General features: G+C 61.3%; 122 protein-coding genes, 1 tRNA gene and 1 pseudogene (2 of these 124 cut by a window edge). 80 read left to right on the plus strand and 44 right to left on the minus strand.

Features of this window, described 5'->3' with window-relative positions; all coding sequences use genetic code 11:
* The 15 genes from ASB58_RS06900 to ASB58_RS06970 all read right to left on the minus strand — a co-directional run.
* Window positions 1-365, minus strand: the start of a protein-coding gene (locus ASB58_RS06900) for a DNA cytosine methyltransferase (protein ID WP_118129778.1). 1,462 nt of this gene lie to the left of the window's left edge; 365 of the gene's 1,827 nt are visible here — the first part of the coding sequence; the start codon lies at window positions 363-365; its stop codon lies beyond the left edge, outside the window.
* Entirely contained in the window at window positions 362-1,108 is a 747-nt protein-coding gene (locus tag ASB58_RS20135; protein ID WP_202974596.1) for a hypothetical protein, read from the minus strand. Before ASB58_RS20135 ends, ASB58_RS06900 begins: the two co-directional genes overlap by 4 nt.
* The gene (locus tag ASB58_RS06910) at window positions 1,105-1,878 is read right to left on the minus strand and encodes a hypothetical protein (protein ID WP_118129779.1); all 774 of its coding nucleotides are present in this window, start codon (window positions 1,876-1,878) and stop codon (window positions 1,105-1,107) included. Before ASB58_RS06910 ends, ASB58_RS20135 begins: the two co-directional genes overlap by 4 nt.
* The gene (locus tag ASB58_RS20015) at window positions 1,875-2,495 is read right to left on the minus strand and encodes a hypothetical protein (RefSeq protein ID WP_181977874.1); all 621 of its coding nucleotides are present in this window, start codon (window positions 2,493-2,495) and stop codon (window positions 1,875-1,877) included. The genes ASB58_RS06910 and ASB58_RS20015 overlap by 4 nt, the downstream gene beginning before the upstream one ends.
* A gap of 1 nt (window position 2,496) precedes the next feature.
* Entirely contained in the window at window positions 2,497-2,700 is a 204-nt protein-coding gene (locus ASB58_RS06920) for a hypothetical protein (RefSeq protein ID WP_118129780.1), read from the minus strand.
* Complete coding sequence (locus tag ASB58_RS06925) at window positions 2,697-3,191, minus strand: sensor histidine kinase (protein ID WP_118129781.1); 495 nt, start codon at window positions 3,189-3,191, stop codon at window positions 2,697-2,699. The genes ASB58_RS06920 and ASB58_RS06925 overlap by 4 nt, the downstream gene beginning before the upstream one ends.
* Window positions 3,192-3,264: 73 nt before the next feature.
* Entirely contained in the window at window positions 3,265-4,083 is an 819-nt protein-coding gene (locus ASB58_RS06930) for a DUF2303 family protein (protein WP_118129782.1), read from the minus strand.
* 41 nt (window positions 4,084-4,124) lie between these two features.
* Window positions 4,125-4,469: a YfdP family phage-associated protein gene (locus ASB58_RS06935; protein ID WP_118129783.1), complete on the minus strand. Its 345-nt coding sequence runs from the start codon at window positions 4,467-4,469 to the stop codon at window positions 4,125-4,127.
* A gap of 26 nt (window positions 4,470-4,495) precedes the next feature.
* A complete protein-coding gene (locus tag ASB58_RS06940) occupies window positions 4,496-4,744 on the minus strand; it encodes a pyocin activator PrtN family protein (protein WP_118129784.1) in 249 nt (82 codons plus the stop codon).
* Window positions 4,741-5,121 carry a hypothetical protein gene (locus ASB58_RS06945; RefSeq protein WP_118129785.1) on the minus strand — a complete coding sequence of 127 codons (381 nt, stop codon included), beginning with the start codon at window positions 5,119-5,121 and terminating at the stop codon, window positions 4,741-4,743. Before ASB58_RS06945 ends, ASB58_RS06940 begins: the two co-directional genes overlap by 4 nt.
* Window positions 5,118-5,402, minus strand: coding sequence for a phage antirepressor KilAC domain-containing protein (locus ASB58_RS06950; RefSeq protein ID WP_118129786.1), 285 nt, complete (start codon window positions 5,400-5,402; stop codon window positions 5,118-5,120). The genes ASB58_RS06945 and ASB58_RS06950 overlap by 4 nt, the downstream gene beginning before the upstream one ends.
* Window positions 5,392-5,637, minus strand: a complete 246-nt coding sequence (locus tag ASB58_RS06955; RefSeq protein WP_118129787.1) for a hypothetical protein — start codon at window positions 5,635-5,637, stop codon at window positions 5,392-5,394. Before ASB58_RS06955 ends, ASB58_RS06950 begins: the two co-directional genes overlap by 11 nt.
* On the minus strand, window positions 5,634-5,909 hold the full coding sequence (locus ASB58_RS06960) for a hypothetical protein (RefSeq protein ID WP_118129788.1): 276 nt from the start codon (window positions 5,907-5,909) through the stop codon (window positions 5,634-5,636). Before ASB58_RS06960 ends, ASB58_RS06955 begins: the two co-directional genes overlap by 4 nt.
* Window positions 5,906-6,100, minus strand: coding sequence for a hypothetical protein (locus ASB58_RS06965; RefSeq protein WP_118129789.1), 195 nt, complete (start codon window positions 6,098-6,100; stop codon window positions 5,906-5,908). Before ASB58_RS06965 ends, ASB58_RS06960 begins: the two co-directional genes overlap by 4 nt.
* 97 nt (window positions 6,101-6,197) lie before the next feature.
* On the minus strand, window positions 6,198-6,806 hold the full coding sequence (locus ASB58_RS06970; RefSeq protein ID WP_181977875.1) for a type II toxin-antitoxin system RelB family anti-toxin: 609 nt from the start codon (window positions 6,804-6,806) through the stop codon (window positions 6,198-6,200).
* A 150-nt stretch (window positions 6,807-6,956) separates the two neighbouring features.
* Between ASB58_RS06970 and ASB58_RS06975 the strand changes: the two genes are divergently transcribed.
* The 40 genes and pseudogenes from ASB58_RS06975 to ASB58_RS07175 all read left to right on the plus strand — a co-directional run bounded on the left by ASB58_RS06975 (window position 6,957) and on the right by ASB58_RS07175 (window position 41,473).
* Window positions 6,957-7,157 (plus strand): winged helix-turn-helix domain-containing protein, encoded by a 201-nt coding sequence (locus tag ASB58_RS06975; protein ID WP_118130023.1) that lies wholly within the window; start codon window positions 6,957-6,959, stop codon window positions 7,155-7,157.
* 319 nt (window positions 7,158-7,476) lie between these two features.
* Entirely contained in the window at window positions 7,477-7,971 is a 495-nt protein-coding gene (locus ASB58_RS06980; protein WP_118129791.1) for a phage regulatory CII family protein, read from the plus strand.
* Complete coding sequence (locus tag ASB58_RS06985) at window positions 7,964-8,185, plus strand: TraR/DksA C4-type zinc finger protein (protein WP_118129792.1); 222 nt, start codon at window positions 7,964-7,966, stop codon at window positions 8,183-8,185. The genes ASB58_RS06980 and ASB58_RS06985 overlap by 8 nt, the downstream gene beginning before the upstream one ends.
* Entirely contained in the window at window positions 8,178-9,206 is a 1,029-nt protein-coding gene (locus ASB58_RS06990) for a phage Gp37/Gp68 family protein (protein ID WP_118129793.1), read from the plus strand. Before ASB58_RS06985 ends, ASB58_RS06990 begins: the two co-directional genes overlap by 8 nt.
* Window positions 9,199-11,676: a bifunctional DNA primase/polymerase gene (locus tag ASB58_RS06995; protein WP_181977876.1), complete on the plus strand. Its 2,478-nt coding sequence runs from the start codon at window positions 9,199-9,201 to the stop codon at window positions 11,674-11,676. Before ASB58_RS06990 ends, ASB58_RS06995 begins: the two co-directional genes overlap by 8 nt.
* Window positions 11,677-11,947: 271 nt before the next feature.
* Complete coding sequence (locus ASB58_RS07000) at window positions 11,948-12,316, plus strand: hypothetical protein (protein WP_118129795.1); 369 nt, start codon at window positions 11,948-11,950, stop codon at window positions 12,314-12,316.
* Window positions 12,313-12,747, plus strand: coding sequence for a hypothetical protein (locus ASB58_RS07005; RefSeq protein WP_118129796.1), 435 nt, complete (start codon window positions 12,313-12,315; stop codon window positions 12,745-12,747). Before ASB58_RS07000 ends, ASB58_RS07005 begins: the two co-directional genes overlap by 4 nt.
* 291 nt (window positions 12,748-13,038) lie before the next feature.
* Entirely contained in the window at window positions 13,039-13,410 is a 372-nt protein-coding gene (locus tag ASB58_RS07010; RefSeq protein ID WP_118129797.1) for a hypothetical protein, read from the plus strand.
* Window positions 13,407-13,748, plus strand: a complete 342-nt coding sequence (locus ASB58_RS07015) for an HNH endonuclease signature motif containing protein (RefSeq protein WP_118129798.1) — start codon at window positions 13,407-13,409, stop codon at window positions 13,746-13,748. Before ASB58_RS07010 ends, ASB58_RS07015 begins: the two co-directional genes overlap by 4 nt.
* 212 nt (window positions 13,749-13,960) lie before the next feature.
* Window positions 13,961-14,284 (plus strand): hypothetical protein, encoded by a 324-nt coding sequence (locus tag ASB58_RS20195; protein ID WP_235827236.1) that lies wholly within the window; start codon window positions 13,961-13,963, stop codon window positions 14,282-14,284.
* An 18-nt stretch (window positions 14,285-14,302) separates the two neighbouring features.
* A complete protein-coding gene (locus tag ASB58_RS07030) occupies window positions 14,303-14,833 on the plus strand; it encodes a P27 family phage terminase small subunit (protein WP_118129800.1) in 531 nt (176 codons plus the stop codon).
* Window positions 14,796-16,547, plus strand: coding sequence for a terminase large subunit (locus ASB58_RS07035; protein ID WP_118129801.1), 1,752 nt, complete (start codon window positions 14,796-14,798; stop codon window positions 16,545-16,547). The genes ASB58_RS07030 and ASB58_RS07035 overlap by 38 nt, the downstream gene beginning before the upstream one ends.
* Window positions 16,544-17,785: a phage portal protein gene (locus ASB58_RS07040; RefSeq protein WP_118129802.1), complete on the plus strand. Its 1,242-nt coding sequence runs from the start codon at window positions 16,544-16,546 to the stop codon at window positions 17,783-17,785. The genes ASB58_RS07035 and ASB58_RS07040 overlap by 4 nt, the downstream gene beginning before the upstream one ends.
* Window positions 17,775-18,626, plus strand: coding sequence for a head maturation protease, ClpP-related (locus ASB58_RS07045; protein ID WP_118129803.1), 852 nt, complete (start codon window positions 17,775-17,777; stop codon window positions 18,624-18,626). The genes ASB58_RS07040 and ASB58_RS07045 overlap by 11 nt, the downstream gene beginning before the upstream one ends.
* Window positions 18,627-18,636: 10 nt before the next feature.
* Window positions 18,637-20,040, plus strand: coding sequence for a phage major capsid protein (locus tag ASB58_RS07050; protein ID WP_118129804.1), 1,404 nt, complete (start codon window positions 18,637-18,639; stop codon window positions 20,038-20,040).
* A gap of 55 nt (window positions 20,041-20,095) precedes the next feature.
* Window positions 20,096-20,377 carry a hypothetical protein gene (locus ASB58_RS07055; RefSeq protein ID WP_118129805.1) on the plus strand — a complete coding sequence of 94 codons (282 nt, stop codon included), beginning with the start codon at window positions 20,096-20,098 and terminating at the stop codon, window positions 20,375-20,377.
* A gap of 26 nt (window positions 20,378-20,403) precedes the next feature.
* Complete coding sequence (locus ASB58_RS07060; protein ID WP_181977877.1) at window positions 20,404-20,895, plus strand: hypothetical protein; 492 nt, start codon at window positions 20,404-20,406, stop codon at window positions 20,893-20,895.
* Window positions 20,789-21,385, plus strand: coding sequence for a hypothetical protein (locus tag ASB58_RS07065; protein WP_118129806.1), 597 nt, complete (start codon window positions 20,789-20,791; stop codon window positions 21,383-21,385). Before ASB58_RS07060 ends, ASB58_RS07065 begins: the two co-directional genes overlap by 107 nt.
* Window positions 21,382-21,693, plus strand: coding sequence for a head-tail connector protein (locus ASB58_RS07070; protein WP_118129807.1), 312 nt, complete (start codon window positions 21,382-21,384; stop codon window positions 21,691-21,693). The genes ASB58_RS07065 and ASB58_RS07070 overlap by 4 nt, the downstream gene beginning before the upstream one ends.
* Before the next feature lies 1 nt (window position 21,694).
* Window positions 21,695-22,030 carry a phage head closure protein gene (locus ASB58_RS07075; protein ID WP_118129808.1) on the plus strand — a complete coding sequence of 112 codons (336 nt, stop codon included), beginning with the start codon at window positions 21,695-21,697 and terminating at the stop codon, window positions 22,028-22,030.
* Entirely contained in the window at window positions 22,023-22,514 is a 492-nt protein-coding gene (locus ASB58_RS07080; protein WP_118129809.1) for an HK97-gp10 family putative phage morphogenesis protein, read from the plus strand. Before ASB58_RS07075 ends, ASB58_RS07080 begins: the two co-directional genes overlap by 8 nt.
* Window positions 22,511-22,873, plus strand: coding sequence for a DUF3168 domain-containing protein (locus ASB58_RS07085; protein ID WP_118129810.1), 363 nt, complete (start codon window positions 22,511-22,513; stop codon window positions 22,871-22,873). Before ASB58_RS07080 ends, ASB58_RS07085 begins: the two co-directional genes overlap by 4 nt.
* Before the next feature lie 69 nt (window positions 22,874-22,942).
* Window positions 22,943-23,446, plus strand: a complete 504-nt coding sequence (locus ASB58_RS07090; RefSeq protein WP_118129811.1) for a phage tail tube protein — start codon at window positions 22,943-22,945, stop codon at window positions 23,444-23,446.
* Between the two features lie 9 nt (window positions 23,447-23,455).
* The gene (locus ASB58_RS07095; RefSeq protein ID WP_118129812.1) at window positions 23,456-23,857 is read left to right on the plus strand and encodes a phage tail assembly chaperone family protein, TAC; all 402 of its coding nucleotides are present in this window, start codon (window positions 23,456-23,458) and stop codon (window positions 23,855-23,857) included.
* A gap of 32 nt (window positions 23,858-23,889) precedes the next feature.
* Window positions 23,890-24,147 carry a phage tail assembly protein T gene (locus tag ASB58_RS07100; protein WP_235827237.1) on the plus strand — a complete coding sequence of 86 codons (258 nt, stop codon included), beginning with the start codon at window positions 23,890-23,892 and terminating at the stop codon, window positions 24,145-24,147.
* A 194-nt stretch (window positions 24,148-24,341) separates the two neighbouring features.
* Entirely contained in the window at window positions 24,342-24,635 is a 294-nt protein-coding gene (locus tag ASB58_RS07105; protein ID WP_118129813.1) for a hypothetical protein, read from the plus strand.
* 311 nt (window positions 24,636-24,946) lie between these two features.
* Complete coding sequence (locus ASB58_RS07110; RefSeq protein ID WP_147336795.1) at window positions 24,947-27,049, plus strand: phage tail tape measure protein; 2,103 nt, start codon at window positions 24,947-24,949, stop codon at window positions 27,047-27,049.
* Entirely contained in the window at window positions 27,049-27,924 is an 876-nt protein-coding gene (locus ASB58_RS07115; RefSeq protein ID WP_118129815.1) for a DUF2460 domain-containing protein, read from the plus strand. Before ASB58_RS07110 ends, ASB58_RS07115 begins: the two co-directional genes overlap by 1 nt.
* Window positions 27,925-27,937: 13 nt before the next feature.
* On the plus strand, window positions 27,938-28,825 hold the full coding sequence (locus ASB58_RS07120; RefSeq protein ID WP_118129816.1) for a DUF2163 domain-containing protein: 888 nt from the start codon (window positions 27,938-27,940) through the stop codon (window positions 28,823-28,825).
* A complete protein-coding gene (locus ASB58_RS07125) occupies window positions 28,822-29,247 on the plus strand; it encodes an NlpC/P60 family protein (RefSeq protein WP_118129817.1) in 426 nt (141 codons plus the stop codon). The genes ASB58_RS07120 and ASB58_RS07125 overlap by 4 nt, the downstream gene beginning before the upstream one ends.
* The gene (locus ASB58_RS07130; RefSeq protein WP_118129818.1) at window positions 29,244-32,369 is read left to right on the plus strand and encodes a phage tail protein; all 3,126 of its coding nucleotides are present in this window, start codon (window positions 29,244-29,246) and stop codon (window positions 32,367-32,369) included. Before ASB58_RS07125 ends, ASB58_RS07130 begins: the two co-directional genes overlap by 4 nt.
* Entirely contained in the window at window positions 32,366-33,097 is a 732-nt protein-coding gene (locus ASB58_RS07135) for a DUF2793 domain-containing protein (protein WP_118129819.1), read from the plus strand. The genes ASB58_RS07130 and ASB58_RS07135 overlap by 4 nt, the downstream gene beginning before the upstream one ends.
* Window positions 33,097-34,260 carry a hypothetical protein gene (locus ASB58_RS07140; protein ID WP_118129820.1) on the plus strand — a complete coding sequence of 388 codons (1,164 nt, stop codon included), beginning with the start codon at window positions 33,097-33,099 and terminating at the stop codon, window positions 34,258-34,260. The genes ASB58_RS07135 and ASB58_RS07140 overlap by 1 nt, the downstream gene beginning before the upstream one ends.
* Window positions 34,257-34,556 carry a hypothetical protein gene (locus ASB58_RS07145; RefSeq protein WP_118129821.1) on the plus strand — a complete coding sequence of 100 codons (300 nt, stop codon included), beginning with the start codon at window positions 34,257-34,259 and terminating at the stop codon, window positions 34,554-34,556. Before ASB58_RS07140 ends, ASB58_RS07145 begins: the two co-directional genes overlap by 4 nt.
* Before the next feature lie 162 nt (window positions 34,557-34,718).
* The gene (locus tag ASB58_RS07150) at window positions 34,719-35,159 is read left to right on the plus strand and encodes a lysozyme (protein WP_118129822.1); all 441 of its coding nucleotides are present in this window, start codon (window positions 34,719-34,721) and stop codon (window positions 35,157-35,159) included.
* The gene (locus ASB58_RS07155) at window positions 35,149-35,646 is read left to right on the plus strand and encodes a DUF2514 family protein (RefSeq protein ID WP_181977879.1); all 498 of its coding nucleotides are present in this window, start codon (window positions 35,149-35,151) and stop codon (window positions 35,644-35,646) included. Before ASB58_RS07150 ends, ASB58_RS07155 begins: the two co-directional genes overlap by 11 nt.
* Before the next feature lie 484 nt (window positions 35,647-36,130).
* A complete protein-coding gene (locus tag ASB58_RS07160) occupies window positions 36,131-36,643 on the plus strand; it encodes a sigma-70 family RNA polymerase sigma factor (RefSeq protein ID WP_118130026.1) in 513 nt (170 codons plus the stop codon).
* Window positions 36,622-37,617, plus strand: coding sequence for a FecR domain-containing protein (locus ASB58_RS07165; RefSeq protein WP_118129824.1), 996 nt, complete (start codon window positions 36,622-36,624; stop codon window positions 37,615-37,617). The genes ASB58_RS07160 and ASB58_RS07165 overlap by 22 nt, the downstream gene beginning before the upstream one ends.
* An 86-nt stretch (window positions 37,618-37,703) precedes the next feature.
* Window positions 37,704-40,154, plus strand: a complete 2,451-nt coding sequence (locus ASB58_RS07170; RefSeq protein WP_118129825.1) for a TonB-dependent siderophore receptor — start codon at window positions 37,704-37,706, stop codon at window positions 40,152-40,154.
* A gap of 105 nt (window positions 40,155-40,259) precedes the next feature.
* Window positions 40,260-41,473: pseudogene (locus ASB58_RS07175) on the plus strand (IS3 family transposase).
* A gap of 37 nt (window positions 41,474-41,510) precedes the next feature.
* On the opposite strand, the gene ASB58_RS07180 reads toward ASB58_RS07175, so the two are convergent.
* The 4 genes from ASB58_RS07180 to ASB58_RS07195 form a co-directional block, all read right to left on the minus strand.
* Entirely contained in the window at window positions 41,511-41,729 is a 219-nt protein-coding gene (locus ASB58_RS07180; protein ID WP_096005697.1) for a YgdI/YgdR family lipoprotein, read from the minus strand.
* A 118-nt stretch (window positions 41,730-41,847) separates the two neighbouring features.
* Complete coding sequence (locus tag ASB58_RS07185) at window positions 41,848-42,804, minus strand: alpha/beta fold hydrolase (RefSeq protein WP_202974597.1); 957 nt, start codon at window positions 42,802-42,804, stop codon at window positions 41,848-41,850.
* Window positions 42,805-42,830: 26 nt separating this feature from the next.
* Window positions 42,831-43,646, minus strand: a complete 816-nt coding sequence (locus ASB58_RS07190; protein WP_118129826.1) for an SDR family NAD(P)-dependent oxidoreductase — start codon at window positions 43,644-43,646, stop codon at window positions 42,831-42,833.
* A gap of 15 nt (window positions 43,647-43,661) precedes the next feature.
* On the minus strand, window positions 43,662-45,134 hold the full coding sequence (locus ASB58_RS07195; protein WP_118129827.1) for a flavin-containing monooxygenase: 1,473 nt from the start codon (window positions 45,132-45,134) through the stop codon (window positions 43,662-43,664).
* 84 nt (window positions 45,135-45,218) lie between these two features.
* Between ASB58_RS07195 and ASB58_RS07200 the strand changes: the two genes are divergently transcribed.
* Window positions 45,219-45,836 (plus strand): TetR/AcrR family transcriptional regulator, encoded by a 618-nt coding sequence (locus ASB58_RS07200; RefSeq protein ID WP_118129828.1) that lies wholly within the window; start codon window positions 45,219-45,221, stop codon window positions 45,834-45,836.
* A 57-nt stretch (window positions 45,837-45,893) separates the two neighbouring features.
* Here the strand turns inward: ASB58_RS07200 and acnB are convergent, their stop codons facing one another.
* Window positions 45,894-48,488 carry a bifunctional aconitate hydratase 2/2-methylisocitrate dehydratase gene (acnB, locus tag ASB58_RS07205; protein ID WP_118129829.1) on the minus strand — a complete coding sequence of 865 codons (2,595 nt, stop codon included), beginning with the start codon at window positions 48,486-48,488 and terminating at the stop codon, window positions 45,894-45,896.
* 362 nt (window positions 48,489-48,850) lie between these two features.
* On the opposite strand from acnB, the gene ASB58_RS07210 reads away from it, so the two are divergent.
* The gene (locus ASB58_RS07210; protein WP_181977880.1) at window positions 48,851-49,297 is read left to right on the plus strand and encodes a DUF1289 domain-containing protein; all 447 of its coding nucleotides are present in this window, start codon (window positions 48,851-48,853) and stop codon (window positions 49,295-49,297) included.
* Window positions 49,298-49,324: 27 nt separating this feature from the next.
* On the opposite strand, the gene ASB58_RS07215 is transcribed toward ASB58_RS07210, so the two are convergent.
* Window positions 49,325-50,185 (minus strand): universal stress protein, encoded by an 861-nt coding sequence (locus ASB58_RS07215; protein ID WP_118129831.1) that lies wholly within the window; start codon window positions 50,183-50,185, stop codon window positions 49,325-49,327.
* A gap of 157 nt (window positions 50,186-50,342) precedes the next feature.
* Between ASB58_RS07215 and miaE the strand changes: the two genes are divergently transcribed.
* The 3 genes from miaE (at window position 50,343) to ASB58_RS07230 (ending at window position 53,475) form a co-directional block, all read left to right on the plus strand.
* Complete coding sequence (gene miaE / locus ASB58_RS07220) at window positions 50,343-50,942, plus strand: MiaE family protein (protein ID WP_096005690.1); 600 nt, start codon at window positions 50,343-50,345, stop codon at window positions 50,940-50,942.
* A 64-nt stretch (window positions 50,943-51,006) separates the two neighbouring features.
* The gene (locus ASB58_RS07225) at window positions 51,007-51,864 is read left to right on the plus strand and encodes a substrate-binding periplasmic protein (protein WP_118129832.1); all 858 of its coding nucleotides are present in this window, start codon (window positions 51,007-51,009) and stop codon (window positions 51,862-51,864) included.
* 135 nt (window positions 51,865-51,999) lie between these two features.
* Window positions 52,000-53,475, plus strand: a complete 1,476-nt coding sequence (locus ASB58_RS07230; RefSeq protein WP_118129833.1) for an aminotransferase-like domain-containing protein — start codon at window positions 52,000-52,002, stop codon at window positions 53,473-53,475.
* A 70-nt stretch (window positions 53,476-53,545) separates the two neighbouring features.
* On the opposite strand, the gene ASB58_RS07235 is transcribed toward ASB58_RS07230, so the two are convergent.
* On the minus strand, window positions 53,546-54,484 hold the full coding sequence (locus ASB58_RS07235) for a LysR family transcriptional regulator (protein ID WP_096005687.1): 939 nt from the start codon (window positions 54,482-54,484) through the stop codon (window positions 53,546-53,548).
* Between the two features lie 166 nt (window positions 54,485-54,650).
* Here ASB58_RS07235 and ASB58_RS07240 point away from each other — a divergent pair, with 166 nt between their 5' ends.
* Window positions 54,651-55,859 carry an acyl-CoA dehydrogenase gene (locus ASB58_RS07240; protein WP_118129834.1) on the plus strand — a complete coding sequence of 403 codons (1,209 nt, stop codon included), beginning with the start codon at window positions 54,651-54,653 and terminating at the stop codon, window positions 55,857-55,859.
* 229 nt (window positions 55,860-56,088) lie between these two features.
* Here ASB58_RS07240 and infA read toward each other — a convergent pair whose 3' ends face one another.
* The 3 genes from infA to aat all read right to left on the minus strand — a co-directional run bounded on the left by infA (window position 56,089) and on the right by aat (window position 57,985).
* Window positions 56,089-56,307 carry a translation initiation factor IF-1 gene (gene infA / locus ASB58_RS07245; protein ID WP_080050557.1) on the minus strand — a complete coding sequence of 73 codons (219 nt, stop codon included), beginning with the start codon at window positions 56,305-56,307 and terminating at the stop codon, window positions 56,089-56,091.
* Window positions 56,308-56,467: 160 nt separating this feature from the next.
* Entirely contained in the window at window positions 56,468-57,175 is a 708-nt protein-coding gene (locus tag ASB58_RS07250) for an arginyltransferase (protein WP_118129835.1), read from the minus strand.
* 114 nt (window positions 57,176-57,289) lie between these two features.
* Entirely contained in the window at window positions 57,290-57,985 is a 696-nt protein-coding gene (aat, locus tag ASB58_RS07255; RefSeq protein ID WP_118129836.1) for a leucyl/phenylalanyl-tRNA--protein transferase, read from the minus strand.
* Window positions 57,986-58,186: 201 nt separating this feature from the next.
* On the opposite strand from aat, the gene ASB58_RS07260 reads away from it, so the two are divergent.
* The 7 genes from ASB58_RS07260 to ASB58_RS07290 all read left to right on the plus strand — a co-directional run bounded on the left by ASB58_RS07260 (window position 58,187) and on the right by ASB58_RS07290 (window position 66,356).
* Window positions 58,187-60,589, plus strand: a complete 2,403-nt coding sequence (locus ASB58_RS07260; RefSeq protein WP_118129837.1) for a DNA translocase FtsK — start codon at window positions 58,187-58,189, stop codon at window positions 60,587-60,589.
* Between the two features lie 16 nt (window positions 60,590-60,605).
* The gene (gene lolA, locus ASB58_RS07265; RefSeq protein ID WP_118129838.1) at window positions 60,606-61,244 is read left to right on the plus strand and encodes an outer membrane lipoprotein periplasmic chaperone LolA; all 639 of its coding nucleotides are present in this window, start codon (window positions 60,606-60,608) and stop codon (window positions 61,242-61,244) included.
* A gap of 49 nt (window positions 61,245-61,293) precedes the next feature.
* Window positions 61,294-62,577 (plus strand): replication-associated recombination protein A, encoded by a 1,284-nt coding sequence (locus ASB58_RS07270; protein WP_118130028.1) that lies wholly within the window; start codon window positions 61,294-61,296, stop codon window positions 62,575-62,577.
* Entirely contained in the window at window positions 62,570-62,941 is a 372-nt protein-coding gene (crcB, locus tag ASB58_RS07275) for a fluoride efflux transporter CrcB (protein WP_096005682.1), read from the plus strand. Before ASB58_RS07270 ends, crcB begins: the two co-directional genes overlap by 8 nt.
* A gap of 39 nt (window positions 62,942-62,980) precedes the next feature.
* Window positions 62,981-64,264: a serine--tRNA ligase gene (gene serS / locus ASB58_RS07280; protein WP_118129839.1), complete on the plus strand. Its 1,284-nt coding sequence runs from the start codon at window positions 62,981-62,983 to the stop codon at window positions 64,262-64,264.
* Window positions 64,265-64,344: 80 nt separating this feature from the next.
* A complete protein-coding gene (cysG, locus tag ASB58_RS07285; RefSeq protein WP_118129840.1) occupies window positions 64,345-65,766 on the plus strand; it encodes a siroheme synthase CysG in 1,422 nt (473 codons plus the stop codon).
* Between the two features lie 89 nt (window positions 65,767-65,855).
* Complete coding sequence (locus ASB58_RS07290) at window positions 65,856-66,356, plus strand: thioesterase family protein (protein ID WP_118129841.1); 501 nt, start codon at window positions 65,856-65,858, stop codon at window positions 66,354-66,356.
* On the opposite strand, the gene ASB58_RS07295 is transcribed toward ASB58_RS07290, so the two are convergent.
* Window positions 66,353-67,039: a VOC family protein gene (locus ASB58_RS07295; RefSeq protein WP_118129842.1), complete on the minus strand. Its 687-nt coding sequence runs from the start codon at window positions 67,037-67,039 to the stop codon at window positions 66,353-66,355. The genes ASB58_RS07290 and ASB58_RS07295 overlap by 4 nt on opposite strands.
* 161 nt (window positions 67,040-67,200) lie before the next feature.
* A complete protein-coding gene (locus tag ASB58_RS07300; protein ID WP_118129843.1) occupies window positions 67,201-68,988 on the minus strand; it encodes an arylsulfatase in 1,788 nt (595 codons plus the stop codon).
* Window positions 68,989-69,236: 248 nt separating this feature from the next.
* On the opposite strand from ASB58_RS07300, the gene ASB58_RS07305 reads away from it, so the two are divergent.
* The 12 genes from ASB58_RS07305 to ASB58_RS07360 all read left to right on the plus strand — a co-directional run bounded on the left by ASB58_RS07305 (window position 69,237) and on the right by ASB58_RS07360 (window position 80,898).
* Window positions 69,237-69,452: a dodecin gene (locus ASB58_RS07305; protein WP_083727778.1), complete on the plus strand. Its 216-nt coding sequence runs from the start codon at window positions 69,237-69,239 to the stop codon at window positions 69,450-69,452.
* A gap of 170 nt (window positions 69,453-69,622) precedes the next feature.
* On the plus strand, window positions 69,623-70,966 hold the full coding sequence (locus ASB58_RS07310) for an esterase/lipase family protein (protein ID WP_118129844.1): 1,344 nt from the start codon (window positions 69,623-69,625) through the stop codon (window positions 70,964-70,966).
* A 151-nt stretch (window positions 70,967-71,117) separates the two neighbouring features.
* Entirely contained in the window at window positions 71,118-71,813 is a 696-nt protein-coding gene (locus ASB58_RS07315) for a type 1 glutamine amidotransferase (RefSeq protein WP_118129845.1), read from the plus strand.
* Complete coding sequence (locus tag ASB58_RS07320; RefSeq protein WP_118129846.1) at window positions 71,810-72,346, plus strand: lipocalin family protein; 537 nt, start codon at window positions 71,810-71,812, stop codon at window positions 72,344-72,346. Before ASB58_RS07315 ends, ASB58_RS07320 begins: the two co-directional genes overlap by 4 nt.
* A 106-nt stretch (window positions 72,347-72,452) precedes the next feature.
* Window positions 72,453-73,613 carry a GGDEF domain-containing protein gene (locus tag ASB58_RS07325; RefSeq protein ID WP_118129847.1) on the plus strand — a complete coding sequence of 387 codons (1,161 nt, stop codon included), beginning with the start codon at window positions 72,453-72,455 and terminating at the stop codon, window positions 73,611-73,613.
* Window positions 73,614-73,719: 106 nt separating this feature from the next.
* Window positions 73,720-74,265 (plus strand): hypothetical protein, encoded by a 546-nt coding sequence (locus ASB58_RS07330; RefSeq protein ID WP_118129848.1) that lies wholly within the window; start codon window positions 73,720-73,722, stop codon window positions 74,263-74,265.
* The gene (locus ASB58_RS07335) at window positions 74,265-74,570 is read left to right on the plus strand and encodes a winged helix-turn-helix domain-containing protein (protein WP_096005672.1); all 306 of its coding nucleotides are present in this window, start codon (window positions 74,265-74,267) and stop codon (window positions 74,568-74,570) included. Before ASB58_RS07330 ends, ASB58_RS07335 begins: the two co-directional genes overlap by 1 nt.
* A gap of 52 nt (window positions 74,571-74,622) precedes the next feature.
* Window positions 74,623-75,543, plus strand: a complete 921-nt coding sequence (locus ASB58_RS07340) for a MotA/TolQ/ExbB proton channel family protein (protein ID WP_118129849.1) — start codon at window positions 74,623-74,625, stop codon at window positions 75,541-75,543.
* Window position 75,544: 1 nt separating this feature from the next.
* Window positions 75,545-75,979 carry a TonB system transport protein ExbD gene (gene exbD / locus ASB58_RS07345; RefSeq protein ID WP_118129850.1) on the plus strand — a complete coding sequence of 145 codons (435 nt, stop codon included), beginning with the start codon at window positions 75,545-75,547 and terminating at the stop codon, window positions 75,977-75,979.
* The gene (locus ASB58_RS20020; RefSeq protein ID WP_181977881.1) at window positions 75,979-76,689 is read left to right on the plus strand and encodes a TonB family protein; all 711 of its coding nucleotides are present in this window, start codon (window positions 75,979-75,981) and stop codon (window positions 76,687-76,689) included. Before exbD ends, ASB58_RS20020 begins: the two co-directional genes overlap by 1 nt.
* Window positions 76,690-76,704: 15 nt before the next feature.
* Entirely contained in the window at window positions 76,705-79,314 is a 2,610-nt protein-coding gene (locus ASB58_RS07355; RefSeq protein WP_118129852.1) for an ankyrin repeat domain-containing protein, read from the plus strand.
* 57 nt (window positions 79,315-79,371) lie between these two features.
* Window positions 79,372-80,898: a phospholipase D family protein gene (locus ASB58_RS07360; protein ID WP_118129853.1), complete on the plus strand. Its 1,527-nt coding sequence runs from the start codon at window positions 79,372-79,374 to the stop codon at window positions 80,896-80,898.
* 98 nt (window positions 80,899-80,996) lie between these two features.
* Here the strand turns inward: ASB58_RS07360 and ASB58_RS07365 are convergent, their stop codons facing one another.
* The gene (locus ASB58_RS07365) at window positions 80,997-81,368 is read right to left on the minus strand and encodes a DUF6746 family protein (protein ID WP_147336796.1); all 372 of its coding nucleotides are present in this window, start codon (window positions 81,366-81,368) and stop codon (window positions 80,997-80,999) included.
* 115 nt (window positions 81,369-81,483) lie between these two features.
* A complete protein-coding gene (cls, locus tag ASB58_RS07370; protein WP_118129855.1) occupies window positions 81,484-82,926 on the minus strand; it encodes a cardiolipin synthase in 1,443 nt (480 codons plus the stop codon).
* 90 nt (window positions 82,927-83,016) lie between these two features.
* Here cls and ASB58_RS07375 point away from each other — a divergent pair, with 90 nt between their 5' ends.
* Window positions 83,017-84,966 (plus strand): CASTOR/POLLUX-related putative ion channel, encoded by a 1,950-nt coding sequence (locus ASB58_RS07375; protein ID WP_118129856.1) that lies wholly within the window; start codon window positions 83,017-83,019, stop codon window positions 84,964-84,966.
* Window positions 84,967-84,973: 7 nt separating this feature from the next.
* Here ASB58_RS07375 and ASB58_RS07380 read toward each other — a convergent pair whose 3' ends face one another.
* The 5 genes from ASB58_RS07380 to ASB58_RS07400 all read right to left on the minus strand — a co-directional run bounded on the left by ASB58_RS07380 (window position 84,974) and on the right by ASB58_RS07400 (window position 87,096).
* Window positions 84,974-85,300, minus strand: coding sequence for a TusE/DsrC/DsvC family sulfur relay protein (locus ASB58_RS07380; RefSeq protein WP_118129857.1), 327 nt, complete (start codon window positions 85,298-85,300; stop codon window positions 84,974-84,976).
* Between the two features lie 8 nt (window positions 85,301-85,308).
* Window positions 85,309-85,620 carry a sulfurtransferase complex subunit TusB gene (gene tusB, locus ASB58_RS07385; RefSeq protein ID WP_235827238.1) on the minus strand — a complete coding sequence of 104 codons (312 nt, stop codon included), beginning with the start codon at window positions 85,618-85,620 and terminating at the stop codon, window positions 85,309-85,311.
* Window positions 85,617-85,982: a sulfurtransferase complex subunit TusC gene (gene tusC / locus ASB58_RS07390; RefSeq protein ID WP_235827239.1), complete on the minus strand. Its 366-nt coding sequence runs from the start codon at window positions 85,980-85,982 to the stop codon at window positions 85,617-85,619. The genes tusB and tusC overlap by 4 nt, the downstream gene beginning before the upstream one ends.
* Complete coding sequence (gene tusD / locus ASB58_RS07395) at window positions 85,972-86,361, minus strand: sulfurtransferase complex subunit TusD (RefSeq protein ID WP_096005662.1); 390 nt, start codon at window positions 86,359-86,361, stop codon at window positions 85,972-85,974. Before tusD ends, tusC begins: the two co-directional genes overlap by 11 nt.
* 69 nt (window positions 86,362-86,430) lie before the next feature.
* Window positions 86,431-87,096 (minus strand): Bax inhibitor-1/YccA family protein, encoded by a 666-nt coding sequence (locus ASB58_RS07400; RefSeq protein ID WP_096005727.1) that lies wholly within the window; start codon window positions 87,094-87,096, stop codon window positions 86,431-86,433.
* Window positions 87,097-87,295: 199 nt separating this feature from the next.
* On the opposite strand from ASB58_RS07400, the gene ASB58_RS07405 reads away from it, so the two are divergent.
* Both ASB58_RS07405 and ASB58_RS07410 read left to right on the plus strand, forming a co-directional pair.
* A tRNA-Ser gene (locus ASB58_RS07405) sits at window positions 87,296-87,385 on the plus strand.
* 299 nt (window positions 87,386-87,684) lie between these two features.
* Entirely contained in the window at window positions 87,685-87,915 is a 231-nt protein-coding gene (locus ASB58_RS07410; RefSeq protein WP_065335933.1) for a hypothetical protein, read from the plus strand.
* A gap of 308 nt (window positions 87,916-88,223) precedes the next feature.
* On the opposite strand, the gene ASB58_RS07415 is transcribed toward ASB58_RS07410, so the two are convergent.
* Window positions 88,224-89,153, minus strand: a complete 930-nt coding sequence (locus ASB58_RS07415; protein WP_118129858.1) for an NAD-dependent epimerase/dehydratase family protein — start codon at window positions 89,151-89,153, stop codon at window positions 88,224-88,226.
* A 211-nt stretch (window positions 89,154-89,364) separates the two neighbouring features.
* On the opposite strand from ASB58_RS07415, the gene ASB58_RS07420 reads away from it, so the two are divergent.
* Window positions 89,365-90,054, plus strand: a complete 690-nt coding sequence (locus tag ASB58_RS07420) for a type 1 glutamine amidotransferase domain-containing protein (RefSeq protein WP_118129859.1) — start codon at window positions 89,365-89,367, stop codon at window positions 90,052-90,054.
* Window positions 90,055-90,094: 40 nt separating this feature from the next.
* Here the strand turns inward: ASB58_RS07420 and ASB58_RS07425 are convergent, their stop codons facing one another.
* Together ASB58_RS07425 and ASB58_RS07430 are read right to left on the minus strand one after the other, a co-directional pair.
* Window positions 90,095-90,547, minus strand: a complete 453-nt coding sequence (locus ASB58_RS07425) for a MerR family transcriptional regulator (RefSeq protein ID WP_118129860.1) — start codon at window positions 90,545-90,547, stop codon at window positions 90,095-90,097.
* 115 nt (window positions 90,548-90,662) lie between these two features.
* Complete coding sequence (locus ASB58_RS07430; protein ID WP_235827240.1) at window positions 90,663-91,649, minus strand: acetoacetate decarboxylase (ADC); 987 nt, start codon at window positions 91,647-91,649, stop codon at window positions 90,663-90,665.
* 235 nt (window positions 91,650-91,884) lie between these two features.
* On the opposite strand from ASB58_RS07430, the gene ASB58_RS07435 reads away from it, so the two are divergent.
* The 4 genes from ASB58_RS07435 to ASB58_RS07450 all read left to right on the plus strand — a co-directional run bounded on the left by ASB58_RS07435 (window position 91,885) and on the right by ASB58_RS07450 (window position 96,183).
* Entirely contained in the window at window positions 91,885-92,976 is a 1,092-nt protein-coding gene (locus ASB58_RS07435) for a saccharopine dehydrogenase family protein (RefSeq protein WP_118129861.1), read from the plus strand.
* A gap of 99 nt (window positions 92,977-93,075) precedes the next feature.
* Window positions 93,076-94,140 carry a phosphotransferase family protein gene (locus tag ASB58_RS07440; protein WP_118129862.1) on the plus strand — a complete coding sequence of 355 codons (1,065 nt, stop codon included), beginning with the start codon at window positions 93,076-93,078 and terminating at the stop codon, window positions 94,138-94,140.
* A 10-nt stretch (window positions 94,141-94,150) separates the two neighbouring features.
* Window positions 94,151-94,918 carry an SDR family oxidoreductase gene (locus ASB58_RS07445; protein ID WP_118129863.1) on the plus strand — a complete coding sequence of 256 codons (768 nt, stop codon included), beginning with the start codon at window positions 94,151-94,153 and terminating at the stop codon, window positions 94,916-94,918.
* Window positions 94,919-95,106: 188 nt separating this feature from the next.
* On the plus strand, window positions 95,107-96,183 hold the full coding sequence (locus ASB58_RS07450; protein WP_118130030.1) for an MBL fold metallo-hydrolase: 1,077 nt from the start codon (window positions 95,107-95,109) through the stop codon (window positions 96,181-96,183).
* A gap of 220 nt (window positions 96,184-96,403) precedes the next feature.
* Here the strand turns inward: ASB58_RS07450 and ASB58_RS07455 are convergent, their stop codons facing one another.
* Both ASB58_RS07455 and ASB58_RS07460 read right to left on the minus strand, forming a co-directional pair.
* Window positions 96,404-97,786: a heavy metal sensor histidine kinase gene (locus ASB58_RS07455; RefSeq protein ID WP_118129864.1), complete on the minus strand. Its 1,383-nt coding sequence runs from the start codon at window positions 97,784-97,786 to the stop codon at window positions 96,404-96,406.
* Window positions 97,783-98,454 carry a heavy metal response regulator transcription factor gene (locus ASB58_RS07460; protein WP_118129865.1) on the minus strand — a complete coding sequence of 224 codons (672 nt, stop codon included), beginning with the start codon at window positions 98,452-98,454 and terminating at the stop codon, window positions 97,783-97,785. Before ASB58_RS07460 ends, ASB58_RS07455 begins: the two co-directional genes overlap by 4 nt.
* A gap of 141 nt (window positions 98,455-98,595) precedes the next feature.
* Here ASB58_RS07460 and ASB58_RS07465 point away from each other — a divergent pair, with 141 nt between their 5' ends.
* Both ASB58_RS07465 and uraH read left to right on the plus strand, forming a co-directional pair.
* Complete coding sequence (locus ASB58_RS07465; RefSeq protein ID WP_118129866.1) at window positions 98,596-99,090, plus strand: GlcG/HbpS family heme-binding protein; 495 nt, start codon at window positions 98,596-98,598, stop codon at window positions 99,088-99,090.
* 29 nt (window positions 99,091-99,119) lie between these two features.
* Window positions 99,120-99,530 carry a hydroxyisourate hydrolase gene (uraH, locus tag ASB58_RS07470; RefSeq protein WP_118129867.1) on the plus strand — a complete coding sequence of 137 codons (411 nt, stop codon included), beginning with the start codon at window positions 99,120-99,122 and terminating at the stop codon, window positions 99,528-99,530.
* A gap of 38 nt (window positions 99,531-99,568) precedes the next feature.
* On the opposite strand, the gene ASB58_RS07475 is transcribed toward uraH, so the two are convergent.
* The gene (locus ASB58_RS07475) at window positions 99,569-100,471 is read right to left on the minus strand and encodes a DMT family transporter (protein WP_118129868.1); all 903 of its coding nucleotides are present in this window, start codon (window positions 100,469-100,471) and stop codon (window positions 99,569-99,571) included.
* A 104-nt stretch (window positions 100,472-100,575) separates the two neighbouring features.
* Between ASB58_RS07475 and ASB58_RS07480 the strand changes: the two genes are divergently transcribed.
* The 3 genes from ASB58_RS07480 (at window position 100,576) to ASB58_RS07490 (ending at window position 103,607) form a co-directional block, all read left to right on the plus strand.
* A complete protein-coding gene (locus ASB58_RS07480) occupies window positions 100,576-101,457 on the plus strand; it encodes a LysR family transcriptional regulator (RefSeq protein ID WP_118129869.1) in 882 nt (293 codons plus the stop codon).
* A 186-nt stretch (window positions 101,458-101,643) separates the two neighbouring features.
* Window positions 101,644-102,507 (plus strand): phytanoyl-CoA dioxygenase family protein, encoded by an 864-nt coding sequence (locus ASB58_RS07485; protein ID WP_118129870.1) that lies wholly within the window; start codon window positions 101,644-101,646, stop codon window positions 102,505-102,507.
* Between the two features lie 44 nt (window positions 102,508-102,551).
* Entirely contained in the window at window positions 102,552-103,607 is a 1,056-nt protein-coding gene (locus ASB58_RS07490) for an MBL fold metallo-hydrolase (RefSeq protein ID WP_118129871.1), read from the plus strand.
* 73 nt (window positions 103,608-103,680) lie between these two features.
* On the opposite strand, the gene ASB58_RS07495 is transcribed toward ASB58_RS07490, so the two are convergent.
* Window positions 103,681-104,205, minus strand: coding sequence for a DUF3833 domain-containing protein (locus tag ASB58_RS07495; RefSeq protein ID WP_096005652.1), 525 nt, complete (start codon window positions 104,203-104,205; stop codon window positions 103,681-103,683).
* A 222-nt stretch (window positions 104,206-104,427) separates the two neighbouring features.
* Window positions 104,428-104,916 (minus strand): winged helix-turn-helix transcriptional regulator, encoded by a 489-nt coding sequence (locus ASB58_RS07500; RefSeq protein ID WP_118129872.1) that lies wholly within the window; start codon window positions 104,914-104,916, stop codon window positions 104,428-104,430.
* Window positions 104,917-105,025: 109 nt separating this feature from the next.
* Here ASB58_RS07500 and fabF point away from each other — a divergent pair, with 109 nt between their 5' ends.
* Window positions 105,026-106,297, plus strand: a complete 1,272-nt coding sequence (gene fabF / locus ASB58_RS07505) for a beta-ketoacyl-ACP synthase II (protein ID WP_118129873.1) — start codon at window positions 105,026-105,028, stop codon at window positions 106,295-106,297.
* 80 nt (window positions 106,298-106,377) lie between these two features.
* Here fabF and ASB58_RS07510 read toward each other — a convergent pair whose 3' ends face one another.
* Window positions 106,378-106,611 (minus strand): helix-turn-helix transcriptional regulator, encoded by a 234-nt coding sequence (locus ASB58_RS07510; RefSeq protein WP_118129874.1) that lies wholly within the window; start codon window positions 106,609-106,611, stop codon window positions 106,378-106,380.
* Complete coding sequence (locus ASB58_RS07515) at window positions 106,608-107,021, minus strand: hypothetical protein (protein ID WP_118129875.1); 414 nt, start codon at window positions 107,019-107,021, stop codon at window positions 106,608-106,610. Before ASB58_RS07515 ends, ASB58_RS07510 begins: the two co-directional genes overlap by 4 nt.
* A gap of 493 nt (window positions 107,022-107,514) precedes the next feature.
* Here ASB58_RS07515 and ASB58_RS07520 point away from each other — a divergent pair, with 493 nt between their 5' ends.
* A protein-coding gene (locus tag ASB58_RS07520; protein WP_118129876.1) for a GGDEF domain-containing protein crosses the window boundary here: on the plus strand, window positions 107,515-109,137 show its 5' portion. It continues 225 nt past the right edge of the window; 1,623 of the gene's 1,848 nt are visible here — the first part of the coding sequence; its start codon is at window positions 107,515-107,517; its stop codon lies beyond the right edge, outside the window.

The following is a 109,137-nucleotide window of genomic DNA, read 5'->3' on the forward strand; positions in this document are numbered from 1 at the left end:
GCCGGTGCTGCCTGGCCTGCCCACATGGCGATGACCCACGACAGCGAACGGCTTGCGGTGCTGCGCGGTTGCCCGCCTGCTGCCTGGCTGTGGTGGGTGCAGTCGGGCGAAGCGTGCAGGTGTGCCACGCGGCGACCGCCGGTGACCTGGTGCGGCTTCACCTCGTACACGTCGCACGTAAAGTGCTGGGTGTAGGGGTGATTCACGCGGTGCATGCTGATCGCGTTCTCGTTGTGGTTGACCGCGATATCCACCGGTTTGCCGGTCGCCATTTCGGTACCGGTGCTGGCCCCGCCGCCGCCGGCGAACAGGTCTATGCGCAGATCGTTGGCGTAGTTGAGCTGGTATTGGGTGTGGAGGTTCATGGGGTGGCCTCCGCTGCGTAGATCCTGCGCAAGTCATCCATGCTGACAAAGGCCTCGATTGAGTACCCCGACGAAAGCATCTGTTCGGCTTCGCACTGCACCACATTGGCCGTGTAGTAGCGCTTCCCCTCCCTGCCTTTTACTGGATCGTGAATCCACCAATCCCAGTCCTCGGTAATCTCCAGCACTACGCTGTGGTTTTGCGCGACCAGGTTCAGAGACGGGACCGTCAGCAGGTAAGCGCCTGCTGGTTCGATTGCGTCCATGCCGTCAGTCATGAACGCTTTGTAGGGAACCCCAAGCTCTCGCAGCATGTGACCGAAACCGATCTTTGAGGCTCGGTAGTCGTCGTGAAACCGGGTAACCACGTCCGCCACCGGGGTGTTTGACAGCATGGCGATGCATGCGGAAGTGCAGCTGACTGGGCAGGGCTGTTGCTGATGCTTGATTACCATCACCTCGCCCGCCGAATCTGGCTCCGCAGCTGCAGGGCTGCTTTCACGAGGGCAGCCTGCATTGATCCATTCTTGGTCCGAGATGTCACCAGATAGAGGCAGGTACTCCATCTTCCACGTCGGGTGGTAGTTGCCGGCGAAGTCGTCACCGTCGAGTTGCACCTTGAGGTGTGCGTTGCCGGCGCCAACGATTGTGCCTTCGCGCTGGATTGCGTCACCTGAGTAGCGAACGCGGCCATTCAGCACGGCGGGTACCTTGTAGGTTTCGCGGATGTAATCAAGGCTCATGCTGCACCTCCGCTCTGGTGGGCGTCGAGCAGTTCGCGAGCCTGCTTGCGCGCGTCTTCAAGCTCTAACAGGGCGCCATCCATACCGGGGATCAGCGAGCACATGCGGTACGCCTCGCTAGTCAACAGCGCAGCTCGTCGGTCACTCGCACGCTCAAGCCGATGCAGAGCCTCGATCAGCCCCGCCACATCCTGCGCGGGAGGGCTGCCGTGTTCGCGCCTTGCGCGGGTGTTCCAAGCGTCTACGGCGTTCTGCAGCGGTCTCGGCTTTTTGATAGTCAAGCCGCACCCATAGCAATTGACCGTGTCCGACGCGCCGCCAACGTCTAGCGACCCGCAGCAGGGACATTCAGCCAGCGAACCGTCACGGGTATAGCGAAGAGGCGCGCCGGGCGCTGATTCGGTTGTAAGCTGCTGCTCCCCAGTTGCAGCAGCCAGCACGGCCAGCGCCTGGGTTTGCGTTGGCCAGGTCAGGCGCACTTCGGTACCGGGGGCAGCAAACAGCAGGGCTGCTACTTCGTCGTCATCCGGCCCCAGCATCAGGCAGGGCTCAACGGTGACGCCGGGTTGGCCGAGGTGGATGGTCTGGCATAGCGTTGGTGATATGGTGCCCGCCTCGATAGCTGCCTGCTTGGCCAGCGCTTTGCCGCGCTCAACGCCGGTGGTGTAGGCGTCACCCTGCAGGTGGGCGAGCGCAATACCAATACGGCAGTGGGCCGTGAAATGCGCATTGCCGATGGTCTGACGGTCTTCCTGGTGGATGGGGTTCACTGGTCACCTCCGCTTTGCTTGGCGGTACCGTTGAACTCGGCGATCAGGATGTTGATCGGGTTGTCGGGGAACATTTCGACGGGTAGCCGAGTGGCCTGCATTTCACGGATGTGATGGGCCGGGCCGTTCGCCAATGCGTTGAGCACTTGCTTCAGGGCGACCCGTGAGACGGTCACTTGGGTTTCCTGGTTGGCAGCAGCTGAGCACACTGCGGCCAGGTCATCTGGCGCGCCGGCCATGCGGGCGACAGTGACGGCGTAGCGCACTTGCTCGGTGGTGAGTGCCGCGTGCTGCTCGATACCTAGCACGCGGCGGATAGGCTGCCCAATGGGGCATTTGCCGCCTTGGTGGTGGTACAAAATCCAAAGCAGCATGCCCTTATGCATGTGCTCAGCCGGGCAGGCGGGCGCCGCATTGTTCATCGCCGCCTGCACATAGTTGGCCGCGTCCAGCAGCTCCTCCAGCAGGTGTTGCAGCCAGTCATTGAGGGTCAGGTCGTTGCGCTCGGTGGTCAGGTCGTTGCGCTCGGTGGTCACGCCGTACTTCTTGAGGCCGACAAGGGAGCGATCCAGCAGCAGCTGCCGGTTGCGTTCTACGTTCTGGTCAGGTGACTGCATATCAAACCCCCTCTGCGCATTCTTCGCGCATCAGCTGGGTGTCGATCGCCAGCATCTGGTCGCGCAGGTTGTCGATTGTGCGCTGGCGGCGTTCGCGGGCGTCGGGGCCTTCGGGCGGGGTGCGCTGCAGCAGGGCGATGTTGGCCTTGTGCGCCGCATAGGCGGCGTTCAGCTCGTTGTGGGTGCGGATGGCTTGGCCTGTCATGCTGCCTCCTGCGTTGCACGTGCGCGGTTGAGGTCGTCAACGATGCGGAAACCGCTGGAGGCGAGGTTTTTTGCCTCGCGTGATTGCTTGAAGCTGCCTGTTGCGTGCAGGGCGTTTGCTGCCAGGTTCAGCTTCTCGGCCATCCCTCCGATGGTGCTGATGTCGCGCTCGCTGAGCGGGTTGAGCCGGTCGCGCAGGGCCTGCAGTTCTTGCTCATGGTTCAGCTGTTGCTGTTCCAGTGCCTGGGCGGCGTTCTCTCGGCTGCGGAGCAACTGGTGCTTCAGGCTGGCATTCGCGCACTTGAGCTCTGCGTTTTTTTGTCTTGCCAAGGCCTGTCCGGTGCGGAGCGTGCTGACCTCGGCTTGCGGGATGCTGCTGCCGCGCTCGAATGCTCGGTAGGCCCACCAGCACGCGATGGCCAGCAGGACGATCAGGACGACGATGGCGGCGCCCAGGTAGTGAACGGCGGTGAGGGTGGTTGTTGTGGTCATTGGCTGTGTCTCCCTGCGCCCGGCGGCGTTGGCGTGGTAGGCGCGCCGCCGGGCTGGCTGCTGTGGTAGGTGGTTATTGGCCGAGGGCGAAGGTGCCGACGGTGAGTGTGCAAAGCCCGCCAATCTCGGATGTCAGGCGGTCTTTAAACTCCTGCGCCATTTCTTCCTCTTGCTGCTCCTGCATTACCCAGCGCACTTTCAGCAGCGGGGTGTCGCCGGTGATGACGCTTAGGCGCAGGGTGAAGGTGCGCGAGCCAAGCCCGTCATAGGGCGGGGTGGTGAACAGCAGGTCGGCGGGTTGCTGCTCGGCGTGGGCGGCTTCGATGCTGTCCATGCTGCTGCGCGATGCGCCGAAGTTGCTTTCTGTGCTGGTGCGCTCTGCAAGTGCCTTGATGGTGATGCTGCGGATCTTCTGTACCGCCACGGCGACGTTCATGTCTTTGCCGTCGGCGTCTTTCACCTTCAGGAAGTCGTGCCAGTCTTCCATCCACTCGGCCAGCTGGCTTTGCTTGAGCGTTTTGCCGGCAATCTGGCGCAGGGCGTTGAATGCGGCGGTGGGCTTGAGGGTGAGGTTGGCGCTGTCATCGCCGTGGCCGGGCACCGCCAGGGTCCCGAGGTTGAACAGCACCTGGCAGGCCATGGCGTCGGCGTCGACAAAGCCGGCCGGTTTGTCGAGTTGCCCCTGGTGTTTCTCAACGTAGGTGCAGAAGTCGCGGAATGATTGGGTGCTGAGCTGGCCACGGAAGCGGCTGCGCAGCTCTTGCAGATGCTCCAGATTCTTGATGCTGAACTGGTCGGGTACCAGTGCCGTGGGCACGAAGGTATCCAGCGGCTTGCCGTTGGCTACGGTGTGGGTCGCTGTGATCTGGTTGAGGGTTTCTACTGGCAACATTGGGTATTTCCTTGTGGTAGGTGGATTGGTGCTGCTGGCGGTCAGTCGCGGGTGGTGACCGGGGCGTCCTGCTTGTTAAACAGTTGGCCGGTCGGGTTGTCTGCGAACAGCTGCAGGCCTTTCTCAGTAACGAAGAACGGCGTTTCGGTCGCCAGGTCTTCGCGTTTGCTGCCGCGCTTGGTCGGGGTGGTGAATTCCAGTTTGTGGGCAACCTTCACCTGGTGGCTGTCGCCGATCTGGCTCAGGTCCAGCGTAAGGACGACTTTGCCCTTCTTGCTGTGCTCAATTACGTTTGCCGCCACATCGGACAGGGCTTTGCCCATCTGGTTGGCGAGAACGCCGGCGTTCAAACTGGCGATAAACTCGCCCGGGTCTGTCGGTTTCATTGGTGCTTCCTCTGGTTGGTTGCCGCTTAGGCGGCGGTGCGGTGCTGTAGGCGCTCGTCGAGATAGCGGGCGAGTTCCTCCAGCGGTACCACCAGCGGGCTGCGTTTGGATTCGTGCAGCCGCTTGGGTGTGATGTTGACCTCGCCGGATTCGATCAGCCGGCGCAGGTGGCGGTCGGTTTGGATGTGCGGGAAGTGCTCCACCCGCAGCTCCGTGAGTGTGAGATAGGGCAGGCTGTAGCGGCGCTGCAGCTGCTCAAGGGTGGCAGTGGTCATGCGGCCACCTCGGGCAGGTAGCCCACGGCGAGCAGTTCTCGCAGTCCGTCGACGGTTTTGGCCTGCACGGCGTGCATGAGGTGGTGGCCGTCCATGACGGTGAGCTGCAGTTGCTCTTGATCGCGCCCCACAAAACCCACGCTGACGGTGAGCGGGTAGGGGAAGCGGGCCATGCCAATGTGCAGGGCCTCGGCCAGGCGCAGGGCTTGGTCGTCCAGGCGGCGCAGGTGCTCCAGCGCTTCGGCGGCAACGGCTGCCGCCTGTTTGGCATCGACGGCGGTCGGGTGCTTGAGGCGCAGTTGCAGCAGGGCAACGGCGCCAGTGATGCGCTCGACCAGTGGCTGCGGGTTGAGGGGGACTTTGTTGAGGTTGATCACGCGGCCTCCTCAATCTCTACGCCCATCAGGTCGGCGAGCCAGCGCAGGCCTTTCTGGGTGACGTAGGTTTTGCCGTAAGTCTGGCCGTGTCCGTTGTTGATCAGCGGGTTGCCGTTGTGGTGCTTGAGCTTTACGCGCAGGCGACCGGCGTCAACGTCTGACGTGTTATAGGGCAGACAGTGCTGGTCCAGGATTTTGCGGGCCTTGAGGTCTGCGGTCAGGCGCTTGAGGCCGGTGCCGAGCAGCTTGGCTGTGGTGGCCAGGTCGTATTCATGCGTCATGGTTGGCCTCCTGTGTTGCTACGGACCAGCGGCGTTTGTTGTGCTCGCGTGCGTTGTGCGCCAGGGCGTCAAGCCGGTCGGCCTCCTCCTGGTCAATTAGTCCGAGGAAAAAGGCCATGTTGATCTGGCCTCCGGCGTACCCGATGTCGTAATCCGCTGCGCACCGGTACCGCACGCCATCAAGCGCGTTACGGATATGCCACCGTGCGACTTCTCGCTGTTCTTCCCGGCTCACGCTGCACACTCCAGCCGGCCATTGGCGCAGTCTTCAATCCAGCGCTGGGCGCGGCGTTTGAGGGTGGTTTCGGCTTGCTTGGCTGGCAGCGAGGTGCTGTTGACGGTGCCATGGGCGCGCAGGGTGAGGCTGATGCGATCGCCCTGGCGCTCGGTGGTCAGCAAGGCGCGGATGCGCTCGCCGGTATGGCGCTGCAGCACGGTAAGGAAGCTGCCGGGGCTTTTGAGCTGGTGGGCCAGCAGCTGCTGGCTGACGGCGGTGAGGCGAATCATGCTGCGTCACCCCCGTTCCAGGGGCCGCAGTTGTCGACCGGCTGAGCAGGGCGCAGCGCTGCGCCGGCGCGATTACCACCGACAACGATGGCAAGGCCGGTGCGCTTGATGATGGCTGCGATGGTGGCCGGGTTAGTGGCCGCTGTGGGGTGCAGGTAGACCCTGCAGGGTGTTGATGGCTGTGTCCGCATGGTGTTGTACCCGTGTGGTAGGTGGGTTCAACACGATAATGCTCTGATGAATTAACTAAATCAATACCTAGTTGTATTAATTTTCATGAATGCATTGTTACCGGCGCTTATTCCATGAGCCGGTGACTACGCCGCATATAGAGGTGCCTTCAGGCACTTCGATGATCCGGTTGGCCATGTCGGGGTTGAGGGCGATCAGGTAGTCGCCCTCTGGTGTGCTGTTGTAGCGCTTGAATGTGGTCTTGCCCTCTGGGGTGCGGACAACCACGTCATCGCCGTGCCGGGCCTCTATATCTGGGTCGACCAGGATGATCTCTCCGTCACGGTATTCTGGCAGCATGCTTGGCCCGCTGACGCGCAGGCAGAATGCTTTGCTGCTGTGCGGGAAGGGGCAGTCAAGCCAATCCTCCGCGTCGCCCGGGGCGTAAAGGTCAATGGCTTCGCACAGTTCGCTGGCTCTGACCCACGATATCAGCGGTACGCGGCCTTTGATGCGTGGGCCATCGGTGACGTTGTCTGGTAGGAGATACTGCGCGGGGTGCTCGCTAACAACCTGACGCTCGCCGATGCCCAGCGCGGTGGCAATCTTGACGATGTTGCTGATGCGGGGGTCATCAGAGTGGCCGTTGATGATGCGGTGGACCGTGGGTTGTGACATGCCCGCTTTGGCGGCCAGCTGAGCCTCTGACCAGCCCAGTTCTTCCATTCTGTTTTTAAAGGCTGCCCAAGTGGCTGGCCCAGGTAGATATAGGTTCATTCGCTGGCCGCTATTCTTCAATGTATTAACGAAATTGTATTGCAGCCTTTGATTCAGTCGGGTATTGTCGCTTCAATACCTAACTGAATGGGTTTTGTCATGAACATCTCGCAGATGCTGAAAGCCTTGACTGACGGCGGCATGTCTCAAAACGAGATTGCGAAAGCCATTGGCGTCAGCCAGCCAACCATCCATCGCGCCCTCAAGGGCAGCCCGATGCTGTATGAGTCCGGCAAGCGTATTGAGCAGCTGTATGCCGAGCGCGTTGCTGGGCCAGCTGCACAAGCCGCTGCCGCCTGAGAATCACAACCCGCCGGGGACACAGCCAAGGAACACGCGGCGGGAGCCGGTAGCGGGAGCCTCACCAGCAGACCGCTACCGGCATAGAGCAAGGACCGAGGCCAGCCGCAGTGCGACTGGCTAAAAAGGTGTCAGAGCCAAGGGACCACCTACCACGGAAGACCCAAGGCTCTGACGGGTTGGTGAGCAGCTACCACACCGCTCACCGCACAACAGCCAGCCCCGGACACAGCCAGTGTTCAGAGGGCTAAGCTGCTGTAGCCCAATGGTATGCGCCCCGGCGCCCATTGGCTACGGCGATAAAGGGGAAATAAAACCTATGAGCCGTAAAGACCTGCTGCCGGACGCTGGTCCGGTACTGTCGATCAGGGCTGCGCTGTATCGCGCGTGCCGTGATGCAAAGGGCGGTATTACCGCCGTGGCCCTTGAAATGGGCATTGACCCAGACGCCCTGCACAAAACCCTCAACCCAAACAACCGCCGGCCAATCGCGCCGGAGTGGATCGAGGACATTCTGACCCACACGCAAGACCCTCGCCTGGCTGCCGCACTGGTGCGCAGTGCTGGAGCCGTTGCGTTCACCCCTCAGCCAGTGCCCGCCACTAAACCTGCGCTCAAGGCCTTGGGCAAGATGCTTGAGGAAGAGGGCAAGTTTGTGGGCAGCCTGCATGCCGGTGCCGATGACGGGCGCTGGGAGGCGCATGAGGTGGCCGACCTGGAGTACCACGCCAACCAGCTGATCAGCCAGGTGCTGGGCATTGTTGCTGGTGCGCGGCTGGCGATGGAAGACGCGGAGGGCGCAGACCATGGCTGATGCTTGCGACTTGGGCAGCGACCGCGCCCAGCAGATGCTCGATGATGCCTTGGAGCATCGCCGCTATCAGGCCAGCCGCCTGGCCCTCGATAACCCCTACTGCATGGACTGTGGCGAGGCCATACCCCTGAAACGCCGTGAGGCCCTGCCGGGCGTTGAGTGCTGCGTGGATTGTCAGGCGATCCGGGAGCATAAGGGGGTGGGCCGTGGGTGATAAGACAGGTATCGAATGGACTGACGCCACCTGGAACCCGATCCGCGGCTGCTCGCGTGTGAGTGAGGGTTGCCGCAACTGTTACGCCGAGGGCGTGGCGAAGCGTTTCAGCGGGCCGGGTATGCCGTATGAGGGGCTGATCGCCAAGGGTGGGCAGTGGAATGGCAAGGTGGCTGTGGTTGGCTCGGCGATTGGCCTGCCGCTGCGCTGGGTGAAGCCTCGACGCATCTTTGTGAACTCAATGAGTGACCTGTTTCACGACAGCGTGCCGTTTGAGGTGATAGCCGAGATTTTCGCCATCATGGCCGTGACCACGCGGCACACGTACCAGATCCTGACCAAGCGGCCAGAGCGCATGCTGGCGTTCTTTGAGTGGGCCTGCGATGGGGAAGACTACCCGTACAAGATAAGCGAGGCATGGCCCTCTGGCCTGCCGTGGGAGCCGGCCACCGGCGGGCGTGGCGGTTACGATAACTGCGGACCCGGTTGGCCTTATGAAAACGTATGGCTCGGAGTGAGCGTTGAGGATCAGGCAACAGCCGAGGCGCGGATTCCGCTGCTGCTTAAGGCGCCCGCCGCTGTGCGCTGGATATCTGCGGAGCCGCTGCTCGGGCCAATCAGCTTTTCGGGCATGTGGGTGGAGTTTGACCACGCTGCGGTTCATCAGAATGCGCTCGAAGCGCTTGATTGGGTAGTGGTTGGCGGTGAGTCTGGAGCGCACGCAAGGCCGATGCACCCTGACTGGCCGCGTACTCTGCGTGATGAATGTGCTGCCGCTGAGGTGCCCTTTTTGTTCAAGCAATGGGGCGAGTGGTCGCCGCGTGGGCCGTCAGCCTTGGGTTATGAGCCTTTGGAAGGTGTGCCCCGCGTGCGTCTGACGGACTTGGGCGAGGACGGCAGTGCCCTGGGTGCCGAGGGTGACAATCAGGCGTGGATGCAGCGCATTGGGAAGAAGGCGGCAGGCCGTTTGTTGGATGGTGTGCTGCATGATGGTTATCCGGGGGAGCGGCTGCATGACTGACAAGCGAGAGGCCCCGATCAGCTCTTGGGCGCGGCGGTATATCGATGCATTTGGCCTTGCGCTGGTGTCGATCGATCCGGGCGAAAAGGCCCCCAAGGGGCATGGCTGGAACCAGCCGGGTGGTTACCTGACAGACGCTGCTGCCGCCGAGGTGTTTTGGCAGCGTAACCCGAATAACAACATGGGCGTTGTGCTCGGCCCCAGCCGGGTATGCTCGCTGGACGTGGATGATGTGGAGTGGACGCGGCATGCGCTGCGCGAGCTGCTGGGTGTTGACCTGGATGCTATGGCAGACAGCAACCCTACGGTGGTGGGCAACCCGCTGCGGTTCCGGGTGCTGTTCCGCGTGCCGGATGGGGTGGAGCTAGGCCGGCACTCACTGACGTGGCCGCATCAGGATGACCCGGACGGCTCCAAGTTTAAGGGGCTGATGGCCGCTGCCAAGGCGGCGAAAGAAGAGGGCGATGAGGCAGCAGCAGCAGAGGCTCGCGCTGAGGCGGACAAGATCAAACGATTCACGGTATTTGAGCTGCGCGCAGGGCTGGTGCAGGACGTGCTGCCGCCGTCGATCCACCCCGGTACCGGCAAGCCCTACACCTGGCGCACTGCGCCGGATGCTGACGCGGGCCTGCCGGTGTTGCCGCAGGCGCTGCTGGCGGTGTGGTTGAACTGGGAGGCATTCAAGCGTGATGCGGTTGCGGCCTGCCCGTGGGCGCCCAAGCCTGCTCAGGTGGTGAGGCATCCAACACGGCCCGCTGCGCCGCCGTCGGGCGGTGGGGATGTGATCGAGCAGTTTAACCGGGCGCACGATGTGGAGAGCCTGCTGGCTGCGCACGGGTATGAGCGGCGGGGCAACAAGTGGTTGGCACCGTGCAGCTCCAGCGGGCTGCCTGGTGTGGCGGTGACGGATGGCCGGGTGTACTCGCATCATGCGTCAGACCCGCTGTGTAACGATCACATGAATGACGCTTTTGATGTGTTCCGCATTCTTGAGCATGACGGCGATGCGAAGGCGGCGACCAAGGCGGCGGCCAAGCTGCTTGGGTTGGATAGCCGACCCCAGCGGCAGGCCACGACTGCTGTGCGTGATGATGCGCCGCCTTTGGGTGATGATCTCCCCGGCGCCCCCTCTGGTGCGTGCGATGCACTGGCCGATGCTGAAAGCCCGCCCCCAGAGCTCGCGCACACGCACGCCGGGGGCGAGGGGGTGTTCAGGATTGGTGAGCAGGAGCTGCTGCTGGATTTTGTGCTGATCTACGGCACTGACTTGGTGTGGGACTGCAACCGACGGCGCATGGTGAAGATGACGGCGCTGCGGGAGGTGGTTGGGCGTGAGCGCATCAAGCTGTGGCAGGAGAGCCAGCACCGGCGGGTGGCGGAAGATGTGGTGTTTGACCCGACCCTTGGGTGCTCGCCGACCATGCTGAACCTGTATGACGGCTTCAAGATGACGCCAGACCCGCGCGCGCGTTCTGGTTGCGAGCTGATCCTGGCGCACCTGTGGCGGCTGTGCGGGTACCGACAGGACGAGTACAACTTTTTGCTGCGCTGGATTGCTTACCCGCTGCAGAACCCCGGTGCGAAGATGCACAGCTCGGTGGTGATGTTTGGCGCGGAGGGACCGGGTAAGAGCTTGGTGTGGGAGAAGGTGGTTAAGCGTATCTATGGCGATTACGGCGTGACGATCGGCCAGGCCCAGCTGGAGAGCCAGTTTACCGGCTGGCAGTCGCGCAAGCTGTTTGCACTGGCCGAGGAGGTGGTAAGCCGGCAGGAAATGCGCCACTACAAGGGCCTGCTCAAGCATCTGGTGACGGGTGAGACGCTGCAGATCAACGAGAAGATGCAGAGTCTGCGGGAGGAGGCGAACCACCTCAACTTTGTGTTCCTATCCAACTCGACGGTGCCGCTGGAGCTGGACGACGGCGACCGCCGCTATTTGGTGTTGTACGTTGACAAGGTGCCGCCGCAGGGGTACTTCGATAACCTGTTGGCCGAGATTGCGGATGGCGGTACCGAGGCGTTCTATCAGTACCTGCTTGAGCTGGATATGACGGGGTTTAGTGCCCACACCAAGCCGCCGCTCAACGAGGAGAAGAACCAGCTGATCGAGGGCAGTTTGACGCCTGCGCGCTACTTCATCCGGATCTGGCTGCGGGGTGAGACAGACTGGCCAGTGGGTGCGGTGGTGGCCGGTGATCTGTATCGGGCGTTCTGCCGATGGTGCGAGCGGGCCAACGAGTTCAAGCGCCGGGAGCGCGAGTTCTATCAGGAGGCAATGCGCGATATGCCGCAGGTGCGCAAGGATATTCACTACCCTCACGACATGGACAAGCACCGGACTTGTCGCATCTACCTGCCGCCGGCCATGGCGACCAGGGAGCAGGACAAGGCGTGGTTGACCGAGGTTGGGCAGCAGTGCCGGGCGTTCCACAAGTCGCTAAACGACCAGGCCAGGAGTATGGCAGCGTGATTTTCCGACACTCCGACAGTATTCAGACACGTCTTCCGACAGTGCGCGAGCGCTCTAAATCGGGCTTTCCGACGCTCCGACACATTTTTACGGGATTCTTACGCGCGTGCGCGCGTATGTGTGGTTTGTGCGTTTTATCTGTCTGACTGTCTGATTTTTTATAAGTTATTGTTTTTTATATACATATTTTCAGATAGATATTCAGACAGTATTCAGACAGTAGAGTAAAAAGAGTCTGATTAAGTGTTTCAGCCAACAGAAGGGGAACGTTATGGCGGTTTATCGAGTTGAGAAGGGTGAGTGGAGCAAGGTGGCTGGCGATCTGCCGGACTTGATCGAGTGGTCGGATTCAGTGGACCTGACCGAAGCGTTGGCCGGTTATGGGTTCACCAGCTGGGATCAGGTGGACAACGTTTATGAGCTGTTCCGCAGCATCAGACCAACCAGTGAAGGCCCGCTGGCCGGCGTGCGCTACGTGTTCACGGTGCATGCCGAGGGTGAGCTAGCTGAAGATATCCTGGTGGGTGACTGGTTCCCGGATTACCTGCACGTGCTGGAGCGTTTGGAGGTGCTGCAGCGGCGCGATGCTGCGTTGCGCGCCGAGCTGGCTGCCCTGCATGGGCAGGGAGGTGGGGTGTGATTGAGCGCGTAGAAATGGCGTTGGCGGCGTGGGGCGACCAGTATCGGCGGCGGGGCGGCGCTTGGTCATTGCAGTGCACGCTGGGTGCTGCGATCGACTCCAAGGGTGTGCTGATCCGCGGTACTGGCGGCAACGGGCAAGATGCAAACCTGGCTTTGGGCGACATGGGGTTGATCGGTGAGGCAGTTGAGCGGGCCTTAGTGCTGATCCGCCAGCCAGTCGAGGCGGGCGGGCATGGCAAGGTGGGCGTGGAGCTGGCCAAGCTGGCCCGGGTGCGTTACCTGACCGACCCGATGCCGCTGGTGGAGCAGCAGGCCAAGCGCATGGGGTGGCGGTCGCAGGTGACCTACCGCAGCAAGCTGCACCAGTTGCATGTGCTGGTTGAGCCGCTACTGCTGGCTGAGTTGCCTTGGCTGAAGCGGGTGGCGTGAAAATAGTTGATACCGTTCGTCGGGCGCTTTTTGGCTCTAACGCATGTTCAACACACCTTGCACACACCACCCACGCAAAGCGCCTGAAAGGGCGTTAATCGATGGTTTACGCCATTGACGGTCTAGCGTAAAAAGTCAGCTATTCGTGTTGTACGTGCGTAAGCAGCAAGCGCACAACGCTTCCCCTGCTGGATTGGCTGCCAGCAAACCCCAAACCCCGCTCCGGCGGGGTTTTTTTATTTCAGCGCCAGGGAAGGTTCAACCCGGGAGCACCTTATGAGGATTCAGGACATGAGCGAGCCGACCACCGCAGGGCTGGCCGGCATTGGCCTGGGCAAGTTGCTGGGCATCAGCGTTGGCGCTGGTGCTGTGGCGCTTGTGGTGATGAGCCTGACCGAGCCGCAGTCGCGGCGCGAGTGGGTGGTTGCCCTGGTGTGCACGGTGCTGGGCTCAGTCTGCGGTGGTGCGTTCATCATCCAGTGGCTTGGCCTGCAGGCGTGGGCTGAGACCTTCGAGGGGCTGGTGGCGTTCGCCGGTGTGTACTTCACTGCCGGCTTGCCTGCTTGGGTGCTGGTGCGTGGCGCGTTCGCCTGGTTCAACGGGCCTGACGGTCGCAGCTTGCCAGCGATCATTGATCTGTTCCGCAAGGCTTTCGGGCGATGAGCACTGAGCCGCGCGTCTATACGTCGCGCTGGACCAAAGCAGCGAAGACCTACCTGGTCAGCCATCCGCTGTGCGTCATGTGCCAGCGGCAGGGCAGGGTCACGCCGGCAACGGTGGTTGACCACATCAAGCCACACCGCTTGAAGCAGGCAATCAAGTCGGGCGACAGGGCCGCCATCAGCGAGGCTCAGCGGTTGTTCTGGGACCAGGACAACTGGCAGGGCCTATGCTCGACGCACCACGACTCGACGAAGCAGCGCATCGAGAAGGCAGGCCGGGAGATCGGCTGCGGGCTGGACGGAATCCCGCTGGACGCCAACCACCACTGGCGGGCATGACGGCGCGAGGGGGAGGGGTGGGGCAAAAGTTCACAGGCTGCCGCCTGAGACCCCGACGGCCAGTTTTTGCGCAACGCCGGGAAAAATGGGGGGGTACCCCTTTCGGTCATGACGTTGCGCTACGTGAAATCTAATGGTTTTGGAGGTTGCGATGGCCTGTTCAGCATGCGAACAGCGGCGCGCCAGAATGCGGAAATGGGTACAGGTGGCTTATGAGCGATTTACGCAAGGTTCTGCTGGTGATCAAGGCCGAGCAGGTTCTGAAGCCGGAGCAGCGCGTGGCGGTGCTCGCGGAGGCAAACGTATTGGCTGAGCGCTTGGGCGCCGAGGTCATGATCGCCGACGGCGGTTTGGACGCCGGCCTGCACAGTGACATCGCCCCGCTGCTGGAGCGCCAGATCGAGCTGCAGCAAGAAACCAATCAGCTGCTGGAAGCGAACAGCCAACTGCTTGAGGCATTGGTCATGGCACTCGGCGAAGAGGCCGACCCTGACGCCCCGCCGCTGACGTATATGGACGGCACCCCGGTAGGGTAGCGCCGTCGGGAGAAGACTATGGCCGGCAACGGAAACTCAGGCCGCACAGGCAAGCCTGCGGTGGTGCATCTGATCAAGGGCAACCCCAGCAAGAAGAACGGGCAGGCTCTGCTCGATGAGGCGCTCAACCCGCCAGTGCCTGCAGAGGCACCGGACAAACCAGACCACCTCAACGAAGAGGCTGCCCAGATTTGGGACGGGCTGATCCCTGACCTGCTCAAGTTGGGGCTGGTGACGCGCTTGGACGGGCATACGCTCGCCGAGTACTGCCACTGCCTGAGCAAGGTGCGGGCGCTGGATCGGATGATGGACGAGCTAAACGAGACCTCGACCAACGGTGTACGTGGTTACTTTCAAACCTCCCGGACGGGCTACCGCAGTGTGTCCGAGGTGATGCAGGCGCGTGCCATGTTCAACTCGCGTGTCGACGCCATCGGGAGGCAATTCGGCTTCTCGCCGCTGGCCCGTCGAGGCCTGCGGGTAGAGGCCCCGCAAGGCGAGCTGTTCCCCAATGAGCAAAAGCAAATCGCGGACAAGTACTTCAGCTGATCGCGCGACTGCCTATGCCCAAGAAGTAACCGCCGGCCGCATTGTGGCTGGCCCTGATATTCGCAACGCCTGTAAGCGCCACCTGGATGACCTGAAGACAGGCGCCGAGCGAGGCCTGGTGTGGGACGTGGACGCCGCGACCCGCGCCATTGGCTACTTCGAGGAAGTGCTCTGCCTTAATGGTGGCGAGTTTGAAGGCCAGCCCTTCCTGCTGCACCCGTGGCAAGCGTTCATCGTTGGCTGCCTGTTTGGCTGGAAGGGGCAAGACGGCCACCGCCGATTCCGCACCGCCTACATCGAAACCGCCAAGGGCTCCGGCAAGTCGCCGTTGGTGGCTGGCATCGGCCTGTATGGCATGACCAGCGATAACGAACCGCGCGCCGAGATCTACGCCGCAGCGACAAAGAAGGATCAGGCCATGATCCTGTTCCGCGACGCGGTGTCGATGGTTGACCAGTCCGCGGCGCTGGCCGCTCGGATCGAAAAGACGGGGCGCGGGGAGAAGGTATGGAACCTGGCGCACCCCGCCAGCGGTAGTTTCTTCCGTGCGATCAGTGCAGACGACGGCCAGTCAGGCCCGCGCCCGCACGTCGCGCTGCTGGACGAGATTCACGAACACAAGACCCGCATGGTCGTTGACATGATGCGGGCCGGTACCAAGAGTCGCCGCCAAGCGCTGATCGTCATGATCACCAACAGCGGCCACGACAAGACCAGCATTTGCTTCGACTACCACGAATACGCCAGAGCAGTATCAGCTGGCACCAAGCTGGATGACAGCTTCTTTGGCTTTGTCTGCAGCCTGGATGACGGTGACGACCCGTTTCAGGATGAAGCCTGCTGGCACAAGGTCAACCCCAGCTTGGCGTTCGGTAAGCCCGGCGACAGCAACGGCGGGGTGCCCGGATACAAGTACCTGCGCGAGCAGGTCACCGAGGCCCGTGGCATGCCCTCGAAAGAGAGCACCGTGCGCCGGCTCAACTTCTGCCAGTGGGTAGACGCCGAGAACCCGTGGATATCCGGCCCGGTGTGGATGCGCTGCGAGCGCGAGTTCGACATTGAAGAGCTGCTGGGCGAGCCCTGCTTTGGCGGGCTGGACCTTTCCGGCAGCCGAGACCTGACGGCCTTGGCCCTGTACTTCCCGGCCCAGCGTCGAGCGTTCGTTGAGTTCTGGACGCCGGGTGACTCGCTGCATGACCGCGCCCGGGTTGACCAGGTGCCGTATGACGCCTGGCTGCGCGAGGGGCACATCCACGCGCCGCCCGGTATGGCTGTTAATTACGGTTTTGTTGCACAGCGCATCGGCGAACTCGCGCAGATGTTCCAGCTGGACGGCATCGCCTTTGACCCCTACCGCATCAAGTACATGACGCCCGAGCTGGACGCCGAGGGGGTGATGGTCGAGCTGGTATCGCACGGGCAGGGCTACGCCAAGTCGCAGCAGTCCGGGCTATGGATGCCGCGCTCGATCGAGCTGCTCGAAACCCTGCTCACCGAGCAGCAGATCGAGATCAAGGCAAACCCCTGCCTGCGCTGGAACGCAGCAGGCGCAGTGTTGGACGCAGACCAGAAAGACAACCGCATTTTCGCCAAGCGCAAAAGCACGGGCCGCATCGACGGCATCGTCGCGCTGGCCATGGCCGTTGGCGCGGCAGGTGAGCAAGAGGGTAGCGCCAATATCGACGCCTTCCTAATGGACCCGATCATCGTATGAAGAACCAACAGAAGAAGCCGGGCCGCATCAAGGCAGCGTTTCAGAGCTGGCTGGGTGTGCCGGTCGGCCTTACAGAGGAAGCGTTCTGGACCTACTTCGGCAAAACCGAGGCCGGCCAGCAGATCAACGAGCGCACGGTCATGCAGTTGTCGACGGTGTGGGCCTGCGTGCGGCTGATCGCTGAGACCATCTCAACACTGCCGCTGGGGCTGTATGAGCGCACCGGCGCGGGGCGGGTAGAGGCGCGCAATCACCCGCTGTACTCGCTGATTCACAGCTACCCCAACGCCGAGAGCACGGCATCGGTGTTCTGGGAGTCGATGATCGTCTCAATGCTGCTGCGTGACGGTGGCTTTGCCGAGCGCAAGTTCATCGGCAACCGTGAGGTGGCGCTGGTGTTTCTGGATCGCCGGCGGCTGAGCATCAGCCGCGATAGCCGTGGAAACCGCGAGTTTCGCTACACCGAGCGCAACGGTACGCAGCGCATCATTCCGGAGAGCCGGATTTTTCGCATCCCCGGCTTCACCCTGGATGGTTGCTGGGGCGTGTCTGCCATTGAGTATGGCGCCACGGTGTTTGGTTCGGCGTTGGCGGCCAGCACCGCCGCCAACGGCACGTTTGAGCGGGGCCTGTCGCCTACGGTGGCATTCAGTATGCAACAGGTGCTCAAGCCAGATCAGCGCAAGGAGTTCAGGGAGAACCTCAAGGAAATTTCCGGCGCCATCAACGCCGGCAAGTCGCCGCTGCTCGAAGGTGGCATGGACGCCAAAGTTATTGGCATCAATCCCAAAGATGCCCAGCTGCTGGAGTCCCGCGCGTTCAGCGTTGAGGAGATCTGCCGCTGGTTCCGGGTGCCGCCCTTTATGGTCGGCCACAGCGAGAAGTCCACCAGCTGGGGCACCGGGATTGAGCAACAGATGATTGGCTTTCTCACGTTTACCTTGCGGCCCTGGCTAACGCGCATAGAACAGCACATCAACAAAGACCTGCTCAGCCCCGTTGATCGGCAGCGCTACTACGCCGAGTTCAGCATTGAAGGCTTGCTGCGGGCCGATAGCGCAGGGCGTGCCGAGTTCCTTAGCAAAATGGTGGATCACGGCCTGATGACCCGCGACGAAGGCCGCCAGAAAGAGAACCTGCCGCCGAAGGGTGGCAACGCCGACAAGCTGACTGTGCAAACAGCCATGACCACCATCGACCAGCTGGGCCAGCCCCAAGGAACCAACAATGGACCGTAAGAACAAGCCCGTTGCCCGGGTGAGCGCGCCTGTGCGCTCGATGCGCTTTGACCTGTCGCCCAAGGCGCTGGATCGCTGGAACCCGACGATCAAGGCGGCTGCCGAGTCGGACAACACCATCAGCATTCTCGACATCATTGGCGAAGACTGGTGGACCGGTGAAGGCGTCACCGCCAAGCGCATCGCTGCAGCCCTGCGCAGTATCGGCGACAACGATGTTGATGTGGTCATCAACAGCCCTGGCGGCGACATGTTCGAAGGCCTGGCCATTTACAACCTGCTGCGCGAACACAGCGGCCACGTGACCATCAAGGTGCTTGGGCTGGCTGCGAGCGCCGCCTCAATCATAGCCATGGCGGGTGATGAGGTGCAGGTCTCGCGCGCTGGTTTTCTCATGATTCACAACGCATGGACGTTCGCCGCGGGCAACCGCCACGACTTCCGCTCTTACGCCGATTACCTGGAGCCGTTTGACGAGGCGATGGCCGACATCTACGTCGCCCACACCGGCATCGAGCTGGCCACCATCCAGACCATGATGGACGGCGAGACGTGGATCGGCGGCAGTGCCGCTGTTGAGAAGGGCTTTGCCGACAGCTTGCTCGCCTCTGATGAGATCGAGCGAGGCGAAGACCGGCCAGAGGCGCACAGCGCCCGCCGAGTAGAAAACGCGCTGCGTGCATCCGGCATGCCGCGCTCCGAGGCCAAGCGCCTCATCTCAGAGTTGAAGGCCGGCCAGCGTGACGCGGGCGGTAACGGTGCGCGTGACGCCACCCCTGATGGCAGAGCCATCAAGCTGCAGGCAGAGCCACTGCCGAAAATCTCGTTCCCGACCCTGTAAGGAGTTACCCATGAAAAAGCTCAAACTGAGCGCGCCGCTGATTCTGGCGGTGCTGGCGATTGCCGCGGCCATCCCGATGACCTTCGGCATCGCCCCTGAAACCCTGGCCCTGTCCGCCGCTGCGGTGGTGGTGCCGGCCTTCTTTATTGAACCTGCCGCTGTTCGTCAGTCTTCGGCGCACTACCAGTACGGTCGCGCGGGTGAAGATGGTGTAGACGTTGAGAAGGAGTACAAGCAGGTACAGGCCGACCTGAAACAGGTTGGCGATGATCTGCGCCGCTACGCCGAGAACTCTGAAAAAGAGCTCAAGGCCAGCGCCAAGCTGTCCGAGGAAACCAAGGCCAGCGTCGACAAGCTGCTGATCGAGCAGGGCCAGCTTAACGCCCGCCTGCAGGCTGCCGAGCAGCACATGGTCAAGCTGGAGCAGGGCGGTGGTCCGGCTGCACCCAAGACCATGGGTGAAACCTTCCTGGAAGCTGAAGGCTATGAGGCATTCGCTCAGCGTGCTGCTGGCGGTGCCAAGGGCAGCTTCACTGCTCCGGTCAAAGCAGCCGTCACCAGCCAGATCGGCTCTGCCGGTGACTTGATTGAGCCGACCCGCGTTGGCTTGATCCAGCCTGCCCAGCGCCGCCTGTTCCTGCGCGACCTGCTCAGCTGGGGCCGCACTGGCTCCAACTCGATCGAGTACGTGCGTGAGACAGGCTTTACCAACAACGCTGATGTGGTGTCTGAAAACCCGGCGAATCCCAAGCCGGAATCGGATCTTACCTTTGAGCCGGACTCCGCGACCATTGCCACCATCGCCCACTGGGTGCGGGCGTCTCGCCAGGTGCTGAGTGATGCTGCCATGCTGCAGAGCTACATCGACGGGCGCCTGCGCTATGGCCTGAAGCTGAAGGAAGAAGCGCAGCTGCTCAAGGGCTCCGGTGTTGGCCTCAACATCAACGGGCTGTATACGCAGGCAAGCAACTACGTCAACCCGGGCGTGGTGGTGCAGGCCGAGACCGCTATCGACCGTCTGCGCATTGCGCTGCTGCAGGTCACTCTTGCCGAGTACGATGCCGACGGCATTGTACTGAGCCCGCTGGACTGGGCGGCCATCGAGCTGACCAAAACCACTGACAATCAGTACCTGTTCACCACGCCGACTGGCCTGGCTGTTCCGGGTTTGTGGGCACGTCCGGTGGTGGCTACTCAGGCGATGGATGCGGGTGACTTCCTGGTGGGTAGCTACCAGCAGGGCGCACAAGGCTGGGACCGTGAAGACGTATCGGTCACCGTCTCCACCGAAGACCGCGACAACTTCGTGAAGAACATGGTCACCATCCTCTGTGAAGAGCGCGTGGGCCTGACCGTGTATCGCCCCGAAGCCTTCGTCAAAGGTGACTTTGACGGTCTGCCGGCCAGCGCCTGATAGCGCATAACCACAACGGGCGGGGCGCTGCTCCGCCCGTTGCGAGGACGCAACCATGGTTGAAGTAAAAGCACTGCACTCGTTTCAGCACAACGGCAACAGCTTCAAGCGCGGGCAGGTGTGGGATGAGCACGACTCCCAGGCCGAGGCGCTGCGCAAGGCCGGCCTGGTTACCTACAAGGACAACAAGGCTGACCCCCAGCAGGGGACTGGCAAGAAGTCGTCTGCATCGCCAGCGGCCCCAGCCTCACCGAAGCAGACGTCGAGCAGGTCCGCGCGTGGCGGCAAGAAAAAGCCGGTCGCGCAGTCATCGTCACCAACACCAGCTTCCGAATAGCGCCGTGGGCTGATGCCCTCTATGCCATGGATTACCCGTGGTGGCGCAAGCACTACGCCGAGGCGCGTGACACATTCAGCGGGCGACTGCTGACGGTGGCCACCTTTGGTAAGCGCACTGAGCGCCTGATGGGCGACTACGGTCGCAACTCTGGCGTTGGCGCGCTGCTGGTAGCCGCGGGCTGGGGTGCCAAGCGCATCATCATGCTGGGTTACGACTGCGAGTACGCCCCGGATGGCCGCCGGCACTGGCATGGCGACCACCCGGCAGGGCTGGGCAACTGCGTCAGCATTGGCAAGTTCCCGGCGCAGTTTGCCCAGGCGGCCCCAGAGCTGGTGGGTGTAGACATCATCAACGCAAGCCGGCACAGCATTCTCACGCTGTGGCCGCGCATGCAACTGGAGCAAGCCCTTGGTAACCAGAGTGTGCGTACTCAAAAGCGGCAAGGAGTACGGGCCGCAGCACGTCCAGTGGCTGGCAGCGCAGGTGCCGGGGCTGGTGTGCATCAGCATGGATGATGTGCCGGGTGTGCCGGTGGTGCGCCCCCGGCACGACTGGCCGGGCTGGTGGGCAAAGCTCAACCTGTTTGACCCTGAGCTGATCCCCGGTGACCTGCTGTATCTGGATCTGGATACCGCAGTGCCGGGCGATCTTGCTCCGCTTGAGCAGGTGGGTACCACCACCATGCTCAGCGACTTTTACCACCCGCAGCGGCCAGCATCGGGGTTGATGTATATCGTCCAGGCAGACAAGGCCGCTGTGTGGCGCGCCTGGCTGAAAGACCCCGCTGCCCACATGCGGCGCTGCGTTACCACGCAGTGCTGGGGCGACCAGGGCTTTCTGGCTGGGGTGCTTACCCCGCAGCGCTGGCAGCAGGTGTTGCCCGGCGCAGTGGTTTCTTACAAGGTGCACTGCCGTGGCAAGGGCTTACCGGCCGGTGCTGCGGTGGTGTGTTTTCACGGCCAGCCAAGGCCGTGGGCTGTTAATGAGGCTTGGGTACCAACATGATCACGCTGACTGACATCAAGCAGCACCTGCGGCTGGACCTGAACCCCGACAGCGAGACCGACCCAGAGCTGCAGCGCATGCTCGATGCAGCCATGGATCACGTCAGCCAATACCTCAACCGCCCGGTGCCCTGGACGGATGAGAGCAGCAGCGAAGACGTGTTCCCTGCCTCGGTACAGGCCGCGGTGCTGCTGATTGTCGGCGACCTGTATGAGAACCGGGAGGGCGCCACCAACGGCTCGGTGATTACCGCCAACCCGACAGTCGAGCGCCTACTGCACATGTACCGCGTCGGGCTGGGGGTGTGACATGCGCAACGGCAAACTACGCCACCGCATCCGGCTGGAAGTGCCGATTAAAGAGCAGGATGACGCCACCGGCGAGGACGTCATCACTGGCTATCAGGAATTGGCCACCGTATGGGCCAGCTTTGAGCCGCTGTCTGCTCGGGATCTGGTAGCCGCCCAGGCAGCTAAATCGCAGATCACCGCGCGCATCGTCACCCGTTACCGTGAGGGGCTGTCGGCAACCATGCGGGCAGTGCATCGCGGGCAGGTGTATAGCGTTCACGGCGTGCTGACAGACCCAAAGAGCGGGCGCGAGTACGTCACGCTGCCGGTGAGCGAGGGGGTGCGCAATGGCTGATGGTGTTGAGTTCAGCCTGACTGGCGTGGATGAGTTGGTGGCCACCCTTCGCGAGGTCACCTACGAGACCAAGCGCAAGGGCGGGCGTACAGCGCTGCGCAAGGCAGCGCAGCTTATCCGCGACAAAGCAAAGGCAAACTGGCTACGCGTCGACGATGAGGAAACTGCTCGAAGTATCGCCGCCAATGTTGCCGAGCGCTGGAACGGACGGCTGAACAAGCAGACCGGCGATCTGGGGTTTCGGGTAGGTGTGCTGCATGGCTCCGTTATTCGTGAGCGCGGCAACCCGGACAAAGGCACAAACGGCCCAACGCCGCACTGGCGCCTGCTGGAGTTCGGTACCCAGAAGATGCGCGCCCAGCCCGCAATGCGGCCCGCGCTGGAGAACAACATCGGCGAGGCCATCACCGTGTTCGCAACGGAGTATGAAAAGTCCTTGGCCCGCGCCATACGCCGCGCCAACCGGCAAGGGAGGCGAGCATGAACGCGCCCATCTTTGCCCTGTGCAAAGCCAGCCCCGCCGTTACCGCGCTGCTGGGCAACGCCCCGCTGCGGCTATATCCCGGCGAGGCAGATGAGGGCACACCATACCCCTACGCCATCTGGCAGGGCATCGGCGGTGCGCCGGAGAACTATCTGGGCGACACCCCCAATATGGACGGCTACAGCCTGCAGATCGACTGCTGGGCAGAGACGGCCACCGGCGCAAGCGATGTGGCCAAGGCCATCCGCGATGCCATTGAGGGTAGCGCCTATGTGGTATCGAATCGCGGCCTGAGCCGCGACCCGGAAACCAAGCACTACCGCTACAGCTTTGACGTTGACTGGCTTGTCGAGCGCTGACAGGTCGCCACCGAACAACCCGCCTTGAGCGGGTTTTTTTGTACCCAAAAACCCGCAAGGAGAAACACCATGGCAATGAAAACCCAAGGCACGCAGCTGTATGGGCTGATGCCTACCGTCGCTGACCCGGCAGTGTTGGAAGTGCTCAAGATCGACTGCATGAACAACTTCAACGGCGGCGGCAACCCGGCAGACCAGATTACGGTTGAGTGCCTGGACAAGTTCACCCGCGAGTTTCTGCGCGGTATGCGTACCCCGTCGCAGGCTACCTTCACCATTGATGCAGACTCGCGCATTGAGTCGCACGTGCGCCTGCACATGGCGGCGGAGTCGGATGATGAGGTATACGACTCCATCAAGTGGGCGTTGGGCTGGTCAGACGGCTTTGATATTCCGCCCACCCTCAACAGCGAGGGAGATGACTTTGAGCTGCCGACCACGCGTACCTGGTTCCTGTTTGACGGTTACGTGAATGACTTCCCGTTCGACTTCCCGATCAACTCCTCCGTCAAGACTGCCGTGGCCATTCAGCGCTCTGGCCCTGCCGCCTGGATCAAGAAAGTAACCCCGTAAGGTGAACTGATGAACCTGAACCTCGAAACCCTCAAGCAGACGGGCGCCTTCACTGGCGCCCCGGTGGAACGCGAGATTACCTGGACGCAGAGTGGCGAAGAGTTAGTCGGCACTGTGTTTGTGCGTCCACTGTCTTATCACTCTGCCGTATCTGATCTGGCAGCGTTGGCGGGCCAGCGAGACGCCATGGCTGGCCGCATTGCCTCCTGTATTTGTGATGAGCACGGCAAGCCGATCTTTACGCCTCAGGATATTACTGATGGCCCCATCGTCACTGGCGCAGACGGTAAGCCGGAGTTAGATGAACAAGGGCGGCCTATCCGCAGCGGCGCTGCTCTGGACGGCAACCTCACCATGGCCCTGCTGACGGTCATTGCTGAGGTCAGCACCGGGGGAAAGCCCCAGAGCTGAGCGATGAAGATGAGCTGTTCTGCGAGCTGGTCATGCACGGCATTGGTGGCCGCAGCATAGAGCAGGCAAAGCGCACCCTGACGCTGGCTGAGGTCAGGGTGTGGCAGGCCTACCGGGCCAAGCGCGGCAGCCTCAACGCCGGCCTGATGACCGAGGCCGCAGTTGCTCGGCTCTCAGCCATGTATGCCAACACCCACAGCAAGCACGGCAACCACGAGCCTCTCGACTTTATGCCGCACTTTGACGTGCCGGATCTGACGCTGGAAGAGGCGATGGCGTCTTGGGGGTGAGGGCGGTAGGGGTTATTCGTCTAGCGCTCCGGCGTTGCGGGCTTGCTCCATTAGCTCGGAAATGGGCGTGTCGGGGTGATCGGGTGGGCGTGGCAGCTGCAATCCACTCTCCCGGCGGTGGAACGGGTATAGTCCGTTTGGCTGCGAGCTAGCGTGGTGCTACATTCATCCCTGTTAATCAGGGAGGAATAGGCGTGTCTAAGTATCTATTTGTATTAGCTTTGGTGTCCTGTGGCGCTTTTGCTGACGAATGCGCGACGGTTTCGGTTGCCGCGATGAAAATCATGGAGGCTAGACAGTCTGAGGTGCCGATGGCCGCCATGATGATGGCTGCTGATCAGCAGGATCCCGCGTATCAGGCAGTGACCAGAGAGCTGGTTCTCTCAGCCTATGACCGAGACCTTCGGTATTCTGACGAGTCTAAACGGCGCGAAATAACGGAGTTTGGCAATATGGCTTATCAAGCCTGTTTATCCGTTGGTAGTTGAAACTTGCTAACTAAATCATAACCCGCTTCGGCGGGTTTTTTATTGCCCGGAGAAAAGGAATGGCATCGAAGTCGCTCGGCGTGTTGACGCTGGATCTGGTCGCCAAGGTGGGCGGCTTTGTGCAGGGCATGGACAAGGCAGAGCGCTCGTCTGCCAAATGGCGTAAGCAGGTAGAGAAAGACCTGAAAACCGTCGGCAAAGCCACAGGCGTTGCTATTGGTGCCGTGACGGGCGCCACTGTTGCCCTGGTTGCATCGCAGGTGCAGCTGGCTAACACACTGACCCAGCAGGCGCAGATTGCCAACGCCGGAGTGCAGGAGTTCCAGCGCTATGCGATCGCCTCTGATGTGGTTGGCATCAGTCAGGAAAAGCTGGCCGATCAGCTGAAGGACTTTACCGAGAAGGTCGGGGAGTTTCAGCAAACCGGTGGCGGCGGCATGAAGGACTTCTTCGAGCAGATTGCTCCGCAGATTGACCTGACAGCCGATGCCTTCCGTGGCCTTTCTGGCCCGCAGGCGCTGCAGTTGTACTACGACAGCCTGGAGAAGGCGGGCGCATCGCAAGAGCAGATGTCGTTTTACCTGGAAAGCATGGCGAGTGATACCACGGCGTTGATTCCGCTTCTGCGTGACGGCGGTGCCGGCTTCAAGCTGCTGGGTGATCAGGCTGAGCAGGCAGGCGCCATCATCGGCAACGACACGCTGAACAGCGTGGATAAGCTGAACGCAGCCATTTTTATCTCAGAGCAGGCGACGGCAGGCTTCAAGAATCAGATCGCCGACGCCTTGCTTCCGGTGCTTGCTGACTTGGCTACCGAGTTTGGTGATGTTACCGCCGATGGTTACATCGCCGCAGAGATGGGCGAGACGCTGGGCAATGTGGTTAAGGGTATTTCGGCTGCAGCCTTTGGCGCCTACGCCGCGTTTCAGCTGTTCGGCAAGGGTATTGCCGCGATGGCTGCGGGCTTCAATGCTGCGGGAGTTGAGGCTAGCGACCTGCTGTATGGCCCGCTTGCGCCTGGCGTAATTGGCGCCAAGGTGGCCAAGAACTTCGACGCTTTCAAGGGCGCCATTGAAGTCGGCTTTGACGACATTGCCGTTAGCGCGGACAAGTACGCATCTGTTCTTGATGGAATCTGGAGCGCTGGTAGTGGAAACCAGGTTGACGATCCGAACAGCAACCTAAACAAAGTTGCCGAGCTCCTTAAGACACTGCGGGAGCAGGCCGGGGGAACTCGCCGTGAGCTGATCGGATTCTCGGACGAAAACGAAGAAGCTGCCAAGGCGGCTGCAAAAGCAGCTGCCGCTATACAGTCAGAGCTAACGGCCCTTGAGCGCGCGGCGATCACGTGGGGCATGAGCGCGGATCAGGTCAAAATCTACGACCTGCAGATGCAGGGCGCGACTGATACCCAGGTGGAGTACGCAAAGTCTTTGCTGTCGCTGGTTGATGGGCTTGAACGGGCGGAAGAAGAGCAAAATCAATATCTTGAACTGGTCAAAGAGCTGCGCACTGACGAAGAGAAGCTGACCGAAACCTTTTATGATCGGATAGCTGTTCTCGATGCCATGGCCGGCGCGTACCGCATCAGCAGCGATGAGTATCAAAAAATGCTGGAGCGGGCCGCTGATGCCGCCTTCTCGGACGCGCCAACGTTCTCGGGGCTTGCACCTGAGATTGGTGGTGCGGCAGGCGAGCTGTCCAAGCTAGATGATGCCGAGAAAGAGCTGGGCAAGTGGTATGAGTCCCAGCTTGAGATGCTTGAGGACTATCGCTCAGAGCGTGCCGATCTGACGGCGCAGTGGGATGAGCAGGAGCTGGCATTAAAGCAAGAGCATGAGGACCGCCTTGCGCAGATAGAGCAAGCGAGGCGCGCTGCGCAGCTGGAGACGGCTGCAATGCTCTTCGGCGATATGGCGGACTTAGCAAAGGTTTTCGCCGGCGAGCAGAGTACCGCCTACAAGGCTCTATTCGCTTCCGAGAAGGCTTACTCCATTGCCAGTACGCTGGTACAGAGCTTTCCGGCCATCGCCAAGGCCTGGGCTTCTGCACCGTTCCCGGCCAACATTCCGGCCGTCGCCATCACAACTGCAGAAACTGGGGCGCTGCAAGCCGCTGCGCAGGCAGTGTCCCTGGCCGGCATGGCCCACGAAGGCATCGACAGCATCCCCCAGACCGGTACCTGGCTACTCGAAAAAGGCGAGCGCGTCACCACCGCCGAGACCAGCGCCAAGATGGACCGCGTGCTTGAGGATATCCGCGCCGGCCAGCGCTCTGGCAGTGGCGGCGGGCAGCCTATATCGGTCAGCGTGGACCTGAGCGGCATGCGCGACGCGCGCGAGGTGCGCAGAGCTGAATCATCCGTGCGCCGGGGCGTGGCCCAAGGCGTAGCACAAGCACAGAGGTACAGCTGATGGGGGCTTTTCTTGAGGAACGCCTTGACGTCTGCATGCGCGTGGGCGCAGAGGCTGAGGACAGCTACATGCTTGCCCCCAGCACCACGCAGGGAGGCGCGCGGTATGTGTGGCTGATCAACGGCAAGCCGTACCGCGAGTTTGATGTTGGCTACATCAAGCGCGATAGCGAGCTGGCTGACTCCGTGGCCAGCCTGTATCACCGCACCTATGGCGGCTTTGCTGGCTTCCGTGTGTTTAGCTGGGATGACTTCACCACCGCCAATGACGGCAAGAGCGCATACAGCGCACTGGACTGCACCCTGGATGAGCTTAGCCCCGGCCTTTACCAGCTGGTGAAGGAGTACGGACGCGACAAGCCGGCACTGCCAGACATTGGCCGCCCGCGCCGCACCCTGTTTAAGCCGGTGCAAGGCCAATGGGCCATTGCCGTGGCGGGGCTGGTGCTGCCGGCAGCGCAGTATTCGGTCGACAGCACCACCGGCCAGGTGCAGATGGCGGCCAACAAGTCGCGCGCTATCACCGGCATCAGCCAGGCAGCGCAGGCTGTGCTGACGGTTGGAGCCAACACCTTTGCTGTGGGCGAGTCTGTTGTCATCAGCGCCGTAGTGGGCATGACCCAAATCAATGGCCTGCGCGCGCTGATCACGGCCAGGACACCCACCGCCATCACGGTGGCCATCAACTCCAGCGCATTCGGCGCTTACGTCAGCGGCGGCACAGTGCAAACCAACCCCATTGCCGGGGAGGTGGTAACCGGTGGCTGTGAGTTTGATGTCCCGTGCGCGTTTGACTCTACGTTTCAGGTAACAGCCCTGGACCCGCGTCACCGCGAGGTAACAGGCCTGCGCCTGATCGAGCTGCTGGACCCCTGATAAGGCACCCCCAATGAAATCACATGTTGCCGATTACCGGACGCGGACCTACTGCGCCCGGATTGAGCCCGTGGGCGATCAGCCGGTTGTGAGGCTGACCAGCTACCCCGTGGCGCTCAAGATGAGTAACGGAGAGGTCTACCAGGCCACCAGTGGCTATGAGTTCAGCGGTATGGCCGCTACCTCCGACATGTCGGGCAGCGGCGTGGACCTGGACGGCATCCTGCAGGCCGGGGCGATCACCCTGGATGACCTGCAGGTGGGCGCGTATGACAACGCCCGGGTGTACGTGTTTGCCACCAGCTGGGCCGCGCCGGTTGAGGATGAGGAAGAGCTGGCCCTGATGTTCTTCGGCAAGGTGGACATCACCGACCACCGGTACCGCGTGCAGCTGATGAGCATGGCTGATGTGCTCAGTCAGAAGGTAGGCCGCAACTACTCGCCATCGTGCCCGTGGACGCTGTTCGATCAGCACCTGGGTGGCAGCCTGATTGCCACTGACCGCAGTCGCTGCACCGGGCCGCGCGCCAACCCAGACGGCCCCCAGCTGGCCGACTACCTGGTGACCGGCGCCCTGACAGCGGTGGCCAGCCAGTACCAGTTCACCGACAGCAGCAGGGCAGAGGCGGACGACTGGTTTGGCTACGGCGAGATCCGCTTCACCACCGGCAACAACGCCGGGCTCAAGCCAACGCAGATCAAGGTGTTTGCCGGCGGGGTGTTCACCCTGCATGAGGCCCTGCCGTATCCGGCCCAGGTGGGCGATGAGTATGAGGCCATTCCGGGGTGCCGCAAGCGCCGTGAGGACTGCCGCGACAAGTACGGCAACACGGTCAACTCCGGCGGCCAGCCAGACGTCCCCAGCAAAACCCAATACACCCAGCGAGGGCGCGGAGCATGACGCCAGACGACATTATTGCCGCCGCGCTGGAGTGCATGGGCACGCCCTTCATGCATCAGGGCCGCGTGCCCGGCGTGGGCATGGACTGCGCAGGCCTGCTAGTGCATTGCTTCAAGCGCCTCGGCCTGCGGCATCAGGATGAGCGTGGCTACCCCCGCACGCCCTTTGATGGCCAGCTGGAGCGCATCCTGGACAGCCAGCCATCGCTGCAGCGCATTGCCCTTGCGGATGCCGGCCCCGGTGACTGGCTGATCATGCGCATGTCGCGCGACCCGCAGCACATCGCCCTGCACGCCGGCTTTGAACGCGGGCACCCCTACATCATTCACAGCACGTCAGAGTCTGGTCGCGTGGTTCGCCACCGGCTTGACGCACTCAATCGCACCCGCGTGACAGGCGCGTACAGGATGGTCGCTGCATGAGCACAGAAAGCGCAATTGGCGCGATTGTCGGCGGTGCGATCGGCTTCTTCGTCGGTGGCCCAGCCGGCGCAATGTATGGCGCCGCCCTGGGCGCTGGCGTTGGCGCTGTTGTCGGCGGCGTTGGCATCAGCTATGACGGCCCGCGCCTGTCTGACCTGAGCATCCAGACCAGCACCTACGGGGCGGACATTGCGCGCATACACAGCAAGATCGTTGTCAGCGGCAACGTGCTGTGGCTGGAAAACAACAAGCTGCGCGAGCGCGTGCGCAAGGTCAGCAGCGGCGGCAAGGGCGGTGGCTCCAGCGCGACTAAGGAGTACACCTACTACGCCACGTTTCATCTGGGGCTGTGTGAGGGGCCGGTCGCTGGCATTCGCCGGATCTGGTGCTCAGACAAATTGCTGTACGACGCCGGCAGCGACGATCTGGAAACCATCATTGCTGGCAATGCCTTTGGCAGCAACTGGACCTTCTACAGCGGCTCAGACGACCAGCTGCCCACCGCGCGCTATGAGGCGGACGTGGGCGTGGGCAACGCCACCGGCCACCGCGGGCTGTGCTACATCGAGTTCCGCGACTTTGAGCTGACTGACTACGGCAACACCCTGGAGGGCGCGCAGTTCCGGGTGGAGTTGGTGAAGGCGGCCGACAACGCCGCCCCCAGCTTCATGTATGAGCGCGAGTATGACGGCCAGCCCGTCTACGCCGACAGCGCGGTATTCATCACCGCCACTCACGCGACCACTGAGTTTGTTGAGATCGGCGGCACTGAGTACTGCCAGGCCCGGATGTTCTTCAACACCTACAACCACGATGGCGCGCTGATCAAGGTTGGCAGCCGCACTGCGAGAATCGTCAGGATTGGCACCACGTCGATTGGGGCCTATAAGGCCAGGCCCATCAACGGGACCACGAATTTTGCCATTCACGACATAGTCAACGACATTACCGGCGGCGACGTGCCGGAGTTTTCTGGCGAGATTCCCGCGCCGACGTCGTGGGACTCTGCCATCTGGAGCTATGCCGGCGGCTCGTACTGGTTCCAGACCGTCACCGGTTTCTTGATGGTCCGTGGCTCTGAGCTTGTGCCGGTCACGGTTCCGGGTCTCGTCAACTACGCTTCCATCTTCATCGCAGAGGACCCGACCACAGGCCGTGTGTACATCCGTCACGGCACCAGCGACAGCTTTGTTGGCGAGCTGAACCCGGAGACCGGGGCAATACTGTGGTCCGAGGTGCTGTTCACCGGCACGGTTGGCGTTCAGGCGTCTCCGTTCGCTTGCTACGGCGGGCGCATGCTGGTGCACGACCTGAGTGAGGTCAGGGTCTATGACGTTTCGGGTACGACTGCCGAGCTGATTGACTCAGCCTCGGCGGCAACCGTGCGCGGCCCGGTGCATGCTTATGCCCCCAGTTTTGGTATCACGAATGTCGGCGTCTATCAGATCAGCGATCGCTCCAGCTCGGACAACTCGCTTCTGGCGGACGTCATCGAGCAAGAGGTCGAGCTGTCCGGCCTGCTCACCGCTGCCGATATCGACGTCACCACGCTCACTCAGGAGGTCAAGGGCTACCGCGTAACCGGCGGCTCTGTCCGCGCAGCGCTGGAGCCGCTGGCCGCTGCTTACCAGTTCGACATCATTCCGTCTGGCTACAAGCTCAAAGCAGTACCGCGCGGCCAAGCCAGCGTGCTGACTGTGCCGTATGCGGATCTTGGCGCTACCGCCAGCGACACGCCCGGCGACGTGTTCAAAATGGCGCGCGAGATGGACAGCCAGCTGCCGGCGAAAACCGTGGTCAAATACCTGGACGCGGCCCGCGAGTACGACATCGGCGAGCAATCTTCAACGCGCATCAACACCGATGCCGTCAACGAGGTTGAGAGCGAGCTGGCCCTGGTGCTGGGCGCGGATGAGGCAGCAGGCATTGCCGAAGTGCTGCAGTCGCGCGCCTGGCTCGAGCGCACCGACGCATCGTTCACCCTGCCGCCGACGTATCTCGCGCTGGAGCCCTGCGACGTCATCACCGTGCAAACGCCGGAGGCCGACTATGAGCTGCTGGCCAGCGAGCTGGAGTACACGCAAGACGGCCGCATCGAGGTCAAGGCCAAGCCCAACGCGGCGGCGGCCTACACGCCGAACGCCTCGGGCGGCGAGGGTCAGACGCCGCCCGGCACCATCGGTGTAGCCGGGCCGTCGCTGTTCGTGCCGCTGGATATACCCGTTGTTGATGAGACGGTCCAGGACGCGCCGGGCTTTGTTGGCACGCTCACCGGTTACACCGGCGGCTGGCCGGGCGGCGTGGTGTATCGCTCGCCCGACAACGGCCAGACCTGGGTAGACCTGCAGGCGTGGTCCGCCAAGTGCACTATTGGCTCCACGCCTGGCGCCCTGACGGAGCACGACGGCTATCTGATCGACCAGACCCAGCTCAACGTCATCATGATCAGCGGCGCGCTGGAGAGCATCACCCGCGACCAGCTGCTCGCCGGTTACAACTACGCCGCCTATGGCGTTGATGGCCGGTGGGAGATCGTGCGCTTTCAGAATGCCGACCTGCAGGCCGACGGCAGCTACACGCTGTCCGACTTCGTGCGAGGTGACAAAGGCACTGAGTGGGCCACCGGCCTGCACCAGCCGGGTGACTGGTTCATTCTGCTGGGTGACCCGGACAACGCGTTCATCGGCATGGCCGCAGAGCTGATCGGCATTGACCGGCTGTATCGCGGCATTACCCAGCGGGCCAGCATCGATACCGGTGACGACGTCCCGTTCACCTACCGGGGCGTCAACCTTGAGCCGCTGAGCCCAGTGGACGCCAGCGCCACGCGCGACGGCAGCGGCAACCTGACGGCTACGTTTGTGCGTCGCAGCAGGCTGTCCGGCAACTGGTGGTCAAGCGGTGTTGTCTCCCCAGTTGGCGAGGCCACACAGGCGTTTGAAGTCGACGTGATGGATGGCGCGAATGTAGTCCGCACGATCGAGACCGCAACAGAAGCATTCAGCTATTCAGCCGCAGACCAGACCACTGACTTCGGCAGCCCCCAATCATCCATCACATTCCGCATCTACCAGCTGAGCGAGACGGTAGGGCGGGGCTATGCCTATGAGGTAACGCTGTGAGTACACCCAACCTTAATCTGACAGAGCTGGCCAATCAGCAAAATCAGTACCTCAACGCAAACGCCACGTTCGCGATCATCGACGCCCTGCTGCAGACGCCCGTCATCAGCAAAACGCTGACCGCAGCACCAGGCAGCCCGGCAGATGGCGCGCTGTACATCATGGCTGATGCCTGGGCGGGCATTACCGGCGCAGCTGCCGACCGTCTCGCGCTGTACCGCACTGGCAGCGGCTGGATTGTCATCACCCCGAAAGAAGGCTGGAAAAAGGAAGTGCTGGCGGACGGGCTGACGTACCGCTACGACGGGTCCGATTGGCTGGAATGGATCGCTAGCTCATCGACTGCATTCGCTGACATCACCGGCAGCCCCGGCGATAACACTGCGCTGGCTGCCGCGCTGGCGGCAAAGGCCGACGCGGTGCAGGACAACCTCTCCGCGAGCGTGGCCCCGACCGTCGACAACGACGAGACAGAGGGCTATGAGCCGCGCAGCCGCTGGTTCGACATCGTGGCCGGCGAGTCCTATCTCTGCCTGAGCGCAGCAACAGGGGCGGCGGTCTGGGTGCAGACATCGGTGACGCTGGATGAGCTGGGGTCCGCCGCGCTGGCAAACATGGGTAGCGGCGGCGATGAGGTGCCGGACAACGACGCGGTGGACGCGAAGATCGCGGCGGTAGTCGGTGATATTGATGCGGCGCTCGACGCAATCAACGGCGAGGTGATCTGATGGCAACGGCGGATAAGCTGGTCTATCTGGATGAAACAAAGGATTTGTTGCGCGATGCTATTAACGCCTCCGGCGGCGCTCTGACCGAGCTTGACCCTTTCCGCGATTACGTTGACCCCATCCTTTGGGGCTGGCTTGTACTTGCGTACGGCGGGCTAGATCTCGACTACATCAACGACAGATATCGGATATTCGACCCTACCTATAACGCCCTGGTTGAGAAGCCATGGGCGGATATCGTCAATAACTATTCAGCACCAGCCGGCAGAACCTACTGGGACGACGCAGGTGACCTCATCACCGCAGGTACTGACGAGTTAATTCTGGCGTTTGATCCGGTAACAAATGCCGCAAAAGGTAACCAGAAGTGGGGCAGCCATAGCAACTTAGCAGGCTACAACCGCAATTTGACGGCCTGGACGCGCGGCGGCGGAGTGGCTGTAGAAGTTGCATCCGGACAAGGAATCGATGGTGGAAACTGTACAAGAGCAACGTTAACCGGTGCATCTTCGCGCCAGATCTACTTTAACCTAGCAAGTCCTCTACCTGCAGGCCCGGCAACCATTACTGTGTTGACAAAGTATGAAACTTGGTCCGGTAGCTTTCAGCTGGCTTATTATGACGGCGGAACATCACTGAACTCTGTAACAGACGACTCCGCTGTTCTTTTCACCAGACCGGATGGCTGGGTCAAGAGGGCATTCACCTTTACCGTCACTGCAGCCGCGACGTCCCCGTCACTGCGGCTACTTGGTTTCGACAATGGAGGAACTATTGGCGACTCCTGTCTAATTGATTTTCCCTCAATCAGGGTCGGAGATAACAAGCGCCAACCGGAGATAGCCACTCCCTCCAGCGCATCAGTAACTATTGCTGCGGAAAGTCAGATAATCGACAGCACTGTTTTTGCGGATATGTGGAATGCGGGCGCTGGTACCCTGTTCATTGAGTGCGAGGGCGCGATCGATGCTGTTGCTCTAAAGGCTGCCGGGGTTGAGGTCGTTGTTGATAGTGCGTCAAACAAAAAGTACGCAGTGGCCTACACGTCCGACCCAAGTGCAACTTCTCTGATCATAGGCGCGAACCTTAATGGCTTTATCCGGAGAATCGTTTACTTCCGCAAGGAGCTACCTGCGTCACTGATTGCGAGGCTGATTGCATGACCAATTACTGGCACTACTACTTGCGAGCAGAAACCGCCGAAGAGGTCACGTCAACTTTGGTCGCAGCTGGATTGCTTCTTGTGGGCGGCGAACCAGCGCCGGGTGTGCATATCGATACCTTGGGTACGCTCTTCGAAGGCGGAGTATGGGACGAAGAGGGGAATCAGGTTGAGGCGCCGACGGCGCTGCCCGGCTGGCACGTCAATCTTTGCACGGAGTTTAATTTGGACGTTTCGCTGATTGCCTCTGTGATGATAGATGCACCGACAACGCCCCGGCGAATCTGGAGCGATTGAGGTTGCCGGTACTGCAAAACCCGGCGGTACATCGGTACATGCCCACATCCGTGTAGAGCCGGTCAAGCATGCCCTGCTGGGCTGCCGCTGTCGCTGGCTAACTCGACAAAACGCTAAGCCCATCACAACCGCTTCGGCGGTTTTTTTGTGCCTGGAGATCCAATGAGAGTTTCACAACAAGGACTCGCGCTCATCAAAGAGCATGAGGGGCTGCGGATGGACGCTTATCTGTGCCCGGCAAAAATCTGGACCATCGGCTATGGACACACAGGTGGCGTGCAGCGCGGACAGCGGATCACAGCAGGGGAGGCCGAGCGCCTGCTGCTGGCCGACCTGCAGCGGTTCGAGCAGGCGGTAAACCTTGGTGTCAAAGTGCCGCTGACACAGGGCCAGTTTGACGCCCTGGCGTCCTTCGCATTCAACGTTGGCGTCGGCGCGTTTCGCCAGTCCACGCTGCTGCGCCTGCTGAATCACGGCGACTACCAGGGTGCGGCCAAGCAGTTCGATCGCTGGGTTTATGGCGGCGGCCAAGTGCTGCCAGGGCTGGTCAATCGGCGAGCGGATGAGCGCGCTCTGTTCGAGGAGGCCGGGCATGCTGAGTAAATACAAGCTCTGGCTGCAGATCGCCGGCCTGCTCGCCTTGGTGTTGCTGGGGTTTGGGGTGGGGTGGAGCTGGCAGGGGGCGCGCTGGGAGAGCAAATACATCGCTCTCGGTGCGGAGTATGCAGAGGCGCGGGCAGCAGCCGAATGGCAGGCCCGGTCAGAAGAGACGCGGCGCGCAGCCGCTGTAGAGGGGATACGACGTGATGCAAAAAACAAGATCCAGCAGGCTGAGGCTGATACCGCTGCTGCTAATGCCGCTGCTGACAGCCTGCGGCAGCAACTCGCCGAGCGTACCCGTCGAGCCAGCGCGGATACCTGCTCTGACGCCGGAAGCCAGACAGCCCGCTCAACCCTCATACTGTATTCCAAGCTGCTCGACCGGGCTGATGCGCGAGCGGGAGAGTTGGCAGCAGAGGCTGACCGACGACGAGTAGCGGGGCTGGCGTGTGAGGCGCAGTATGATTCGTTGAGCCAGCGAAGAGATTAGGACAAACTTAGGGCACTACGCACGCCCTTGCACGCCTGCGAGCGCCCGGCGAATTGCGTCGTACTCAGGCGCAGCGGGGCCTGCGCGGGTGCTGGGTTCATTCTCCGAGGGTTCGAATCCCTCGCTACGGCGTTAAATTCCGGGGTAAATCGTCCCCAAAATATAACGCAAGTCTTTGATTTTAAAGGAGTGGATTAGCGCGCAAACCGCTGTTTATTTTTGCTATCGCAGGGGCAGCCAAGGGAAACAAAGCCCACTTTAGGGGCGTTGGACGGGGTGGACATCAGGGACCTCACGGGAGAGCGGTGGCATGGTCTGCCATTCTTTGAAGCCGGGTATTTTATCTGCCAGCCGTGCGAGCTGCCAGCTTTGCGCTGCGCATCAGGCGCGGTAACCGACGGATTGCGCACCCAGTCGTTGCATCTGCCTGCGAGCATCCCTACAATGAGAATTATTCGCATCCAAGGCAAAGGGATTGAGTGGCATGACGGTGGGAGATCAGGCACGGGAGGAGTGCGGCGCGCTCTACGCAGAGCACCATCGCTGGTTGCTTGGCTGGCTGCGTCAGCGTCTGGGATGTCTGCACGATGCGGCGGACCTGGCACAGGATACCTTTATCCGAGTGCTCACCGCGCGCAATGTCGCTAGCGTTGAGCCGATTCACGAGCCACGGGCTTTCCTGCGTACCGTTGCCGGGCGACTGCTATCCAATCACTTGCGCCGGCGGGCCCTTGAACAGACCTGGCAACAAACCCTGGCGAGTCTGCCCGAGCCGAAGGTGCCGTCACCGGAAGTCCAGGCAGTGCTGCTGCAAACCCTGCATGAGATAGACGCGTTGCTCGACGGGTTGCCTGCCCGCGCGCGCCGGGTGTTCTTGCTCGCCCAACTGGAAGGATTGACCTATGCACAGATCGCCGAGCTGCTCGGCGTCAGTGTGCGCACCATCAAACGCGACATGGCGGAGGCCTTTGAGCAATGCATACTGCTGACCCCCTGACATCCAGCCACCCGCGCGAGGCTCTGGACCGCGCTGTCATTCGGGAAGCCGCTCAATGGCTGGTGCGTTGGCATGAGTCCGCACAGGACCCGCAACTGGCCGAGCAACTGGCCCAATGGCGGGCTCGCAGCGATCAGCATGAACAGGCCTGGCGCCGCGCCCTGCAGGTAAATGACAAGTTTGGTCTGGTGCCGCCACAGTTGGGCATGTCGGTGCTGAGCGAGCGCACTGAGCTATCGCGCCGCCGTGCGATCAAGTCGCTGGTGCTGTTGATGACGGTGGTACCGGCCGGCGTTGCCGGTTACCAGGTGTTGCCATGGCGGGAATGGCAGGCCGATTACGCCACCCGTACCGGCCAGCAACGTACCCTGACCCTCAACGACGGCAGCGAGCTGACCCTGAATACCGATACGGCGCTGGACGTACGATATGACCGCACCCAGCGCCTGATCCGCCTGCATCGCGGCGAGTTGCTGATCGATACCGGCGCCGATCCGGCGCAGTCTCACGACCCGCAGCGGCCGCTGCGGGTGCTGACCCGACACGGTGGGGTACGGGCGTTGGGTACCCGCTTCGTTGTGCGTCAGCAGCGCGAGCATACGCTGGTTCAGGTGTTTGCTGGCGCGGTAGAGATCGAGCCGCGCAGCAGCGCGCGCAGGCCACTGATCCAGGCCGGTCAGCAATTGCGCTTTGACAGCCGTGGCGCCGGTTTGCCGCAACCGGTAGATCCGCACGGAGCCGACTGGGCAGAGGGGGTGCTGGTGGCCGATCGCCTGCCGCTTAGCCGTTTTCTGGCGGAGCTGGGCCGCTATCGCACGGGGCTGGTGCGTTGCGATGAACAGATTGCGCGCTTGCCGGTCAGTGGCGCCTTTCAGCTGGACAATACCGATCAGGTACTGGCCAGCCTTGCCTACAGCCTTCCGGTCAAGGTGGTCTATCGTACGCGCTACTGGGTGTCGGTCACCGCCGCCTGAGTTTTTCATTCGAGCTGTCCCCTTTTGGCGGCTCGCGTGTCTTCTACAGGGACAATTATCCGCTTCGCTTGAAAGGAGTCCTTGAGATGGCAGGCTTTTCCTCATCCGCCGTTGCGCTTACGCAGCGCGCCCGATTGGCCCCACTGGCATTGGCCATTGGCCTGAGCAGCGTCGCCGCGCCACTGGTGCACGCGGCGAACGCCAACGCATCCGCTGGCCATCATTACCAGGTGCCAGCCGGTGATCTTGCCGGGGCGCTGACCGGTTTCGCCCGCCAGGCCGGTGTCAGCGTGCAGTTTGATGCCGCTCGGTTGGCGAATCTGCGAGCGCCGCAGCTGACCAGCGAATACAGTGTTGCCGCTGGTTTTGCGCAGCTGCTCAGTGGTACCGGCCTGCAAGCAGTCGAGCAGGGGCAGGGCGTGTATGTCGTTGTGCCGGCTGACACGGCCACTGACAGTACGCAGCTCGGCGTGTTGCTGGTGACCGGCGAGCGCGTGGCTGGAGACCCTACCGCACCAGTGGGCGGTGTGGTTGCCCGCAGCACTCTGAGCGCGACCAAAACGGGCACCGACCTGATGGCTACGCCGCAGGCGGTCAACGTGGTTACCCGCGAAGAGATTGCAGCCCGCGGCGCTGGTGATCTGGCCCAAGCCCTGCAGTACACCCCGGGGGTTGTCAGCCAGTACGGCAATACCGACTTGCGTCATGACTGGTTTACGGTGCGTGGTTTCAATCCAGGCCGTTTTATGGACGGTTTGCGGCTGCCCTTTGGCGTACTGGGTTACGCCCAGCCGCGTATTGACCCGTTTCTGCTTGAGCGGGTGGAAGTGCTCAAGGGCCCGGGCTCGGTGCTCTATGGACAGTCCACGCCGGGCGGCCTGCTGAATATGGTCAGCAAACGTCCGACGGAGCAGGCCCAGGGTGAAGTCCATGCTGAATACGGGAGCTATGAGCACCGCGAGCTCGGTCTGGATCTGGGTGGCCCGCTGGATGAGCAGGGGCGCGTACGCTATCGCATGGTTGCCCTGCTGCGCGATGCGGACTCTCAGGTCGATCACGTCGGCGAGGAGCGTCAGTTGCTGGCACCGTCTCTGTCCCTTCAGCTGAGCGAGAACACCGATCTGACGTTGCTGGCGCACTATCAGAAGATCGACGCCGACGGCGGCGGCGCGCCGCCCGCACTACCAGCGCAAGGCACCCTGTACGGCGGCGCGCCCTGGGGCAAGCTGGGCCCGGATACCTTCATTGGCGAACCCGGCTATGACCGTTTCACCAACGAGCAGATGTTCCTCGGCTACGAGCTTGAGCATCGCCTGAACGACGTCTGGACTCTGCGTCAGAATCTGCGGTTGGCGCGGGTCGAGACCGACACCCAGAGAGTGCAGGGCGCGGCCTTGATGGGCAACAACCTGGTGCGCTACGCCTGGGCGTTCCCGGAGAAGTCTGACTCCCTCACCCTCGACAACCAGGCGCTGGCCACCTTCACGCTGGGTCAGGCGGAGCACCAGGTACTGCTCGGGTTGGACTACCAGCAGGAGGATGGCACCTACGATGAGCATTTCGACGGGCTCAACGTCAGCCCCATCGATCTTGGTACGCTGGCCTACACGGGCGATGCGGTAAAACCGCCGTTGACGACGCGCCGTGAACAGGAACGCTATCAGGTTGGCGCGTATCTGCAGGATGAGATCGCCATCCATGGCTTTACCCTGCATCTGGCTGGCCGGTATGACCTGGCGAACGCCGACAATACCACCCGCAACATCGTTGCCGGCACCAAGACCCGTGTTGATCAGCGCGATGAGGCGTTCAGCGGGCGAGTTGGGCTGGTATATGAATTTGATAACGGGCTGGCACCCTACGTCAGCTACAGCGAATCATTCCTGCCCACCAGCGGCACCGACGCCAGCGGTAATGCCCTGAACCCGACAGAAGGCAAACAGTATGAGCTGGGACTGCGCTATCAGCCGGTGGGCGGTGGCAGCCTGTGGACCCTGTCTGCCTATGAGCTGACCCAACAGGATGTGCTGACGCGCGATCTGCTGACCAACGAGCGCTCGCAAACCGGTGAAGTGCGTATGCGTGGCCTGGAGCTGGAAGGCAAGATGGAGCTGACTGAAGGCTTGCAGGCACTGGCGTCCTACACCTTGGCAGACAGTGAAATAACGCGCGATGGCGATCCGGCAATCAAGGGTAACGAGCAACCCTTCGTGCCCAATAAGCAGGGCAGCCTGTGGTTAGCCTACGCCGTTCAGCAGGGCCCTCTGCGCGGGCTCGGACTGGGTGGTGGTGCCCGCTATATCGGTGAATCTTATGGTGAAACCGCAAACCTGTACGAGACCGACAGCGTGACCTTGTTCGATGCCAGTGTCAGTTATGATCTGGCCAAGGCGGTGGGGGCGGATAACGGGGTAACACTGCAACTCAGTGCCAACAATCTGACCGACCGGGAGTACATCTCAACCTGTATCTCGGCGCTGGGTTGTTACTGGGGGGAAGGGCGTACCGTCACCGGTTCGGTAACCTATAGCTGGTGAGACGCACGCCGGTGGTAAAAAAGGCCGCGTCAGCGGCCTTTTTATTTGATTTGACCCGTCCTGAATAGAGTTGACACGTTCCAGCCCTGATTTCTGGAGAACGTGATGAACCAAAGGGTTAAGCGCACGCAGCGGGATTACACCCTGGCCTTTAAACAGGCGGTGGTGGACGAGGTGGAGCGCGGTGAGCTGACCTATAAGCAGGCCCAGGCCCTCTACGGTATTCAGGGCCGCTCGACGGTACTAAAGTGGTTACGTCGATATGGCGACCAGGACTGGTGTCCTGGCACCTCCCACCGTGCGAGTCGGAGCCCTACCGTGCCGAAGTCCCCACCTACCCCGGAACAGCGGATCAAGGAGCTTGAGGAGAAGCTGCGTCTGGCTGAACAGAAGGCCGAGTTCTTCGAAGCCGTAGTCGATGTCATGGAGAAGGACTACGGGGTGACGGTAAAAAAGCGGCCCGGCAAGTCCTCACGCAAAGACGCGTTGCCGGATTGACCGTCAGCAGGGCCTGTCATCTCCTGGGCATCAGCCGCCAGGCCTGGTATCAGGCCCAGAGAGCGGAGCATGCCAGGGAGGCTCGTGAGCAGCGGGTGGTGGACTTTGTCCGGGCGATTCGCCGCTGCCAGCCTCGCATTGGCGCTCGCAAGTTGCATTACCTTCTCCATGAGCAAGCGGACCGGGCTCTCCACCTTGGGCGTGATCACCTGTTCCAAGTGCTTCGGGCGCGGCGTCTACTGGTACCCCGGCGGCGGGCCTACCACAAGACCACGCACAGCCATCACCGCTTCCGGCGTCATCCGAACCTGCTCAAGCCGGGCCCGGAGCAAGTGGTTGCCAGGCGGCCGAATCAGGTCTGGGTGGCGGATATCACCTACCTGCCGACGCGCTCTGGAATGAGCTACGTGAGTCTGGTGACGGATGCCTACTCCCGCAAAATCGTGGGCCATCATGTGCATGAGAGCCTGCGCAGCGAGGAGGTGGAACAGGCGTTGCGCAAGGCTCTGCGGGAGCGCCCGGGAAGCCTGCCCCTGATCCACCACTCTGATCGCGGCGCTCAGTACTGCTGCGACAGCTACCAGGCGTTGCACCAGCAACACGGCATCCAATGCTCAATGACCGACGGCTACGACTGCTATCAAAACGCCCTGGCGGAGCGGGTGAACGGCATCCTGAAGACGGAATTCTTGTTGGTACGACCGGGGAACTTGGAGCAGGCCCGCATGATGGTTGGTGAGTCGGTGGAGATTTGTAACCGGGGGCGGCCTCATCTGGCCCTGAAATACAAAACGCCCGATGCGGTGCATCGGGCGTTCTGAGACAAAATAGGTGTCAACCTATTCTAGGACTAGACAATTAGCGCTCGATGATTTCCTTGACCTCTTCCTGCGGAATCTGGCGGTCGCGATCGGTGGCGTCCTCGTATTCCATCATGCCGGTTTCTTCATCAATTTCTGGTTTGTCCTCGGCTTCCATGATCTGACCATCGGTGGTGCGCACCAGATAGTCGTTGCCGCACGCGGTCAGGGCAAACAGGGCGAGAATGGCGATAGAGATCAATTTCAACTGATTCATGTGACTACTCCTTGCACATAGTTGTGTTTACCAAATACACAGTTTGTGACAGAAGAGTGACGTCAAAGGTTCAGTGAGGAGTGGGCGAGCGTGATCTCCATCACACTCGCCAGTGACCTCAAGCCGCCTTGGGTGCGGCTTGCAGGCGTGCGCGGATAAACGTCAGGCAGGCCTCCGGCTGGGTAATTGGCAGCATGTGGCCCCCATCAATCAGAGTCAGTTCCACATTGTCCAGACGGTCTGCCAAGGTTTGTCCCTGCTCCTGCGGATCAAGGATGCGATCTTCGCGCCCGTACAAAATGCCGATGGGCAGTCGAAGGTCGTCATAGCGTAATTGCATCTGTGGCAGCACGGCCTCCAGCGCGGTGAGATCCCGTGAGGCGGCAATGAAGTGGCTCGGGCGCAAGCCCAGCAGCCCGCCACCGCGAATCGGGAAGTCCTTTGGCGCCTGCTCTGGACCAAAGACCACGCCCAGTACCTGTTCGCGCTTGCGAATCGACAGCGGCACCGCCAATGTCCAGCCAACCAGCTTGCGCAACCAGCTGTAGCGAATGGTCAGTGCGGCAAAGGCATCGGACACCTGCGACGGCATGTAGATCAGCGGCGCGATGAGCGCCAGACCATTCACCTTATCGGGATGCCTGAGGGCGGTGGCCAGTGATACGGCGCCGCCCAGAGAGTGCCCAACCAGCAGCGGGCGACCAAGGCCGAGGGCGTCGATGACCCCGGCAACCACGTCTGCCTGGACGGTCAGGGATGCAGATGCGGAGTCAGGTCGTACCGAGTAGCCGCTGCCCGGCCGGTCGATAGCAATTACCCGGTGAGTTTTGGCCAGCTCGTCGATCAGGCCGTAGCCAAAATTCTGCACAACGCCGGTCAGACCATGAATCAGTAGTATCGTATCCGGCCCAGAACCTTGCTCCACGTAGTGGATACGGTTGCCCATGATGGTGATGAAGCTGCCCTCAGGGGGCATGCCCAATTCAATCCGCTTGGCGACGAAAAGGGTGTAGAGAAACAGACCAAGCAGCGTGAGCCCGATCAGCATCAACAGTGTCATAAACAGAGTGTTCACGTTCAGTTCCCTTTTGCGTGGAGCCGTTAGTCGTTGTTTGAAGCCAGGCCGGGCAGCAGACGCCAGTAGCTCACCGGCATCAGCCGTTCGAGCCAGGACAGAATCAGTGCGTCGTTGCCCACGATCACTCGGGGTTTGTTACGCTCAATGCCCCTGAGAATAATCTCGGCTGCACGGGCCGGTGGCATACGCAACAGGCGTTTGGCTCGTGCCAGCTTGCGGGCCTGGTCGGCCTCGCTGCTGCCTTCGGCAGGACGCGCGCTGGTTGCAATGGCTGTGGCGACGCCGCCGGGGTGCACCACGGTAACGCCAACATTGCTGTCGTTGAGTTCAAGGCGCAAGGCATTCGAAAAGCCCCGCACGGCGAATTTGCTCGCACAGTAGGCCGTCTGGCCTGCAGGCGTGATAAAGCCAAACAGGCTGGACAGGTTCACGATACGAGCTTCCGGGCGCTGACGCAGCAGCGGTAGAAAAGCCCGGCACATGGTTACAACGGCGTCAAAGTTGATACGCATCAGCCAGTCAAAGTTCTCAACGCTGACCTGCTCGAACGTGCCACCCAAGGCAACGCCTGCATTATTGATCAAGAGATCGACCTGACCGTGGGCAGCGATGACAGCGTCGGGCAGGGCGGCTACAGCGCTGCGGTCGGCAACGTCGAGAGCATGCTCGCTGACTCTGACGCCCAGCGCCCTTACTTGTGCTGCCGTTTCAGCCAGCGCGGCGGCATTCACGTCCGCCAGCGCCAGGTGACATCCCGATTGCGCCAGCGCGTTCGCCAACGCACGACCAATACCGCTCCCTGCCCCTGTCAGTACTGCTACACACTCTTTGGTCTGCATGGATTCTTATCCTTGTTATTGAAACTGCATGACGCCGTCATCGATACGGCCATACTGAATGGTCAGCTTGTCTTTCAGGTAGTTCTGACGAACCTGCCACGGAGCGCGGTCGCCTTGCTTGGGCAGTACATTCGCCGCGCGTTGCACGTAGCCAGAAGTAAAGTCGAGGAAGGGTTGTTCCTGCACAGACGCGTCGCGTCGAACCACCGCCTCACGGTAGTTGTGCTTGTCCATGTAGCGCAGCAGACGACAGGCGTAGTCGGCAGTCAGTTCGGCCTTGAGCGTCCAGGACGCGTTGGTATAGCCGAACGTGACGATCATGTTGGGCACGTCGCTGAGCATCATGCCCTTGTAGGACATGCGCTCGTTGAACAGCATCGGTGCGCCATCCACGGACAGGACAACATCGCCCAGTGCGTTAACTTTCAGGCCAGTCGCCGTGACGATGATATCGGCTTCCAGCTCCTGGCCGGAGTGCAGGCGAATCCCGTTTTCAGTAAATGTCTCAATGGTATCGGTCACCACGCTGGCGCGGCCGGCGCGTACATCTCTGAACAGGTCGCCATCAGGGACCGCGCAAACGCGCTGGTCCCAGGGCTTGTAGTCCGGGGTGAAGTGTTTCATGTCAACATCGCCGACCTGCGTCTTGACCATATGCAGGACACGTTGCTTGAACTGGTCCGGCCGGTTGCGTGCAAGCTTGTAGAAGAACTGGGTAAGAAAGACGTTCTTCCAGCGCGTGAGCGAGTGTGCGACGTGCAACGGCAACCATTTCTGCAGTGACTGGGCGATGCTGTCGCGCTGCGGCCGCGCGACCACATAGCTGGGTGAGCGTTGCAGCATGGTCACATGTCCAGCGGTCTTGGCCATGGCCGGAATCAAGGTTACAGCGGTAGCACCACTGCCGATGACCACCACGCGCTTGCCTGCGTAATCTAGGTCTTCGGGCCAGAACTGCGGATGAATGATCTGCCCTTTGAAGTTCTGCTCATTGGGGAAGGTCGGGCGATAGCCTTCGTCGTAGCTGTAGTAGCCGGAGCAGGAGAACAGAAAGCGCGCCTCGTAGTGCTCCTCATGCTCAGCTCCGGAGGCGTCGGTTGCCTTGGCAACAACTTGCCAGCGCGAGGTCTCACTTGACCAGTTGGCAGACACCACCCGTCGCTGGAAGCGGATGTTGTGAATGGCACCGGAGTCTTCGGCGATCTCTTCGATATAGCGCTTGATGTCTGGACCGTCGGCGATGGCTTTGCGGTTGCTCCAGGGTTTGTAGCTGTAGCTTAGGGTATACATGTCTGAATCTGAGCGAATGCCGGGATAGCGAAACAAGTCCCAGGTCCCGCCAATGGACTGGCGACGCTCTAGAATGAGGTAACGCTTGTCCGGACACTTTTCGCTCAACGCGTGGGCTGCGCCGATGCCGGAAAGGCCCGCGCCGATAATCAGTACGTCCAGTGGTACAGGTTCAAATACTTGTTGTTGTTGTGTCATTGTTGTGTCCCGTCACATGGGTATTGGTGACAATCTAGATTGTCATATATGCTCTTGGCAATCCTCGTTGTCAGAATTCACCCAATGAATACAGCTACTACCGTTCGCCGTTATCGCGGAAGCTCGCCACAAGAGCGCAAGGCCATGCGCCGCCAGCAACTGATTGATGCTGCCACCAGAGTATATGGCGAACATGGCTACCGGCATTCAGGCGTCAAGCAGGTCTGCGAGGCCGCCGGCCTTACCCAGCGTTACTTCTATGAATCCTTCAGCCACAGCGATGAGCTGTTGATTGCCTGCTACGAGCAAGCTGCGAGGCAGCTAAGGGAGATCAATATGGCCGCCGCAGAGGCGGTGGGAGGCAGTCGCCTGCACCGTAGTCACGCCATGCTCTGTGCCTACTTCGGTTATCTGCGAGATAACCCCAGAGTCGCGCGCCTGTTGCTATTGGACATACGCGGCATCAGTGCGGCGGTTGATCAGGCGATTGACGAAGCGCTGAAAGCCAGCAGTGATGACATGACTCGCGCGCTGGCAGAGCCAGGCGAGAACTTTGACGAGCTGCTGCAGGCCGGGATTTTGGGCGGTGTCATCCACATAGCCTTGCATTGGATGGCGTCGGGATATGCTCAGCCAATTGAACGTGTTGTCGAGGCCGCCTTGAAGCTGGGGGCCTCGCTGCTGGATGAGGACAGCCCCTAAAAGCAACACAGACACAAAAAAACCCGCATTACGCGGGTTTTTTTGTCGTGCCTGCTATCAGAGCTGCTCGACCGGAATGGACGCAGCGGCTTTCTGGTAGGACTCGATTTCGTTGAAGTTCATGTAGCGATAGACATCGCTGGCCATGCTGTCCAGATCGGCAGCGTACCCCATGTACTCTTCAACGCTCGGCAGACGGCCCAGAATGGACGCTACCGAGGCCAGCTCGGCGGAAGCCAGGTACACATCAGCGCCATCGCCCAGACGGTTCGGGAAGTTCCGTGTGGAGGTGGAGACAACAGTGGACTTGGCAGCAACGCGCGCCTGGTTACCCATGCACAGCGAGCAGCCCGGCATTTCCATACGCGCACCGGCTTTGCCGTAGATGCCGTAGTAGCCTTCTTCGGTCAGCTGATACTGATCCATCTTGGTCGGCGGAGCCAGCCACAGACGGGTCGGGATGGCGCCCTTGTTCTTCTCGAGCAGCTTGCCAGCCGCGCGGAAGTGACCGATGTTGGTCATGCAGGAACCGATGAAGACTTCGTCGATCTTGTCGCCAGCAACGCTGGACAGCAGGCGTGCGTCGTCCGGGTCGTTCGGTGCACAGAGGACCGGCTCCTTGACGTCGGCCAGATCGATTTCGATCACAGCGGCGTACTCAGCATCGGCGTCGGCAGCCATCAGGCTCGGGTTGGCCAGCCACTCTTCCATCGCCTTGGCGCGACGCTCCAGGGTGCGCGGATCCTGATAGCCGTTGGCAATCATCCAGCGCAGCAGGACGATGTTGGACTTCAGGTATTCGGCAACGGACTCTTCGCTCAGCTTGATGGTACAGCCGGCAGCGGAACGCTCAGCAGACGCATCGGACAGCTCGAACGCTTGCTCGGCGGTCAGGTGATCCAGGCCTTCGATCTCGAGAATGCGGCCGGAGAAGATGTTCTTCTTGCCTTTCTTCTCGACGGTCAGCAGACCTTGCTGGATGGCGTAGTAGGGGATGGCATGAACCAGGTCACGCAGAGTGATACCGGGTTGCATCTTGCCCTTGAAGCGGACCAGAACGGATTCCGGCATGTCCAGCGGCATCACGCCGGTGGCTGCTGCGAAGGCGACCAGGCCAGAACCGGCCGGGAAGGAAATGCCCATCGGGAAGCGGGTGTGCGAGTCACCACCGGTACCAACGGTATCAGGCAGCAGCATGCGGTTCAGCCAGCTGTGAATGATGCCGTCACCCGGGCGCAGCGCAACGCCACCACGGTTGTGGATGAAGTCGGGCAGGGTGTGGTGCGTGGTCACGTCGATCGGCTTCGGGTAGGCCGCAGTGTGACAGAACGACTGCATGACCAGGTCGGCAGAGAAGCCAAGGCAAGCCAGGTCCTTCAGCTCGTCGCGGGTCATCGGGCCAGTGGTGTCCTGAGAACCGACGGTGGTCATCTTCGGCTCGCAGTAAGTGCCGGGGCGAATACCCTCGACGCCACAGGCTTTACCCACCATCTTCTGGGCCAGGGTGTAACCCTTGCCAGTGTCAGCCGGTTGCTCGGGCTTACGGAACAGGTCGGAAGAGCCCAGACCCAGTTCGGCACGTGCCTTCTCGGTCAGGCCACGGCCGATGATCAGCGGAATACGGCCGCCAGCGCGTACTTCGTCCAGCAGCACCTGCGTCTTCAGCTCGAAGGTGGTGATGACGTCGTCAGTGCCGTGCTTGCAGACCTTGCCTTCGTAGGGGTAAACGTCGATAACGTCGCCCATGTTCAGGTCGGTGCAATCAAACTCGATCGGCAGGGCGCCAGCGTCTTCCATGGTGTTGTAGAAGATCGGGGCAATCTTGGAGCCGAAGCAGAAACCGCCTGCACGCTTGTTCGGAACGTTCGGGATGTCGTCACCGAAGAACCACAGCACAGAGTTGGTTGCAGATTTACGGGAAGAACCGGTGCCGACCACGTCACCAACGTAGGCAACCGGGAAGCCTTTGGCTTTAACTTCTTCGATCTGCTTGAGCGGGCCAACAGCGCCCGGCTCGACCGGCTCGATGCCGTCACGGGCCATTTTCAGCATGGCCAGAGCGTGCAGCGGGATGTCCGGGCGGGACCAGGCATCGGGCGCCGGAGACAGATCGTCGGTGTTGGTTTCGCCAGGAACCTTGAAAACGGTCAGGGACAGCTTTTCAGCAACAGCAGGCTTGTTGACGAACCACTCGCCGTCAGCCCAGGACTGCAGTACCGCCTTGGCGTGGGTGTTGCCAGCCTTGGCTTTTTCCGCAACGTCGTGGAACGCATCAAACATCAGCAGGGTATGCTTCAGTTGCTCGGCAGCGGTGGCAGCCAGGGCAGCGTCGTCCAGCAGCTCAACCAGAGTGGCAATGTTGTAGCCGCCCTGCATGGTGCCCAGCAGCTCAACAGCGCGTTCTTTGTTCAGCAGCGGGGAGCTGGCTTCGCCCTTGGCGATAGCGGAGAGGAAACCAGCCTTAACGTAGGCCGCTTCGTCCACGCCCGGCGGGACGCGATTGGTCAGCAGGTCGAGCAGAAACTCTTCTTCACCTGCCGGCGGGTTTTTCAGCAGATCAACCAGACCTGCAGTTTGTTCGGCGTTCAGCGGCTGGGGCACGACGCCCTGAGCGGCGCGCTCTTCAACGTGTTTGCGATAGGCTTCAAGCACAGTTATTACCCTCATCAGTCTGTTCCGCTCATGACGGAACGGTAATCCTCTCGGACTCCGGGAAGCACTGAATAATCATCTTGGATAAGGGAGCTATTCAGTGCTTCCCTGGCGTGCCGGCAATAAGACTGTGTGCAAGCGCAGACCCGTTCTGGTGGGGGGCAACCTGGGTAACTGGTGTTGGCAGATACGTAACGGGTTGCGGGCAAACGCCTGAAGCACAGCCCTAACGGCGGGCTGATTCTACAGGATGGCGAACCCAAAGTTAAGCTGTATCCCGGATGAGGCAGGCGTGCGTTGGTCGTCTTGGGATCAGGCCGCGACTGGTCTATCATGGCGCATTTGCCGTTGAGCACTGCCGCATGCCCTCCGATTCTGACGCCTACACCAGTAAAACGCCCTGTATCGGGCTGTGCTCCACCGTATTCGGTGATCTGGTGTGTCGCGGTTGCAAGCGCTTCAGCCATGAAATCATTGACTGGAACCGCTACGACAACGGTCAGCGTGCGGCGGTCTGGCGTCGTCTGGAACAGCTGCTGGAGCAGTTGATCTGGAACCGCTTTGAACTGGTATCGGTGTGGGCACTGGAGGGTGAGCTGAAGCGACTGAAGGTGCCTGCAGACCCCAATATGCCCGTGAGTATCAAGGTTTGGCGCCTGTTGCCTCGCCTGGCTGAGGGCGGTTTGGAGAGTGCGGGCCTGCGCCTGCAGCCCTTGTGGCATGGCGCGACACTGAAGCAGGTGCGAGATAACCTGGATCAGGCCTTCTTTGACCTGTCCACGGCCTACTACGACCGGCGGGTGCCCTGAACGCACGGCACCCGCTGGTACACAGGCCTACTTTTCCAGCAGCGCTTCAAGGTGCGCCAGGGTATCTTCCGGTTTCAGCACCAGAATGTCGCTGTTGACCTGATCCAGCACCACTTCGGCAGTATTGCCGATCAGCGCGCCGGCGATCCCCTTGCGGCCCACAGTCCCGATAATGGTAACGCTGGCACCGATACGGTTGGCAACCTGCGGCACCAGCGTGTCCGCCGGGCCTTCATCGATATGCAGGTGCTGGTCGTCGATACCGTAGAGTTTCACATAGGGTTCGGCGCGAGCGCGGTATTCGGCAGCAATGCTGTCCTTGAGCTGAAACGCCGGATCGGCGGCAGACAGCATCGGGGCAGGGTGGGCCGAAACCAGGTGCAGGTCGCCATCAATCATGTCAACGATATCAGCGGCGTGGCTGACAATGGTGTCGTGCAACACGTGATGCTGATCGTCGTGGTTGCCGACATCTACCGCCGCCAGAACAGAACCTTTGATCCAGCTGTCGCTGTTCTTGACCATCAGCACGGGCGCCGGGCAGTAGCGCAGCAACTTCCAGTCGTCCGGCGTTAGCAGCGCCTTGCGCAGCGGGTTATCCGGACGGTGCTGCTTGACGACCAGGTCGCAGCCTTCGCGGGATACGGCGCGGCAGATGGTGTCAGTGCTGTTGTGGTGCCAATCCTGAGTGACGCTGCAGCGAATCCCCTTGGCATCCTGCTCGACACGCAGGCGAGCCAGCAGGTCGCTGTAATCGGCGCGGTCCTCACACACCAGCAGGTGCAGTTCGCATTCAATAAAGCCCGCGATCAGGCTAGCGCGGTTCAAGGCGACCTGCTGCTCCTGGCTGGGATCGATAACAACTAGAATGCGTTTCACGGCTTGCATGGCTTTCTCCCTGTTGTGCAAAAGGCAATCTTGCCCGATGTTCCCAATGTAGTTGTTTTTTACCCGGTTTGTGTTGATCCATGTCTATTCGGGCTGTGGATGGAGGGTTCAGCAGGTATACTCTGCGGCGTTGCTGTTACCACCTGCGAAAAGACTCATGCTGCCCGACGAACTCCTCGCCTTTCTGCCTTGCCGTACCCCTGATGCCTGGATTGAGCAGGCATTGGCGCACCCGCAAGAACTGCTGATCGACCACGCCAACTGCGAAAAGAAGGCCGCCTCCACGGCGCTGATGTTGATGTTTCGCTATGTCGACAAGCCGGATCTGCTGCAAAAGATGTCGCGTCTGGCGCGTGAGGAATTGCGTCATTTCGAGCAGGTCACCGCAATCATGCAAAAGCGCGGCATCCGTTATCGCGGGCTGTCTGCCAGTCAATATGCGCAACGCCTGCGTCAGCACGTACGCACCACAGAGCCGGGCCGGCTGGTTGATACGCTGATTGTGGGGGCGTTCATCGAGGCGCGTTCATGCGAGCGCTTCGCCAAGCTGGCACCGCATCTGGACGAGGAGCTGGGCGACTTCTACCGCTCACTGCTTAAGTCCGAGGCACGGCACTATCAGGATTACCTGCGTCTGGCCAAGGCTTACGCGGACGCGCCAATCGACGAACACATTGCCCGCTTTGCCCAGGCAGAGCAGCAGGCCATTCTCGCCGCTGATCAGGAGTTTCGTTTTCACAGCGGTGTAGCGGCCTGAATACTGAACCCGTTACGCTGTTCCGGGTCTGTTTGCGCTGAAGCCCACCAACCAGGGATTGATCATGTTCACATCAGGCTCCAATCGATTTCTCGCCCTGACAACGGCTCTGGTGCTGGGCGGGGTTTTCAGCTCGACGCCGGTGCACGCTGAGCTCACAAACTGTGAACGCGTTGTGGTTACCGGCAACCCGGCCTATCCGCCACTGACCTGGGCACCAGAGGACGGAGACGTGGCGCTGACCGGGGTGACTATCGAGATGCTCAGCAACGCGCTGCAGGGCTCTGGAGTCGAGGTGGAGCTGCTGGATCTCGGCTCACGCGCCAAGGCGCTGGAGGCTGTTGAGGCAGGGCAGGTGGACATCATGGCCGGTCTGTTTCTCAGTCGCGAGCTGCTGGGCTCACTCGATTTTGTCTATCCGCCAGTGGTGGATGTGCCCAGTGTGTTCTTTGTCCGCCGCGGCGCAGCCTTCCCTTATACCGGCTGGCAGGATTTACGCGGCAAGCGGGGCGCAGCGCAGCAGGGCAGCCGCTTCGGGCTATCCTTCGACACCTACGCGACAGACAATCTGGACCTGCAGCGTGAAGCCTCCGGCGAGCGCGCCCTGCGCAAGCTGCTGGCAGGTGAGCTGGATTACGTGGTGCTGGAACGTTACCAGGGGCTCGCCCTGGCCGAGCAAATGGGAGTAGACGCTCAGCTCGACACGTTGGAAGGCTCTTTCATCAACGCACCACTGTATCTGGCCATTTCTCACAATTCGGTGTGCAACACGCCTACACTGCGTTCAGCACTCGCTCTGGGCATGCTCGAACAGCAGCAGCGCAACGAGGGCTCGCGTCTGCTCGACAAGTATCGAGGTATCTGGGCCGCGCCTTTCCGTCCGGTCAGCGAGCCGGCAGCAGATATACCTCTGGCGGAATAATCGCCACTGATCAGCAATCAACTGGACAACCGGTAGCAGCATAAACTGTACTGGTTAACTGTGGCGCATCTGTCACTGTGCTGCTGCAACTGTACCGGATAAGCTCTGTGGTCGGTCTGCTCCAGGAGGTTTGTCATGACCAGTCTGCTGTACCAGCGTATCGCCCAGCAATTGGCGGAAGATATTCAGAATGGCGTCTATCGACCGGGTGAGCGGGTACCCTCGGTACGCAAGCTGAGCACCCAGAAGGGCGTTAGCCATGCAACCGTGCTGCAGGCCTACGCCACCCTGGAGGACCAGGGGCTGATTCATGCGCGCCCGCAGTCCGGCTACTACGTCCATCAGACCCCGGCGCTGACCGCGCCCAAGCCGCAAATCGCCAAGGTTGAGGCGCCCTACGCAGTTACCCGTAGCAGCATCATCAGCGAGATTCTCTCCCAGGCGCGGCGCGAAGGAATCATTCCGCTCGGCGCGGCGGTGCCGGCTAGTGATTATCTGCCGCTGCGTGCGCTGCATCAGCAGATGAGCAAGATCACCCGCTTTCATAGCCACAAGGCGTTCAGTTACACCTTTAGCCCGGGTTACGAACCGCTGCGTCGCCAGGTGGCCATTCGGATGCGCGATGCTGGTGCGGCTGTTGACCCCAGCAATGTGGTTATCACCAATGGCTGCGTCGAAGCCTTGCAACTGGCACTGCGCGCGGTCACGCGGCCGGGCGACCTGATCGCGACCGAATCCCCCAGCTATTACGGCACAGTGCAACTATGCCAATTGCTGGAGTTGCAGGTCATCGAGATTCCGACCGATCCCGATACCGGGCTCAGCCTGGAAGCGCTGCAGCGCGCGCTGGACAAGTGGCCCATCAAGGCACTGGTGCTGACCGCGCGAGCCGGTAATCCGATGGGCGCAACCATGCCAGAGGCCCGGCAGCGCAAGCTGGTCGGCATGATGGCGCAGCGCAAGCTGACGATCATCGAAGACGATATTTATGGCGAGCTGATGTTTGACCAGGGACAATCGCGTGCGCTCAAGGCCTTCGACTGCTCCGACACCGTGATCTACTGCTCCAGTTTTTCCAAGACCATCTCGCCCGGCGTGCGGACTGGCTGGCTGATCACGCGGCGGTACCAGCAGGCAATTGAGCAACTGCAGACATTCACCACGCTGTCGGCCTGCAGCGTCAGCCAAATGGCGGTGGCTGCCTATCTGGAAAATGGCGGCTACGACCGGCACCTGCGCCATATCCGGCAGGAGTACTGCAAGAACCTCAGCCAGTTTCAGTTGGCGGTACAGCAATACTTCCCGGAAGGTACGCAGATATCTCGGCCGCGTGGTGGCTACATTCTCTGGATCAGCCTGCCTGGCGGAGCCGATACGCTGACGTTGTTCAACTGGGCGTTGGCGCAAAACATCAGTATCGCGCCGGGCATCGTGTTCAGTAATTCGGACCAGTTTAACCACTGTCTGCGCCTCAACTGCGGTATTCCCTGGAACCGGTCGACAGAGCAGGCCGTTATGACGCTGGGTGTACTGGCCCGGCAGCTGGTGTCAGAGTCAGCCCGCAGCGCCGGCGGATTGAACGTTGAGATGGCTTATGAATCAGCAAGCTGAGTCTATTGTTTAAAGTAAAACGACAAGGCCCGCACAGTGTGCGGGCCTTGTCGTTTCAGCCGTCACGGTATCAGCTGGGGGCGGCGTCCTTGCTTTTCTGGTAGTCCCGTACCAGTTTCTGCGACAGCTCGATGATCTGCTCGCGCATCCATCGGTTGGCCGGATCCTGGTCGGTGCTTTCATGCCAGAACAGGTGGGTCTCGATCGGCGGCACATCGTCGATCGGCAGGGCGACAGCATGCAGGTTGTGGCGCTTGGCGAAGCGCTCGTGCACTGTCATCACCATATCGGTGGACTCCATCACCAGCGGTGCCATCTGATAGTGCTGTGAACGCAGCACCACTCGGCGTTGCAAACCCATTTTGCCCAGCGCCAGGTCGACGTGGCCCAGACCATTGCGGCGGCTGGATATATGAATGTGCGATTGAGCCAGGTAGTCATCCAGGGTAATGCGCTCTTTTTTGGCCAGTGGGTGGCCCGGGCGCATAACACAGACATGATGATCCTCGAACAGTTTGACGTGGCGCACCTGGGTATCGGTGTTTAGCGGCGCATCAATGGCAAAGTCGAGGCGACCAGCCGCCAGCTCCTTGGTGGTTTCACGGCGCTTGACCAGGAAGCTGTCGATGTTGATGTTCGGCGCCATGCGGCGGATGCGCGAGGCCAGATGGGGCAGAATGACTGCCTCCGTCAGGTCGGTCATGCTGATGCGGTAGGTCTTGGTTGCCTGCTCGGGGACAAAACTGCGGCTTTCCTGCACCGATACGCGCAGCAGCTGCAGGGCAGAGCGGACCGGCGTAATGATGTTCTGCGCCATCGGGGTAGGGACCATGCCCTGGGCAGTACGCACGAATAGCGGGTCGTTGAATGTCTCGCGCAGGCGAGCGAGAGCATTACTTACGGCTGGCTGAGTGATGCCGACAATCTGGCCTGCACGGGTCAGATTTGCCTCGGTATAGATGGCATCAAAGACAATGAACAGGTTCAGATCTACCTTGCTGAGGTTCATCGCATCATCCTTTGGTCAAATGGCTCATATCGAGACATGCAGTTCAGCGGAGTCGGCAAGTATATATCGCTTATGAATGTTAATACACGGCAAAAATAGGTTAGATAAATCCAGATTGGTCATCTAGCATTTTCTTCGTCGAACCCACCAAACGAAGGCAACCACTATGGATTTCGGATACTCCCCCAAGGTTAAAGAACTACGCGAGCGCGTTGACGCGTTCATGCAGGAACACGTTTTTCCGGCTGAAGCCACCTTTCACCAGCAAGTAGCCGAAGGGGATCGCTGGCAGCCCACCGCCATCGTCGAGGAGCTCAAGGTCAAGGCCCACGCTGCCGGCCTGTGGAATCTGTTCCTGCCCGAATCCGACCTGGGCGCTGGCCTGACCAACCTGGAATACGCGCCGCTGGCCGAGCTGATGGGCCGCTCCGGCCTGGCGTCCGAAGCGTTCAACTGCAGCGCGCCGGACACTGGCAACATGGAAACCATCGTTCGCTACGGTAACGATGAGCACAAGGAAAAGTGGCTGAAACCGCTGCTCGCCGGCGAAATCCGCTCCTGCTTCGGTATGACCGAGCCGGGCGTTGCCTCTTCCGACGCCACCAACATGCAAGCCAACGCTCGCCGCGAAGGTGACGAGTGGGTCATCAACGGCCGCAAATGGTGGACGTCCGGCGCCTGCGATCCGCGCTGCAAGATCATGATCTTCATGGGTCTGACCAACCCCGATGCGCCGCGTCACCAGCAACACTCGATGATTCTGGTGCCGATGGACACCCCCGGCGTGAAGGTTATCCGCCCGCTGCCGGTATTCGGTTATGACGACGCGCCACACGGTCACGCCGAAGTGCTGCTGGAAAATGTACGCGTTCCCTACAGCAACGTGCTGCTGGGTGAGGGCCGTGGCTTCGAGATCGCCCAAGGTCGCCTCGGCCCGGGCCGCATCCACCACTGCATGCGCTCCATCGGTGCCGCTGAGCGCGCACTGGAGCTGATGTGCAAGCGCTCCGTTGAGCGTGAAGCCTTTGGCAAGCGCCTGGCTCAGCTGGGTGGCAACATTGACCTGATCGCCCAGTCGCGCATCGAGATCAACCAGGCTCGTCTGCTGACCCTGAACGCCGCTTACATGATGGACACTGTCGGCAACAAGGTCGCCAAGAGCGAAATCGCGCAGATCAAGGTTGTTGCGCCCAACGTTGCCCTCAACGTACTGGATCGTGCCATTCAGATGCACGGCGGTGCTGGTGTCTCCGATGACTACCCGCTGGCGCACATGTACGCCATGCAGCGCACTCTGCGCCTGGCCGATGGCCCGGATGAAGTGCACCGCGCCGCTATCGGCAAGCACGAGCTGGGTCGCTACATGCCTCGCTGATCGCCTGTCGGTTGAGAAAACCCGCTCGCTTGAGCGGGTTTTTTTATGGGTTTGGCAGCGAGTCGCGTCGCTCGGAGGTCGGAGTACCAGGCGCAGGCATGCCTTTGACATAGACATCCCTATGTATCACGCGACCAACAACAACACCCGACTGGATCGGGTAGGGGTGATCATCTGCTGGAGGGGGTAGTCAGCCGGGCGGGGAGGGTGCCCGGCGGGGGACAGGGTGTCAGCGGGCGCGGTAGGTGATGCGACCCTTGGTCAGGTCGTAGGGAGTCAGTTCTACGCGTACCTTGTCGCCAGTCAGGATGCGGATGTAGTTCTTACGCATCTTGCCTGAAATGTGGGCAGTCACGACATGGCCGTTTTCCAGTTCAACGCGGAACATGGTGTTCGGCAGGGTGTCGATGATGGTGCCTTCCATTTCAATACTGTCTTCTTTTGCCATTAAGCAACAACCTCTCGGGGTGAAATTCGGGTGGGTGGTGGAGAGTACCCACAAAAAAGGTGGCTAATTGTGCCTGAAAAGAGCACAAGCGCCAAGTTTGAAGGGGATTTTTTCGTGGCGAGGCGGCAGCCCATTGCGCTGGCAGCCGCTCTGGGGCTACCTAGCTGAGGCGAATCCAGCGCTGGTTGACCAGCATTTCCAGCGGCCGGTACTCGGTCTTGTAATTCATCTTGCGGCAGTTCTTGATCCAATAGCCGAGGTAGACAGCTTCCAGCCCCAGGCGATGGGTTTCTTCGATCTGCCAGAGGATCGCGTAACGGCCCAGGCTGCGGCGCGGTTGATCCGGGTCAAAAAAGGTGTACACCGCAGACAGGCCGTTACGCATGTGATCGGTGACGGCGATGGCAACCAGCGCGCCCTGCTCGCGGAAGGCGTAAAACCGGCAAAAGCTCCAGTCCTTGGCCAGGAAGGACTGAAATTGTTCACGACTGGGCGGGAACATGTCGCCGTCGGCGTGGCGTGCGTTGATGTAGCGCTCGTAAAGCGCGTAAATCTCATCGGTTGCTTCGGGCTTGAGCTCGCTGACCTGCAGGTCGCGATTACGCTTGATGATGCGCTTCTGGCCACTGCTGGGGGTGAAGTCGGCAGCGGGGATGCGCGCCGGAATACAGGCACTGCACTGTTTGCAGTGGGGGCGATAAAGGTGGTCGCCGCTGCGGCGAAAACCCAGCTCTGACAGGTGGCTGTAGGTGTCCAGATCAATCGGCTGCTGCGGATCAAGAAACAGCGTCGTCGCGCGCTCTTCCGGCAGGTAGCTGCAGGGGTGAGGGTGCGTAGCGTAGAACTTGAGCTGCGACAGGTCAGTCATGACATCTCCCGGTCAACAATGCCTCGATTATAAAGGAAGCATTGACCAAATCCACACGGTCGCTGCGAGCCATCAGGCGCCCGGCCGCACAGCAAGGCGCTGCCGTCATGAGCGTTACACCCGTGCCGCACCCCAGGCTGAGGCGGTGCTGGGCGGGCAGAGGCGAGCCAGTTCCGCGCAGAACTCGGCGCGCGGCATGCTGCTGGCACCCAGGCTGAACAGGTGGTCGGTGGGCATCTGGCAGTCGATCAGTGCAAAGCCCCATTCCTCCAGCTGGCGTATCAGGGTAATGAAAGCCAGCTTGGAGGCATTGTCTACACGGCTGAACATGGACTCGCCAAAGAAGACTCGGCCCAGCGCAATGCCATAGAGGCCGCCTACCAGACTGTCATCCTGATAGACCTCCACCGAGTGGGCGTGCCCAAGGCGATGCAGCTCGATGTAGGCGGCCTGCATCTTGGGCGTGATCCAGGTCCCACCGGCGCCCGCACGGGGGCCGGCGCAGGCGCTGATTACCGCCGCAAAGTCGCGATCATAGTCGACGCGAAGCCGACCCTGGCGCAACACCTTGCGCATGCTGCGTGACACATGCAGGTCCGCCGGCCGCACAACGGTGCGTGGATCGGGGCACCACCAGAGAATCGGCTGGCCTGGAGCAAACCAAGGAAAGATACCATGGCGGTAGGCATGCAGCAGGCGAGGCGGCGTCAGATCACCGCCAGCCGCCAGCAAGCCGTTCGGCTCAGCCATGGCACGCTCGGGCGGCGGAAAGTCGGCGCTGTCAGCGGTCAGCCAGGTTAGTTGAGGCATGTGCAGGAGTACTCATAAAAAATTCAAACGTTTTGTCAGATACCGGTTATAAGTTATTGTCACCCATCAATAAAGTGGTGAATCAGCCGGGAACATTTGCAGTCAGCGTCGGTCTGCTTGTGCTGTATTGTGCACTCTGGTTGTGAAAACGGTCGACTCAGGCCGTACAATGACCGCCTCACCTGTGATGGAAGCTTTGTTTTGAAGGATACCGCAGCCCCGAAAACCCCGTTGGTCTGGCGTGAACAGCTGGCGCTGCGTCTGCGCGAGGGTGCTTTGTTGGCGATGAACGCCCTGTGCCTGTACCTGTGTATGGCGCTGTTCACCTTTGATGCAAGCGACCCGGGCTGGACGCGCAGCGGCAGCGTGGCCGACGTGCAAAACGCCGGCGGCCGGATGGGCGCCTGGATCGCCGACGTGCTTCTGCTGACGCTGGGCTACCTGGCCTTTCTGTTCCCCTTGATCGTTGCGGTCAAGGTCTATCAAATGTTCCGTCGGCGCCATCAGCCGATGATCTGGAACGGCTGGCTGTTCTCCTGGCGCCTGATTGGCTTTGTGCTGACCCTGCTGGCGGGCACCGCGCTGGCGGCGCTGCATGGCACGCCCGGTGCTCATTTTCCGGAGGGGGCGGGCGCAGGCGGCGTGCTGGGCGAGCTGCTGCGTGATTTGGCGTACCCTGTGCTGAACATGCAGGGCAGTACGCTGTTTTATCTGACCCTGTTTCTATTCGGTCTAACCGTGTTCACCAACCTGTCGTGGCTCAAGGTCATGGACCTGACCGGCAAGTTGACCCTGGATCTGCTGGATCTGCTCAAGCGCGCCTGGCAGAGCTGGCGCGCGCGCCGCGCCGACGGCCGCATGGATACGCCAGTACAGCGCGAGAGCCGCGCTCCGGCCCCGCGTAAGGAGCCGGCCTTCAGCGTTGAAGAGCAGCGCCGCGCCGACGCCTCAAAAGCCCAGCGCCAGGAAGCCCTGGCTCGCCATGTCGCGGCGCGCGAAACCCGCACGCCACCGGAAATTGTGCCGCTGGACACCAAGCCGGCCGAGGCCAGTGTACGTAGCCAGAAGGAAAAACAGTCCACGTTGTTCAGCAATACCAGTGACCCGGGCTCCCTGCCGCCGATTGGCTTGCTGGATCCGCCGAGCAAGAAAACCAAAGGGTTCTCTGCCGAGTCACTGGAGGGCATGTCGCGCCTGCTTGAGCTCAAGCTCAAGGACTTTGGTGTCGAAGCCGAGGTTGAGAAGGTGCAGCCAGGCCCGGTGATTACCCGCTTCGAGATTCAACCGGCCCCAGGCGTCAAGGTTAGTAAAATTTCCAACCTGGCCAAGGACTTGGCGCGTTCGTTGGCGGTGATCAGCGTGCGCGTGGTTGAGGTGATTCCGGGCAAGACGACGGTGGGTATCGAGATTCCCAACGAGGACCGCGAAATCGTGCGCCTGTCCGAGGTATTGGAAACACGCGAATTCGATGAGGCCCAGTCTCCCGTCACCCTGGCGCTCGGTCACGACATCGGCGGTCACCCGGTGATGGCTGATCTGGCCAAGATGCCCCACCTGCTGGTGGCCGGTACCACCGGCTCGGGTAAGTCGGTCGGCGTGAACGCCATGCTGCTGAGTATCCTGTTCAAGGCGACACCTGCCGAGGTCCGTCTGATCATGGTCGACCCGAAAATGCTGGAGTTGTCGATCTACGAGGGCATTCCGCACCTGCTCGCGCCGGTTGTGACCGACATGAAGGAAGCCTCCAACGCACTGCGCTGGTGTGTGGCCGAGATGGAGCGTCGCTACAAACTGATGGCGGCCATGGGGGTACGTAACCTGGCGGGCTTCAACCGCAAGGTGAAAGACGCGGCCAAGGCGGGCACACCACTGACCGATCCGCTGTACCGCCGCGAAAGTATGGAAGACGAGGCGCCGGAACTCGAATCGCTGCCGGTGATCGTAGTGGTAATCGACGAATTTGCCGACATGATGATGATTGTCGGCAAGAAGGTCGAGGAACTGATTGCGCGTATCGCCCAGAAGGCGCGGGCCGCCGGAATCCATCTGATTCTTGCGACACAGCGCCCCTCGGTCGACGTGATTACCGGTCTGATCAAGGCGAACATTCCGACCCGTATGGCCTTCCAGGTATCCAGCAAAATCGACTCGCGCACCATCCTGGACCAGGGCGGCGCCGAGCAGCTGCTGGGCCACGGCGACATGCTCTATATGCCGCCGGGCACCAGCTTGCCGGTTCGTGTTCACGGGGCATTTGTATCGGACGATGAGGTGCATCGGCTGGTCGACGAATGGAAGCAGCGCGGCGAGCCGGACTACATCCAGGATATCCTGGATGGCGCTGACGACTCGGCGGGCGGTAGCAGCTTTGACGGCGGTAGTGGTGGTGGCGACGACAGCGAAGAAGACGCGCTGTACGACGAGGCCGTGCGTTTTGTGACCGAAAGTCGCCGCGCCTCCATTTCTGCGGTGCAGCGCAAACTCAAGATTGGCTACAACCGGGCCGCCCGCATGATTGAGGCGATGGAAATGGCCGGTGTAGTTACCGCAATGAACACCAACGGTTCGCGCGAGGTGATTGCACCGCCGCCGGTCCGGGATTGAGGGGAGTAACCCTGCTATGTTGAATCGCATCACTGGTTGGCGCTGGATTGTGCTGTGCGCGGCGCTGCTGACAACGCCGGCGATGGCTCAGGATGAAGCGGCGGCTGCCGAGCGCCTGAACGAGCTGCTGTCGGCGGCTAACACGCTGACGGGTAATTTTTCGCAAATGACGCTCAGCTCCAACGGCTCCAACCTGCAGGAAACCAGCGGCCAGGTAACCCTGCAGCGCCCGGGCAAGTTTCGTTGGCATACCGATCCGCCGTTGGAGCAGGTGCTGATCTCCGATGGCGAGCAGGTCTGGCTGTACGATCCGGACCTGATGCAGGTCACCATTCAGGCCCTGGATCAGCGACTGACGCACACTCCCGCGCTGCTGCTGTCTGGCGACGTCAGCACCCTGACCGACAACTTCAGCATCCGCTGGACTCAGGGCGGCAGCGTCGACGACTTTGTGTTGACCCCCAAGGCCAGCGACACCATGTTTGAGACGCTTCGCCTTTCCTTCCGCGACGGGCTGATCAACGACATGCAGCTCAATGATCCGATTGGCCAGCGCACCAACATTCTGTTCCAGAATGTGGTGCTGAACGAGCCAGTCGCTGCCGACGCCTTTCAGTTTGAGGTGCCGGACGGGGTCGATGTGATCAGTGAATAACGGCGGCCTGTTCGCTGCGCCCGCACCGCGCGAGCCGCTGGCCGCGCGCATGCGTCCGCGCAACCTTGATGAATACGCCGGCCAGGCGCACCTGCTGGCTGCCGGTCGGCCGCTGCGCACCGCGCTGGAGCAGGGCGCACTGCATTCCATGATCTTCTGGGGGCCGCCCGGCGTCGGCAAGACCACCCTTGCGCGCTTGATCGCGACAGTCACCGACGCCCACTTTGAAACCCTCTCGGCGGTGCTGGCCGGCGTGAAGGATATTCGCCAGGCGGTGGATATCGCTCGGCAGAACTACGCCGCCAACGGGCGCCGCACCATCCTGTTTGTTGACGAGGTACATCGCTTCAACAAAGCGCAGCAGGATGCGTTCCTGCCCTACGTCGAAGACGGTACCTTGCTGTTTATCGGCGCCACCACCGAAAACCCGTCGTTCGAGCTGAACAACGCCTTGCTCTCCCGAGCCCGTGTCTACGTCCTCAAGGGGTTGGACGAGGAGGCCTTGAGCGGCCTGCTGGACCGCGCCCTGGAGGACATGGAGCGCGGTCTCGGTGCGCTCCAGCTGCAGCTCAGCCCGCAGGCACGGCAACTGCTGCTAGATGCTAGCGACGGCGACGCACGTCGCCTGCTCAATCTGCTGGAGATTGCCGCCGATCTGGTGGAGCAGGGCGGGGTCATCGAGGTCGAGCTACTCGGTGAGCTGCTCAGTGACAACCGCCGCCGCTTCGACAAGGGCGGTGAAGCCTTTTACGATCAAATCTCAGCACTGCATAAATCCGTGCGCGGCTCCAACCCGGACGCCGCTCTCTATTGGTTCGCACGCATGCTCGATGGCGGGTGTGATCCGCTGTACATCGCGCGCCGGGTGGTGCGCATGGCCAGCGAAGACATCGGCAACGCCGACCCCAGAGCGCTGACGCTCTGTCTTAACGCCTGGGACGTGCAGGAGCGTCTGGGCAGCCCGGAAGGCGAACTGGCTGTCGCCCAGGCCATCACCTATCTGGCTTGCGCGCCCAAAAGCAACGCGGTCTACAACGCCTTCAATACCGCCATGCGCGATGTGGCCGGGCAGGGCTCGCTGGAGGTGCCGCTGCACCTGCGCAACGCGCCGACCAAGCTAATGAAGGAACTGGGCTACAGCGACGGTTATCGCTACGCGCACGACGAGCCGGAGGCCTATGCGGCCGGCGAAGACTACTTCCCCGAAGACCTGGAACCACGCCAGTACTACCAGCCGGTGCCGCGTGGCCTGGAACTGAAAATCGCGCAGAAACTGCAACACCTGCGCAGCCTGGATGCGACCAGCAGCAGACAACGGAGGTCGGATGATTAAGCTCTGTCTGGCGGTCATGCTGGGCGGCGCCGTGGGGGCTCTGGCGCGCTTCGGCGTAGCGCAGTGGTCCATGGCGCATTGGCCCAAGCTGTTTCCGTTGCCAACCTTGCTGGTGAATCTGCTCGGATGCCTGCTGATCGGTGTACTATACGGCCTTTGGCTGGAGCGCCCGGAGCTCTCGCCGGTGCTGCGTCAACTGCTGGTCACCGGCTTGCTGGGCGCTTTTACCACCTTTTCGACCTTTTCTCTGGACACGCTGCGGCTGCTGGAGAATGGCGAAGGCCTGCTGGCACTGGGCTATGTTCTGCTCAGTGTTTGCATCGGACTACTCGCCACCTGGGCTGGCCTGTCACTGACGCGCTGACCAGCCGTCACCTGAAACTGCAAAAGATGATGATCACCCATGCTTGATGCCAAACTCGTTCGTACCCAACCGCAACTGCTCGCCGAGCGCCTGGCCACCCGTGGTTTCGCGCTGGATCTGGCCCAGCTCGATGCGCTGGAGTCTCGCCGCAAGGCTGTGCAGACCCGCACCGAAACCCTGCAGGCCGAACGCAACAGTCGCTCGAAGTCGATCGGGCAGGCCAAGGCGCGTGGCGAAGACATTCAGCCACTGCTGGCCGACGTTGACCGCATGGGCACTGAGCTGGCCGAAGGCAAGCAAGAGCTTGAAGGCATCCAGCAGGAGCTGGACGCGCTGCTGTTGAGCATGCCCAACCTGCCGGCCGAATCCGTTCCGGTCGGCAAGGACGAGGACGAGAACGTTGAAGTGCGCCGCTGGGGCACGCCGCGCAGCTTCGACTTCGAGGTCAAGGATCACGTAGCACTGGGCGAACAGCACGGTTATCTGGACTTTGAAACCGCAGCCAAACTCTCGGGTGCGCGCTTTGCTCTGATGCGCGGCCCGATCGCCCGGCTGCACCGCGCGCTGGCGCAGTTCATGCTGGATCTGCACGTCAACGAACACGGTTATGAAGAGGCCTACACGCCTTATCTGGTGCAGGCCGAGGCGCTGCAAGGCACCGGCCAGCTACCCAAATTTGAAGAAGACCTGTTCAAGATTCAGCGTGGCGATGACCAACGCGACCTGTACCTGATTCCCACGGCCGAAGTGTCGCTGACCAACATCGTCAGCCAGAGCATTCTTGCCGCTGATGAGCTGCCGCTCAAGTTGACCGCCCACACCCCGTGCTTCCGTAGCGAAGCCGGCTCGGCCGGCCGGGATACCCGCGGCATGATTCGCCAGCACCAGTTCGACAAGGTCGAGATGGTACAGATCGTACGCCCGGAGGAGTCCGCAGCCGCACTGGAAGAGCTCACCAGTCATGCCGAAGACGTGCTCAAGCGCCTGGAGCTGCCGTACCGCACCATGGCCCTGTGCACCGGTGATATGGGTTTCAGCGCGCAGCAGACGTACGATCTGGAAGTCTGGATTCCGAGCCAGGGCAAGTACCGCGAGATCTCATCCTGTTCCAACTGCGGTGATTTTCAGGCCCGCCGCATGCAGGCCCGCTGGCGCAACCCGGAAACGGGCAAGCCGGAGCTGGTACACACCCTGAACGGGTCGGGTCTGGCGGTAGGGCGCACGCTGGTTGCCGTGCTGGAAAACTACCAGCAAGCCGACGGCAGCATCGACGTGCCGCAGGCTCTGCGTAGCTACATGGGTGGTGCCGAGCGCATCGGCTAAGCTGAGTTGACCTCTCCTCCAGAGCGGGAGCCGATGGCTCCCGCTTTGCTGTCATGACCTTGCAGACGAGAAAGCCCCGTATGGAATTTCTGCCACTGTTTCACAATCTTGCCGGCCGTCGCGTGCTGGTTGTCGGCGGTGGCGAGATCGCCCTGCGCAAGGCGCGCCTGTTGAGCGAGGCAAGTGCTTGCCTGTACGTGGTCGCGCCACAGATCGAGCCAGCACTGCGCGAGCTGGTCGCCAACGGCCACGGCAGTGTTCGGGAGGGCGGCTATCAGTCCTCGGACCTGGATCATGCTGTTCTGGTGATCGCCGCGACCGACGATGAGAGCCTCAACGCGCGGGTATCGGCCGATGCCCAGGCGCTGCGCATCCCGGTCAATGCGGTGGACGCGCCTCACCTGTGCACGGTGATTTTCCCCGCCATTGTCGACCGCTCCCCGTTGCTGATCGCCGTTTCCAGCGGCAGCCATGCGCCGGTGCTGGCACGCCTCACACGGGCCCGTATCGAGACCCTGTTCCCCGCTGCCTATGGCCGCCTGGCACAGCTGGCCAAGCGCTTCCGCCAGCAGGTGAAGGACGCGTTTCCGACCATCAACCAGCGCCGCGCCTTCTGGGAGAACATCTTCCAGGGCGAGGTGGCTGAGCGTGTGTTCGCCGGCCGTGACGCCGAGGCGGCAATCATGCTGGAAGCGGAACTGCGCGGCCAGCGCGACAAAGTCTATCAAGGCGAGGTCTACCTGGTGGGGGCCGGCCCGGGCGACCCGGACCTGCTGACATTCCGCGCACTGCGCCTGATGCAGCAGGCCGACGTGGTACTGCATGACCGCCTGGTAGCGCCGGCGATCATTGACCTGTGCCGCCGCGATGCTGATCGCATCTACGTTGGCAAGGCGCGCAGCGACCACGCAGTGCCGCAGGAGGAGATCAACCAGTTGCTGGTGCGTCTGGCCCAGCAGGGCAAGCGTGTGCTCAGGCTCAAGGGCGGTGACCCCTTCATCTTTGGCCGTGGCGGCGAAGAAATCGAAGAGCTGGCAACCCACGGCGTGCCGTTTCAGGTCGTACCCGGCATTACCGCGGCCAATGGCTGCTCAGCCTATGCGGGCATCCCGCTGACCCACCGTGACTACGCGCAATCTGTGCGCTTTGTCACTGGTCATCTGAAAGACGGCAGCACCAACCTGCCATGGCGTGATCTGGTCGCGCCGGGGCAGACGCTGGTGTTCTACATGGGGCTGGTGGGGCTGCCTGACATTTGCAGCCAGCTGATTGCCCATGGGCGCGATGCGCAAACGCCCATTGCACTGGTTCAGCAGGGCACAACCCACAATCAGAAAGTGCTGATCGGCACCCTGGCCGACATGGCCGAGCGGGTGGCCGGGGAGACGATCAAGCCGCCGACGCTGCTGATTGTCGGCGAAGTGGTTCAGCTGCATGACAAACTCAAGTGGTTTGAGGCACAGGCCGGCACGCGGGGCGTACTCGGTACCGATCAGGGCTAAACTGCCAAATGCTGGACGCAGCGCCGTCCGGCGCTGGTGCGCAGCGGGCGAATAGGGCAGGGTGTAACCCATTGTTTCAGGAGTTACCCATGACCACATCGCCCTTCACCCCACCCACGCCCGACGACGCGCCAGAACTGCTGCCCGACGACCTGGTCAAGACAGTTCACGGATTCTTCAATCGCATCCCTTATAACCAGCTGCTGGGTATCGAAATCGACGAGATTCGCCCTGACTGCGTGGCAATGAGCATCCGCATGCGTCCTGACCTGATCGGCAACTACACCCAGGGCATTCTGCACGGCGGCGCTATCTCCTCGCTGATCGATGTCTGCGGTGGCGCGATGGCCCTGATTGGCGCGTTCGAGAAGCATGCCCACCTCAGTCTGCAAGAGCGTATGACGCGCTTGTCCAAGCTGGGCACCATCGATCTGCGTGTCGACTACCTGCGGCCAGGCCGAGGGGAACAGTTTGTCTGCACCTCTGTGCCTCTGCGCTCCGGCAACAAGGTCGGGGTGGTGCGCTCCGAGCTGCACGCCGACGACGGCAACCTGATCGCGGTCGGCACGGGCACCTACCTGTGCGGCTAACCGATCGCCTCGCCTGTTACCGAGGCGCGCTCTGACAGCTCGATCCAGATCCCGTCCGGGTCGCGGATAAAGGCGATACGCGCGGTACTGCCCATGGTTACCGGCGCCTTTGCGCCGTCGGCGCCAGCGGCCAGAGCGCTGGCATAGGCAGCGTCACAATCGAATACCTGCAGCGTCAAATAACGCAGTCCCTTGGCCGCCAGCGCCGTCGCATCAGGGGCGCTGTTCGCGCCTGCCTGCTCAAGCAGTATCAGCGCCTCCCCACAGCGCAGCACACCGGCTGACACCTCGACACAGGCAAGGACCTGCTGATAGAAGCGGCTGCTTCTGGCGACATCGCGAACCTGCAGACGAACGGCCAGGCCGTGAATCCTCTGATGGCCGGCCGGAACCAGCGTAATCATGTTGCCATCGGGGTCTTGCAGCTGTTGGGGCGTGTCGAGGCCGGCGAGCGCCACCAGCAAAGCGGCAATCGGCTGGCGCTCTGCCGCCGGCAAGGGATCGCGGGCATCGTTCAATTTCAGCACGGCTTCGCCGGCTTGGTAACGATGCTGGCGCACGCCACCACCCAGCTTGAGCGTATGGTCGAACGGCAGGCCAACCTGCTCGGACCAAAAACGCTGTTGCGCCTCATACTGATTGGTAAACAATCCAACATCGAAATAGGCTTTGGCCAGACTCACTGGGTTTTCTCCCGGCAGTGGGCGGGCCGGTGACCCGCGGATAACCACCCCCAGTGCATTGGAGGTGGCGCAGGGCACAAGCCTAGTCCGCCTACCGTGCGTGGAGCCAGATCGAATCAGCAGGCAAATTCTCGGTCATTGCGTCAGCTTATCGACGCCGGTCAGCGGCGTTGGCGACGCACCAGCAACCAGCCACCCAGCACCACCAAGGCAATCACGGCCAGACCGAACAGCAGCAGACTCAGGCGATGATTGGCGATGAACTGCTCACGGCCGTTTTTCTTCACCTGCTCCCACGCCCGGTAATCTGCGGGCACTTCGATGACCTGGTTGCGCACCACGTAGTCGCGGTAGATCTGCATCATCTGCTCGACTTTCTCGGGATGTTGCTCCGCCAGGTTATGCCGCTCCAGCGGGTCTTCGGTCACATTGAATAGCTGCGGACCGTCACGGGCCGGAATCGAGTTGGTTTTGGAGGTCACCAGCTTGTAGTCGCCCAGCCACACGGCAATGCCGCCGGCCAGTTCGTACACCGTGGGGTGGTCGGGGGCGTGTACTCGCTCTGCACGCCCCTCGAGCAGCGCACGCATGCTGGTGCCCATGATCGCGTGCACCGGCTGGCCGCGATACTCACCATCGGGCTGCGCTACGCCGGCGACGTCCAGCAGGGTTGGCGTGATATCGGTGACGTAGCCAAAGCTGTGGGTTCGCGTGCCAGCCGCGATACGGCCAGGCTGGCTGATAATCAGCGGTACGCGCATGCCACCGCTGAACGGCGAGCCCTTGAACGAGTAGAACGGCGTATTGGAGGCGTAGGCCCAGCCCGGACCGTATTCGCTGTAGCTGCCGGGGGCGCCCAGAGCATCGTAGTCAGTGTTGTAGCGCAGGCGATAGAACAGCGGCGCGACCTCGCGAAGCACGGTTGATTCACCGCCATTGTCACTCATGAACAGAATCAGCGTGTTGTCATACTGCCCGCTGTCTTTGAGGTAGCGGATGACCTTGCCGATACTCTGATCCATCGCCTCGGCCATGCCGGCAAAGACGGCCATCTGGCGGCTGCGGTAGGCTTTTTCATCGTCCCCCAGGGAGTCCCAGTCGATATGGGTGCGCTGATAAAAGGTGCCCCAATCGTCGGTTACCGGATTCTCGCCGCTGTCCGGCAATAGCCCGCTGGCCAGTTGGCGTTGATAACGATCAGCGCGAATCTGGTCCCAGCCGGCGGCATACAGTGACTGGTAGCCCTCGATATACTCTTCGGGCACCTGGTGCGGCGCATGCACCGCCTGGAAGGCCAGGTAGCCGAAAAAGGGCTTGCCCTGCGCCCGCCCGCCATCGATGTAACTGATCAGTTTGTCCGCGTAGGTAAACGAGGAATAGAAGTTGTCGGGCAGGTCGACCGGCTTGCCATCCTCAAGCCAGGTGGCCGTACCACCGGGCAGGTAATGTTTGGCTTCCCAGTTGTCGGCACCACTTTCCATCAAGGCGAAGGAGCGATCAAAGCCACGCGCTACCGGCTGGCTCTGTGGTCGTCCGCCCAGGTGCCACTTGCCCGCCATATAGGTGCTGTAGCCCGCGTCCTGCAGCAAGCTGGGCAGGGTGACCACGCTGTCGTTTAACCAGCCTTCGTAGCCTGGCTGACCCTTCTGATTGTCGGCCATGATTTCTTTCATGTTGCCCATGCCCACCAGGTGATTGTCGACGCCGGTCATCAGCATTGAACGGGTAGGCGAGCAGGTGGCGGCCACATGAAAATTGGTGAACTGCAACCCTTCGGCGGCGAGCTGATCAATATTCGGGGTGCTGATTTCGCCGCCATAGGCGCCGGCGTCACTGAACCCCAGATCATCGGCGACAATCAGCAGGATGTTGGGCCGCTCAACCGCCGTAACGGAAGTAACGGGGCTGCCGAGTGCAAGCAGCAGGGCAAAGGGAAGCAAGCGCTGCATGAGGGGTGTCCTTGTTGTTTTATTGATAGCCGCCAGTATGGTCTTTTGCTGCTGTCCGGGCTGCGGCCCTGGGTGGCCAACCGACTGACTCTGGCAGCCAGCCGCTGTCAGGTTGCGGCCCCTGCGCAGCAGCGCCGATCCCCCTTGCCCGTTCGATTCTGCAGGAACTCTGGCGTCTCGCTGTCGTCGATGAAGTACCGGGCGCCTGTTATTTGCGCCGGGTTTGCATACGTCAATGGAGGTAACACATGTCGGATCATCACCTGTACAAACGCATCGAGATTGTCGGCTCTTCGCCCACCAGCATCGACGATGCCATCAGCAGCGGTATTGCCGAATGCGCCAAGACGGTAAAAAACCTGGAATGGTTTGAGGTGCAGGAAACCCGCGGCCATATCGTCGATGGCAAGGTCGCGCACTTTCAAGTGGTGATGAAGGTGGGCTTCCGCGTCGAGGGTAGCTAGTGCTGCTCGACGCTGCGTGACCAGCCAGGCTGGTCACCAGCGAATCCACAGATTCAGAGGGCGCTGTGCAAGGAACGCAGCAGCGTCTAAGGTTAATAACCGAACCCGGCAGGAAGCCGTCCAGCAGTCGTCATTCGCGCCGAGCCCGATATCCAACGCGGAGACGATCTATGCTGGTCATTCTGCACGGCTGGAGCGACAGCTACAGCTCCTTTCGCGACCTCGCCAAACGGCTCGCCAACCCACCGCCCGACGGTATCTCTGCCGAGGTAGCCGACATCCATCTGGGCGACTACATCTCGCTGGATGACCAGGTCACTTTTGCTGATCTGGTGGCCGCGCTTGATCGTGCCTGGGACGACCGCGGGCTGCCGCGCACGCCCAAAAGCGTCGATGCCATCGTGCACAGTACCGGTGGCCTGGTGATCCGTGACTGGCTGAGACGGTTTGCTCCTGATTGCCGTCCCATTCACCATTTGCTGATGCTGGCTCCGGCCAACTTCGGCTCACCGCTGGCACACACGGGGCGCTCGGTCATCGGGCGGGCCGTCAAGGGCTGGAAGGGCAGCCGCCTGTTTGAAACCGGCGCGCAGATTCTCAAGGGGCTGGAGCTGGCCAGCAGCTACAGTTGGGAGTTGGCCGAGCAGGATCTGTTCAACGCCGACGCGCCACTGGGTGATGGCAACCTGTTGTGTACTGTGTTGGTCGGCAACAGCGGCTACAGCGGCATCGCCGCCGTTGCCAATAAGCCCGGCACCGATGGCACCGTGCGGGTATCAACGGCCAATCTACAGGCAGCCCGTATGCTGATCGACTTCAGCCAACAACCGGATGCCGCGCCGCGCATCGACTATCAGGAGGCCCAAGCGCAGGGACTGGCCTTTGCCGTGGTCGACGGCGAAGATCATAGCAGTATCACCGCCAGGGGGCGGGGCACTCGGGAGTCGATGACCTGGAGCCTGATCTGTGGTGCGCTGATGGTGCCGGACAGCGGCTTTGCTGACTGGCGTCAGCGGCTGGCGGAGCACACCGACGAGGTCAGCCGTGCCGCCAGTCAGCGTGATGGTGATCACTACAATGCCTACCAGAACACGGTCATTCGCGTCATGGATGACCAGGGCGCTGCCGTGACTGACTACATCATCGAGTTCTATTTCAACGACGATAAAACCCGTCGCGACCGGCGCCTGACCCGTCTGGTGCAGGAAGACGTCATCAGTTCGGTGCATGTGTATTCCCAGGCCAGGCACTACCGTAGCCTGCTAGTCAATTGTGATCGCTTGCAGGCTCTGTACGAGCGCCCCGAGGATCGCCTGTATGTCAGCATAACGGCCTGTCCCGAGCTGGCTGACAACAAGGTCGGCTACCGCACCTACCGTGACACCGATATCGGCGCACTGGTGCTGGATGTCGATCAGGCCCGTGATCTGTTCCGGCCACACCGTACGCTGCTCATGACGCTGTGCCTCAAGCGCTACCAGCAGGCCGATGTGTTCGGCTTCAAGGACGTGTGAGACGCAGATCACCCTCGGGTCACCGGCAGGGAACCTTTGTCAGCCATGCCCATCACATGAGCGAAGCGCTAATCAATAACCGGCCCAGCCTGCACGCGGGTCGAGCAGCGCTGTCTGGCCGTTAGAAGCTGTATGAAGGAGCAACGAGGGCATGCGCGCGCATTACCTGCAACACGTCGAGTTTGAAGGGCTGGGGATTATCGAGGACAGCCTGCGGGCAAGGGGAGTAGAGGTCAGCGGCACGCGCCTGTACGCAGGAGACCCTCTGCCTTCACTGGACGATTTTGATCTGCTGGTGGTTATGGGCGGCCCCATGAGCGCCAACGATGAAACCGAGCTGCCATGGCTGGCACATGAGAAGGCGTTTATACGCCAGGCGCTGACCGCCGACAAACGCGTGTTAGGTGTTTGTCTGGGCGCGCAGCTGATCGCCAGCGCGCTGGGCCAGCCGGTGTACCCGGGACCGGAGCGGGAGATCGGTTGGCTGCCGGTTTTTGGCAATACGCACCTGAACGGCGCGGCCTTTCACTTTCCTGACCGGATTGAGGTGCTGCACTGGCATGGCGAGACCTTTGATCTGCCCGCCGGCGCGGTGTTGCTGGCGTCAAGTGACGTCTGCCGCCACCAGGCATTTCAGTTGGGCCGTTCGGTCATCGGGCTGCAATTTCACCTGGAAGCCAATCGTGCACTGCTTGATGCCTTCGTCACGGCCGACGCCGCATCACTGGTGCCGGGCGGCCAAGTGCAGAGCGCGGAGCAGATTCTGGCGGTGTCGCAGGAAACCCTGGATGCGACAGCGGCCCTGTTGGAGCGCCTGCTTGACTACCTGCTGGAGGAATACCCATGAATAAACACGCCATTGCGTTGGCCGCACTGGTCATCACCGCAGCCGCCGGCTGCGTGCGCCTGCCCACGGGCGTGGAGCCAGTCAGCCCCTTCGACGCCGAGCGCTATCTGGGCACCTGGTACGAGGTCGCGCGCCTGGACCACGGTTTCGAGCGTGGCCTGAGCCAGGTCACGGCCGAGTATAAAGAAGCTGCTGACGGCAGCATCAGCGTGATCAACCGCGGCTGCAACGCCGAGAAGAAACAGTGGGATCAGGCAGAGGGTACAGCGCGCTTTGTGGAAGACGACAACACCGGTTATCTCAAAGTGTCATTCTTCGGGCCCTTTTATGGCACCTACGCGGTCTTCGGGCTAGACGACGACTACCAGCACGCCTATGTTTCCGGCCCCAACCACGACTACCTGTGGCTGCTTGCCCGTAACCCCAACCCCGATGCGGAGGTCAAGCAGGCCTTTGTCGAAGCGGCCCGCCAGCGCGGTTTTGCGGTCGAAGACCTGATCTGGGTGGAGCAGGGCAACAGTGCCTGCCCCTGAAGGGCAGCAAATGCAAAACACGGCAACCGGCCATGGCAAGAGGCCATGAACAAGGGGTATTCTGAGCACAAAAAATAACCCTGCAGGGTGATTGACTGTGCTCGACATGACGACCCTTATGCTGGTTTTAGCGCTGACTACCGCTACTGCAGTGTTATGCCTGCTGGTCGCTGCAGCGCTCAACCCTCAGGTGCCGGCCATGCGATTCTGGGCGCTGGGCCTGACCATGGTGGTCGCCGGGGCCTTGTTGCAGTCTGCCCGTGAGTATCTGCCGCTGTGGATCAGCGCGGTGGCACTAACCCAAGGGTACCTCGTACTCTGGTGGGGCGCGCGCTGCTACCGTCTTCGCGCCTCGCCGCCGCACCTGTTGCGCTATCAATTGCTGTTTCTGCTCGCCCAGGGCCTGGCTTTTTTCATTCTGCGTGATTCTCTGCGCTTCAGTATCCTCACCCACAGCGCGGTCGTCGTCGTCATCAGCCTGCTGATGGCACGAGAGCTGCTGCTCACATCGGGGCGACAACGCACGCTGACCATTGCCTGGTGTGTCATCTGGGGACTGCACGCGGCGCTTTACCTTCGCCGCTTTGTGCTCTACTGCATTGACCCGGTGTACATCCAGGCCACCACCTTCGAGCAAGCCGAGCCAGTCGAGGTGCTCAATTACCTGGAAGGGATCGTCTTCATCTACGCGTTTTCGATGCTGTGCATCATGTTCCTGTTGCGCCGCCTGCAGGAAGAACTCAAGCAGCAGGCCAGCTATGACTCCCTTACCAACCTGCTCAATCGTCGGGCCTTTGATCAGGCCGCACAACACCAACTGACGGCAAATCGTCGTGAGGGCCATAGCGCAGCCTTGATGCTGCTGGACCTGGACCATTTCAAGCGCATCAACGACACCTGGGGGCATCAGGCCGGTGATCGCGTGCTGGCCAGCTTCGCTCGCCTGCTCGGTGGCCATCTGCGCGATCAGGATCTGGCCTGCCGTTTCGGCGGAGAAGAGTTTCTGCTGCTGGTCAGCAATATCGATGGCGCGCAGATAGAGGCTCTGACGCAACGCTTGCGCAGCCAATGGCAGTCCACCGATGTTGGCGCGGGAGAGGACAGCCTAAGCGCCACCGTCTCCATCGGGTATACCTTGATTGCGCCGAACGAGCAGGCGCCATTGCATACCCTGGTCGAGCGCGCGGATCAGGCGCTGTACCGCGCCAAGGAGAATGGCCGCAACCGAGTAGAGGCCTGGGCGCCGGGCGTTATCGAATCGAGCTGACGGCGCAAAAAGACCAGACAGTTTTTTCTGATACGCATCTTGTTTTTGTCTACTCTGTCAAATAGAGTGCTTTGCAACGATAAAAACAAAGATCACGGATATTGCTATGCCACCTTCTCGGGAGGAGGCCGCCCAGGCGCTGCGCGAAATCAGCAACGTGCAGGCTCGTGTTGCCGGCTTTCAGGACTATCGCTTTGAGGCCCAGCAGCTCATGCTCTGGGGCAGTCTCAATATGGCCGGGTGCATCCTGAGCGCCTTGCTACAGTCGCACCTGTTACTGATTTGGGGGGCGATTGCCCTTAGCGGCGTCGTTCTGGGCACCCGCATGGCATGCCGCAGTAGCGACGCCCCCGGCATTGCTCCGCGCTACCTGTTAATAATCCTGTCCATTCTGCTGTTCGATGTCATCTTGCATGTGCTGTTCTGGCCAATTACGCCGCGCCAGGGCGGCATGATCGTTCCCTTGTTTGTCGCCACCCTCTACGTCATCCGCGGCGCCCAGTCGCGTCCACGCTACATCGTGCTTGGCGCGGCTCTGGCGCTGTTGTGCTGCTGCGCCTACTGGTTTGCCGATACCCACTACTGGTGGTGGCTGGCGTTCAGCTGGGGCGGCACGCTGATTGTCGCAGGCTGCTGGTTGCGGAGGTGCTGATGCAATCTCCCAACGATCTGATTCATCAACCGGTACGCCTGAAGATCATGGCCGCGCTGAATACGCTGGGTTCTCGCCAGTGGCTGGATTTTGTATCACTGCGCAGCATTGTCGACACCACCGACGGCAACCTTGGCGCGCATCTTGGCACCCTGGAGGGGGCTAACTACGTACAGATCAAAAAAGATTTTGTCGGCAAGAAACCGCGTACGCGGGTTTGCCTGACAGCGGGCGGGCGTGAGGCCTTTGGCCAATACGTGGCCGAACTGCACGCCATTCTGACGCCACAGAACATCGACGGCTAGACAGCCAACGCATGCTACAGATCAAACAACAAACACAATAATCGGAGTTTCCATGCACATTCGGTCCTTCTCTCACTCCGCCAGCCGTTGGCAACAGCGTTTGCGCGCCCTTTCATTACTGGTTCTGCTGGGTGCTGGGGGCACCTCGGCGGGGCTGGTGTTGGCACAGGCCGAGAGCGACAGCGCCCAGACGCAGACAGCGGTGCAGGCACAGCCGCCAGCAGCCCAGACGGCTGCAGCAACGCAGGGCGCGCCCGCGCTGAATACGGCGCCGACGGCGGCTGACGTCGACGCCCCGCATACCAGCTTCGGCGTAAAGGAAATGTACCTGCAGGCCGATCCGCTGGTGAAGTCGGTGATGATCCTCTTGGTATTTTGCTCACTGCTGACCTGGGCGGTGCTGCTGGAAAAGGTCTTTGTATTTGGCCGCGCGCGGCGCCGCAACGCGCGTTTTCTCAAAGCATTCCGTGCCGGTCAGCCCGAACAGTTGGGCGACCAGCTGGAACACAGCGCAATGGGCCGCATGTGGCAGGTCGCTCAGAGTGAGCTGCGTCACTACCGTAACCTCAACGCCGACAATCACGAACCAGACCGCATCAACCGCCTGCTGCAGCGCATTGCCCTGACCGCAGGCATCGTTCAGGAGCGCGATCTGGCGCGCATGGGCACCATGATGGGGGTGCTTGCCACCATCGGCGCGACCGCACCCTTTATCGGCCTATTTGGCACCGTCTGGGGGATTCTCAACAGTTTCGCCAGCATCGCCACGCTGAAATCAGCCAGCCTGGCGGTGGTGGCACCCGGTATCGCCGAAGCCTTGCTGGCGACCGCTCTTGGCCTGTTTGCGGCGATTCCAGCGGTGATGATCTTCAACAAGTTTGCCCGCGATATTAATGGCTTTGTCGGCGCGCTGGACAATTTCTCGGCAGAGATGATCGCCAGCGTTTCCCGTCAACTGGACGAAGGACGCTGATATGGGCATTCAGCTGAACTCGGGGCCGCTGGTCAAACGGCACAACTATCAGGAAAACGCCGAGATGAACATCACGCCCTTTGTGGATGTGATGCTGGTGCTACTGATCATTTTCATGGTGGCAGCGCCGCTGGCGACGGTGGATGTGCCGGTTGACCTGCCAAGCAATGCGGCAGCGCCAAACCCACCGCCGGAGGAGCCGGTGTACGTCAGCGTGCAGGCCGACGGCAAGCTCTTTGTTCAGGAACAGGCGTTGAGCCTTGAGCAACTGGCCGCCGGCGTGCACGGCATCACCGGCAACGATGTGCGCACCCGGCTGTTCCTGCGCGGCGACAAGGCCGTCGAATACGGCACGCTGATGCAGGTAATGAATACCCTGCAGAAAGCCGGCTACAGCCAGATCAGCCTGGTCGCCTCGGAAGAACTGGAGCCCTGATGGACACAAACGCAAACCGCAGCCGCTGGCCTGTTCGCCTGCTGGTCGCGGCGGTGTCGATCGGCCTGCACCTGGCGTTGCTGGCTTGGCTGATGGGCGCGCAGTTCCGTCATCAGCCGTTGCCAAGCGGGCCGGATGCGATTGCGGTGGACCTGTATGTCCCGCCACCGCCACCGCCGCCGCCAGAACCGGAGCCAGAACCAGAGCCCGAACCTGAGCCAGAGCCAGAGCCGCTGCCCGAGCCGCCCAAGCCTCAGCCTGCGCCGCAGCCAACGCCACCGCCAAGCCCGCCCAAGCCGAGTGGGCCGCCGGTTCACAGCTTTGGCGCTAACCAGCAATGGGCTGCGCCGCCAAGCCCACCGCCAGCAGCGCAGGCCAGCAGCCGGGGCCGGATGGCACCCTCGGGTTATGCCGACACCGTCAAGGGAAGGGTCACGGCGCAACTGCGGCGGCCCGCTGGCTCCGTCTACAAGCCACCGCCCGGCTATCAGGGTGATCCGGAGGACTTCAAGCGGCAATGCTACATCCCCTATGAGATCACGGTGGATGAGCGCGGCCAGATGATTGCCTTCGAGATTGACCCGTGCGGCGACACCGTGCTGGATCGGGCGGCCGAGCAGGCGATTCGTCAGGCCGGTCCGTTCCCGCCGCCACCGGGTGGCGGAGCAGGGCGGTACACCATTTACGGCACAGCCATTTTCATTGATTGATCAGGGAGTGAACGCATGTTGAACCCATCACGCGGTGCATTGATCGCTCTGACTGCGTTGCTTGGCGCCTGCGCCAGTAATCCACCTCCGGGCCCAAAACCCAAACCCGACCTCACGCCGCGCCTGTCCGCCTTGCCGACACCGGGCCGGGCCAGTTTCGACTGCAGCGGCGCCTTGCCGGAAGTACACCGCCAGGTGTGCGCCAATGATGCGCTGGCTGCCCAGGATCGCACTCTTGCGGATCTGCTGCACCAGCGGCTGGACCAGCTGGATCTGCCCGGGGCACTGGCCCTGGCTGCCAGTCAGCGCCAGTGGCTGCTTGCGCGTGGCGGCTATTGCGGGCTTGGCAATGCCTCCGACAGCACACTGTTAGACAACCCTGACGCTCAGCGTTGCCTGCAAGGGCTCTATCGCGAGCGTATAGAGCAGATCCGTCGGTGGCCCGAACCACAAACTGCTGCGCGATCCCAGCGTCATGGCTGGGCAAGTTATGCGGAGTTTCGGGTAGCTGATGAACAGCGCCCCGGTTTCTGTGGCTCGATCGCGACCGCGCTCAACAACGCTTTGGCTGCCAAGGGTGACCCCGATATCAATCAGTTGGCCGGTGCCGAGCTGTTGGCCGGCAATCGCTCTGCGGACAATGAGGTATCAGCCAACGGCCATCGCTACCGGGTCGAGCTCTACAACGCCGGCCTCTACGCCGGGTATCAGCAGCGCGCACGCGGCCTGCGTATTGATGATCGGGTGGTCATGGACCATCGCACCCTGCCAGCCTGGGTTGCCAAGCAGCCGAACTACGGCGGTCGCGCCAACGCCTCCTCTTCGCAAACCAGCGACTATGCCAGCATCGACCTGTTCCGCTACCAGGGTGAACTGCTGGCGCTGGTCAACGAAACCTGGGGCTTCTACTCCCCGGCAGCGCGCGGCGAGTCCGCCTACGCCGGGGTATACGCCCTTGGCACTGAGCTGCAGCCGCTGTGCCTGATGCAAAGCTATCTGACGCCGCCGCGCACCGACACCCTGCGTGGCCTGCCGAGCTTTGCGCTGCTGGATGCAGAGCTGAGCAGTCTGGCTGGCGACCCGTTGCCGGGCTACTCGCAGCAGGATCGACGCGACTTGCACCAGCGCTGGAAAGAGTATCAGTGGACCTTGTTGAACCTGCCATTGCTGGGGGTGGATGAATACACTCGCAGCGGCCGTGAAGCTGCCATCCGCCAGCGTCATGATGCCGCGATGGACGCTTTCTTTGCCTGGTCAGAGCGTAACCTGGGCAACAAGCAGCGCTACCGGCGCATTATGCCCATGCTCGTACCGGCCCAGCAGGAACTGAACCAGATGTTTGCCGATCAGGGCCTGAGCACTGAGGAAGCACAGCTGGCTGCCAGCCTGCTGTTGCACGAAACTTTTGCTCGCAGCATGGAGAACCTGCAGTTGCCTGAGCAACTGCCGGAGGACCTGCCCGCGCCCTTTGCCCGTTACCAGCCACGTTATGCGTTTGCGCCCGAGCCAGGCGCCCTGGAGCAGGGGCGCCAGTTTGCCACCCTGCACAGCGTGCTGCTCAATGGCGCACCGCTGAACGTCGTCAGTGATTTTGTGGATTACGAGACCGAGGTGCTGGGGCCTGCGCGCGGCCAGGGGCCGGACGGCGATACCGCCCTGATGGCGGCGGTTGCCAACCCCGAAGCCGTGAGCCTATTGCTTCAGCGCGGCTTTGACCCCAACGCCGGTAATGCCTGGGGTAAAACGCCATTGATGGTGGCTGCCGAGCAGAACCAGATCGAAAGTATGCGTCGTCTGCTGGCCGCTGGCGCCAATGTGCATGCTGAAACAAAAGCCGCACCGGGTGTTGGCGTGGGCGGCCCTGATCGGCGTGAGGCTGCCCAGGGCCGGCAGACTGCACTCTTGCTGGCAGCGGCCAACGCCGGAGAGGGCAGCATCCGCACGCTGACCGAGGCGGGCGCCCTGCGCCAGGCCTGGCGCGGATACGATCAGCAGATCTGCCGGGCCGTCGCGGCCAACCAGCAACTGTCCGCCAGCCAGCGCGACAGCTTCAAAGCCTCTGAACTCTGTGCCTCGACCTATGCGCCATTGCCGGTCAGCGCGCAAAAGGCGGTGGATATTCGTTCTGGCGAAGAGCTGCAGGTGCGGGAAGACGGGCAGGTCTATCCGGTTCGCCTGCTGACGCGCCCGGCCAGCGTGCTCTTCGGCAGGGCTGCACGCCTGCACCCGGACGAACTGCTCGACGAGGTGGGGTCGATGGCGGTGAATGTCGCCATCACCGCACAGCGTCGCGGCCAGGTCGGCGTCGCCGGCCCGCTGAATCTGGTGTTCGATGACCTGGCCAGCAATTCGCCGGAGCAACTGAACTTTACCGTCGCCTTTCCGGTCGACGGAACACCGGTACCGCAAGCGGGCTACCAGACACGCCAGGTACCCGAGCAGCAGGTACTCAGTCTGGACTTTGATCGCACGCAGCACAGTGTGGAGTCTGCATGGCGTGCGCTCTACAGTGCTGCCTATACTCAAGGGCTGAAGCCTGCACAAAGTGGATACGTTGTGATCGACAATCGAGGCGTGCGTCGGGTCAGCTATCAACTGGTGGTCACAGACCAGTACACGGAGTAGCCAGGCCAAGCCATGACCCGGTAGCCAAGCTACCGGGCGTTCGATAAGGACATACACATGTTGCGACCTCTGCTTCTGATCGGCTTGATCACACTCATTGTTGGCTGTGCCACTGCAGGCCACAGCCATAGCGAGCTGCCGAGCTATCACCTGCCGAGCGATGACAACACGACGCTGAGTCGTTATGTCAGTAGCAGGCAATCAGAAAGTGGAGGGGAGTCGGGCTTTATTCTCCTGCACAATGGCGCCGATGCCTTGGCCGCGCGCATTCGGCTGATCGACATGGCCGAGCAAAGCCTGGATATCCAGTACTACATCTACAACACCGACGTAACCGGGGGGCTGATTACCGAGCACCTGCTCAAGGCGGCCGATCGCGGTGTGCGAGTCCGCTTGCTGATTGATGACGTCGGCGCCGGGCTGGAAGATGTCAGGGTGTCCACGGTCGATATTCACCCCAATATCGAGGTGCGCCTGTACAACCCGCTAAGCCTGCGCAGCGAGTGGCTGAAGCTGTTCAGCAAGCTGGGCGAGTTTGGGCGCATCAACTACCGCATGCACAACAAGCTGATTGTGGCGGACAACCAGGCGCTGATCACTGGTGGTCGCAATATCGGGGACGAGTATTTTGCGCTCACCGATGTCGACTTTCAGGATGTCGATGTTATCGGCATAGGGCCGATCAGTAATGATGCCTCGGACAGCTTTGACAACTTCTGGAACAGCGGTATCGCGATTCCGATCAATGTCATGGCTGATGCGGCAGATGCCGATGATCTGGCGGCGCTACGCGCTCGCCTGGGCTCAAGCAGCCGCGCGGTGGCAAGCAACCCCTACGTGCGCGCCGTCGAGCGTTCGCGCTTCCTCAGCCAAATGGGCGGCTCCACCTTGAACTGGCACTGGGGCAAGGCCACCTGGTTCTATGATGATCCGTCCAAGTCAGATCCGCACGGTGACGGTAATCAGGTCGCTTTTTTGGGACGCGCGCTGGCCGAGCCCATCCTCCAGACCGAAGAGGAACTGCTGCTGACCTCTGCGTATTTTGTACCGCGCGAGCCAGGTGAGCGCTTGCTGCTCAAGTTGCGCGAGCGTGGGGTGGATATCTCCGTTCTGACCAATTCGCTGGCCACCACCGACGTACTGGCGGTGCACAGCGGCTACGCGCGCTCACGGGTGCCGCTACTCGAAGGTGGGGTAAACATGTGGGAGCTACGCCCCATTGCGGGCCAGCAGGAAAGGGCCAGCCCGTTCCTTGGTGAGTCCCTGGCCAGCCTGCACGCCAAGACCTTCGTATTTGATCGTAAATCGGCGTTTATCGGTTCGGTCAACCTGGATCCGCGCTCGATCAAGCTCAACACCGAAGTCGGCGTTCTGATCGAAAACGAAGAGCTGGCCCAGGAGATGGTTGATCTGTTTCAGCGCTGGACGTCAGAAGACTACGCTTTTGAGCTTAGCCTGAACGAACAGGGGGAGGTGCGCTGGCAGGCAGAGGATGAAACCTGGGACGCCGAACCTGACGCCAGCCGCTTCCGCCGCTTCATGAGCTGGACGCTGGGCTGGCTGCCCATCGCCAGCCAGCTTTAACGGCGCGCTGCGGTTGCCGTTTCGGCTCAGTAGGCCATCTGCAGGGCAGGGCCACCAAAGCAGCCGTCAACGCCGCATGCCGGGGCCGGCCCAGACGCTCAACCCAGGCGACCGGTCTGCCAGTTGGACATGGCTTCAAGATAGCCCCGGGCATGGCGCTGGGCGGCGTCCGGATCGCCCAGTTCCACCGCCTGGTGCAGCGACTCCAGCGGCTCGGCCACCCGTGACCAGGCGCTGCCCAGAGCCAGGAGGTCGCCTTCGAGCTGGTAGCTCAGCTCTTCAAGCTGACTCAGGGCCTGCACGTCTACCGGCTGCTGCAGCAACTGAGCGAGCGACCGGCTGTGTTCTTGCAGTTGCACCACCGCGCTTTGCCGCGCGTGGGCTTGCTGCGGAGCAGGGTGTTGGGATGCCAGCACAGCGGGGCTCATCATGCTGACGGTGAGACTGACGGGGACCAGGTACACTTTCATTGCAATCTCGCAAGTGATAATCAAACTCATTTGAGTTTAGCCATCACAACAACGATTGCAAGTCCTTTCTTTTTGTAATGACAAGTGGCACTACCCGCTGCCGGCAGGTCCCGGATCAGAGCAACGGACTCAAGAAAAACATCCCGCGCTCCAGCACGCGAGCGGCCCGAGAGCGCTGCTTCCAGCGCTCCAGCTCCAGCGGCGTGCTGTCTTGCAGGTAACCGTCCAGCAGGCGACGGATACTGGCGCAGGCTTCGGGGGAAAACAGGGTCAGGGTCAACTCGAAGTTGAGCTGCAGACTGCGGATATCCAGGTTTACACTGCCCACCAGAGCCAGCTGATCATCCATTAGCATCGCCTTGGTATGCAGCAAGCCGCCAGCGAAGAGGTAGATCTCACCGCCCGACTGCAAGAGCCGCTCGAAGTAGGCCCGACTGGCCCAGCTCACCATGCGTGAGTCGTTGCGCTGCGGAATAAGCACCTTGACGCGCACGCCGCGTCGAGCGGCCTGGCAGAGGGCGTCGAAGATGGCTTCCGACGGCACAAAGTAGGGCGTGCTGATGGTAATGCTGTCGTTGGCCCGGTAGATGCTGGACAACACCGCCTGCCCGATCAGGTCTTCACCGGTTCCGGGGCCTGAGGGTAAGATCGACAGCCACTTGTAGCAGGCTGGCGGGCTGACGGGGGCGGGCGCCAGGCGACGCAGGCCGGTTTCTACCTCCCAGTCCCAGGCAAAGACCTTGTCCAGGCCGTGTGCCGCCGGCCCTTCCAGACGCAGCATGATATCCACCCACTCGCCAACCTTGGCCTCTGTCTTGAAAAAACGCGGGTCGGCGATATTCATCGAGCCGCTGTAGGCAATGCGTCCGTCAATGACCACCAGTTTGCGATGCAGGCGCAGGTCGATCCGCTGCACCAGCGCACGCCACAGCCGGACGGGCAGGGCGGGTACGACCTCGATACCGGCATCAATCAGGCGTTTGCGCCAAGGCGAGCGGAAAAACGCACGGCTGCCGGCATGATCAATCAGCAGCGATACCTTGACGCCACGCGCCGCAGCAGCCATCAGCGCCTCGGACAGGGTGTCGACACGCCCGCCGGGAAACCAGATATAGGTTTCCAAGTGAATACTGTGCTGAGCTTTGGCAACATCCTCACACAGGCGGCTGAAAATAGCGTCTGGATTGTCCAGCAGGGTCATCTGCTCATAGCCCAGCGCCCCCATGCCCAGGCGCTGCTGCAACATCTGGTGGATGCCCTGGACCAGCGAGCCTCCGGGCAGCGATCCCCGCGGCCCCTGAAAGTCTTCAGCGACGCTGCTCAGGAAGGGTTTGACCATCTCTTCGGCCCGGCGCGCACGCTGACGGCCGAGGTTGAGTTCGCCCAGCATCAGATACAAGGCGGCGCCCACCACCGGCAGGATGTAGATAACCAGCAGCCACGACAGCGTGACGCTGACTGGCGTACGTTTACCAAGCACGCGCAGGGTAACTGCGGCGGTAAAAAGCCAGTAAAGTACGATCAGGGCGATGCCCAGAATGTGCTCGATGTAATCCATGGCAGTGAACAGATAGACGCTGGCTGGGTCGAAGACGCAATCTAGCAGGAAAACCCACCGTTAAGAAATTGCCAGCGAGACCCAGACTCCATGTTGCCATTCTCCTTTGTCGACCGGCTGCGTTATCTGGTCGAGCGCCAGTTCATCAAGGGCGCCCATTATCAGTTGCTGGTAGTCGCCGCCTTTATCGCCCTGATCTCGTTGGTCGGCGGCTGGCTGGTGTACCCCAGCAGTGGTGAGGGTGATCTGGCCGACTCGGTCTGGTGGGCCTTTCTTCGCCTGACCGATCCGGGCTACCTCGGCGATGATGAGGGCACCTGGCGACGCATCGTCTCCACCGTGCTGACCCTGAGCGGCTACGTGGTCTTTCTTGGCGCGCTGGTAGCCATCATGACCCGCTGGTTGATTGCCATGATGGTCAAGCTGGAGCAGGGCCTGACACCGGTCACCGTAACCGACCACATCGTCATTCTTGGCTGGACCAACCGCACTATCCCGCTGGTACAGGAAATTCTCGACGTTAACGGCGGTATCCAGCGCCTGCTCAAGGCTCGCCTGACCAAGCGCCTGCGGCTGGTGATCCTGGCCGAGGAAGTCACCGCCGAGCATGTCCATGAGCTTCGCGCCATTCCGCTGATCCGCCGCAATATGAGCAACATCATCCTGCGCTCCGGTACCGCGCTGCAGCCTGAAGACCTGGATCGGGCCGCCTGCCTGCAGGCGGCCGTGGTGCTGATCCCGGGTCGCATGCAGACTGCTGGCGGGCTGGTCAGCAGCGACGTCGAGACCATCAAGGCACTGCTGACCTTGCAGGCGCAGGCCCAGCAGCGCGGTATCACGCCGCCCTACGTCGTCGCCGAGGTCGATGACCGACGCAAGCTGACCGTCATGCAGCGCGCCTATTCCGGCCCGCTGGAGGTGCTGGCGAGTGATGCGCTGGTCAGTCGCCTGTTTGCCCAGTCGATCATTCACCCCGGTCTGCCGGAGCTGTTTGGCGAAGTTCTCACGGTATACGACGGCAACGAGTTCTATATCCGCTCCACCGACAACTGCGTTGGCATGAGCCTGGCGGACATTGGCAGCCGCGCGCCGGAAGCGATTGTCTGCGGTCTGATGCGTCCCGATGGCGGCAGCTGGCGCACCTGGCTCAATGCGCCCAGCGAGGAGGTCATTCAGGCTGGCGATAAGGTCGTGATGCTGGCCCGCGATTATGCGCACGCCGAACCGGTGGCGGAGGCCAGTACGCCGCTGAGACCGTTGCAGCGTCCGGCGAGCGCGCCGCAACGCCAGGCAGGCGGGATGCGACGCCTGCTTATCCTTGGCTGGAGCCGCCGCGTCCCCGCGTTGATCCATGAGCTGGCCGGCTATCGCAACTTTCGCTTCGACGTTCACATGGTATCGGTACTGGATCCGGCCGAACGCATTGCCGCCATCCAGGCCTACAGCCCGGATACCGCGCGGGTGGAATGTCACCACAGCCAGGCCGATTACATGGTGGAGGGGGCACTGCGTGGGTTGATCGAACAGCGTTTCGATTCGATCCTGCTGATATCCTCAGACCGCCTGGAGTCGGGCGAGGAGGCGGACGCCCGCGCCATGGTCGGCTACCTGATCGTTGACGAACTGCTGCGTGACCGCACTCAGCGGCCGCAGCTGCTGCTGGAGCTGAGCGATCCGGCCAACGAAGCGCTGGTGGTGCGCAAGCGCGGCGAGACCATCGTCGGTCCGACCATCCTCAGCCATTTGATGGCGCAGATTGCTCAGCGCCGTGAACTGGGTTTGATGTTTGAATACCTGCTGACGACCGGTGGCCCGGAATTGCTGTTCCGTGACTTGCAGGATTACCCGATGCAGAGCGTCACCACCTTCGCCGACCTGGAGGCCGTGGTGGCTCTTCAGGGTGACACGGCATTGGGCATCTACCGAGCCAAGGCCGACGCAGAAGGTCGCCGCCTGCAGCTCAACCCACCGCGCGACAAGCCCCTGCGCCTGACTGATGGCGATCAACTGGTGGTGTTGGCGACGCTGGAAAGCGACTGACCGCCGACTACAGGCAGTTGTCCGGCTTGGGCAGCCCAGCAAACTTGCTGCCCAACTTGGCCGGACTGCCGGGAAACAGGCTGAGCAAATACATGCTGTTGCCTTTTTCCTTGCCCAGCTCCTGGCCGACGAACTTGACCAGTGGGCGCATGGCGGGGGAGAGCTGATAGGTCTGGTAGAAACGGCGCAGCAGCAGAATGACCTCCATGTGCGCCGCCGTCAGCTCGATACCCTCGCGCCGGGCCAGTTCGGCCGCAACAGCTTCAGACCAATCATCCAGCGACTGCAGAAAACCTTCCTTGTCGAGGGCGATATCGCGTCCATCGACTTGCATGGATTGGCTCACCAGCTCAGCACCTTGTCGTGGCTGATGCATAGCTCGACCATCTGCGCATAGTCGATCAGCATCACCCGTCGCGGCAGGTCGTCAATTGGCAGCCCACGAGCCTGCACGTCACTTTCCAGAGCGTAAAGCCCCACACTGCCGGGCAACAGTTGCATCGCATTGGCCGAGCTGGTGCGCGGCAACAGCGCGTATACGGCATCCTCGATCAACAGCAGCCCCTGATGCGGCCCCATGACGCGAAGGCTACTGGCAAAGTGCGTGTCGTCCTGCGGCGCATGACGCAAGATGTGCAGCATAGTTGAGCTCATAGGGTAACCACCTGGTCATGATGGTCCAGCAGGCTGGCGATCTCGGCGCTGTCAACCGCCTTGGCAGTCAGCAGAAAACGACCTGGCTGCAAGCCACGCTCTGCCAGTGAGTGGTGGCAAACATAGACATCTTCGACCCCGAACATGGGCAAGGCCTGCAGATTGGCCGCCAGCGGTTTTTGCTCGATCAGCGCCGATTCCTGTCCCGGCAACAATTGCAGCACACCAGCATCCATGAACAGCATGCTCACAGGCACGCCAAACGCCGCAGCGGCCAGCGCCAGATCCAGCGCTTCACGCGCGGCCAGGGCCGATGGTGGCTGACGGCTGATCACCAGTAGACTTTTCAGTTCAGGTACCAAAGGTCACCGCCCGGTCTGCGGTTTGCAACGCATCGACCCATTGTCCCAGCCCTGACAAGGCCCAAGGCTCGCCGGTATTCGCCACCGGACGCTCCCAGCGGTCGGCCTCGGCCTCGTTCAGCACCCCACGGCGCAACGCTGCGGCGATACACACCACGGCGTCCAGCTGATTATCCTGGATAAAGGCACGCCAGCGCTGTGCCAGGTCACATTCGTCCTGGGGCTGCACGCCCAGAGTGGAGGCGAGATGAACCGCATCGCGGTAAAAGAACAGCCGGCTGATCTGGTGACCGCCAGCCAGCACCGCCTCGGCAAATTTGAGGGCACTGCGGGCTGCCGGGTCCTGCGGGCCGGCCAGCAAGGCAATGGCAAACTTCATGGTGTCGAGCTCACAAACGAAAATGGCCCGCCAAAAGGCGGGCCATTGAGTATAACGCAGCGCTGCCGATCAGTCGTCGCTGAAGATACCCAGCAATTGCAGCAGGCTGAGGAACAGGTTGTAGATCGATACAAACAGCGTAATGGTCGCCATGATGTAGTTGTCCTCACCACCATGGATGATCGCGCTGGTCTGGTACAGGATCACCGCAGAGGAGAAGAGCACAAAACCGGCAGAAATGGCCAGCTGCAAGCCGCTCATCTGGATGAAAAAGCTCGCTACGACAGCGCACATCAGCACGATACAGCCCGCCATGATAAAGCCGGACAGGAAGCTGAAGTCCTTGCGGCTCAGAATGGCGTAAGCCGAGAGGCCAAAGAACACCAGAGCCGTCATGCCCAGCGCCATGGCGACCAGTTGACCGCCGTTAGGCAGCGACAGGTATGCATTGAGGATGGGCCCCAGGGTGTAACCCAGGAAACCGGTGAAAGCGAAGGTACTGACCAGCCCCCAGCCTGAGTTACGCAGCTTGGTGGTCAGAAACAGCAGACCATAAAAGCCAACCAGGGTAATGATGATGCCGGGGTAGGGCAGGTTCAGACTCATCGACACAAAGGCGACGACAGCGCTGAATGCCAGAGTCAGAGCCAGCAGCGAGTAGGTATTGCGGAACAGCTTGCTGACTTCCGCCTCGCTGACGCCAGCGTGTTGAAGGGTAGTGTTGTGTTCCTGCATATTCATGCACCGCTCCTGTATTGAAAATCGGGATCCTTCGGATACTGACCGATAATACGGGTTGATGCCGGCAAATCAAGCAGCGCGCGGGAATGAAGTATTTCCATTCGTGTGTACAGCCACAGCTTGCCGGCCCATTCGCATCTCGATGCCGTACCCCATTGACTCAACAGGGATTTCCGGTACTATTGCCGCCCGTGGAGGGATGGCAGAGCGGTTGAATGCACCGGTCTTGAAAACCGGCGAAGGTGAAAGCCTTCCCAGGGTTCGAATCCCTGTCCCTCCGCCATATAAACAAAACCCGGCCTTGCGCCGGGTTTTTTGTTTGTGTCCGCACAGACACAGTGCAGCGGATAATCCGGCCCATGCGCCCATCAGCCACCTGCAGCAGGGGCGGGACACTCTCGTTACGAGCAGCATCTAGCCTAAACAGCCGCGAGACTCGCAAGCATGCTCCATGCGAGTAACAGCGTCTGCTTGCCGGATTACAGCCTGCAACGGCGCGGCCTGGTTCGCCGTTTTCAGGGTAATGTACTTTATTTCGGCAGCCGAGCTTGGGGCTGAGCCTGAACTAATGCGGTGACCTAGATGAAAAGAAGCGATGTACAGGCAAAACAGGCGGAAGGCCTGTTGTTTGACACCTATCTGATGGCCAACCCGGCGGCCACTCAGGAGTGGATCATTTTTTTCAAGAAAGGTGCCGGCCGCGGATTCTTCTTGGTTGATGAGAATGACGACGTACTGTCGTTCTCTCTACTGGACGATGCTGTTGCAGAGCTGCGCAGCCTCGGCGTTAAGCGAGTCGAGCTGCATATCTGACGCTGCCCATGCGCGTCAATTGCCGCGTAGCTGTTCGAGCACGACCCTGAATGCCGCCGTCTGCTGATGGCGGCTGGGATAATAGAGATGGTAGCCGGGAAAACTATCAGACCATTGCTCCAGTACTTCCACCACCCCCCCGCTGACCAGATGTGAAGCAACCTACGCGTCCGGCTGTTGCGCGAACCCCACACTAGCCTGACCGTCATGAGTCCGCTGCATTGTCAAAAGTGGTTGCGCTGCCAAAGCGGGACATCGAGGCGATGCGTGGGTTGGCAGCGAGCTGAGACCATTCTTGCAATGCCGTCTCAGTGGCTGCGTTCGTTGGCGATTGCCTGCAAGCCTTCGCGGTAGGTCGTGACCCTGAACTCGGGAAAGCGCGCCTTGAACTTGCTTGAGTCGAAGAGGTTGTCGACGCGGTAACGCGGCAGCAATTCGGCAGCGCCCCGGGCGGTCTTGTTTACCAGACCGGCCAGACTCAATTGCCATTGCTTCAGGATTTTGTAATCCCCACAGGTGCCGAACACCTCGGCTGCCAGCGCGATGAACTGTCGGTAGGTCAAGCGGTTGTCATCACAGGGCAGGTGCCAGGTTTGCCCCCAGGCATCCGGCGTGTTGCCCAGCAGTGCCATCGCCCGGCTGGCGTCGGGGGTGTAGATAAGGCTCCGCAGGGTGTCGTCGCGCAAAAATACGCGAGCCGGATTGCCCTTGCTGACGTTGTCGATGATGGTCGAATTGGTAATGCTCTGGGTTTTGCCCGGGCCATAAAACTCCGGAGCGCGGCAGATCATCGCTTCGACCTTTCCTTCCTGCATGGCTTGCAGCAACTGGTTGGCAATCTGCGCGCGCACCCGGCCTTTGGCGCCGTTAGGCTTGAACGGCGTGCTTTCCGTGTGCGGCTCAGCGGTCTGCGGATACATGTAGGTGTTGTCGAAGAACACCAGACGTGCGCCATGCGCAGCGCAGGCTTCAATGACGTTGCTCATCATGATTGGCCACTGTTCGACCCAGCGCTGAGTATCCATCGGCAGTCCGGCGGTCAGATACACTATGTCCGCACCGGCGACGGCTGCTCTGGCCTGCTGCGCATCCAGCAAGTCAGCGCTGAACAGCTTGTCGGTCGGGTTGACCTTTTTCGGATTGCGGCTGACCAGCAGGATATCGGTGGTGAAGTTATCGTGCAGGGCACGGGCCAGTTCTTCGCCAATCTGGCCACTGGCGCCAAGTATGGTCTGCATCGGGTGTGTCCTCATATGACTGGTAGGGCAGGAATCGGTCTGAGCACAAGACTAGGGTTAAACTAAACTTCAAGGTCAAGGCTTTGTTTGTCTCCGCCGCCAATATAGCTCGGGGCCGTTTCTGCTTGACCTTGAAGCGCTGTTCAACTTTAGCCTGCTTGATCGAGCGCGGTGCCCGCCGCGGAGTCTGACTCATCCGGCAGGAGAGCATATGAGCAAACGAATCTTGATGGTTGTCAGTAACGTCGCGCATTACCAGGATCCGTCGCACCCGACAGGGTTGTGGCTTTCGGAGTTGACGCACGCCTGGGATGTATTTGAACAGGCCGGTTTTAACCAGCAGCTGGTCAGTCCGCTCGGCGGGCCTTCGCCGTTGGAGCCGCGGTCGCTTAAATGGCCAAATCTGGATGCATCAGCCAAGCGTTGGTTGGCCGATGACCGCCGCATGGCCATGCTCAAGAGCACTGCCAAGGCGCAGGAGATTGATGCCAGCGACTATGACGCAATCTACTTTACCGGCGGCCATGCGGTGATGTGGGACTTTCCGGATGATCTGGCCCTGCAGCGTCTGAGCCGCGACATTTATGAGCGTGGCGGCGTTGTCGGCTCGGTGTGTCATGGCTACTGCGGGCTGCTCAACACCCGTCTGTCCGACGGCAAACGACTGGTCGCAGATCGGCGGGTGACCGGCTTTTCATGGCTGGAGGAGATACTCGCGGGCGTGTCGGGCAAGATGCCCTACAACGCCGAGCAGCAAATGCGTGAGCGCGGTGCGCTGTACCAGAAGGCCTGGCTGCCCTTTGTATCTAACGTGGTGACCGATGGACAGCTGGTGACAGGGCAGAATCCGCAATCTGCGAAAGCAACAGCCGAGGCGGTGCGCAGGGTTCTGAGCGCCTGAATACCGCTGGCCGCACAAGGCGTGCGGCCAAACGGCTGGCTTAGTGCTTGATGGTCGAGTCGCCCTTGCTAGTCGCTTTGGCGGCAGCCTCGCCAAAGCTGATCTGCGACCAGACCCGGCGGGCGTTGGTGGCGCAGTCCATATCGTCCGGCTTGGCTTCTACCTGATTCAGTACATCCTGCAACTGGCTTTTGCTGTCGGCCAGCCGCTGCTGAATCTCTTCGATATCTTGAATCTTCTGCCGCAAAGCGTCAGTCAGAGCCTGATGGTTCCACTGTGTCAGGTCAGAAGGCAGCAGGGTGCGCAGCTCATCCAGGCTGAAGCCGGCTTTCTGCGCGGCGGTAATCATGCCGAGCACCAATACCGCTTCGGGTGGATAACTGCGATAGCCGTTGGATTGTCTTTTTACCGTTTTCAGCAGGCCGATTCGCTCGTAAAAGCGAATACGTGAGGGTGCCAGGCCGGTCTGTTCTGCAAGTTCGCCAATTTTCATCCTGGGCTCCTGTGGTGTCCGGCTGCTGTCACTGTAGCAGGTAAGGTCACGTCTGCGGTGCATTGCGCGCCAGTTCGGCCCGCGTATGCCGGCCGAACTAGCGTGCTTGCGGTTACTACTCGAGCAGTGTGGCCAGCGGTTCGGGTGCGTAGAGCGCTGCCTGAAACTCGGGCACGTACTCATAGCTGATCATCCGGCCCGGATTGAGCGCACGGATGAAGGCCGAGAAGCTGCCATCGCCGAGTGTGAGTGTGGCCTGGTCTGCATCCGAGGTCGACGCTGCACTGAGCTGGCGCGAGACCGAGTGCCCCCAGGTCAGGTTGCCGTCGTGGTCCAGGTTGGTGAAGCTGGTGGTGGCGAGCGTTGGTTCGGTGGACACATCATCAAGGCGCTTGGCCTTGAGGCTGAAGTCCAGCTCACCGGTCTCGCTGTCATAGACGTCGAAGGTCAGTGCATCAGCTTCGTCGCGGTAGTCGATACGGGTCAGCCATTTGGGCAGGTTGTAACCGACTACGCCACGCACGCGAGCCAGCTCGGTATCCACCGGCAGCTTCAGCACATAGCCCCACATGTCGCTGTTTAGTGACTGGCTGATCAAGCTGATCGGGCCCAGGTTGGCAGTGCCCGGTTTGTTGGTGACGATCGACAGGGCGATCTCGTTATAGCTGTCGTTGTCACAGTAATGGTAGGCATAGGCTGTCAGTGCGATCAGGCCGCGACCGGGCCAGATCTGCAGCGGCTGCACTTGCTCCAGTACCTCGGCGGGCATCTGTGCCTTGAGCGCGTCCAGATCGGCGGTAAACACCATGGTGACGCGGCTGTTGCGGTAGTAGAAGTTTGGCGAGTAGGACTCAAACCCCATATCCACTCGGGTCTTGTCCAGCGTCTTGAACCAGCTGAGGTCTAGCGTCGGGTCTTGTTCGGCGATCACGCTCAGCGGGGGATTGGAGTGGTAGCGGTCGTACAAGCCACCTGCGACCACGGGCACCTCATGACCGGCGATCTGAATCGTTACTGTGGCGCTATTGTCTGCGGCCGCGGACAGCGAGCTGATGCTGAGGGAAAGTCCGGCCGCCAACGCGATGTTGGTGAGTGCTTTCATACGGTTTTGTCTCCGCCTTTATGCAAGTGAAACGGATCGCCAGCCGCGCAGCAGAGGGCTTTGGCGATTGTGTTGGGCGGACGTTAAGGTTAAAGCCTGCTTCAAGGTCAACCACTATGTGCGCACAGATATGAGTTTTTTTCTGGTGGCTCGGCAGCGGCTTGACCCTTAACCTGAGTTCAACGTTAGCCTCGACTGCACCAACCAACATGGCCATCGGCCAAGAGGCACTGTGATGATTGGAACAGGTAACAAGCACGCCAGCAGTTGGATGATCTACGGCGCATATGGCTACACCGGGGAGCTGATCGCGCGGGAGGCGGTTGCCCGCGGCCTGAAGCCCGTGCTGGCTGGGCGCAGCCGGGAGAAACTGGAACCACTGGCCCGGGAACTGGGCTTGCCGCTAAAGGTGTTCGAACTGAACGACACAACGCAGGTCTCCGACGCCATTGCCGGCATGGATCTGGTGCTGCACTGCGCCGGCCCGTTTTCGGTGACGGCTCAACCGATGATGGAGGCCTGCCTGCGCGAAGGTGCGCATTACCTGGATATCACCGGTGAGATATCCGTGTTTGAGCATGCGCAGACGTTACATGCGCAAGCGCTTGCTGCCGGTGTTGTGATCTGCCCCGGCGTTGGTTTTGACGTGGTGCCCACCGACTGTGTCGCCGCGACCTTGAAGGCAGCGCTGCCGGACGCCACTCACCTTGCGCTGGGGTTTGATTCGCTGTCCCGCATGTCGCCAGGTACCGCCAAGACGTCCGTTGAGGGCCTGGCCCAGGGCGGAAAGGTGCGAATTGGTGGACAGATCGCTTCGGTACCTCTGGCATGGAAGCGCCGCCGTATCAATTTTGGCGATGGCGAGAAGACCGCCATGACCATTCCGTGGGGGGATGTTTCCACTGCGTTCCAGACCACGGCCATCCCCAATATCGAGGTGTATATACCCGCTAGTGAACGCATGATCAGAAGCGTGCGCATGGCCAACGGCATACGACCGCTGCTCGGGCTCGGGTGGGTGCAGCGCTGGCTGAAGGCGCGCATAGGCAAGCAGATCAGCGGACCCGATGATCGCGACCGGGCCGATCGTGGCACCTGGGTGTGGGGGGAGGCGCGCAACGCAGCCGGGAAACGGGTCGAGGCACGGGTGCATACCGTCAACGTCTACAGCCTGACGGTCACTGCCGCCCTGGAGGTGGTCTGCTATCTGCGGGCAAACGCCGACATGAGTGGCAGCTATACGCCGGCACGCCTGGTCGGGGCAGACCTTGTCTCGCGCTTGCCAGGCTCCAGTCAGATTATTCTGTCCGAACATGCCGTTGACTGAGCTGCAGATAACACGCTCTAACGTTCTGCTACCGGCTTGACCTTAAACTGTGATTGAAGGTTAGGCTGCTGACTTCTAGAGGCCACGGGATCATAGCGCATGACGGTGATTGACACGGGCGACAAGGTACGCCCGGGCGAAGAGCTGGACATCGGAGCAGTCGACTGCTGGCTCAAGCAGCAACTGCCCGATCTTCTGGGAGAGCCAATCGTTACCCAGTATTCCGGCGGGGCATCCAACTGGACTTATCGTCTGCAGTACCCCGAGCGGGATCTGGTACTGCGCCGTCCACCTGCGGGCACTAAAGCCTCCAATGCCCACGACATGCTGCGCGAGTATCGCATCCAGCAAGGTTTGGGCAGGGCTTTTCCCTACGCACCGCCAATGGTTGCAGCCTGCGATGATCACGCGGTTATTGGCTGCGACTTTTACGTCATGGAGCGCATCGTAGGCATCATCCCCCGAGCGAATATGCCGCGTGACCTCAGGCTCTCGCGTGATCAGATTCAGCAACTGTGCACCAATATGCTCGATGCCCTGATCGGGCTGCACAAGGTGGATTACCAAAACGCCGGGCTGGCGGAGATTGGCAAGGGCGAGGGGTACGTGGCACGGCAGATTGCGGGCTGGGATCAGCGCTACGAAAACGCCCGTACCTGGAACGTGCCCAGTTTCAAACGGGTGCGCCGCTGGCTGCAGGACAATATCCCGGCTGACAGTCGCATCTGTGCCATCCATAACGACTGGCGTTTCGATAATCTGGTCTTGGCTGAAGATGATCCAACCCGAATCATTGCGGTTCTGGATTGGGAGCTGGCCACGCTTGGTGATCCTTTGATGGATCTGGGCTGTGCACTGGCCTACTGGGTGCAGGCCGACGACAATCTGCTGATGCGTGCGTCACGCCGTCAGCCAAGCCATTTGGAGGGCATGTTCAGCCGTCGACAGGTGGTCGACTACTATCTTGAGCACTCCGGTCTGGCCTGCGACAACTGGGCTTTCTACGAGGTATTCGGCCTTTTCCGACTGGCTTGTATCGCCCAGCAGATCTACTTCCGCTATCACCATCGACAGACCCGAAACCCGGCGTTCAAACACTATTGGCTGATGGTCAATTATCTGGATCGACGCTGCCGCAGTCTGATCCGTCAATCCGGCCACTAAAGGCACACGCATGCACTTACAAAACACCGGCGCCTCCAGCAACCGCACTGTGATCATCACGGGCGCCAGCTCCGGTCTTGGGGCGGGTATGGCCCGTGGTTTTGCCGCGCGCGGCTACAACCTTGGGTTGTGTGCGCGGCGCGTTGAGCGTCTGCAGGAGCTCAAGGACGAACTAGTGATGCGCTATGGCGTACAGGTGGAGATCCGTGTACTGGACGTCAATCAGCACAATGACGTGTTCAGTGTATTCCGGGATTTTCACGGCACGTTTGGCCATCTGGATCGGATTATCGTCAACGCTGGTATTGGTGAGGGGCGCCGGGTAGGCAGTGGCCATTTCGAGTTAAACAAGCGGCTGGCCGAAACCAACTTTATCGCGGCATTGGCCCAATGTGAGGCGGCAATGGAAATCTTCCGGGCACAGAATGCCGGGCATCTGGTGACCATTTCCTCCATGAGTGCCATGCGTGGCCTGCCGAAGCACCTGACCGTCTACGCGGCCACCAAGGCCGGGCTGGCTCACTTGACTGAAGGGCTGCGCGCCGAGCTGCTCGGAACACCGATCAAGGTTAGCACCATCTACCCAGGCTACATCCGCACCGAACTGAACGCCGGCGCCGCAAAGCTGCCGTTTGAAGTGACGGAAGAGAAGGGTAGCGAGCTGCTGGTGAAGGCAATCGAACGCGAGCGCGCCGAAAGCTATGTGCCGGGCTGGCCGTGGTGGCCATTGGGCCTGCTGATGAAGGTATTACCGCTTGGCTGGGTGGCCAAGGCCTGAAGGGGCAGCAGGGCTATGGTGGGAAAGCGCTTGTAACAGCCCTGTCCCGTCCCCATTCAGTAACCTTTAGCGGGATTCTCCTGCATGACCAAAGAGACGGACAGATGCCCAAGCAGCAACACAGCAAAGTCGACTCAGACCACACGTCCCGCCGCTACAGCGACTGGCGGCCCGCTCGGCTGGGCGCAATGCTGGTATCGCTCGGCGCTGCCGTGCGCGCGGCTGTGAGCGGCTCGCTGCGCCCGGCGTTGCCGGAGTACCCGGAGTCCGCCCAGTTTCGTCATCAGCGTTTTCGCAACGAGGTGTCGCGTGAGCCGATGACACTGCGTCAGGGGCTTGCGGTGTGGCGCGACTTCATCTTCAACAAGCCCGCCGGGACTGTGCCGGACCGGCCCATCCCGGTGCAGCCTTTGACTCAAGCTGACCTGCTGGCCGCACCTGACAACAGCGTTTGGCGTCTGGGGCACTCGAGTCTGCTGCTCAAGTTGAATGGCGATTTCTGGTTGACCGATCCGGTATTCAGTCAGCGTGCCTCGCCGGTGCAGTGGTTCGGGCCCAAGCGCTTTCACGCGCCGCCAATCAGCATAGAAGAGCTGCCGCCGATCAAGGTTGTGGTGCTCTCGCACAATCACTACGACCACCTGGACCATGCCGCCATCTGCCAGCTGCAACATAAGGTTGAGCACTTCATCACGCCGCTAGGCGTCGGTGCGACCCTGATACGCTGGGGAGTGCCGCCGGGTAAGGTCCGCGAGCTGGACTGGTGGAGTGAGGTGACCATTGCAGGGGTTCGAGCCACTGCCACGCCGGCGCAGCATTTTTCCGGGCGCGGATTTTCTGATGGTAACCGCACCCTGTGGTGCTCCTGGGTGCTGCAGGCCGCGGACTGCAAGCTGTTCTTCAGTGGCGACACCGGGTACTTCGACGGGTTTCGCGAGATTGGCGAGCGCCTCGGGCCGTTTGATGTGGCGTTTATGGAAACAGGCGCGTACAACCCGCGCTGGCAATACGTGCATATGTTGCCGCAGCAGACCCTGCAGGCGTTTCTCGACCTCAAGGCCAAGTGGTTGTATCCGATTCACAACGGCACCTTTGACCTGTCCATGCACACCTGGGAAGACCCGTTCGAGCAAATAACTGACCTGGCCAAGCAGCAAGGGGTGGCGCTGACCACGCCACAGATGGGCGAACATCTGCAGCTGGCAGCGCCGCATACTGGCCGCGCCTGGTGGCGGATGACCAAGATAGGCGCGGCACGTCCTTAGTCTGTCTTACTTGCCTTCCAGATGCTTGGCGTGCAGCTGACGCAGCCGCTCGCTGCCGTCTTCGGCCTGAGCGGGCAGGGTGGTCAGAAACAGGGCGGACAGGGTCGCGGCAATCAGGTATTTCATCGTTGCATTGGCTCCAGGTGAGGACGCGGCGACGGTCGCCGCGTTACCTGCGCCACAATAGGGCGGTGGCACCGTCGTCAACATGACCCGCAGATTACGCTGTTGTCATCTTGTCCGTGGCAGGGAACACCAGCTCAAAACGCACGCCGTTCCCCTCGTTGCACACCCTGGCGTGGCCGGCATGCTGACGCATGATCGCCTGCACAATGGCAAGCCCCAGACCGCCGGTGCTGCCCGGCGCGCTGCGAGATGGATCGGCACGATAGAAGCGCTCGAATACATGCTCCAGGTGCGGCTGCTCGATGCACGGGCCCTGGTTGTACACCGCGACAACACAGTGCTCGGCGCCATGGACGCTGCTGATGGTGATGGCGCTGCCAGCGTCTGCGTAGCGGATAGCGTTGGCTATCAGGTTGGCGAGTGCCCGGGTGAGCATCTCCTGGTCCGCGTATAGCGTACCCGCGCAGTGGTTGACCAGCGTCACTTGCTGCTCGTCGGCCATGCCCTCGAAGTACTCGTTCAGGCGATCCGTCAGTTCGACCAGATCGACGGGCCGGCAATTCAACGCTGGTGTTGCCTGTTCACTCCGCGCCAGAAACAGCAGGCTATCGATCATCCGCGCCAGGCGTTCAAATTCTTCCAGGTTGGAGTCCAGTACCTGTTCGTACTCCTCGATGGTGCGCGTTTTGCTCAGGACCAGCTGAGTCTGTCCCATCAAATTATTCAGCGGGGTACGCATCTCGTGCGCCAGATCGGCCGAAAAACGCACCAGTTGCTGATAGCCGTCATCGATACGGGCGAGCGCCTGGTTGAGGTTCTGCTCAAGCCCGTCGAGCTCGGCGTAGGGGCTGCCTGCGTCGAGCCGGGTGTGCAGCCGACCGGCGTCCAGCTCCATCGCCTGCGTGGCCAGTTTGCGCAAGGGGCGCAGCCCGCGCTGGCTGATCAGCGCAGCCAGCAGAAAACTCAGTAGGCTGCCGCAGAGCAGAGCCATCAGCAGGTTATTGCGGTACGCCGCCAGCATGTTGTTGCGCTCGCTCAGCAGATGCCCGGCGACCAGCGTCAGGCTGTCCCCATGGATGAAGCTCTGTTGTGCGACCAGCCGATAGGGCAGTGCACCTGACCGCTCATCAAAGCGCGGTTGAGCCGTGGCTCGCAGACTGGGCAAAGGCAGGGAGCGAGGGTTGATACTGATCAGAACCTCGCCTGCGCTGTTAAGCACCCAGAGGAAATGCTCGGTGTTACCGAGCATATTGGCATACAGCTCCGGGCGTTCTCGCAATTGCTGTATATCCGGGGTATCGCGTAGCAGCGTCTCCATGCGATCGAGCCGACCGAGCAGCGTCTGATCGTCGCGCCAGGCGATTTCCTGCTGCAACGAGCGATACAGGTACAGGCCGATGCCTCCGAGTAACAGCAGGCTGACCAGGGCAAAGGCCAACGCCAGGCGCAGGCTGAGTGAGCGACGCCAGCGGCTCACGGCACGTCGTCCAGTTTGTAGCCCATGCCACGCACGGTATGCACCAGTTTCAGCGGGAAAGGGTCGTCCAGCTTGGCCCGCAGCCTGCGGATGGCGACATCAACCACGTTGGTATCGCTCTCAAAATTGATGTTCCAGACCTCGGACGCGATGCGGCTGCGCGACATGACTTCACCCGGGTGGCTGATCAGTAGATGCAGCAGGGCGAACTCTCTATTGGTCAAGTGAATGCGCTGACCAGCGCGATGGATCTGGCGGCGCAACACATCGACCTGCAGGTCTGCCAGTCGATAGAACTCCGTCTCACGCATCGGCGCACGCCGCAGCAGGCTGCGCACGCGCGCCAGCAACTCAGCGTACGAGAAGGGCTTGATCAGATAGTCATCAGCTCCCAGCTCAAGGCCCTTGACCCGGTCCTCGACGCTGTCTCGAGCAGTAAGGAACAGCACCGGCGTATCACCGCGGCTGCGAATCAGGCGCAGCAGTTGCCAGCCGTCCATGCCGGGCAGCATGACATCGAGTATGACCAGGTCGAAATGCTCCTCCTCAATCAGGTGGCGAGCGTCCAGGCCATGCAGTGCGGTTTCGACCTGAAAGCCGGATTCGCTTAAGCCGCGCTGCAGGTACTCGGCTGCTTTGGGTTCATCTTCTGCCACCAGAATGCGCATCGTGTCCTCCTCATACAGGTGCACAGAGTAGAGCCAAGCGCGCGGGATGCCCATTACAAAAGCGTAATCTGCCGGCAATGCTGGCGACGGCCCCACAGCGGCAGCATGGCACCGTGCTTGAGCAACCAAGGAGATCTCGCAATGCACCGATCCAAACTCGTCGTCGCGCTGGTCGCTGGCCTGGCTGCCGCGGCAGCGCATGCCGGAGCAGAGGGTGTCGCCAGTCGCGCCGATCTGACGCTGTCGCTGGCAAACCAGTTGGCTGACGCCACCCTGGCTGACTGTCACGCCCGTCAACGGACTGCCGTTGTCGCGGTGGTTGACCGTGCCGGCCAGCTGGTCAGCCTGCAGCGCGATGACAATGTCGGCCCACACAACACCGTAGCAGCCCAACGTAAAGCGTTCACCGCGCTTTCGACCAAGACGCCGACCTTGCTGCTGGCCGAGCGCGCCCGGACTAACCCGGATGCAGCCAATCTGACGACGCTGGACGAACTGCTGCTGTTGGGTGGTGGCGTTCCGGTGGTGGTGGATGACGTCGTTATCGGCGCACTGGGTGTCGCTGGCGCCGGCGGCGGAGAAACCGACCAGGCCTGCGCCCAGAGCGCAATCAACAGTGTATTTACCGCGCACTAACGCGCTTGACACCTATCAGGAGAGACTTTATGAACCCCATGATCCACACTGTCGGGGCCGCACTTCTGGCCACCATGAGCACGCTGGCTGCGGCCGCCGATAACCCGCTTAGCGTTCATGTGCTGAATCTGGAGAACGGTCTGCCGTCGCCGGATGTGATGGTAACGCTGGAGCGCCTGCAAGGTACCCAGTGGCAGTCGCTCAGCGAGGGCGTCACCAATGAGCAGGGGCGTATCACCGGGCTGTACCCGGAGGGCCAACATTTGACTGACGGCACCTACCGGGTGACCTTCAAGACCGGCGACTGGTTTGCCCAGCAACAAGCCAAAACCTTCTTCCCGGAAGTACCGGTGATTTTCGAGGTCGATGCCTCCGTACCCCATTACCACATCCCGCTGCTGCTCAGCCCCTATGGCTTCTCGACGTATAGAGGTAACTGATTGGGCCTGCGGCACCGGGATGTTGCCGGTGCCGCGCATCATGATTGCCGGCGAATCAGATAGATTCCTGCGATGACCAGCGCGGTGCCCGCCAGCTGTACCCAAGTCAGCGGCTCGGCCAGCAGCAACCAGCTGAAGAAGATGGTCATCACCGGGCCAAGCATCCCCACCAGTACGGTCGGTCCGGCGCCAATGCGCTGGATGGCGCCGGACTGGAAGAAGATCGGCAGCACAGTCGAAAACAGCGCCATCGCCGCGCAATACGCGTAAATCGGCAAAGGCTGAATCAGGTCACTGATTGGGTTGGTGACCAAAAAATGCAGCTGAGCGGCCAGAATCGAGACGATCAGCGCCAGAATCGAGAAGCGCGCTGCCCCCAGCTTGCCAATGGATACCTCCGCAAAGGCGGTGTAACAGGCATACGAAACGGCCGATGCGAATACCAGCGCCGCGCCAAGCCAGGGCGCTGCGCTGTCTCCGGCCAGTTGATGATCGCTGACAAACACCAGACTGACCCCCGCGTAGCAGAGCACCAGCGCAGCAATCAGCTGCGAGCTGGCCTTTTTGTCGAGAAACAGCAAGCCAATGAGGATGGTGATGGTCGGGTAGGTAAACAGAATCACCCGCTCCAGACCGGCAGAAATGTACTGCAGACCGGCAAAGTCCAGAATCGATGCGCCGTAGTAACCGGTCAGCCCCAGAAAAACCAGCAGCGCCCAATCCTTGAGAGTAAGTGCCGGCCCGCTACGCAGATAGGCGTAGCCGCTAAGCAAAAACAGCGGCAGGGAAAACAGCATGCGCAAGGAGAGCAGGGTGATTGCATCAACGGGCGCACTGAGGTAGGCGAGCTTGACGAAAATCGCCTTGAAGGAAAAACCGAATGCTGCCAGGACGGCAAGCAGCATGCCGAGCTGGCGGGGCGTGAGTGGCGTGCGGGTCATGGAGCGCTCTACGAATTGTGTTCAATAGTTTGGATGCTATGTCGCTGAAGGCTCCTGTAGAATTGCGCTTTCCCTAAACCAGCGTTCGTATTTTCCGAATTCATATGAAATACAGCCTGACCGATTTGCGTCTTTTCATCGCCATTGCCGAATGCCAGAGCCTGACCCACGGCGCGGAGCGGGCTTTTCTCGCGCCGTCATCAGCCAGCCATCGCATCAAGCTGCTCGAGACCTCGTTAGGCACCTGCTTGCTGCGTCGCCGGGCCCGCGGTGTGGAGCTGACCCGGGCCGGTGAAATCTTTCTGCGTCACGCGCGCCAGGTGTTTGCCCGTCTGGAACAGATGCACTCGGACCTGGCGCCTTTTGCCGAAGGGGTGCAGGGCCATGTGCGGCTGTGGGCCAATACCCATGCGATTCACAGCTATCTGCCGAATGACCTGGCGTCCTTCCTGGCCAGGCACCCCCAGGTGAGCGTGAATCTGGAGGAGCACACCAGCTCGGATATTCTCGCCGCAGTTGCCCGTGGCGATGTCGAGATCGGCATCATTGCCGGCTATGACGACTATTCCGAGGTGGACTTGCTCGCTTATCGTGCGGACCGTCTGGTGCTGATTACCGCTCCGGACCACCGCCTGGCTGGCACGCAGTCGCTGCGCTTTGCACAGGTCATCAGTGAGCCCTTTGTCATGCTGCACACCGGCTCTGCCATCCATACCTTCACCATGAACACGGCCTCCAGCATGGGCTCGCATCTGAACGTGCGGGTGCAGGTCAACAGTTTTGAGGCGGTGTGCCGCATGGTGGCTGCCGGTGTCGGTATCGGCCTGGTACCCCGTGAAGCGCTAAAACTGTCGGGCCGCCAGCCTGTATCAATCATTGAAGTGGAGGATGACTGGGCGCAACGCGACCTGAAGATCTGCACCAGCCGCAAGACGCCTATTGCTCCGTTCGCCCACACGCTGATCGATCATTTACTGGCTGAATAGGCTGTAAACAGTGCGCCGTTCAGTCCGGTAATTGGCAGGATCGCCGGTACTCCGGCGGTTTTCAGCAGCCTGGACAGCTCTACAATGGGGCGTGGCAGCGCCCCTACGGGTGTGCGCTGCGATCTCATAGTTCAGGTCCGCCGTGCCTCCTCGAGTGCCGGCCGATAAAGACAAGAGAGGGCGAGCATGAGTCAGCGCGTGTTATCAGGCGGCAGCGACTATCTGAAAAGCGGTTACGCCAAGACCTATCAATCGACCGCAGGCACGCAGGAGGCCGTCGACAGCGCCGAGCTGGATCGCCTGCACGACGGTTTGCTGCGCGATGGCTATGTGATTCTCCAGCGCATCGTGCCCGAGGAGCAGATTGATCGCATCAGTGCCGAGCTGCGCGAGCTGCTGCCCGACAGCTGCGGTCGGAACGGATTTGAAGGCACCTTAACCCAGCGCATTTACGCGGTCATATCCAAGACCCTGGCCTGCAACCCGCTGGTGGAGCACCCGCTGGTGCTGGGGTTGCTCGATCGGGTGCTGGCGCCGAACTATCTGCTCTCGCAGCTGCAGGTGATCAACATTCTGCCCGGCGAGCGTTCGCAGCCGCTGCATCATGATGATGCTTTTTACCCCGTACCGCGTCCGCGCCCGCATTACGGCGCTGCAACCATCATTGCGATGGACGACTTTACGGCCGATAACGGCGCGACCGTGGTCATTCCGCGCAGCCATACCTGGGACGGTCACGCACCGACGCCAGAAGACTGCGCACAATCGATCCCGGTGATCATGCCCAAGGGCTCAATGGTGCTGTTTCTCGGCACGTTATGGCACGGCGGCGGGGCAAACCACAGCACAGCATCGCGTCTGGCGGTGACGGCGCAGTATTGCGAACCCTGGGTACGGCAGCAGGAAAACTTCAGTCTGTCAGTCCCGCTGGCGCGTGCCAGCGAGTGCAGCGCGCATATGCAGCGGATGCTGGGCTACTCGATTCATCCGCCATTCATGGGCATGGTCAACGGCATGCACCCGCGCCGCCTGCTCGATGAAACATCTTGATTATCCGCCAGTTATAAAACCTATTTAAATAAGCGCTCACAATTATGGCAACTGAAGGCTTGTTATACCCGTTGACGGCACCTGCGTTGGGATCTGCGCTGGAAATCCAGCCCGGCGTACTGTGGATTCGCATGCCGCTGCCGTTTCGGCTGGACCATGTAAACCTCTGGGCGTTGCGTGATCGTGACGGCTGGACGGTCGTAGACACCGGTGTCTGGACCAAACAGGCGATGGCTACCTGGGAGCACCTGTTTGACACGATGCTTGGCGGCCTGCCAGTTACCCGCGTGATTTGTACCCACCGCCATGCGGACCACGCCGGACTGGCCGGTTGGCTGGCAGAGCGGTTTGGCTGTGAGCTGTGGATGCCCCACACCGAGTATCACGCCTGCAACGCCTCGCGGCTGCAGGGCCGAGAGGCACCGGACTCGGAGCTGGAGTTCTATCGCCGTGCGGGGTGGAACGAATCCGCGCTGGCGTCCTTCCGCAACAGCTATGGCGGCATCACCAGCCTGGTACACCCGTTGCCTGAGACCTTCAGGCGAATCAGCGACGGCGATGTCATTGCGGTAGGAGATCATCGCTGGGAGGTCATCGTCGGCCAGGGGCACACCGCCGAACACGCCTGTCTGTACTGTGCAGAACTGGCGCTGTTCATCTCCGGCGATCAGGTGCTGCCGCTGATTTCCTCCAACGTGTCAGTGCTGGCGCGCGACCCGGAGGGCAACCCCTTGGGCGAATGGATGACCTCAATGCTGCGCATTCGCGACCTGGTCAGCGATAGCGTACTGGTGCTGCCGTCGCATAACGAGTGCTTCGTGGGCTTGCATGCGCGCATCAATGATCTGGTCGACACGCAACAGCAGTTGCTGGGCAAGCTGCAAGACCAGTTGCAAGAGTCGCATCGCAGCGTCGATGTCTTCGAGTGTCTGTTTGGCCGCCCCATCGGCATGGGCGACGGTATCGTGCTGTCCCTGGCCACCGGCGAGAGTCGCGCCAATCTCAACTGCTTGATCGCCGAGGGCAGGGTAGAGATGGAGCGCGACGCCAACGGGGTGGAGTGGTATCGCGCTCGCACCCGAGCTTGCGCAGGCTCCTAGGACGCACCACACGCGCTCTGCGCGGGCGCTCAAGCAGCAACTGCGTGCTTGAGCGCCCGCCCCCTTGGCCCGCTCAGGGCTGTCGGCGGAAGAACAGAGTGACCTGACCCAACTCGACACCAAACTTGAGCATGCTGGAGCGATTGATCAAGGTGTCTTCGTCCATCAGGTACATCCAGTCGTCAAAGGTCACGACATAGCTGGTGTCATCCACCGGCAGGTTAAGCTCATAGCGCCAGCGCAGCGCATTGCCCGCCAGTTCACCAACCGCCGTGCCAATCACGTCGTCCGCAGTCCCCAGCCAGCGATCCTCGCCGTCAGGCGTCAACGTCCAGACGCGCCGCTGGGTCGTGCCATCGCTGTAGACAAAGCGCTCATCAAGAATCAGACGATCCCCCTCACGGTAACTGTTGATGTCGACGTGAAAGCGCTTGATGACCTTGCCGCTGCGGTCCTGAAACATGCCCCAGGCCTGGACGGGTCGGTCGAAGAAGGCAAGCAGATCCAGCTTCGGTTGCTCGGAAGCATAGTCATCAACCTTGACGCTGCCACAACTGGCCAGCCAGACACAGCAGAAAAGCACCAATAGCCGCTTCATACATCACCTCGTTTCGGGAATTCAATTGCTGCAAACGCCGCGACCGGTACACATGGTGCCTATCGGGCCAAAATACTGTACAAGCGCAACATGGTGTACAACTAGCGTATAGGTTTTGCAGTATCCGAGCCATCAGGCAGACGACCGGACGAAGGATAGGCAATAGCGAGGTTGCTGGCAGATAGATGCAAAAGCCGACAGGCTGCCTGAACATCGCCAGCGTTAACGCGTTCTGATGCGTTCAAGGCGCGCACGCATGGCGGCACTGGCAGCTGGGCCGGGTTGTACCGTGCAGTGCGCAGGCGCAACGGTACGCCCGTCGTCCGGGTCAGTAAATGTCAGTTGCAGACGTTTGCCGCTCTGTCGCTCCACCACCTGAACGCTTTCGCCCTCGGTGGCGTAATGGCGATTTCCCCAGTCGACAAATGCCATCAGTACCGTCGCGAAGTCCTCACCCTTGGCGGTCGGAACATACTCGTAGCGCAAGGGGCGCTGGCTGTAGGGCACGCGTTCAAGCATGCCGGCTTCGACCAGTGCCGTCAGCCTGCGGGTCAGCATGTTCGGCGCTATGCCCAGACTTTGCGAGAACTCGTCGAACCGTCTAAGACCCTGTAACGCGTCGCGCATCAGCAACATGCTCCACCACTCACCTACCTCATCCAGGCTACGGGCGATGGGGCATTCGGCGTTGCTGAGCTTGGTGCGTTGCATGGTCTGTTCCGTCGATCTGCATTCTGAGCTGGATCAAAATGTTACTTTCATTATGATAGTAACGTCTATCTGCCGTTGGACTTTCTCGAAACAAAGGAGCAGGACTCTGATGAACAAGCGCATTGTGGTCACTGGCATGGGAGCGGTCTCGCCGCTGGGAACCGGTGTGGATACCGTCTGGCAGCGCCTGATAGCAGGCCAGTCCGGCATCCGCTCGCTGCCGGAGGAACTGATCGGTGACCTGGCAGTTCGCATTGGTGGCCAGGTACCGAGTGTTGAGCAGGATCCTGAAGGCGGCTTTGATCCAGACCGTTACCTGCCGGCAAAAGAGCAGCGCAAGATGGACCGCTTTATCCTGTTTGCCGTTGCCGCCGCGCAGGAGGCACTCAACCAGGCCGGCTGGGCACCGCAGGACAATGAAGGCCAGGAGCGCACCGCGACCATCATCGCTTCAGGCACCGGCGGCTTTCCGGCCATGGTGGAGGCCGTCCGCACCACCGACAGCAGAGGGCCGCGCCGTCTGTCGCCGTTCACTATTCCTGCCTTTCTCTGCAACATGGCGGCTGGACATATTTCCATCCTGCATGGTTTCAAGGGCCCGCTGGGAGCGCCGGTTACCGCCTGCGCTGCCGGCGTGCAGGCCATCGGTGATGCGGCGCGGATGATTCGCGCAGGGGAAGCAGACATTGCCATTGCCGGCGGCGCCGAGGCGTGTATTCATCGCGTCAGTCTGGGCGGCTTTGCCGCGGCGCGAGCATTGTCCGGCGGCAGCCACAGCGATGCCCCGGAAAAAGCCTCACGCCCCTTCGATCAAGCCCGTGACGGGTTCGTCATGGGTGAGGGCGCCGGGCTACTGGTGATCGAGTCGCTGGACCATGCACTGGCACGCGGCGCAACCCCCATTGCGGAACTGGTGGGCTACGGCACCAGTGCCGACGCGTATCACATGACCGCAGGGCCGGAAGATGGCAGCGGCGCACGTCGGGCGATGGAGCAGGCGCTCAAGCAGGCTGGGGTCAGCTCGGATCAGGTGCAATACTTAAACGCTCACGCCACGTCGACACCGGTCGGTGATCTGGGTGAGCTGGCAGCCATCAAGGCGTTGTTCGGTGAGGGCGCAGCCCCGGCAATCAGTTCCACCAAGTCCGCAACAGGCCACCTGTTGGGTGCGGCGGGCGGAATCGAGGCGATCTTCACCGTGCTGTCGCTGCGCGACCAGTTAGCCCCAGCCACGCTGAATCTGGACAACCCGGACGAGGCCGCCGCCGGGCTGGATCTGGTGCGCGGCGGCGCGCGGGCCATGCCAATGGAGTACGCATTGTCGAACGGGTTCGGTTTTGGCGGGGTCAACGCCAGCGTATTGTTTAAACGCTGGCGTTAAGGTGGCACTGATCAATTCCACACACCCATGCGAGCGCTCAAGCGTGCAGATGCATGCTTGAGCGCTCGTCCTGCACAGGCTCAGCCTTGACTGTCACCCGGGGCGCCCCTGGTTGACGCCCGGTGGGCGTTGTCGAAGATCGCCTCTACCGGTCGATCAAACAGCGCACTGATCCGATAGGCCAGGTCCAGGGAAGGGTCGTGTTTCTCGGTCTCCAGCGCGTTGACGGCCTGCCGGGAGACGCCGAGACGTTCAGCCAGGTCAGCCTGCGTCCAGGCTGCTTCGGCGCGCAGTACGCGCAGTCGGTTTTTCACAGTTTGCTCGTTCGTACAAAGGGAGAGACCAGAGCATAGGCTGCCCAGAAGCAGGGATAAATGAGCCAGCCGTCCAGATGGGGGGCACCCGCGTACGCTTCGCCAAAACCCCATACTGTCCAGAGTACCATGCTAGTGCCCGCCGCCAGCACGAAGCACTTGGTCACAATCACGCGCACAAACTCGTCACTGTCGGCCATCAACCGTAAGGTTGCCCAGACCTGCGCTGCCACCGGCACGGCAACCGCAACCGCTATCACCCAGCCGCCGGGCCCGCCAATCAGCGAGTCGAAGAGGCCTGCAATCGCCAACACGCTGACAAGCACGTAGAACAACATAAAACCGACTGTCCGCAGGACATAGGTGCGGCTTGGAGAGTAAGAGCGTGGAGCATTGATAGCTTGGTTCATAGTCGCGCCTTTATGTCAGGTTTTCCTGACCTTATGTGTGTAAGGCAAACCTGCCAAATAGTATTGTTTTATTTACTTTGCAGTGTGCTGCAGCACCTCGCGGTCATGCCGGATCTGACCACCCTCGGCACAAACCGGCAACCGCCAATGAAGGACAAACCCGGCCTTGGCGATGCTTGCATGCACCGGTATCAGCACTATGCTGACAGTAAGACGATTCAGGGACGTCTTGTCCGCTACGGCATGCCGGCTCGCCGGGTTAGCGGGCGCTCCAAGGGAAGTACTGATCAATTCCACACGCCCTCTGCGAGCCTCACGCGTGTAGGAGCAAGCCGTGCTGCGGGGCATTCAGGCCTATCCGCACCCTGTGTTGTGGTTCCCGACATGCCTTCGAAACCACGCCTTGATTGCGGATCGACCTGAGCGTCATAGCGCATGCGGACTTAGTCAGTGCTTGCGACTGGTTCATGTGCGCAAGGAAAAGGTGGCTGCGATGGCAGAGGGAAGTGTGATTGTCAGTGAAGACGACAGCTTGGGCGCCGCCGTTGTGGTGCGGCTTGCCTACCCGCATCAGATTGTCGAAAGTGATGGCATGCTGCAACGGGTGCTGGGGCCGGAACTTGCCGCAGCCGCGTGCGCTGCAGAAGGGCTGTCGGCCATCGCCTCGCCGCTGTCCGAGCGCCGACTGAGTGAGCTCTTTTTGCGCCTTGGTCAAACAAGCTCGCAGCGCCGGCAATTGACCGTTTTGGTCAGGCAACGCTGGATTTTGATTTCCTTCGAGGGCGGCAGGCCGCAGGCTGACAGGGTGAAACTGTACCTGCAGGATGTGACGCCACTTAAACTCTACGAGCGCGCGGATAACCAAGCGGAACACCGCCTGGTGACGGCATTGGAGACGGCCTGCGTTGGCGTGTGGGAGTGGTATCCGGGAGCGCCAAGCATCACGTTGTGCATGCGCGCCGCCACCTGGCTGGGAATTGGCAACCGGACCTGTGAATTGCCATTCGACACCTGTCTTAAACGCATTCATGCTGCCGACCGCCCGCGAGTGCGGGCGGCTGCGGCAGCGTGTGCCACCCCTCGTGCGGTCAGCGAGTTGCACGAACTGGAGTTCCGCATCAAGGCTGCAGACGAGCAATACCACTGGGTGGTGCTGGCCGCCGCCTCGCTGCCGCGCACGGAGCAAAGCGAGTTCGCCCGTATCACTGGCAGCATTCGCGATACCACGCTGCATCGCCAACTGAAGCAGTCGGACGCCAGACAGCAGGAACTGATGTCGCTCGCAGCCGAGGTACAGCAGGCGTTTCTGGTTGATCAAAGCCTGGTCGCGGCCTGCGACCGACTGTTTGATCCACTGCTGGAAATTACCGACAGCCGACTCGGCTTCATCGGCATTCTGTGTACCGGCGATGACGGCGCGCAGTACCTCGAAGTGCCCAGCATATCCAACATCAGCTGGGACGAGGCGAGCCGTGAGTGGTACAACTCGCATCGAGACGAGGGCCAGTCACTGCGCTTTCATTCGCTCAACAACCTGTTCGGCCACGTGGTGACCCACAACACCATCGTCTGTACCGAGACGGTCAACATGCACCCGGCCAGCCGCGGCCAACCCCAGGGCCACCCGCCCATTCACAATTTCCTGGGTATCCCGCTGCGCTTCGACGGGCAGGCTGTCGGCATGATTGCGGTTGGCAACCGCGACCGTGGTTACGGGCAGGAACAAATTGAACTGCTGACCCCCTTTGCGACGGTACTGGGGACCATGATCCGCGCGCGTCAGCTGGAGGAGCAACGCGCGCAGGCCGAGGCCGCGCTACTGCGTGAGGCCACCCATGACACCTTGACGGGGCTGGCCAATCGCAAGCTTTTTTTCAGCATGGCCGACAGCCTTTTTGAGCAGGCTGTGCGTTACGAACAGCACATTGCACTTGCCGTGATGGATGTCGACTTCTTCAAATCGGTCAACGACAAATACGGCCATCAAGCCGGCGACAAGGTCCTACGGGTCTTTGCAGACACCCTGAGCGACGCCGTACGCCGCTCGGACGTGCACGCCCGGGTGGGTGGCGAGGAATTCGCGGTGCTGCTCGCCCAAACCAACGAGACTGACGCA

Source organism: Pseudomonas abyssi (genome assembly GCF_003444685.1).
GTDB lineage: Bacteria > Pseudomonadota > Gammaproteobacteria > Pseudomonadales > Pseudomonadaceae > Halopseudomonas > Halopseudomonas abyssi.

What these genes read in the sequence shown, in the direction of transcription:
- cls (WP_118129855.1), bottom strand. Translation starts at nt 82,926, where the DNA reads ATGGATTACATCGAGCACATTCTGGGCATCGCCCTGATCGTACTTTAC.
- ASB58_RS07230 (WP_118129833.1), top strand. Translation starts at nt 52,000, where the DNA reads ATGACCAGTCTGCTGTACCAGCGTATCGCCCAGCAATTGGCGGAAGAT.
- ASB58_RS06920 (WP_118129780.1), bottom strand. Translation starts at nt 2,700, where the DNA reads ATGACAGGCCAAGCCATCCGCACCCACAACGAGCTGAACGCCGCCTAT.
- ASB58_RS07030 (WP_118129800.1), top strand. Translation starts at nt 14,303, where the DNA reads ATGGCCGGCAACGGAAACTCAGGCCGCACAGGCAAGCCTGCGGTGGTG.
- ASB58_RS07100 (WP_235827237.1), top strand. Translation starts at nt 23,890, where the DNA reads ATGCACGGCATTGGTGGCCGCAGCATAGAGCAGGCAAAGCGCACCCTG.
- ASB58_RS07340 (WP_118129849.1), top strand. Translation starts at nt 74,623, where the DNA reads ATGCACATTCGGTCCTTCTCTCACTCCGCCAGCCGTTGGCAACAGCGT.
- ASB58_RS07090 (WP_118129811.1), top strand. Translation starts at nt 22,943, where the DNA reads ATGGCAATGAAAACCCAAGGCACGCAGCTGTATGGGCTGATGCCTACC.
- ASB58_RS07000 (WP_118129795.1), top strand. Translation starts at nt 11,948, where the DNA reads ATGGCGGTTTATCGAGTTGAGAAGGGTGAGTGGAGCAAGGTGGCTGGC.
- ASB58_RS06950 (WP_118129786.1), bottom strand. Translation starts at nt 5,402, where the DNA reads ATGACGCATGAATACGACCTGGCCACCACAGCCAAGCTGCTCGGCACC.
- ASB58_RS07015 (WP_118129798.1), top strand. Translation starts at nt 13,407, where the DNA reads ATGAGCACTGAGCCGCGCGTCTATACGTCGCGCTGGACCAAAGCAGCG.
- ASB58_RS06960 (WP_118129788.1), bottom strand. Translation starts at nt 5,909, where the DNA reads ATGATTCGCCTCACCGCCGTCAGCCAGCAGCTGCTGGCCCACCAGCTC.
- ASB58_RS07140 (WP_118129820.1), top strand. Translation starts at nt 33,097, where the DNA reads ATGGCAACGGCGGATAAGCTGGTCTATCTGGATGAAACAAAGGATTTG.
- ASB58_RS07235 (WP_096005687.1), bottom strand. Translation starts at nt 54,484, where the DNA reads ATGAACCTCAGCAAGGTAGATCTGAACCTGTTCATTGTCTTTGATGCC.
- ASB58_RS07170 (WP_118129825.1), top strand. Translation starts at nt 37,704, where the DNA reads ATGGCAGGCTTTTCCTCATCCGCCGTTGCGCTTACGCAGCGCGCCCGA.
- ASB58_RS07195 (WP_118129827.1), bottom strand. Translation starts at nt 45,134, where the DNA reads ATGACACAACAACAACAAGTATTTGAACCTGTACCACTGGACGTACTG.
- ASB58_RS06995 (WP_181977876.1), top strand. Translation starts at nt 9,199, where the DNA reads ATGACTGACAAGCGAGAGGCCCCGATCAGCTCTTGGGCGCGGCGGTAT.
- ASB58_RS20015 (WP_181977874.1), bottom strand. Translation starts at nt 2,495, where the DNA reads ATGCAGTCACCTGACCAGAACGTAGAACGCAACCGGCAGCTGCTGCTG.
- ASB58_RS07250 (WP_118129835.1), bottom strand. Translation starts at nt 57,175, where the DNA reads ATGACTGACCTGTCGCAGCTCAAGTTCTACGCTACGCACCCTCACCCC.
- ASB58_RS07400 (WP_096005727.1), bottom strand. Translation starts at nt 87,096, where the DNA reads ATGCAGGAACACAACACTACCCTTCAACACGCTGGCGTCAGCGAGGCG.
- ASB58_RS20195 (WP_235827236.1), top strand. Translation starts at nt 13,961, where the DNA reads ATGAGCGATTTACGCAAGGTTCTGCTGGTGATCAAGGCCGAGCAGGTT.
- ASB58_RS07080 (WP_118129809.1), top strand. Translation starts at nt 22,023, where the DNA reads ATGGCTGATGGTGTTGAGTTCAGCCTGACTGGCGTGGATGAGTTGGTG.
- ASB58_RS07145 (WP_118129821.1), top strand. Translation starts at nt 34,257, where the DNA reads ATGACCAATTACTGGCACTACTACTTGCGAGCAGAAACCGCCGAAGAG.
- ASB58_RS07155 (WP_181977879.1), top strand. Translation starts at nt 35,149, where the DNA reads ATGCTGAGTAAATACAAGCTCTGGCTGCAGATCGCCGGCCTGCTCGCC.
- ASB58_RS07320 (WP_118129846.1), top strand. Translation starts at nt 71,810, where the DNA reads ATGAATAAACACGCCATTGCGTTGGCCGCACTGGTCATCACCGCAGCC.
- ASB58_RS07490 (WP_118129871.1), top strand. Translation starts at nt 102,552, where the DNA reads ATGGCAACTGAAGGCTTGTTATACCCGTTGACGGCACCTGCGTTGGGA.
- ASB58_RS07440 (WP_118129862.1), top strand. Translation starts at nt 93,076, where the DNA reads ATGACGGTGATTGACACGGGCGACAAGGTACGCCCGGGCGAAGAGCTG.
- ASB58_RS07375 (WP_118129856.1), top strand. Translation starts at nt 83,017, where the DNA reads ATGTTGCCATTCTCCTTTGTCGACCGGCTGCGTTATCTGGTCGAGCGC.
- ASB58_RS07420 (WP_118129859.1), top strand. Translation starts at nt 89,365, where the DNA reads ATGAGCAAACGAATCTTGATGGTTGTCAGTAACGTCGCGCATTACCAG.
- ASB58_RS06925 (WP_118129781.1), bottom strand. Translation starts at nt 3,191, where the DNA reads ATGACCACAACAACCACCCTCACCGCCGTTCACTACCTGGGCGCCGCC.
- lolA (WP_118129838.1), top strand. Translation starts at nt 60,606, where the DNA reads ATGTTGAATCGCATCACTGGTTGGCGCTGGATTGTGCTGTGCGCGGCG.
- serS (WP_118129839.1), top strand. Translation starts at nt 62,981, where the DNA reads ATGCTTGATGCCAAACTCGTTCGTACCCAACCGCAACTGCTCGCCGAG.
- ASB58_RS07215 (WP_118129831.1), bottom strand. Translation starts at nt 50,185, where the DNA reads ATGCAAGCCGTGAAACGCATTCTAGTTGTTATCGATCCCAGCCAGGAG.
- ASB58_RS07150 (WP_118129822.1), top strand. Translation starts at nt 34,719, where the DNA reads ATGAGAGTTTCACAACAAGGACTCGCGCTCATCAAAGAGCATGAGGGG.
- ASB58_RS07290 (WP_118129841.1), top strand. Translation starts at nt 65,856, where the DNA reads ATGACCACATCGCCCTTCACCCCACCCACGCCCGACGACGCGCCAGAA.
- ASB58_RS07415 (WP_118129858.1), bottom strand. Translation starts at nt 89,153, where the DNA reads ATGCAGACCATACTTGGCGCCAGTGGCCAGATTGGCGAAGAACTGGCC.
- ASB58_RS07180 (WP_096005697.1), bottom strand. Translation starts at nt 41,729, where the DNA reads ATGAATCAGTTGAAATTGATCTCTATCGCCATTCTCGCCCTGTTTGCC.
- ASB58_RS07200 (WP_118129828.1), top strand. Translation starts at nt 45,219, where the DNA reads ATGAATACAGCTACTACCGTTCGCCGTTATCGCGGAAGCTCGCCACAA.
- ASB58_RS07335 (WP_096005672.1), top strand. Translation starts at nt 74,265, where the DNA reads ATGCAATCTCCCAACGATCTGATTCATCAACCGGTACGCCTGAAGATC.
- ASB58_RS07360 (WP_118129853.1), top strand. Translation starts at nt 79,372, where the DNA reads ATGTTGCGACCTCTGCTTCTGATCGGCTTGATCACACTCATTGTTGGC.
- ASB58_RS07305 (WP_083727778.1), top strand. Translation starts at nt 69,237, where the DNA reads ATGTCGGATCATCACCTGTACAAACGCATCGAGATTGTCGGCTCTTCG.
- infA (WP_080050557.1), bottom strand. Translation starts at nt 56,307, where the DNA reads ATGGCAAAAGAAGACAGTATTGAAATGGAAGGCACCATCATCGACACC.
- ASB58_RS07270 (WP_118130028.1), top strand. Translation starts at nt 61,294, where the DNA reads ATGCGTCCGCGCAACCTTGATGAATACGCCGGCCAGGCGCACCTGCTG.
- ASB58_RS06940 (WP_118129784.1), bottom strand. Translation starts at nt 4,744, where the DNA reads ATGACCACTGCCACCCTTGAGCAGCTGCAGCGCCGCTACAGCCTGCCC.
- ASB58_RS07515 (WP_118129875.1), bottom strand. Translation starts at nt 107,021, where the DNA reads ATGAACCAAGCTATCAATGCTCCACGCTCTTACTCTCCAAGCCGCACC.
- ASB58_RS07035 (WP_118129801.1), top strand. Translation starts at nt 14,796, where the DNA reads ATGAGCAAAAGCAAATCGCGGACAAGTACTTCAGCTGATCGCGCGACT.
- ASB58_RS07045 (WP_118129803.1), top strand. Translation starts at nt 17,775, where the DNA reads ATGGACCGTAAGAACAAGCCCGTTGCCCGGGTGAGCGCGCCTGTGCGC.
- ASB58_RS20135 (WP_202974596.1), bottom strand. Translation starts at nt 1,108, where the DNA reads ATGAGCCTTGATTACATCCGCGAAACCTACAAGGTACCCGCCGTGCTG.
- ASB58_RS07165 (WP_118129824.1), top strand. Translation starts at nt 36,622, where the DNA reads ATGCATACTGCTGACCCCCTGACATCCAGCCACCCGCGCGAGGCTCTG.
- ASB58_RS07485 (WP_118129870.1), top strand. Translation starts at nt 101,644, where the DNA reads ATGAGTCAGCGCGTGTTATCAGGCGGCAGCGACTATCTGAAAAGCGGT.
- ASB58_RS07425 (WP_118129860.1), bottom strand. Translation starts at nt 90,547, where the DNA reads ATGAAAATTGGCGAACTTGCAGAACAGACCGGCCTGGCACCCTCACGT.
- exbD (WP_118129850.1), top strand. Translation starts at nt 75,545, where the DNA reads ATGGGCATTCAGCTGAACTCGGGGCCGCTGGTCAAACGGCACAACTAT.
- ASB58_RS07365 (WP_147336796.1), bottom strand. Translation starts at nt 81,368, where the DNA reads ATGAAAGTGTACCTGGTCCCCGTCAGTCTCACCGTCAGCATGATGAGC.
- ASB58_RS07160 (WP_118130026.1), top strand. Translation starts at nt 36,131, where the DNA reads ATGACGGTGGGAGATCAGGCACGGGAGGAGTGCGGCGCGCTCTACGCA.
- ASB58_RS07085 (WP_118129810.1), top strand. Translation starts at nt 22,511, where the DNA reads ATGAACGCGCCCATCTTTGCCCTGTGCAAAGCCAGCCCCGCCGTTACC.
- ASB58_RS07120 (WP_118129816.1), top strand. Translation starts at nt 27,938, where the DNA reads ATGAAATCACATGTTGCCGATTACCGGACGCGGACCTACTGCGCCCGG.
- ASB58_RS07500 (WP_118129872.1), bottom strand. Translation starts at nt 104,916, where the DNA reads ATGCAACGCACCAAGCTCAGCAACGCCGAATGCCCCATCGCCCGTAGC.
- ASB58_RS07070 (WP_118129807.1), top strand. Translation starts at nt 21,382, where the DNA reads ATGATCACGCTGACTGACATCAAGCAGCACCTGCGGCTGGACCTGAAC.
- ASB58_RS06970 (WP_181977875.1), bottom strand. Translation starts at nt 6,806, where the DNA reads ATGGAAGAACTGGGCTGGTCAGAGGCTCAGCTGGCCGCCAAAGCGGGC.
- ASB58_RS07465 (WP_118129866.1), top strand. Translation starts at nt 98,596, where the DNA reads ATGCACCGATCCAAACTCGTCGTCGCGCTGGTCGCTGGCCTGGCTGCC.
- ASB58_RS07460 (WP_118129865.1), bottom strand. Translation starts at nt 98,454, where the DNA reads ATGCGCATTCTGGTGGCAGAAGATGAACCCAAAGCAGCCGAGTACCTG.
- ASB58_RS07325 (WP_118129847.1), top strand. Translation starts at nt 72,453, where the DNA reads ATGACGACCCTTATGCTGGTTTTAGCGCTGACTACCGCTACTGCAGTG.
- tusD (WP_096005662.1), bottom strand. Translation starts at nt 86,361, where the DNA reads ATGAAGTTTGCCATTGCCTTGCTGGCCGGCCCGCAGGACCCGGCAGCC.
- ASB58_RS07330 (WP_118129848.1), top strand. Translation starts at nt 73,720, where the DNA reads ATGCCACCTTCTCGGGAGGAGGCCGCCCAGGCGCTGCGCGAAATCAGC.
- ASB58_RS07210 (WP_181977880.1), top strand. Translation starts at nt 48,851, where the DNA reads ATGCCCTCCGATTCTGACGCCTACACCAGTAAAACGCCCTGTATCGGG.
- aat (WP_118129836.1), bottom strand. Translation starts at nt 57,985, where the DNA reads ATGCCTCAACTAACCTGGCTGACCGCTGACAGCGCCGACTTTCCGCCG.
- crcB (WP_096005682.1), top strand. Translation starts at nt 62,570, where the DNA reads ATGATTAAGCTCTGTCTGGCGGTCATGCTGGGCGGCGCCGTGGGGGCT.
- ASB58_RS07040 (WP_118129802.1), top strand. Translation starts at nt 16,544, where the DNA reads ATGAAGAACCAACAGAAGAAGCCGGGCCGCATCAAGGCAGCGTTTCAG.
- uraH (WP_118129867.1), top strand. Translation starts at nt 99,120, where the DNA reads ATGAACCCCATGATCCACACTGTCGGGGCCGCACTTCTGGCCACCATG.
- ASB58_RS07225 (WP_118129832.1), top strand. Translation starts at nt 51,007, where the DNA reads ATGTTCACATCAGGCTCCAATCGATTTCTCGCCCTGACAACGGCTCTG.
- ASB58_RS07300 (WP_118129843.1), bottom strand. Translation starts at nt 68,988, where the DNA reads ATGCAGCGCTTGCTTCCCTTTGCCCTGCTGCTTGCACTCGGCAGCCCC.
- ASB58_RS07190 (WP_118129826.1), bottom strand. Translation starts at nt 43,646, where the DNA reads ATGCAGACCAAAGAGTGTGTAGCAGTACTGACAGGGGCAGGGAGCGGT.
- ASB58_RS07450 (WP_118130030.1), top strand. Translation starts at nt 95,107, where the DNA reads ATGCTGGTATCGCTCGGCGCTGCCGTGCGCGCGGCTGTGAGCGGCTCG.
- ASB58_RS07060 (WP_181977877.1), top strand. Translation starts at nt 20,404, where the DNA reads ATGGATTACCCGTGGTGGCGCAAGCACTACGCCGAGGCGCGTGACACA.
- ASB58_RS07055 (WP_118129805.1), top strand. Translation starts at nt 20,096, where the DNA reads ATGGTTGAAGTAAAAGCACTGCACTCGTTTCAGCACAACGGCAACAGC.
- ASB58_RS07010 (WP_118129797.1), top strand. Translation starts at nt 13,039, where the DNA reads ATGAGCGAGCCGACCACCGCAGGGCTGGCCGGCATTGGCCTGGGCAAG.
- ASB58_RS06935 (WP_118129783.1), bottom strand. Translation starts at nt 4,469, where the DNA reads ATGAAACCGACAGACCCGGGCGAGTTTATCGCCAGTTTGAACGCCGGC.
- ASB58_RS06965 (WP_118129789.1), bottom strand. Translation starts at nt 6,100, where the DNA reads ATGCGGACACAGCCATCAACACCCTGCAGGGTCTACCTGCACCCCACA.
- ASB58_RS07355 (WP_118129852.1), top strand. Translation starts at nt 76,705, where the DNA reads ATGTTGAACCCATCACGCGGTGCATTGATCGCTCTGACTGCGTTGCTT.
- ASB58_RS07075 (WP_118129808.1), top strand. Translation starts at nt 21,695, where the DNA reads ATGCGCAACGGCAAACTACGCCACCGCATCCGGCTGGAAGTGCCGATT.
- ASB58_RS07380 (WP_118129857.1), bottom strand. Translation starts at nt 85,300, where the DNA reads ATGCAAGTCGATGGACGCGATATCGCCCTCGACAAGGAAGGTTTTCTG.
- ASB58_RS07410 (WP_065335933.1), top strand. Translation starts at nt 87,685, where the DNA reads ATGAAAAGAAGCGATGTACAGGCAAAACAGGCGGAAGGCCTGTTGTTT.
- ASB58_RS06980 (WP_118129791.1), top strand. Translation starts at nt 7,477, where the DNA reads ATGAGCCGTAAAGACCTGCTGCCGGACGCTGGTCCGGTACTGTCGATC.
- ASB58_RS07095 (WP_118129812.1), top strand. Translation starts at nt 23,456, where the DNA reads ATGAACCTGAACCTCGAAACCCTCAAGCAGACGGGCGCCTTCACTGGC.
- ASB58_RS07050 (WP_118129804.1), top strand. Translation starts at nt 18,637, where the DNA reads ATGAAAAAGCTCAAACTGAGCGCGCCGCTGATTCTGGCGGTGCTGGCG.
- ASB58_RS07240 (WP_118129834.1), top strand. Translation starts at nt 54,651, where the DNA reads ATGGATTTCGGATACTCCCCCAAGGTTAAAGAACTACGCGAGCGCGTT.
- ASB58_RS06985 (WP_118129792.1), top strand. Translation starts at nt 7,964, where the DNA reads ATGGCTGATGCTTGCGACTTGGGCAGCGACCGCGCCCAGCAGATGCTC.
- ASB58_RS07475 (WP_118129868.1), bottom strand. Translation starts at nt 100,471, where the DNA reads ATGACCCGCACGCCACTCACGCCCCGCCAGCTCGGCATGCTGCTTGCC.
- fabF (WP_118129873.1), top strand. Translation starts at nt 105,026, where the DNA reads ATGAACAAGCGCATTGTGGTCACTGGCATGGGAGCGGTCTCGCCGCTG.
- ASB58_RS07495 (WP_096005652.1), bottom strand. Translation starts at nt 104,205, where the DNA reads ATGAAGCGGCTATTGGTGCTTTTCTGCTGTGTCTGGCTGGCCAGTTGT.
- ASB58_RS07115 (WP_118129815.1), top strand. Translation starts at nt 27,049, where the DNA reads ATGGGGGCTTTTCTTGAGGAACGCCTTGACGTCTGCATGCGCGTGGGC.
- ASB58_RS07310 (WP_118129844.1), top strand. Translation starts at nt 69,623, where the DNA reads ATGCTGGTCATTCTGCACGGCTGGAGCGACAGCTACAGCTCCTTTCGC.
- ASB58_RS07125 (WP_118129817.1), top strand. Translation starts at nt 28,822, where the DNA reads ATGACGCCAGACGACATTATTGCCGCCGCGCTGGAGTGCATGGGCACG.
- ASB58_RS07130 (WP_118129818.1), top strand. Translation starts at nt 29,244, where the DNA reads ATGAGCACAGAAAGCGCAATTGGCGCGATTGTCGGCGGTGCGATCGGC.
- ASB58_RS07445 (WP_118129863.1), top strand. Translation starts at nt 94,151, where the DNA reads ATGCACTTACAAAACACCGGCGCCTCCAGCAACCGCACTGTGATCATC.
- ASB58_RS06930 (WP_118129782.1), bottom strand. Translation starts at nt 4,083, where the DNA reads ATGTTGCCAGTAGAAACCCTCAACCAGATCACAGCGACCCACACCGTA.
- ASB58_RS07435 (WP_118129861.1), top strand. Translation starts at nt 91,885, where the DNA reads ATGATTGGAACAGGTAACAAGCACGCCAGCAGTTGGATGATCTACGGC.
- miaE (WP_096005690.1), top strand. Translation starts at nt 50,343, where the DNA reads ATGCTGCCCGACGAACTCCTCGCCTTTCTGCCTTGCCGTACCCCTGAT.
- ASB58_RS07480 (WP_118129869.1), top strand. Translation starts at nt 100,576, where the DNA reads ATGAAATACAGCCTGACCGATTTGCGTCTTTTCATCGCCATTGCCGAA.
- tusB (WP_235827238.1), bottom strand. Translation starts at nt 85,620, where the DNA reads ATGAGCTCAACTATGCTGCACATCTTGCGTCATGCGCCGCAGGACGAC.
- ASB58_RS07315 (WP_118129845.1), top strand. Translation starts at nt 71,118, where the DNA reads ATGCGCGCGCATTACCTGCAACACGTCGAGTTTGAAGGGCTGGGGATT.
- ASB58_RS07430 (WP_235827240.1), bottom strand. Translation starts at nt 91,649, where the DNA reads ATGAAAGCACTCACCAACATCGCGTTGGCGGCCGGACTTTCCCTCAGC.
- ASB58_RS06975 (WP_118130023.1), top strand. Translation starts at nt 6,957, where the DNA reads ATGAACATCTCGCAGATGCTGAAAGCCTTGACTGACGGCGGCATGTCT.
- ASB58_RS20020 (WP_181977881.1), top strand. Translation starts at nt 75,979, where the DNA reads ATGGACACAAACGCAAACCGCAGCCGCTGGCCTGTTCGCCTGCTGGTC.
- cysG (WP_118129840.1), top strand. Translation starts at nt 64,345, where the DNA reads ATGGAATTTCTGCCACTGTTTCACAATCTTGCCGGCCGTCGCGTGCTG.